We start from the raw sequence: 110,030 nt of genomic DNA, 5'->3' as shown, positions 1-110,030 counted from the left end.
CGCTGGAGCTCGACCTGACCATGGGTTCCAATCAAATGCTGCTGAATATGCTGGAAGATGACGCGCTGGATGCGATTCTGATTGCCACCGATGACGGCGAACTCAGCGACGCGCATTTTGATGTGATTCCGCTGTTTGAAGACAGGATCTTTCTGGCCGCACCGGCCGGGGAGACGCGGGACGGAGCCGGTCCGGTGGATCTGCGCGATTATGCCGACCGTGATTTTGTCTCGCTGGCTGAGGGGTTTGCCACCTATGCCGGTTCGCAGGAGGCGTTCCAGATAGCCGGATTTGAACCGCGCATGGTCACCCAGGTGAATGACATCTTCTCGATGATAAGCCTGGTGCAGGCGGGCGTCGGCCTGGCGCTGATTCCGGGACGGATGAAGAAGGTGTATGAAAACAACATTCAGCTGCTGACGCTCGCTGAGCCTTACCAGATGCGTCAGCAGATCTCGATTGTCTACTCACATCGCCGCGAACGGGATAATGACCTGCTGGCACTGGCGGCAGAAGGGCGGATGTACGCCCGCAGCCTTACTGACTCAGCCGTTTAACCAGATGGAGTGCAACCTCAACGCTGTTGCGCTCCAGACAAATCGCGTCGCCCTGCCAGCCCGCCTGAAGCGTCAGGCCGGTCAGCACATTGCCAGGCGGCATCTCAATCGCCAGTCGGGCATCGCGCTGATTGGCTGAAACCATCGCATCATTCCACTGCACCGTACGCGCCATATTAAAGGCAAGATCGTCGGCAATCTTCTCCGGCTCCCAAATCACGCGTCCGGTTGAGCCACTGAGGTAAGCGCAATGGGGACGGGAAAGGCTGACGGACCCGAACGCGCGCGCCAGTTCTGCGGCGGGCTTATCCAGCAGCGCGCAATGCGACGGCACGCTCACCGCGAGTTTAATCGCTTTGCTGGCACCGGCATCCAGCGCTTTCTGCGCGACTACCGCCATATCCTCGTCGCGGCCAGCAATCACAATCTGCGTTTCCGCATTCAGGTTGGCGATATAGGTGTTGCTGCCGGGCAGCAGTTTCTCCAGACGACTCAGCGTCAGGCCGGTGATGGCGGTCAGGCCATATCCCTCCGGATAAGCCTGCTCCATCAGATCGCCGCGCAGCGCCACCAGCCGCAAAGCATCACTGAAATCCAGCGCGCCGGAAATCACCGCAGCAGGAAACGCACCAATCGACAGACCGCTGACGATATCGGGTTTCACCCCACGGCGGATCAGCTCGCGCGCCCAGGCGACACCGCAAATCAGCAGACTGAGCTGCACGGCGCGCGTGTGGCGCAGTGCATCGGCACTGTCGAGCTGGTCAGTCTCGTCGCCCAGTACTGCACGCACGCTGTTTAACAGGGCGTCGCCGTCGGGAAGGTGCTGTAACATCCCGGCACGCTGAGTGCCCTGGCCGGGAAAGGTAAAGAGTATTTTCATTGTAGCTCCCTGCTCCAGGGTGAAGCGGTCAGTATCGGCCCGGTAACGGTTTTAACCAGCGCGCGGCCTTCACGCAGCCACTCGCTGAGGGCAAACGCGCCGGACGGCGTTTCTACCTGCGTATCGACCCGACAGGCCAGCGTGTCGGTTTGCGCCTGCCAGCGTTGCAGCGCATCGCGCGCCAGCGGCTCTGGCGCGCGAATAACTAAATCAAGATCGCTGGCGGCATGCAGCGTGGGTTGCTGAGTTGCCAGTGCGTAACCGGTACTGCCGGTAATGCCCCAGCGCCACGGCCAGTCGTGCTCACTGAGGGCAATCGCCGCGCCGACCGGCGCATAAGCGGTAAACGGCGAGGCAAGCAACTGCGCACGCGCCGCCAGCATCTCCGGTGTGACAACGCGAACGATGTCCGCTGCATTGACCCATCCGGCGGCGCGCTGTTCGCGGCGCTCGCCGCGCACACCCACCGGTATCAGCCCGGTTTCGCTCCGGTCGCGCCGCACCACGACCGGAAGGCCGGGATGCCAGAACTGACTGACCCAGCTCTCACTGATGGCGGCTAAGGCGTTGCCGTCTCGCAGCCAGAGCAGATCGTGGGGGCGCGGTACAGAGCTCATATTACATTCCTGATGTCAGCGTAATGAACAGCGGTAATGACAAAATACAGAGAATAGAGCTGAGCAGCAGCACAGCCTCTGCATCCGGCGACTGCACGCCAAAGCGGTTGCCAAACACCACCCCGAAGAAACCGGCGGAGAGCGCAATCATCAGAATGGCGGTAATGGCCACCGGACCGCTGAGACCCAATGCCAGCACCAGACCCCAGGCGATAAAGGGCTGAATCAGCAGTTTAGTTACCGTGCCGACGCCCACCACCGCGTTGAGTTTCAGTTTGCGTGCCGACAGGATGACACCGGTCAGGAAGAGTGCAGCGGCGGTAGCAGCCAGACCCAGCGGTTTGATGGCGGCCAGCACCAGATCAGGCATTTTAACGCCCAGCGCTGATAACACCACGCCAATCAACGGTCCCAGTACGATCGGTTTTTTCACTGAACGCCACATCAGAATCGGCAGCATGGTCAGGGTTGAACCGTGTTCGGTGCCATCGGCAAACGCTTTTTCACGTTCCAGAATCAGCAGGCAAAGCGGTGTAAGCAGCACTGAACCACAGGCGATGGAGACCGCTACCGAGAGCGAGGTGGCGCCATTTTCACCCAGCACGCTGGCCAGAATGGGCAGGCCCAGCGCGGCGTAATTTGGCAGCGCCACAGTCAGTGTCAGCACAGCCGCATCCTGCGGTGACTTTTTGAAAACTTTTGTAGCCGCGAAATAGACAGCCCCATAGGTAATCCACATTGCGCCGGTAATAACCACAATCAGCGGCCATTGCGCCACGATGCCCGGCCAGGGCGTTTGTACCGTGGCACTGAACAGCGCGGCGGGCAGTGCAAAATCCATGACGAAAATATTCAGCAGAGAGACGTCTTTGTTGTTGACCATTCCAGCCTTACCGGCCCAGAAACCCAGAAGCATGATGACAAAAATCGGAGCAAGGGCATGAACAATTATATAAATCATAAATCACCTGTATTTAAGAAAGAATTTTCTGTTAACAGCGATGTTTATAATTCTGAACACGGCCACTGCCCCGGGGCGCACTTAGCAATGCGCCCCGTCAGACCGGTTTCGGCAGGTTTATTTTTTTATTTAATTACCAGGTTGCGCGCATCCGCTCGCGAACCAGGGAGGAGCTGTGGCGATTGGATGCGCCCAGCCGGTTTTTCAGGCTGGGATCCTGACGCGCATCGCTAATGGCTTTCTGCAAGGCGATCTCGACCATCGCCACATCGGCGTCAGAAGGTGCATCGGGATTGGGCACGTTCAGCAGATCGGAGAGCAGACCCAGCGTGGCGAAGTTATTCACGTCATAGGCCATCGGCGGAATGGTCGCCGCCAGTTTCTCCAGCGCCTCCACCGAACGCAGCGTGATACGCGCGGCGGACTCTTTACCCATGGCGTGCACCAGCACACCCTGATCGTTGAGCGCAATCAGGCGGTTGGCCTGATAACCGTGCGCCAGAAAGGCGCCAGACATCGCTTTGCCAACAATCAGCCCAATCACCGGATGACCCGCAAGGCGTGCTTTGGCATAAGCGCCTGCAGCCCCGGCCAGCGCCTGATGAATACCGAACGCCTCTTCGCGACGGCCATAGGCCTGACTCGGTACGTCGATCACCGCCACAATCGGGCGTTTTACGTCGCTGTTCTTGTCCTCTTCCAGCGTTTCATTCACTACTTTCGCCAGCGTCCAGCCTTCCAGCAGACCGACTTCGCCCCTCGCGGCACGCGGATAGTGGTTTTGTGCATCGGGCACCACGGCGATAAAGCGCACGCTTTCACCATTAAGTTCACCGTCCGCCACCTGGACAGAGGCACACAGGCCGCTGAGGCGCTGCGCATCAGGTGCAAGTTTTTCCAGCCAGATTGCACCGCGGCTGTTTGTCTGGGTCATTATTTATCCTCCCGGGCGAAAAGCTGTTTAATCTGCGCCGTGTCCGCCTGCTGACGGGTGTCGAACTGTGTCAGACGTGGCAGGAAATCGGCATATTTATCGCTGCGGTGCTGCGCAGGAACGCCTTTGGCAATGAAGTCATTCATCGCACTCTTAACCGCATTGACGCCATCACCGACCAGCGCATCGACCAGGCCGCTGGCGTAGCGGATTTCACCGCCGGTCATGCTCCAGATAAACGGGCGATCGCGCGAGTCATACTCTTCAATGCCCGCTTCCTGCTCAATCACCTGCGGACCGTTCAGCCCCAGGCGCGCTTCACGCGTCACAATCAGGTAGCTGCACAGCGCAGCGGCGATGGACATCCCGCCAAAGCAGCCGACGGTACCGGCAATAATGCCGATAACCGGGGTATAGCGGCGCAGATCGACAATCGCGGCATGAATATCGGCAATCGCCGCCAGCCCCAGATTGGCTTCCTGTAAACGCACGCCGCCGGTTTCCAGGCAGAGCACCGCCTGAGTGGGTATTCCATTGCGGTTGTCTTCGGCTGCCAGTTCCAGCGCCGCCGCCATTTTGGCACCGGAGACTTCGCCCATGCTGCCACCCTGGAAGGTGCCTTCAATGGCGATAACCACCGCAGGCTGCCCGTTCAGCGTGCCGCGTGCCACCACCATGCCGTCATCTGACTGCGGCACCACACCCTGCGGGGCCAGCCACGGCGACATGATGCCTTCGAAAGGATCCAGCAGTTCGCGATAGCTGCCGTCGTCCAGCAGTGCACGGGCGCGCTCACGGGCGCGTAATTCAATAAAACTGGCATCGTTACGCATGGCTCACCTCCTCAAAAACCTGTTCAATACGGATACGCGCCACGCCGGGTGTCGCGCCGAAATCGTGAATAATCAGCTTTCCGGCGGGCAGACCGTTGGTTAAATTCAGGCGGTCAAACAGCGCCTTCCAGCGGGCGTCGCTGTTATCCAGTGAGGTGGTGATATCAATGCTAAGCGTTTGTCCTTCAGTTGCGGTGTACAGCACTTCCATATCACCGGAACCAACGACCCCTGCCAGAGCTTTACCGCTGAGTGAGCGGTTAGCAGGTAAAGATAATGTGATGTGTTCCATAATGGCCTCTAGAAATAAGAATGTTCAGGGGAACAGACCCGATCAATGAACAGCGTCGCGGCCAGCAAATCGGCGGCCCCGCCAGGCGAAGCGTTGAGCGACAGCATGCGCTGATCGAGCTGCGCCAGCGCCTTCTGGCCGCCTGCTGTGCGACAGCCGCCAGACAGCAGCACGGCGCATGCTCCCTGCTGCATCGCTTTCAGTCCGGTCATACCGGCCCGTGACAGCACGCAGGTATCGCTGAGCGAGGTCATGATCGCCATTAGCGCATCAAGGCGGGCTTCATTTTCACTGGCACCCGTTGCACGACTGGTCATCAGTTGTGGCAGCGCCAGCTTCATCACGTGAGGAAACGCCTGTTGCGCCTCTTCGCGTGCGCCGGGCACTTGATAGCGGTGCGTCGCTTTTAACCCTTTGCTGAACAGTTTTGGCGCGGCGCGGTCGGGCAGGCTGGCCAGCGCGGCTGCGGTGCGGGTCAGCTGGTCGGCACTGGCCGCGCCACCGTGCATGGCTGCAGCACTGACCAGCAGTCCCAGCGCCCAGATCGCACCCCGATGGGTGTTGACGCCGCCGGTTGCCGCCATCATCTGCTGTTCACCGTCACGGCCCAGCCGACCCACCGTTTCGCGCAGGGCAATATCAGCAGGGCGCAGCCAGCTGTGACGGGCCAGCGCCAGAAAGGTCGGCACAAGGCTGTGAGCGGAACGCTCCATCAGCGCCAGCGTCAGGTCCTGATGCGCGCCGTTTCCCCGACTGTCTACCAGACCCGGCTTGGGGCTTAGCCGCGCTTCATCGGTCAGACAATCGCGCGCAATCATCGCCAGCTGGCTGGCCTGCGCCTCGGTTTGAGTCTGCGACAGAAGTTTCATTACCAGCTCCGGAATTTTGCCGGTGGGTTATAAAGACCACCCGACCATTCCACCAGGTCAGAGACGCTGCTGGCGGCGAGCAGTGAGCGGGTCGCATCTGAACGACGAATGCCCATATCTTCCGGATAGACCACTTTGCCGCTTTTACGCAGGGCCGCCACGCGCGCCGCATCGACGCCAAGGCCGATATCGGTGATGCCGGCTACCGCAGCGACCATCGCACGGCGCTCTTCAAGGCTTTCCGCGCGATAGAGATAGGCAATACCCTCTTCGGTCAGCACGTGGGTGACGTCATCGCCATAGATCATCACCGGTGCCAGCGGCATACCGGTCGATTTCGCCACTTCAACGGCATCAAGCGTTTCAACAAAGGTCGGTTTGGCACCGGCCTGGAAGGTTTCCACCATCTGAACCACCAGTTTTTTACCGCGCTGCATCGGATCCGGTTCGGTGATCATATTGAGCCATGCAGGCGTGGCATGGCGTCGGCCGTGCGGATCGTGGCCCATGTTAGGCGCACCGCCGAACCCGGAAAGGCGACCGCGGGTCACGGTTGAGGAGTTTGCCAGGCCATCGACCTGCAGGGTGGCACCGATAAACATATCCACCGCATACTGACCTGCCAGCTGACAGAAGGCGCGGTTAGAGCGCATAGAGCCGTCGCTGCCGGTGAAGAAGATATCGGGACGGGCGCGAATGTACTCTTCCATGCCCAGTTCGCCACCGAAGCAGTGCACGCTCTCAACCCAGCCGCTCTCAATCGCCGGGATCAGCGTCGGATGCGGGTTAAGGGTCCAGTGCTTACAGATTTTGCCTTTCAGGCCGAGTTGTTCGCCGTAGGTAGGCAGCAGCAGTTCGATCGCGGCGGTATTAAAACCGATACCGTGGTTAAGTGACTGCACCTGATGTTCGGCGTAAATGCCTTTAATCGCCATCATCGCCATCAGGATATGTTCCTGCTTAATCAGGCGCGGATCGCGGGTAAACAGCGGTTCGATAAAGAAAGGTTTATCGGCTACGACGATGTAATCGATCCAGGAGCCAGGAATATCGACACGGGGCAGGTCGGTCTCGTCATCGACCAGCTCATTTACCTGGGCAATCACGATACCGTCACGGAACGCGGCGGCTTCCACCAGGGCAGGCGTATCTTCAGTACTCGGGCCGGTGTAAAGGTTGCCTTTGCGGTCAGCTTTATAACCGGCAATCAGCGCGACGTTTGGACTCAGATCGACATAAAGGCGGGAATAGAGTTCGATATAGGTGTGGATTGCGCCTATTTCCAGCTGACCATCTTCTAACAACTGAGAAATACGCAGACTTTGCGGACCGGAAAAAGAGAAGTCGAGTTTACGCGCAATGCCTTTTTCGAAAATATCCAGATGCTCACTGCGACCCACGCTCGGCATAATCATATGCAGGTCGTGTACTATCGCCGGATTAACCTCAGCCAGGGTACGTGATAAAAAATCGGCCTGCTTCTGGTTATTCCCTTCCAGTACCACCCGGTCGCCCGGTGCAATCAGTTTTTCAAATGCTTCTACAGCTCTTTCAGTAGGAATGACTTTGCCATCAACAGGGAAGGATGCCAGACGACGCGCTTTTTCACTGCGGCGTGTGTTCCATTCCCGGGCAGGCGTTTGGCCTGTGTTCATTTCAACCTCCTGATTAAAATAACGGTTGTTTCGTTTTTACTGAGGAAAGTTTGTGCTTTCTGATGACGTCGTTCAATTAAGCAAAAAGCCTGAACGTTATATTTACAGTAACAATAGGATGTGAACGTTTTGATATGCGAAGCAGAAAGAGTTGAGTTTAGGCGCTGACCAAAAATGTGATCGCATAAACGGATTTCTGTATAAAAAATGGTTTGAGCCTGGCATTTTTAATAAAAAGTTCGTCGTACAAAAATAAACTCTGCTACACGCTGAAAAGCGCAACCTGTCGGATCAGCACCCGGATTCACCGACCCGCTATCGCAGACATAAAAAAAGCAGGCCGAAGCCTGCTTTCTGATTCTTTAGTTAGTTACTGTCCGTTTATGATGCCAGCGACAGGGCGGGTTTAGCTTTCGCTGCCAGCCACTCGGTGACTCGCGCCTGCTGCTCTTTGGTCAGCCACATGCCCTGTTTGGTACGACGCCAGATAGCATCATCCAGCTCACGCACCCACTCATGCTGCACCAGGTAGCGTAATTCTGCTTCGTAAAACTCGTGACCGAAGTTCTCGCCCAGATCGTCCAGGCTTTTCGCGCCAGCCAGCAGGGTTTCAGTGCTGCTGCCGTAGGTGCGCGAGAAGTGGCGCGCCATATTTTCACTGATAAACGGATAGCGACGACGCAGGCTGGCCGCATAATCTTCACGGGTGCCGGAGATATTTCCGCCTGGCAACACGCAGTTCTTCGTCCATGCCGGGCCCGCGTTCGGGTAGTACTTCGCCAGTTTCTCCAGCGCATGTTCTGCCAGCTTACGGTAGGTGGTCAGCTTGCCGCCAAACACCGACAGCAGCGGAGCCTGACCATTATCGTCGCGCACATCCAGGGTGTAATCACGGGTTATCGCCTGTGGCGAATCGGATTCGTCATCACACAGCGGACGGACACCGGAATAGGACCAGACGATATCGTCAGCGGTCAGCTGCTTTTTAAAGTGTCCGTTGAACACTTTCAGCAGATAGTCGGTCTCGCTGTCATCAATATTGACGTTTTTCGGATCGCCTTTGTACTCGACGTCGGTGGTACCGATGATAGAGAACTCATCCATCCACGGGATGACAAACACGATGCGGTTATCTTCGTTCTGCAGAATGTAAGCCTGCTTTTCGGTATGGACGCGTGGCACCACGATGTGGCTGCCCTTGATCAGGCGAATACCGTAAGGTGATTTCAGCTTCAGGCTGTCGTCGAACAGCTGTTTGACCCACGGGCCGGCAGCATTGACCAGGCCTTTCGCCTGCCAGGTAAAGGTTTTACCGCTGTCGACATCTTCCGCTTCGACCTTCCACAGGCCGCCTTCACGCCAGGCACGGGTCACGCGGGTGCGGGTACGGACTTCGCCGCCACGCTTCACGACTTCCTGTGCGTTCAGTACCACCATGCGGGCATCATCGACCCAGCAGTCAGAATATTCGAATCCGCGCGTAATTTCCGGCTTCAGGGCCGAATCCGCGCCAAATCGCAAACTTTTACTGCCTGGCAGACTGGTACGCTTGCCAAGATGGTCATACATAAACAGGCCGGTGCGAATCATCCACGCCGGACGCAGATGCGGACGGTGCGGCAGACGGAAGCGCATCGGGAACGCCAGATGCGGAGCCATTTTCAGCAGCACTTCACGCTCGGCCAGTGCTTCACTGACCAGACGGAATTCGTAATGTTCAAGGTAGCGCAAGCCGCCGTGAATCAGTTTTGAACTGGCAGAGGAGGTCGCGCAAGCCAGATCCCGCGCCTCCAGCATTAACACCGACAGTCCGCGTCCTGCAGCATCTGCTGCAATGCCGGCACCGTTGATGCCGCCGCCGATCACGATCAGGTCTTTGGTTTCCACGTCATCTCCTCCGATGTTCGGAATAGTTCACTAATGTTCGTTTTCGAGCATAATCATAATCGCAAACCAACATTGACGCCAGCTTTTAACCAGGTAAAAACATTTTTGCGTGATATAGCTAACATTCTGCCCACCAAAAAAACCGATAGCCGTAACGATTGTCAGGTTATCGGCGTCGATTCTCGGGTTACACTACGCGCTATTGTGACGCTGTTATGAGAGATCCCATGGAAACGTTCGAATGTATTGATGTGCAGCAGGCGCAGGCGCGTCTGGCGCAGGGTGCGCTGCTGGTAGATATCCGCGATCCGCAAAGTTATGCCCTGGGTCATGCGGCCGGTGCGTTGCATCTGACCAACAGCAACCTCAGCGATTTTGTCAGCGGCGCCGATCACAGCCTGCCGGTGCTGGTGATGTGCTATCACGGCAACAGCAGCAAAAGCGCGGCACAATATCTGCTGGGACAGGGCTTCAGCGCGGCGTACAGCATTGATGGCGGCTTTGATGCCTGGCGTGCTGCCTTTCCTCAGCAGGTTGCCCTCGGCAGCGAATAGATTGCCGCTCGTCACATGGAGAGTTACTGATGCGCATTACTCAATTTAATCAGCCCCGCATGGCGCAGGCCTTTGTTGACTACATGGCGACGCGGGGCATCACGCTGCGTATTGAGCATGAAAATCACTACGTCATCATGCTGGATGATGAGAGCAAGATTTCACTGGTCGAAAACGAACTTCAGCAGTTTTTGCACGACCCTAACCATCCGCGTTATCAGGCCGCCAGCTGGCACAGCGGAAAAACTGACAGTGGCCTGCGCTATGAGCGCAGCAATATCTGGGCGAATATCCGTGAGCGTGCCGGTCCGCTGACCATGACGCTGATGGTGCTCTGTATCGCGATATTTATTCTGATGCAGGTCATGGGCGATCGCACCGTGATGGCCTGGCTCTCCTGGCCGGATGCCGATCAGCATCTTCAGGTCTGGCGCTGGTTCAGCCATGCGCTGCTGCACTTTTCACTGCTGCACATTCTGTTTAATCTGATGTGGTGGTGGTATCTGGGCGGCGCGGTTGAGAAGCGACTTGGCAGCGGCAAACTCTTTGTCATCCTGCTGATTTCGGCTCTGCTCAGCGGCTGGCTGCAGGCGAAGTTCAGCGGCATCTGGTTTGGTGGCCTGTCGGGCGTGGTCTATGCCCTGATGGGTTACTGCTGGCTGCGCGGGGAGCGCGATCCCGACAGCGGCGTCTATCTTGAACGGGGATTGATCGGTTTTGCGCTGGTCTGGCTGGTGATTGGCTGGTTTGGTGTCTTTGGTCTGGCTATTGCCAACGCGGCGCACGTCGCCGGTCTGGTGGTCGGACTGGCGATGGCGCTGGTGGATACGCGTAAAGTCACGCGTCGTTAGACAGGATTATGCGGGTTAACAGGAGAGGAACGTGAAGCAGACGCAACGTCATGACGCGATTATCGATTTAGTCCGTCGTCAGGGATATGTCAGTACTGAGGAGCTGGTGGATCATTTTGAGGTCAGCCCGCAAACCATTCGTCGCGATCTCAACGATCTGGCCGATCAGAACAAAATTCAGCGTCACCACGGCGGCGCGGCGCTTCCCTCCAGCTCTGAGAATACCGCCTGGCACGACCGTAAAATGATGTGGTCAGCGGAAAAAGCGCGGATTGCCCAGCGCGTGGCCAGCCAGATCCCGGATGGTGCCACGCTGTTTATCGATATCGGCACCACGCCGGAAGCGGTGGCGCATGCGCTGCTCAACCACAGCGATTTGCGCGTGGTCACCAATAACCTTAACGTCGCCATGCTGCTGATGGATAAACCCGATTTCCGGGTCATTATCGCGGGCGGTGAAGTGCGGACCCGTGATGGCGCGGTAATGGGTGAAGCGACGCTCGACTTTATTTCTCAGTTCCGGCTCGACTACGGCATTCTGGGGATCAGCGGCATCGATATGGATGGTTCGCTGCTGGAGTTTGACTATCACGAAGTCCGCACCAAGCGCGCCATCATCGAAAATTCACGCTGCGTGATGCTGGTGGTGGATCACTCGAAGTTTGGCCGTAACGCGATGGTCAACCTCGGCAACATGAGTCTGCTTGACTACCTCTACACGGACAAAACGCCGCCTGCCAGCGTAATGAAGGTGATTGAGCAGCATGAGGTTCACCTCGAACTCTGCTGATTCCTGCCACGCCAGCCTCCCGGCTGGCGTTTTTCTTTGATTGCTGTCGCTTTTTTCCTCACTCCCGTCTTTACTTAACGGTTGCTGGCACCCGGTTGCCAGCCCGTGCGCTTTCTATTTTTGCTTCACCTCATTGCGTAACAGAAGGGAGTGATATGCCGCAGCAAAAATTTAATAAAGCCCGTTTTAATGCCGCCTTTACCCGCCAGTGGCAACAGTTAAGTCTCCGTTCCGCCCAGCAGATGACCCCGCACCAGGCGTGGCAGGCGGTCAGCGCGGCGCTGGCGGAGCTACTGGACGCACAACCGGCACCGCGTCCGGCTGTGCAGCAGCGTCACGTTAATTACCTCTCGATGGAGTTTCTGATTGGCCGTCTGACCGGCAACAACCTGCTCAATCTCGGCTGGTATAACGACGTCAAAGCGGCGCTGGCTGAGCACGAGTTCGATTTAACGGAACTGCTGGAGCAGGAGGTCGATCCGGCGCTGGGCAACGGCGGGCTGGGACGACTGGCCGCCTGCTACATGGATTCGATGGCAACGGTGGGGCAGTCCGCCACCGGCCACGGACTGAACTACCAGTATGGCCTGTTCCGCCAGTCTTTCGATGATGGTCAGCAGATTGAAGCGCCCGATGACTGGCAGCGTGAGCGCTATCCCTGGTTCCGCCACAACGCGGCGCTGGATGTGGAAGTCGCGATGGGGGGCCGGGTAGAAAAGCAGGAAAACGGCGGCGTACGCTGGCTGCCCGATTTTACGCTGCGCGGCGAGGCCTGGGATTTGCCGGTGACCGGCTACCGCAACGGCGTGACGCTGCCGCTGCGTCTGTGGCAGGCCGTGAGTGCGCATCCTTTTGATCTCACGGCGTTTAATGACGGCAATTTTCTGCAGGCGGAGCAGCCGGGCATCGAGGCGGCAAAACTGACCAAAGTGCTCTATCCCAATGACAACCATCAGGCCGGCAAGCGGCTGCGCCTGATGCAGCAATATTTCCAGTGCGCCTGTGCGGTGGCGGATATCCTGCGTCGTCACCATCTGGCGGGACGCAGTATTCACAGCCTGCCTGACTTCGAAGTGATTCAGCTTAACGATACACATCCCACCATCGCCATCCCGGAGATGCTGCGCGTGCTGCTGGATGAGCATCAGCTGAGCTGGGATGAGGCGTGGCAGATCACCAGCCGGTTGTTTGCTTACACCAATCACACGCTGATGCCGGAGGCGCTGGAGCGCTGGGATGAGAAGCTGATGCGCAGTCTGCTGCCGCGCCATATGCTGATCATCAAAGAGATCAACCAGCGGCTGAAAAAGCAGGTGAAGCAGCGCTGGCCGGATGACAAAGCGATGTGGCACAAGCTGGCGGTGGTCGCTGACGGTCAGGTGCGGATGGCGAATCTCTGCGTCGTCAGCGGGTTTGCGGTCAACGGCGTGGCGGCGCTGCACTCAAGCCTGGTGGTCAGCGATCTTTTCCCGGAATATCACCAGCTCTGGCCGCAGAAACTCCACAACGTCACCAACGGCATCACGCCACGCCGCTGGCTGAAGCAGTGTAATCCGGCGCTGGCCGGGCTGATTGATGAGACGCTGAAAACCGAGTGGGCCAATAACCTTGAGGCGTTAAGCGGTCTGGAGGCCTATGCCGACGATCAGGCGTTTCGTCAGCGCTATCGCAGCATCAAACAGCAGAATAAAGCGCAGCTCACAGAGTATATCGCCCGCCACACGGGGATTATCGTGAACCCGGCCGCGCTGTTCGATGTGCAGATCAAACGGCTGCATGAGTACAAGCGCCAGCACCTCAGCCTGCTGCATATCCTCTACTGCTATCAGAAGCTCTGTCATAACCCGGAGGATGTCACCTTTACGCCACGGGTGTTCCTGTTCGGGGCCAAAGCCGCGCCGGGTTATTACCTCGCCAAAAATATCATTTACGCCATTAACAAGGTGGCGGAGGTGGTGAACAACGATCCACGGGTCGGCGACCGACTTAAAGTGGTGTTTATCCCGGACTACCGCATCACCGTGGCCGAACTGATGATCCCGGCGGCCGATCTCTCAGAGCAGATCTCCACCGCCGGGTATGAAGCCTCCGGCACCGGCAACATGAAGCTGGCATTGAACGGTGCGCTGACGATTGGCACGCTGGATGGCGCCAATGTCGAGATTGCCGAACAGGTGGGTGAGGAGAATATCTTTATCTTCGGTCACACCGTGGATGAGGTCAAAGCGCTCAAGGCGAAAGGCTATAACCCGAAAAAGGTGCGTAAGCAGAACAAGCCGCTGGACGATCTACTGAAATCGCTGGAGAAGGGCAAATTCAGCAACGGGGATAAACATGCGTTTGACCTGATGCTGGAGAGCCTGACGAAACATGGCGATCCCTGGCTGGTGCTGGCCGACTTCCAGGCCTACATCGAGGCGCAGCAACGGGTGGAAGCCCTGTGGCGCGACCCGGAAGGCTGGACCCGCGCCGCCATCCTCAATACGGCACGAACCGGCATGTTCAGTTCGGACCGGTCAATTCGTGACTATCAGCAACGTATCTGGCAGGCACCGCGCTAAGGAGCAGCAATGAAGCAACATTCACTCGGTCAGGCCGCCCGTGCCGCGGGAATTTCACTGGACTACATCAACGTCAATGGCGAGAAAGAGGCGATCAGCGATGAGACCCTGCAGGCGCTGCTGGCGGTGATGGACGATCCGCAGGACGCAAAAAAATCGCCGCTGCCGCCGGTCGCGGTGTTCAGCGGCAGTGGCAAGCGACAGCTGACGCCACAAGGCAGCGGCGTTTACCGCTGGCAGTTGCAGACTGAAAACGGCAAACAGCACAGCGGCGAGTTAACCGCCTGTGAGCCTTTTACACTGCCTGGTCCGCTGGCGCAGGGGTACCACCAGCTCACACTCAGTAAGGGCAAAAAAAGCTGGCAGACGCGGATTATCGTCGCGCCGCGCCGCTGCTATCTGCCTCCGGCGCTGGAAGCGGGGGAAAAACGCTGGGGTGCGCTGGTGCAGCTCTACACCGTGCGCTCTGAACAAAACTGGGGCATCGGCGACTTCGGCGATCTCGACCAGCTGCTGGTGCAGCTGGCTGAGCGCGGTGGCGATTTCGTCGGGCTGAATCCGCTGCATGCGCTCTATCCCGCCAGCGCCGGTTTCGCCAGTCCGTATAGCCCGTCGTCGCGCCGCTGGCTGAACGTAATCTATATCGACGTCAGTCAGGTAGCCGATTTTCAGCAAAGCGCGGCGGCACAGAAGTGGTGGAAAAGCGCCAGAACCCGGAAGGCGCTGACCAAAGCGCGTGAGGCGGAGCTGGTTGACTACGAGGCCGTAATGGCGCTTAAGCTCGCTGCGCTGCGGCACGCCTGGGCACACTTTCAGACGCGAGACAGCCAGAGCGAAGAGCATCAATCCTGGGCGGCCTTTGTGCATGAAGGCGGCGACAGCCTGCGTTATCAGGCCGCCTACGACGGCATACAGCTGGAGCGGCGGGCAGACAAGGCGCAGCAGGGCGGCTGGCCTGCGTGGCCGGAAGGGTGGCGCAACAGCCAGTTGCCGGAGGTGCAGCAGTGGTGTGCACAGCATGAAGAGGAGATCGCCTTCTGGCAATGGCTGCAATGGCTGGCGCAGCAGCAGTTCTCTGGCTGCTGGACGCACAGTCAGGCGCTGGGCATGAGCGTCGGACTCTATCGTGACCTGGCAGTGGGCGTGGCGGAAGGCAGCGCGGAAACCTGGCACGACCCGGAGCTTTACCGCCTCAAGGCCTCGGTGGGTGCGCCGCCTGACCGTCTCGGTCCGCTGGGACAAAACTGGGGCTTACCGCCGATGGATCCGCATGTAATGAAGGCGCGCGGCTACCAGCCATTTATCGACATGCTGCGCGCCAATATGCGCGACTGCGGCGCGTTGCGCATCGATCACGTGATGTCACTGCTGCGTCTGTGGTGGGTGCCTGCCGGGGAGACGGCGGATAAAGGCGCCTATGTGGCCTATCCGGTCAACGATCTGTTGGGCATCCTGGCGCTGGAGAGCCACCGGCTGCGCTGCATGGTGATTGGCGAAGACCTGGGCACCGTGCCCCAGGAGATTGTCAGCCTGCTGCGTAAAAGTGGCGTCTTTTCATGGAAGGTGCTCTGGTTTGAGCAGGAGAAGGATGAGCGCTATCGCGCGCCGCAGGACTATCCGCGCCAGTCGATCGCCAGCGCCAGTACGCACGATCTGCCTACGCTGACCGGCTTCTGGGAGCAGGGCGACCTGGCGCTGGGTGAGAAGATTGGCCTCTATCCGGGCGATGCAGTGAAAGCGTTACATCAGCAGCGCGCCGCGCAGAAGCAGGCGCTGCTGGATGCGCTTCATCAGGCGGGCGCCTTACCGGCACGCAGCCAGAAGAAGGCAGAGAAGCTCACCATGACGCCTGCGCTGAATCGGGCAATACATCGCTTCCTGGCGGATACCGACAGTGCGCTGCTTGGCCTGCAGCCTGAGGACTGGCTTGGCATGACCACGCCGGTCAACGTCCCGGGCACGGTGGATCAGTACCCTAACTGGCGACGCAAGCTGAGCAAAACGCTGGAGGAGATCTTTGCGGACAAGGAAGTGAATGCACTGCTGAAGGTGGTCAGCCAGCAGCGTCAGTCAGGACAGAAAGGGCAATAACAGAAGCGCGGCAGCCAGGCTGCCGCGCTTAATCATCAGTAGAACGAGTGTTCACCGCGCTGATGCTCAGTAATATCCCGCACGCCTTTGAGTTCCGGGAAGGCGGCCAGCAGCTCTTTCTCGATACCATCTTTGAGGGTCACGTCGATCATCGAACAGCCGTTACAGCCGCCGCCAAACTGCAGAATGGCGTAGCCCTCATCGGTGATCTCCATCAGCGACACGCGACCGCCATGGCCGGCCAGCTGTGGGTTGATCTGCGCCTGAAGCAGATACTCAACGCGCTCAACCATGGGCGCATCATCAGAGACTTTACGCATTTTGGCATTCGGCGCTTTCAGCGTCAGCTGCGAACCGAGGTTGTCGGTAACGAAGTCAATTTCAGCATCTTCCAGATACGGCTTGCTCAGTTCATCAACGTAAGCAGAGAGCTTTTCGAACTTCAGTTCGGTGTCAGTAGCTTCAACGGCATCGGGCGGACAGTAAGAGACGCCACACTCGGCTGTTGGCGTACCCGGGTTAATCACGAATACGCGAATCTGGGTGCCATCTTCTTGTTTGGATAGCAGTTTAGAAAAATGTTCCTGGGCAGAGTCAGTAATTCGGATCATGTCGATTGCTCAATAGTTGACTAATTTAGTTGGTTATAATACGCCCATCAAAGACGCTCTACAAGGTACGGCACAGGCACCAGACCTGCACGCTGGCGGCACCCTGGGCCATTAACAGGCGGCTGATTTCATCTACCGTACTGCCGGTGGTAATGACGTCATCCAGCAGAGCGATATGGCGTCCCTGCACCACCATTTCAAGGCAGAAAGCACCCCGTAAGTTGGTGCGGCGCTGGCGGGCGCTGAGCTGATGCTGTAATGCGCCCCCGCGCTTGCGGGAAAGATCTTCGCGCCATTCACATCCCAGCCAGTGCGCCAGCGGTGCGGCCAGCAGTACCGTCTGATTAAAGCCACGCTGCCAGCGTCGTCGCCGATGCAGCGGAACCGGCAGCAGCAGATTGGGACGCGGCACACTGCCACGCCGGTAAACATTAAGCCAGCTTAGCAAAAGCAGCCGCGCCAGCATCACCCTGAGTGCGGTTATGTGAGAAAATTTAAGCTGGTTAACCCACTGGCTGAACGGCGGACAATAGTCATTGACGCAGACCAGCGCCTGCCAGGCGGGCGGTTTAAGCTGGCAGCGGCCGCAGGCGACCTTTGCTGAACCTGCCGGCAATCCGCAGCGTGGACAGAGCAGCGGTAACGGCGGTAATCCGCGCAGACATAAGCTGCAGATGCCATGCCGGGCTATCCGCAACGGCATCTGGCATAGCCAACACAGGGCGGGCATTGCTAGCATAGCGACCTCCTTATCATTTTCGGGATAGTAACTGATGACGTCGCTCTACTGGCACACCTGCGGAGAAGGAAAACGCGATCTTGTGCTGCTGCACGGATGGGGACTGAATGCCGAAGTCTGGCAAAGCATCATTCCGCGACTCAGTGCGCACTATCGCCTGCATCTGGTCGATCTGCCCGGCTATGGCCGCAGCCAGCATTTCGGTGCGCTGACGCTGGAGCAGATGGCAGCGCAATTGCTGCCTGCGCTGCCACCGCAGTCGATTGTGGTGGGCTGGTCGCTGGGCGGACTGGTGGCGACGCAGCTGGCGCTGAGTGCGCCAGAAAAACTGGCTGCATTGATCACCGTTGCCTCGTCGCCCTGTTTCACCGCCACAGAGAGCTGGCCCGGCATTAAACCGGAGACGCTGCAGAACTTTCAGCAGATGCTCAGCAACGATTTCCAGCGCACGGTGGAGCGCTTTCTGGCGCTGCAGACGCTGGGTACCGAAACGGCTCGCGCCGATGCGCGGCAGCTGAAAGAGGTGGTGCTGTCGCAGCCGATGCCGGAGGTGGCGGTGCTGGATGGCGGACTGGAGATTCTGCGCCAGGTCGATCTGCGCGACGCGTTACCGCAGATTACGCTGCCGTTCCTGCGACTCTATGGCGCGTTAGATGGACTGGTGCCGCGCCGGATTGCGGCGGAGATAGATGAAATGTTGCCAGCATCGCCTTCAGTGGTTATCGAGAAAGCCGCACATGCGCCTTTTATTTCCCATCCTGAGCGCTTTTGCCAGCATATTGTTAATTTTATCAGTAATCTGCCGTGATAATGACGCTTTGAACTGGCAAAATCGCAGACAGCAGCAATACTTCTCTCTGTGAGCGAGGCCGTTGCAATTTTATGTGATTAGTCATGGAAATGACTATGCCGTTCCATACTGCCTTACGCGTTTAGCGGCTGCTTACATCTCACAATGGATCATGAATGAGGGTAAACATAATGAAGGTTTTTAAATGGGTTGTGGCTTCAATGATGATGGGCGCGATTTCATTTTCTGCGATGGCAGCGAAAGAAGTCACCAAAGAAGAAGTTAAGACAATGAACCTGCAGAAGATCGGCACCGTTAACACCACGGCGGAAACCACCTCGCCAATGGATGCTAAAAAAGTGCTGTCGCAGCTCGCTGACGAAAAAGGCGGTAAATATTACCTGGTGATCGCGGGTCGCGAACACGGTAAATTCAGCGCAACGGCTGAAGTCTACAAGTAATTAACGTAGCCACATGAACTGCCAGGCATCCAGCTTAACCGGCTGGGTGCCATCAATTTTCTCTCCGCTCACCACATCCTGCAACGTATGCGCCACCGGTAATTGCGTCTCCACTGACCGTCCACTGAGATTAAATACGCACAGCAGCCCGTCGCCGCTTTCTGGCTGATGACGTCTGAGCACCAGCACGGCGTTTTCGCTCTCATAAAGCGTCATCGGATTATCCGGGTGAAACGCAGGCTGGCGACGACGCAGCTGAATCAGCTGGCCGAGCCGGGTATAGACCTGCTGGCGCAGCCAGTTACCGCCCGCCAGATCTCCCTCAATCTGCTGTAAATCATACTTCTGCCGATTAATCGCCCGGTTGTGTCCGGCGGCGCGCACGCCATCGTAATGGTTACGACCACCCAGAATGCTCTGGATATAGATGGCAGGCACGCCGGGAAAGACCAGCAGAATCGCATGGGCCAGCAAAAAACGTTTCAGCCGCGTGGCGTCATCGTCATCTTCACGGTTGAGCGCATCCAGATAGGTGACGTTGATTTCATAGGGGCTGGTGGTGCCGTCAGGGTTGTTTTTATAGGAGACCAGCGCGCCTTCCAGCGCCAGATCGCGCACCAGCGCCACAATCTCCACTTCAGACAAAATGCCGCGCGCCGGATTAAGGCCGATGCCGTCGTGTGACGCCAGAAAGTTGAAAAAGGTGGTGTCGTTGCTGCTGAGATCCAGAGCGCTCGCCCACTGCCGCAGTGCGCGCGCCGAGCCGGTGTGAATCGCATGCAGCACCAGTGGCGGCAACGAAAACTGATAGACCATCTGCGCCTCATCGTGCCCGTTGCCCAGATAGCTGATGTTGTCCTGATGCGGCACGTTAGTCTCGGTGATAATCACCGTGCCAGGCGCAACCTGGTCGGCAATAGCGCGAAACAGCTTCACCAGCTGATGAGTCTTTTCCAGATGAATACAGCGCGTGCCGGGCGTTTTCCACATGTAGCCGACCGCATCGAGACGCACATAGTCAGCGCCGCGTTTCAGGTAATCGAGCAGCACATTGACCATGCGCAGCAGCACCTCAGGATTGGCAAAGTTGAGGTCGATCTGGTCAGCGCTAAAGGTGGTCCAGATAAAGCGGGTTTCGCCATCCGCCATTTTAAACGGCGTCAGCAGCGGCGAGGTGCGCGGACGCGTCACGGCGCTGAGATCGGTGGCGGGCGGCATACTGATAAAGAAATCGTCCCAGCCGGGATCCTGCGCCAGGAAGTGGCTGAACCAGGCGCTGTGTGCCGACATATGGTTGCAGACAAAATCGAACATCAGCCGGGTTTCCTGATGCAGCCGCGCAATGTCCTGCCAGTCGCCGCACAGCGGATCGACCTGATGGTAATCAATCACCGAAAAGCCGTCATCGGACGACCAGGGGAAAAAGGGCAGCAGGTGAACCAGCGGAAACGTGGATTGCAGGTGCTGCTGATAGAACCGGGAAAAGGTGCTGAGCGTGGGTTTATCGGCTTCGCGAAACTGATCGGCATAGGTGATCAGCACCACATCCTGCTCATCCCAGTGTGCCTTGCGCGGCAGCTTAATGGCCTCGCGGGCGGTGGCGATGTCAGCCAGCAGGCGCGCAAAGGTCGCCTCCGGAAATGTGCCAGCATAAATCTTATCAATCAGATCGGTGATCGTTTCCATCGTGAATTGGGTGCCACAGCAGGTGTTGTTTTTATGACAGGCGTCTTTTTAGCGTAGCGCGATGGCGGGGATTTTCAACCGGGGAGAAGGGCGTGAAGTGGGGGCCAGGCAGTGGCCCCCTGAAAAGCTTAGCGTTTTTTACCGAAAGCCGCAGCCAGCGCATCACCCATCGCACTGTTACCTGCTGACGAGCTGACCGGACGCGGACGACCTTTCGCGGTGTTCTGACGTTTCTCCTCGCGCGGAGCAGCGTTCTTCGCGCCACCACGGGCATTGCCTTCGCCTGGCTGCTCATCAAGACGCATGGTCAGAGCAATACGCTTGCGCTGGAGATCGACCTCCATCACTTTCACTTTGACGATATCGCCCGCTTTCACCACCTGATGCGGATCTTCCACGAAGCGATCGGAGAGCGAAGAGATATGCACCAGGCCATCCTGATGCACGCCGATATCCACAAATGCACCGAAGTTGGTCACGTTAGTGACGGCACCTTCGAGGATCATGCCCGGCGTCAGATCGTTCAGCGTCTCTACGCCTTCAGCGAACTGTGCGGTTTTAAACTCAGGACGCGGATCGCGGCCCGGCTTCTCAAGCTCTTTCATGATGTCGGTGACGGTCGGCAGACCAAAACGTTCATCAATGAAATCGCGGGCACTGAGATTACGCAGGCTGCCTGCGTTGCCCATCAGATCGCTCAGTGCCTGCTCGGTGGCGGCCAGGATGCGCTCCACCACCGGGTAGGCTTCCGGATGCACAGTTGAGGCATCCAGCGGGTTATCGCCATGGTTGATGCGCAGGAAGCCCGCACACTGCTCAAAGGCTTTTGGCCCAAGGCGGCTCACTTTCAGCAACTGCTGACGGTTCTGGAAGCGGCCATGCTCATCACGCCAGCCGACAATATTCTGCGCCATCATGCGCGTCAGGCCCGCCACGCGGGTCAGCAGCGGCACCGAGGCGGTGTTGAGGTCAACGCCGACGGCGTTCACGCAATCTTCCACTACCGCGTCGAGTTTCTTCGCCAGCTGGCTCTGACTGACGTCATGCTGATACTGACCCACACCGATCGATTTCGGGTCGATTTTCACCAGCTCAGCCAGCGGATCCTGCAAACGTCGGGCAATCGACACCGCGCCGCGCAGCGAAACATCGAGATCCGGGAACTCCAGCGCCGCCAGTTCAGAGGCCGAATAGACAGATGCGCCAGCTTCACTGACAATCACTTTTTGCGCCGTGACCTGCGGGAACTGCTGCTGCAGATCCAGGAAGAAGCGCTCAGTTTCACGTGAAGCGGTGCCGTTGCCAATCGCCACCAGCTCAACCTGATGCTTAATGCAGAGTGCCGCTACGGCGGCCGCGGCTTTCGCGGTCTGGCCGGTATGCGGATAGACGGTATCGGTCGCGACGACCTTGCCGGTGGCATCGACCACCGCCACTTTGACGCCGGTGCGCAGGCCCGGATCCAGCCCCATGGTGGCGCGCATACCGGCGGGAGCGGCCATCAGCAGATCGTGCAGGTTGCGGGCAAAGACGTTAATCGCTTCATCTTCTGCGCGTTCGCGCACCGTGCCCATCAGCTCCGTTTCCAGATGCAGCATCACCTTGATGCGCCACGTCCAGCTCACCACCGCTTTACGCCAGCTGTCGGCAGGAGCGTTATTCAGGCGCAGGTTCAGGTGCTCAGCAATCAGCGTTTCGCCGTGGCTTTCACGCGGTGCTTCATCAAACTGTGGATCGGCATTCAGCGACAGTTGCAGCACGCCTTCGTTGCGGCCACGCAGCATCGCCAGCGCACGGTGCGACGGCACGCCGCTCAGCGCTTCATGGTGATCAAAGTAGTCGCGGAACTTCGCACCCGCTTCCTCTTTGCCTTCGACCACGCGTGACACCAGATGGGCATTTTTCCACAGGTAATTACGCACCTTCGCCAGCAGCGCGGCATTTTCAGCGAAACGCTCCATCAGAATGTAGCGGGCACCATCCAGCGCGGCACGGACGTCGGCGACGCCTTTGTCGGCATCGACATACTGTTCGGCAAGCTGCTCAGGAATGTGAGACGGCTCCTGCCACAGCGTCTCCGCCAGCGGCTCCAGACCCGCTTCGATAGCGATCTGTCCACGCGTCCGGCGTTTCTGCTTGTAGGGCAGGTAGAGGTCTTCAAGCTCGGTTTTGCTGAGGGTGGTGTTGATCGCGCGGGCGAGGTCGTCAGTGAGTTTCCCCTGATCGTCAATCGACTTCAGAATCGACTGGCGTCGCTCTTCAAGTTCACGCAGATAGCTGAGGCGGGTTTCCAGCTGGCGCAACTGGGTATCATCCAGCCCGCCGGTGACCTCTTTACGATAGCGTGCGATAAACGGCACGGTATTCCCTTCATCCAGCAGGCGAACGGCGGCGTCAACTTGCTCTGGACGCGCCTTGAGCTCACTGGCAATTATCTGGCTCAGAACTTTCATCATCAGGATTGTCTTGCTTTCCGGGTTGAGAAATAGCCGACAGTTATACGGATTGATGGTTAAAATTGCCAGAGACGCGGACGGCTTTCAGCGATAATCTGAAGGGTTATTGCGGGTAGTCAATCGCGTTGATATACCACAGCGCCGGCCCCACTGGCGTCTCGACGGTGGCGGCATCGCCGACCTCTTTTTTCAGCAGCGCCCGCGCCATGGGCGAGTCGATGGAGATGTAATCTTTGCGGCCAAAAATCTCATCGTAGCCCACAATGCGGAAGCGTTTGAGGTCGCCCTCATCGTTTTCAATTTCCACCCAGGCGCCAAAGAAGACTTTGCCATCCTGCTGGGGTGAATAGTCAACGATACGCAGCTGTTCAAGACTTTTGGTCAGATAGCGAACGCGACGGTCGATTTCACGCAGCCGTTTTTTGTTGTACTGATAATCGGCATTTTCACTGCGATCGCCAAGACTGGCAGCCCAGGTGACTTTTTTTGTCACTTCCGGTCGCTCTTCACGCCAGAGATAGTCGAGTTCTGCTTTCAGCTTATCGAAGCCTTCGCGGGTAATGAGTCGGGTTTTCATGCTATACCGGCCAGAGAGATCCAAAGAAGAACAGTGTAAGACAAAGGGGGCGCGGCAAAAAAGGGCGGGGAAAGGGTTTTTAAAGGCTAAAAACCCACGTTGACTTCCCCGGCGGCGAAAGGGTTGGTGCTGAACAACAATCTGAAGCCAGTAATCTGAAGCTGTAAAAGAAGTCGTGATACTTATTTACCGGCGTGAGTCGCCGTGGTGGTCGATGTACCGGTGCTGTGACCGTCACCGCCGCCGCCGCCCATGGTGGCCAGCGCAACGCCCAGCAGGGCTGCGACTGCGCCAACACCGATGGCGTTAGAGTTACCTTGTGCTGTGGTGGTTGCCGCTGCGCCAGCTGCTTCACCGGTGGCTGTGGCAGCATAAGCTGGAGTGACGCTGCTTAATGCCAGCGCGGTCAGCAGTAAAATTGTTTTTTTCATTGTGTGTAATCCCCGTTGAGACATCGAATGTTGCCTGAGCAGTCTGGTTGAAAACGGAGAAGGCGAAAAGTTGGCTTTACTGATTGATTTAACGGACTTTAATTTCAACTGGTCTTGCTGGTGGCATCGCTGAAACTAATCCGAGAGGAGAGTGGGGCGTTACGCAGGTTTGCTGGAATATTATGCTGCCTGACTGCTGTTGAGGTAGATTATCTGGAGCTTATCCACAATGATGGCTGATCATTAAGTCAAATTGTCTGCTAACCTGCTGAATTCGTTCATCGAATAAAAACTGGCCCGCTTCTGACGCCAGCGATTCAGAGAAACAGAGCCGTTTTTTCAGATTTGCCGTAACAGGGGCCGGGCAGCGCCAGACGCGTTAAAACTGACCCGAAATCGCCTTAAATCAAATATAAGCTCCTGTTTAATATGCTTTGTAACAATTTTGGCTAGAATATAAACCATTAATGACTGTCACTATAAGGCATCTTTTTTTAACAATGTTGGCTCAGGCAATAGCGCCTTTGGGAGTTGAAAATGCAAGAGAACTACAAAATTCTGGTCGTCGATGATGATATGCGTCTGCGTGCACTGCTTGAACGCTATCTCACCGAGCAGGGCTTTCAGGTGCGCAGTGTCGCTAATGCCGAGCAGATGGATCGTCTGTTAACCCGTGAATCCTTTCATCTGATGGTGCTCGACCTGATGTTGCCAGGCGAGGATGGTCTCTCTATCTGCCGTCGTCTGCGCAGTCAGAGCAACCCGATGCCGATTATTATGGTGACCGCCAAGGGCGAAGAGGTGGATCGTATCGTGGGGCTGGAGATCGGCGCTGACGACTATATTCCTAAACCCTTTAACCCGCGTGAGCTGCTGGCGCGTATCCGTGCGGTGCTGCGCCGTCAGGCCAATGAACTGCCAGGCGCGCCTTCGCAGGAAGAGGCGATCATCGCCTTTGGTAAGTTCAAACTTAACCTCGGCACCCGCGAGATGTTCCGTGAAGATGAGCCGATGCCACTGACCAGCGGTGAGTTTGCGGTGCTGAAAGCACTGGTCAGCCACCCGCGTGAGCCGCTGTCTCGCGATAAGCTGATGAACCTGGCGCGTGGCCGTGAATACAGCGCCATGGAACGTTCGATTGACGTCCAGATCTCCCGCCTGCGTCGCATGGTGGAAGAGGATCCTGCGCATCCGCGTTATATCCAGACCGTCTGGGGTCTGGGCTACGTCTTTGTGCCGGACGGCAGTAAAGCATGAAGCGACTGCGCTTCTCGCCTCGCAGTTCGTTTGCCCGCACCCTGCTGCTGATCGTTACCCTGCTGTTTGTCAGCCTGGTAACGACCTATCTGGTGGTGCTGAACTTCGCCATTCTTCCCAGCCTGCAACAGTTCAATAAGGTGCTCGCTTACGAAGTTCGTATGCTGATGACCGACCGGTTGCAGCTGGAAGATGGCACGCAGCTGGAAGTGCCACCGGCGTTTCGCCGGGAAATCTACCGCGAACTGGGGATCTCGCTCTACACCAATGCAGCAGCAGAGGAGAGCGGATTACGATGGGCGCAGCACTATGAATTCCTGAGCGAGCAGATGGGCCAGCAGCTTGGCGGTCCCACCGATGTGCGGGTTGAGGTTAACAAAAACTCGCCCGTCGTCTGGCTGAAAACCTGGCTGTCGCCCGATATCTGGGTGCGGGTGCCGCTGACTGAGATTCATCAGGGCGACTTCTCGCCGCTGTTCCGCTACACCCTGGCGATTATGCTGCTGGCGATTGGCGGTGCCTGGCTGTTTATCCGCATCCAGAACCGCCCGCTGGTGGATCTGGAGCACGCCGCTCTGCAGGTCGGGCGCGGGATTATTCCGCCGCCGCTGCGCGAGTATGGCGCGTCAGAAGTGCGATCGGTGACCCGCGCCTTTAACCAGATGGCGGCCGGGGTGAAGCAGCTGGCGGATGACCGCACGCTGTTAATGGCGGGCGTCAGCCACGATTTGCGAACGCCGCTGACCCGTATTCGTCTCGCCACCGAAATGATGAGCGAGCAGGATGGCTACCTGGCCGAATCGATTAATAAAGATATCGAAGAGTGCAACGCCATTATCGAACAGTTCATCGACTACCTGCGTACCGGTCAGGAGATGCAGACTGAGCGCGCCGACCTTAACAGTGTGCTGGGCGAAGTGGTGGCCGCTGAAAGCGGCTATGAACGTGAGATCGAAAATGCGGTGATGCCGGAAGAGTTAATGCTGGATATCAACCCGCTGTCGATTAAACGGGCACTGGCTAACCTGGTGGTCAATGCCGCGCGATACGGTAATGGCTGGATCAGGGTCAGCAGCGGACGGGAACTGCATCGTGCCTGGTTCCAGGTGGAAGATGATGGACCTGGCATCAAGCCGGATCAGCTGGCGCATCTGTTCCAGCCCTTTGTGCGCGGCGACAGCGCCCGCAGCACCAGCGGTACCGGTCTGGGCCTGGCGATCGTGCAGCGTATCATTGATGCCCATCAGGGCTCGCTGGAGATTGGCGAGAGCGAACGCGGCGGTTTACGCATTCGTGCCTGGTTGCCGTTAGTGGAAAGCATGGCGCTGAGCCACAACAACGGCAGCAACAGCGTGTCGGGATGATAAAAACGGCGCGGCAGTTTCATTGCCGCGCCGCTTCTTTTAGCGTTGCGGGCCAGCTTTCACCAGCGCAGCACCTGCGGCGTTATCCGTGTACTTGTCGAAGTTATCAATAAAACGCTGCGCCAGACCTTCGGCGGCGGCGGTCCACTTCTCCTCACTCTCCCAGCTACGACGCGGATCGAGCGTATCACTATCCAGTTCGCCCAGCGTAACCGGCATCTGCAGATTAAAGATCGGCAGCGTTTCCATCGGCGCATTATCCAGCTCACCCGCCAGAATGGCATTGATAATGGCGCGGGTATTCTTCAGTGAGATGCGTTTGCCGCTGCCGTTCCAGCCGGTATTGACCAGATAAGCCTGCGCACCGGACGCCTCCATCCGTTTCACCAGCACTTCCGCATACTGCGTCGGATGCAGCATCAGGAACGCCGCGCCGAAACAGGCGGAGAAGGTGGGGGTCGGCTCAGTGACGCCACGCTCGGTCCCCGCCAGCTTGGCGGTGAAACCTGACAGGAAATGATACTGCGTCTGCTCCGGTGTCAGACGTGAAACCGGTGGCAGCACGCCAAACGCATCGGCGGTCAGGAAAATCACTTTCTTCGCGTGGCCCGCTTTTGAGACCGGCTGCACGATATTGTCGATGTGATTGATCGGATAGGAGACGCGGGTGTTTTCGGTTTTGCTGCCGTCGTCGTAATCGACGCTGCCATCTTCGCGAACCACCACATTTTCCAGCAGCGCATTGCGGCGAATGGCGCGGTAGATCTCCGGCTCAGCCTGCTCAGAGAGGTTAATGGTTTTGGCGTAACAACCGCCCTCGAAGTTAAACACGCCATCATCGTCCCAGCCGTGCTCATCATCGCCGATCAGCTGGCGGTCAGGATCGGTAGAGAGTGTGGTTTTACCGGTGCCCGAGAGGCCAAAGAAGACCGCCACATCGCCCGCTTTACCCACGTTTGCTGAGCAGTGCATTGAGGCGATGCCTTTCAGCGGCAGCAGGTAGTTCATGATGGCGAACAGACCTTTCTTCATCTCGCCGCCGTACCAGGTTCCGCCAATCAGCTGCATGCGTTCAGTCAGATTGAAGGCGACAAAGTTTTCAGAGTGAAGACCCTGCGCCTGCCAGTCTGGATTGGTGCATTTGGCGCCGTTCATCACCACAAAGTCGGGAGTGAATTCGGCCAGTTCAGCGTCGTCAGGCTGGATGAACATGTTCTTCACGAAGTGTGCCTGCCAGGCCACTTCGGTGACAAAACGTACGCTCAGACGGGAATCGGCATTGGCACCACAGAACGCATCCACCACAAACAGGCGCTTGCCGGAAAGCTGGCGGGTGACGCAGCTTTTCAGCGCGTTCCAGGTCTCCTGCGACAGGGGCTGATTGTCGTTTTTGCCGGTGCCCTGGTCGTTCCACCACAGGGTATCGCGCGTGGTGTCGTCACGCACAATGTACTTATCCTTTGGCGATCGCCCGGTGAAAATCCCGGTGTCTACTGCAATCGCGCCGCTCTGCGTCAGGGTGCCACGAGCAAAACCTTCGAGGTCCGGGCGCGTCTCTTCCTGAAAAAGCGTGTCGTAATCAGGGTTGTAAACCACTTCCGTGGTATCCACGATGCCCAAAGCGGCAAGGTCTTGCGAGGTCAGGCCGTTAACGCGCATTTTACTGCTCCTTAAATCGGTGTCTGTTCTGCAAAGCAGAGATAGGTTGGGATCGTGCCACCGGCTGTTGTATCGGGTGCGGCAAATCACTGACAGTCGACTGCGCTTCGTCACGACAGCCTGCAAAGATCACCGGGCAATTCAGGGCATCTGCCTCTGACTTCCGGGCGTTTGCACGATCGCGCGCAGTTTACTCTTCTGCGTTAAGGGAAAAAGGGCAGTGATCTAAAAATGCGACTCAGGGCGCGTTAAGGCTATGTTTCGAACGTTTAAAAGATGTTATGAAAGTAAAAAAAGATAATTTGTCTGAAAAATTATGGGGATAGGCATTGGCGGCGGGGAAGGGGCGGCAGAAGCCGCCCGATAAATCAGTGAAGCTGGTTATTATTCTCAAGGGAGTGGCTGCGAATACCGGCGATATCGACGGCGTCAAACACGTAGTTTGAGCCGCAATAGTCGCAGTGCATGTCGATTTTGCCATCTTCCGCGATGATCTCATCCACCTCTTCCTGCGGCAGCGTGGTCAGTACTTCGCCACAGCGCTCACGCGAGCAGGTGCATTTGTAGATCACCGGCTGCGGATCGTAGAGGGTGACCTCTTCCTGATGGTAGAGACGCCACAGCGCTTCATTCGCAGGCAGATCGATCAGCTCTTCCGTTTTAATGGTTTCGGTCAGCGTTGCCAGATGGTCGAAAACCTCTTTCTCCGTATCCTGCGCAGGCATCACCTGCAGCAGAATACCCGCGGCGCCTTTGTCGCTGGTGCGGATAAACAGCCGCGTTGGCAACTGCTCTGAGCGCATGAAGTAATCTTCCAGGCACTCCGCCAGAGTTTCACCTTCCAGTCCCACCACTCCCTGATAACGTTCGCCCTTTTCAGGGGAAATGGTGATCACCAGATAGCCATTGCCCACCATGCTTTTCAGGGTACTGTCGTCCGGGATGTCGCCTTTGATACGCGCTACGCCGCGCAGTTCCTGGTTGTTGTTACCGTTGATCACCGCCAGCGACAGCGGACCGTCACCCTGCAATTGCACGGTGATTTCGCCATCAAACTTCAGCGTGGCAGTCAGCAGGCTGGTGGCGACCAGCATCTCACCCAGCAGCGTTTTAACCGGTGCCGGATAGTCATGGTTCTTTACGGTTTCACGCCAGGTGTCAGAGACGTTCACCAGCTCGCCGCGCACGGCGGCATTTTCAAACAGATAACGGTGCAGTTGATCCTGGGCTGACATATTTTTTCTCTCACTGGTACGGGGCGATGGCGCGTCAGCTAAGACGACGTTATTCATCGCCCGATAATTTAAACTTCATCAAATCGCGACGCTCTTTTTTGTCAGGTCGCCGATCGGGATGGGGCATAGTCAGCGCATTCATTTTGCGCGCCTGCGCCATTTTTTCGCGTTTTTCAATGCTGGCATCGGTTTCGCGATAGAGCTGCTGGGCCTCGCTGGCGGGACGGCGCTGAGCGCTGATGTCCGCCACCACTACGGTGCGTTCATCGTTGCCCTGACGCAGTGTCAGTTCCGCATTCAGCTCTACCACCTTGCCGGGTTTGCTGCGCTGGCCGTTGTAATGCACTTTGCCGCCTTCAATCATCTCCCGCGCAATCGCCCGGGTTTTGTAAAAGCGCGCGGCCCACAGCCACTTGTCGAGGCGTACCTCTTCGCTGCTTTTCTCTTTCTTCATTGCTGCTCCTGACTCAGATCAGCGTCCGGTAATCGCCGGTGGCGCGATGACGCTGAAAGATTTGCTCAGGACGACCCGAATCGGGGTTCTTTACGCCTAAGCACTCGCCGATGCCCCATGACGCCGCAGCATCCAGAATCACTTCGCTATCATCGATAAACAGCGTGCGCGGCGCAGAAAAGCCGGTGTGCTGTTGTACCGCCTGCCATAAACGTTGGTCTTCTTTCGGATACCCAAAGGTATGGGTGGAAAGTAATAAATCAAGGTGCGGCGCTAAACCTGTCTGCGCCAGTTTGACGTCCAGATTGTAAGGATGCGCGTTGGTCAGCAGGATAGTGGACTTGCCGGCACGGCGCAGAGCCTGCAAAAAAGGCAGCGTATCGTCACGCAGCGCAATCCGGCTGCGCATCGCCCAGGTCATGGCACGGATGTCCAGCGCCAGCGCTTCTGCCCAGTAATCCAGACAATACCAGTTTAGCGTATGGGCGACGGCCTGATACTTTTCCGCGATGATCGCTTCGGCTTCCGCCCGGGTGATGCCGCGTTGCTGACTGAGTTGTTCAGGCACATGCTCCAGCCAGAAGTGGCGATCAAACGCCAAATCCAGCAGCGTGCCATCCATGTCGAGCAGCACGGTATCAATCTCAGACCAGTTGAGCATGCGGATGTTTCACCCTGTAAAAAAACCGGGCGACAGGGTAGCACAGAAGGGCAGGGCTCAGAATATCGGGCGCACGCTCTGCAAAGTGCCGAGGTTATGATTGAAGCACTTGTCGTAGTAGTGCTGGATATCGATCATGCGCTGGCGATTAAGGTGCATACGGCGCAGCGCCAGTAACCCATTGATCACACTGCAGGTTAACAGCACCAGCAGCAGCAATACGGTGCCGAGATAGCGCCATTGCGCCATGGCATCCGGTTCATTGTGCAGCACGATATGACGCGTGCCGTTTGCATCCGTTGAAATGCTGGTGATGATGCCGCTGGCGCTGAAAGGCGTATGCAGCAGCATGGCGGAGATACGTTGCAGTTCACGCCACTGAGAGGGCGGATCGAGATCAAACAGCGACACGGTTGGCTGAGGCTGATTCACCAGCTGGCGGCCCTCGTCGCTGACGATCAGAAAACCCCCTGGCGGCGGGCTGTTAAGATTTTCTGCTGCACGACGGGTTTCGCGGAAAAAGAAGGTCGAGGTAGCGGTATTGACCAGGTTTTCCAGGGCTTCAGCACTGACCGGCCGCAGCAGCACATTCATGCCGTTTAGCTGGCCGGAATCTGCGCGACGCATCAGCGCTTCCCAGTCTTTGGCATTGCCCAGGTTCACCAGCGCATTTTTCAGGCGCATACAATCCTGTGGCTGATTACAGAGATCCTGCGTTTTCATCACCAGATCGGAGAAGTCATCCAGCAGGATCATGCCGGACTTCTGAATCGCGGAGGCCAGCTGCGGATTCAGTTTAGGATCGGTATTGGTTTCCGGATGCAGCTGCTTTGTGGTGGTCTCCAGCAGAGCAGCGGCTTTATCAATAATGTCCGATTGTGGCTGCGGCAACGGCGTGGCGTTATTCCAGTAGACCGCCGAGCAGTCGAACGGCATGAAGGCGTAACTTCGGTTGCTCTGATAGTTGTCCGGCACCGAACACATGCCGGTACCGCTCACTTTGAGGTTGTCGCCAATATTCAGGGGCACGCTGCTGAGTTTATCGACGCTGCTGACCTCCAGGCTGTCGGTGCCCCTGGCCCAGGCCAGACTGAGCTTGATCGGCATGCCGAGCGGGATCCAGGTGACCAGCATGGTCAGCACCATCAGTGAACCACAGGCCAGCACCACGTTTTTCCGCCAGCGCTGAATAGGGAAGTTTTTGACTTCATCCTGCAGCGACAGGAAGCGACCCTGACGCACCACCTGACGGTTAAGGTAGATCTCCACATCCGTCACCTGTCCGAGATCGTGCGCGACATAAGGCTGCCAGTGTGGTGGATAGGCGAGGTCAATAATCCCCAGTGTGATATTGCTCTGCTCCTGGTTCGATTCGCTGAACAGGCCCCAGCGCTTTGGCGCGCCGCGCAGGCAGTGTATGTCACGCAGGCCGCGCTCACCCGGAATGCGGTAGAGCAGCCACAGGCTGGCGGCAATCATGACTGCACCCGTCAGCACCAGCCAGATCATCAGCGTTGCGGGGACTAACAGGCTGAAGAAGAAGAGTAAGAAGGCAAGAGAGATGAGCACCGCTTCACGCGTGCCATCTGGTCGCGACAGACGATACTCTTCCGGCGTCTCTTTGCGCACCTGCAGCAGTTCGACGTTTTCCGTTTCCGCTTTGCGGATAGAGGCGTTGGTCGACACCGGACGCATCAGCGTCGGCAGCGATTGCTGATCCACGGCGTAATCCACCAGCGAGTGGCCGTTCAGCGAGATCACCAGCGGAATAGATTGGGTGCGGATTAACTCAACGTAGTTTTCGTCGGCGATGTACTGTTCCCACAGCGGCGGCAGATGAACTTCAACTTCATCTAGGTAGTAGCGCCATTTATGGGGATCGTCCGTGGAGAGTCCGTAACGGGTAATCGCACGGGTAACGGGGTAGACATTGTTGCTTTGTGCCGTCAGCGTCAGTCGTTCGGACGCGCTGCGCTTATCGGTCGTCACCGTGGTACGGGGCTGCTTTTCCAGCGCGGCGACATACTTATCAACCGCCTCACGCTCCTGAGCAGAGAGTTTACGGCAGGGCGGACTGATAAATGGCAGAGGTTTCGCCAACGGCGGACGATGCCGCATAGCGTACCAGAACCCAATGCCTGCCAGTATTGAACAGGTCAGCACTATGGCCAGGATCATCAAGATTGTGCTCATGCTCTGCTCAATTCAGCCAAAATGCTGCCTTCACTTTAAACTTTCGCTTTCGGTTATGCTCACTATAAAAGAGGCATTCCGGAAGATTATATAACCCTGAGGAGTCAGACACCCGATGAAATAGTGCCAGCGTATATCTGATTAGCATTTGTTAAACCCTGCCTTGTCCGAATGGTAACCGGCTCAGACTGGATTAAATATCGGTATTATCTGAAACTTATCGCAGCATATTGACTAATGCAAATTTAGTCTTAACTGATAACCAAAGGCTGTTATTCAATCGATGTAATCTGTGTAACGATAACGTGATTGTCTGACTGTCGCACAATTGCCTGTGGTTAGGTATGCTAATTCGCTCCAGATAGCCGGCGCAAAATAATTTGAGGCTGATATGAAAATTCCAAAAAAACCTGACATCCTCAATATCACCGCCGTGGCACGTTCACGGTTATTCACCATTGAATCGGTCGATCTGACTTTCAGCAATGGTGCGCATCGCGTTTATGAGCGGATGAAGCCCTCAGAGCGTGAGGCGGTGATGATTGTGCCGATTATTGATGACCATCTGATCCTGATTCAGGAGTATGCCGTCGGACTGGAAACCTATGAGCTTGGTTTCCCCAAGGGGCTGATCGATTCAGGTGAAACCGTGAATGAAGCGGCAGTTCGCGAACTGAAAGAAGAGGTCGGTTTTGGTGCCGATCAGCTGACAACGCTGGGTAAACTCACCATGGCACCCTCCTACTTTTCCAGCAAAATGAACATCGTGGTGGCGGAAGGTCTTTACGCTGAAAAGCTGGAAGGCGATGAGCCGGAGCCGCTGATTGTCCACCGCTGGCCGCTGAGCGATATGATGTCGCTGCTGGATGAACCCGATTTCCGCGAGGCACGTAATGTCAGTGCGCTGTTTATGGCGCGCGAATGGCTGGTGAAGCAGGGACGGCTGAGTTACTGAATATCATCTGTGACTGAATAAAAAAGGCCGACTGACGTCGGCCTTTTTTACAGTGCGGTTTCGTGGGTCACATCAGAACAGCTCGTGACTTTCACCGTTATCCATAATGGTGGTACCCACATCATGAACCGAATATTCGGTTGGCTGGGTGCCATTGATGAAGTACTCCTGACGGGTGTTACCCCCTCCATTTGCCAGCTTGCCGGTGCTGCGATCGATCGTCACCGTGACCACGCCATCCGGTGGTGTTAACGGCTGCACCGGTACGCCATCCAGCGCACTCTTCATGTACTCATCCCATGCCGGTTGTGCGCTCTTAGCACCGCCTTCATAGCCCGAAATCTGATCGGGAATGGCGCCGGAGAGCGTGCTGCGGCCCAGATTGCGGCGCGCATCATCAAAGCCGATCCAGACTGAGGTGACCACGCCAGGGCCGTAACCCGAGAACCAGGCATCTTTCGAGCTGTTAGTGGTACCGGTTTTACCGCCGATATCATTACGCTTAAGGTCACGCCCGGCACGCCAGCCTGTTCCCATCCAGCCCGGTTCGCCAAAGATGTTACTGTTCAGCGCGCTCTTGATCAGGAAGGTGAGCGGGGTGTTGATCACGTGCGGTGCATATTGCTGCTCACCCTGTTGTGCCTGAGCGGGAACCTGCTCCAGTTCAGGCTGAGGAACGGCCTGATTCTGGTTGTTATTTGAGGCTGCAACGTTCTCGACGCTCTCTTCATTCAGGGCCAGCGCTTTTTTGGTCTCGCCGTAGATCACCGGCAGATTGCACTGCGGGCAGGCGATCTTCGGTTTCTCTTCAAATACGAGGCCGCCCTGTTCGTTCTCAATCCGGGTGATGAAGTAAGGATCGACCAGGAAGCCGCCATTCGCCATCACGGAGTAGCCGCGCACCACCTGTAACGGGGTAAACGAGGCCGCACCTAATGCCAGCGATTCGGTATGAACAATGTTCTGAGCCGGGAAACCAAAGCGCTGCAGATACTCTGCGGCGTAATCCACGCCCATCGCACGCATCGCACGCACCATCACCACGTTTTTCGACTGGCCTAAACCCTGACGCAGACGAATCGGACCATCGTAAGTTGGCGGGGAGTTCTTGGGACGCCAGTCAGCACCCGCACCCGCATCCCAGCGTGAAATCGGCACATCGTTAAGGATTGAGGCGAGCGTCAGCCCGCGATCCATTGCGGCGGTATAGAGGAAAGGCTTGATGTTAGAGCCGACCTGACGCAGCGCCTGGGTCGCACGGTTAAACATGCTCTGGTTAAAGGCAAAGCCGCCTACCAGCGCGCGCACCGCACCATCATTCGGATCCAGCGAGACCAGCGCCGAGTTCACATCCGGCACCTGGCCCAGCCACCACTCATCACCCACTTTGCGTACCCAGATCTGCTGGCCGGCCTGCAATACCTGCGTCACGCTTTTCGGCGTCGGGCCCTGCACGGTGTCAGACTTATAAGGACGCGCCCAGCGCACACCGGCTAATGCCAGCGACACATTGCTGCCATCTTTCAGCATCACGGTCGCTTCATCGCTGCGCGCTTCCGTTACGACTGCCGGATTGAGCGGACCATAGACCGGCAGCGTCTTCAGCGCTTTCTCAATCTTCGTCTGATCCCAGGCCGGTTCACCCACTTTCCACAGCACGCTGGTCGGGCCGCGATAGCCATGACGCATATCGTAGGCCATGACGTTATTGCGAACTGAGGTCTGCGCGGCTTCCTGCAGGCGACGGGTCACGGTGGTGTAGACCTTGTAACCGTCGGTGTAAGCATTCTCACCGTAGCGTTTCACCATCTCCTGACGCACCATCTCGCTGAGATAGGGGGCAGAGAAAGCGATTTCCGGACCGTGATACTTCGCGACCAGCGGCGTATTACGCGCCTCATCATACTGCTGCTGCGTGATGTAATGCTGATCCAGCATACGCGCCAGCACCACGTTGCGGCGCGACAGGGCACGACTCGGCGAGTAAAGCGGGTTAAAGGTGGAAGGGGCTTTCGGCAGACCGGCAATCATCGCCATCTCACTCAGCGACAGCTGGTCAACCGGCTTACCAAAATAGACCTGTGAGGCTGCGCCGACGCCATAAGCACGGTAGCCGAGGTAGATCTTATTCAGGTAGAGCTCAAGGATTTCATCTTTGTTCAGCAACTGCTCAATGCGGATCGCCAGGAACGCTTCCTTTATTTTACGCATCAGGGTGCGTTCCGGGCTCAGGAAGAAGTTACGGGCCAGCTGCTGAGTGATAGTACTGGCACCCTGCGAGGCGTGACCGGAGACCAGCGCAACGCTGGCCGCACGGAAAATACCCACCGGATCAACACCATGGTGCTCATAAAAACGGCTATCTTCGGTCGCAATAAACGCTTTCACCATCACAGGTGGCACTTGCTGCAGAGTCAAAGGAATACGGCGCATTTCGCCATACTGGGCGATCAGATCGCCATCGGCGCTGTAAACCTGCATAGGGGTTTGCAGACGCACATCTTTCAGCGTGTTTACGTCGGGCAGCTGTGGCTCTATGTATTTGTATAAACCATAAATCGAGCCAGCTCCCAACAGGATGCAACACACTGCAAGGATCAATAAATACTTTACGAACTTCACCTGGAATTTCCCATCTGTTGTCGTTTGAGCAGTTTATAAACAACCGCGCGGTAGTATAAAGGCAAGCCAGACGCTTTGATATGTCCATTTTCCCGGACGATAAGGAGATCGCGCGTATGGCTTTTCATACCTGGCAAATTGGGCTGGATATTCAGAATAGGCAGATTTGCGCCCTGGCCCTCCAGCCTCGTCGTGATGGCTGGCAGCTACGCCACTGGTGGCAGCAGCGGCTGCCGCAAGATACGTTAAGAAACGGCGTGCTGCAATCTTCGCCTGAATTACTGGCGGCCTTAACGACCTGGCGTCAGCGGTTACCACGCCGTTATTCGCTGCGGGTCGGATTGCCTGCCCAGCTAGTGCTGCAGCGCCAGCTTCCCCTGCCTGCGCAGTCGCTGAAGGAGCCCGCGCTGGGGCACTACGTGCAGGCGGCCGCGCGCCGTCTCTTTCCGCTGGAGCCCGCTGCGCTGGCGCTGGATTACCGGCCGGATGTGCAGAGCGGGCAGCTCTGCGTCACGGCAGCGCGGCTGGAGATTATCGACCAGTGGGCGGCACCCCTGTTGCAGGCGGGTTTAAAGCCGCAGGTGTTCGAACTGACCACCGAGGCGCTGAAGCGGTTAGCCCGGCAGGCAGCGCTGCAGGACGACGCGGTGCTGGTTCTGCAGCAGGATAACCGCTGGCTCTGGAGCGATGCGCACACCGCTGCTGACACAGGCGAAGCCGCCACGCTGGAGGCACTGCAACGGCAGGCCTTTCCCGGGGCGCGTTCTGTCGCCTGGTGTACCGCAGAGCAGACGCCGTTGCCCGCAGACGTTAGCGCGTTTTCCCCTTTTGATCTGTTTCGTTATAAGCAGCCACCTTTGCCGGAGAATCCGGGCGCTTTTGCGCTGGCGGCCGGGCTGGCGCTGCGCGACGGAGATGAGTGATGGTCGCGGTTAATCTGCTGCCCTGGCGGCAGCGCCGTCGGCAACAGCAGCGGCGACAGAGCCTGGTCGTGCTGTCACTGGCGACTGGCGCCCTGTTACTGGTGGTGATGCAGCAAACCTGGCGGATACAGCAGACGCGTCAGCAGGTGGCGCAGGCGAGCAGGACGCAGCAGCAGGCGCTGGAAAGCCTTGGGCAGCAGTTAGCGCAACAGAAGCAGTTACTGGAGCAGCTCGCAGTCGTGCAAAAACAGCAGGCGAAGCATCGCCAGCAGGCTGCACAACTGGCCGCCTGGCAGCAGTTCTGGCTCGATTTACCCGCGTTGCTGCCCGACACCGCCTGGCTGACCCGGCTGGAAAAGCGCGACAACCGTCTGACACTGGAGGGGCAGGCACAGGATATGGCGGCAGTCCGACAGTTCCGCCAGCAATTAACCACTGTGGCCCTGTTTGGTCTGGTGAAGCAGGGCGGGGTTAAGCGTCAGGCTGATGGCCATTATCGGTTTTCACTGCGGGCAGAGATGCAGGAGGTGAACAGTGAGTGAATGGTGGGAGCGCTGGTGGCAGATGGCCGCTATTGCGCGCTATGGCTTGCTCGCCGCACTCTTATCCGGTCTGCTGCTGCTCTCCTGGATCCTGTGGTTACGGCCACAGCAGCAGGCGCTCATTGCTGAACAGCATACGCTGTTGCAGTTGATCCGCACTCTGCAGCTGCGCCAGCACCAGTGGCGTCAGAACCCCGATAATGCACAGTTGCAGGCGCAGCTGCAGTCGATACAGATCGCGAGATCAGCATCTGCATCGGGCCGTGCAGTGGAAGAGATCCTGGCGGCACGCCGTAGCCAGCTGGAAGAGTGGCAGCCGGACGCCCCCTCACGCATGCTGACGCTGCATCTGCAGTGGCCGGCGTTCCAGTCGCTTTTTGCCGAGCTTGCCCAGGCTTCCGCACCGTTTCCGGTGCATTTCCAGCTGCTGGCGCAGCCGCAGTACCTGGTGGCTCAACTCTGGCTGGAACCTGACGATGCGCCATAGTCTGTTGATTTTACTGTTGTGCTGTGGCGGCGTACTGGCGCGCGATCCGTTCCGGCCTGTAGCCGGTTCCGTCTGTGAGGCGTCAGTGGAACCGCTCACCGGCTGGCGTCTGCAGGGGATTATTGGCCGGGAGGCGCATTTCCATGCCTGGCTGCTGACCCCGCAGGGAGAGAGTATTACGGCCCGCACCGGCAAGCCATTTCCATTCGCACCCTGGCAACTGGCGGATATGACCCGCCGCAGCCTCACCTTAGCGGTGCCGAATAGCTGCAACGCACAACAGACCGCATTTTATTTAAAAGGACGTTCGCATGATAAGGATAACCACTCTGCTGCTGCTACTAAGCTGCCTGCCGCCGGTTCACGCCGCTGATGAGGAACCTCTCAGTCTGACTTTTGATAACGCCCCGGTAGAGCGTATTTTGCAGGCGCTGGCTGACTATCAGCAGATCAATCTGATGATTGCGCCAGAGGTTGAAGGTTCGTTATCGCTGCGGCTGGATAACCTGCCCTGGCATCAGGCGCTCAACCTGGTGGCGCGCATGGCAAAGCTGACGCTGGTTGAACAGGATAATGTCCTGCTGGTCTATCCGGAAAGCTGGCAGCAGGCTCAGCAGCAGGCACGTGAGGCTGAGCAGCAGTCGCAGTTGCAGCAGGTTCCTTTGCAACAGCGCGCTGTGATATTGCGTTATGCCAGCGCCAGCGAGGTGTATGCCAGCCTGCTGAGTGAGCGTCAGTCGCTGATAACGCCGCGCGGTAGCGTGACGGTCGACAAACGCACCAACGCATTGTTACTGCGCGATAGTGCGGCGGCTTTAAAAGAGACGGAGCGCTGGATACGGGCGCTGGATCTGCCACTGGAACAGATTGAACTGTCAGCCCACATCGTCACTATCAGCGAGGAGCATCTGCAGGAGCTGGGCGTGAAGTGGGGATTGCAGGCGGGGGACGCCGCCGTAACAGATATCCTGCATCATCCCCGGCTGGATGTTCCGCTGGCGGTGAGTTCACCCGGCATCAGCGTGGGAATGGCGCTGGCGCGCATCGGAGGGCAGCTTCTGGATCTGGAGTTAAGTGCGCTGGAGCAGGAGAACCAGATTGAAATCATCGCCAGTCCGCGCCTCTTTACCTCACATCAGCAGACCGCCTCGATTAAGCAGGGCACAGAAATTCCTTATGAAGTGTCGGCAGGAAACAGCGGTGCCACCAGTATTGAGTTTAAAGAAGCGGTACTGGGTATGGAGGTGACACCGACGATTTCCGGCAATGGCCGCATCCAGCTGAAGATCCATATCAGTCAGAATATGCCGGGTCGCAGCATCAGAACCGGCGATAGCGACATATTATCCATCGATAAACAGGAAATTGAGACTCAGGTCACGGTCAGTGACGGGCAAACACTGGCGTTAGGCGGTATCTTTCAGCAGCAGCGCACCCGCGGACAAAATCAGGTGCCGCTGCTGGGAAATGTGCCGCTGATTGGCGGGTTGTTTCGCCAGCAATCTGATCAGCGCAAAAAAAGAGAGCTGGTGATCTTCATTACGCCGCGATTGGTCAGGGAAGCAGCGCTTACGGCTGGATAAAACGGAAAATGCGTCCCTTAAGGCCATCTGCGTTGACGCAGGAGAGGAATTAGCTTACAAGGTTTAGCGATTTTCAATACGGTGTAACCGTCTATGCTGGGTAAATCCCGGCAAACAGATCAGAAAACTCCTCTGTACGCAGCGTTGTAAAGACGCAGCGCTGGCGCGTTACAGTTTCGCGAACACAGGCCAATTCAGAAATGGATGTGCTGAAGGCAATATAATCGGTTGCCAAACAGCCTTGAGTGTTGAGATAATTTTTCATCTGACTCTTGCTAACGCTCATGAGGTCTCAGTTCCTGTCCCGCCAGCAAATGCTGAACGCGGGGTATCATTAACGAATTCTTAGTAATACCGACAAAATGGCAGAGAAACGCAATATCTTTCTGGTTGGGCCGATGGGTGCCGGCAAAAGCACTATTGGCCGTCAGTTGGCTCAGCAACTCAACATGGAGTTCTTCGATTCCGATCAGGAAATTGAGCGACGCACCGGAGCGGATGTGGGCTGGGTTTTTGATGTCGAAGGCGAAGCTGGCTTTCGCGATCGCGAAGAAAAAATCATTAACGAACTGACCGAAAAGCAAGGCATCGTCCTGGCGACAGGCGGTGGTTCCGTCAAATCCCGGGAAACGCGTAATCGTCTCTCCGCCCGCGGTGTTGTGGTTTATCTTGAAACCACCATCGAGAAGCAACTGGCGCGCACCCAACGTGACAAAAAACGTCCGTTGCTGCAGGTGGATTCACCGCCGCGTGAAGTGCTCGAAGCGCTGGCTGGCGAACGTAACCCGCTCTACGAAGAGATCGCCGATGTAACCATTCGCACAGATGATCAGAGTGCGAAAGTGGTGGCGAATCAGATTATCCACATGTTGGAAAAAAGTTGATCCAACGTTCGAAGGCTCCTTAACAGGTATCGGGCATCATGGAGAAGATCACCGTCTCACTGGGGGAACGCAGTTACCCCATCACTATCGCTGCCGGACTGTTTAACGATCCGGCTTCTTTTTGGCCGCTAACCGCGGGCGAAAACGCCATGGTGGTGACAAACCAGACGCTGGCTCCGCTTTATCTTGACCAGCTGACGGCGCTGCTGACGGCGGCAGGTGTAAAAGTGGATCAGGTGATCTTACCCGACGGCGAGCAATATAAGACGCTGGCCGTGATGGATCAGGTTTTTACCGCGCTCCTGCAAAAGCCGCACGGTCGTGATACGACGCTTATCGCCTTAGGCGGCGGCGTCATTGGCGATCTTACCGGTTTTGCTGCGGCCAGTTATCAGCGTGGCGTACGCTTTATTCAGGTACCGACCACCTTACTGTCGCAGGTCGACTCTTCGGTTGGCGGCAAAACGGCCGTTAACCATCCGCTGGGCAAAAACATGATCGGCGCGTTTTATCAACCCGCGTCGGTGGTGATTGATACTGCCTGTCTGCAGACGTTGCCCGCGCGCGAACTGGCGTCGGGTCTGGCGGAAGTGATTAAGTACGGCATCATCCTCGACGGTGCGTTTTTCCAGTGGCTGGAGCAGAATCTTGATGCCCTGCTGGCGCTGGATGAACAGGCGCTGGCGTACTGCATTCGTCGCTGCTGTGAACTGAAAGCCGAAGTCGTGGCCGCCGATGAACGTGAAAACGGTCAGCGGGCGTTGCTGAATCTGGGCCATACTTTTGGTCATGCGATTGAAGCACACATGGGCTATGGCAACTGGCTGCACGGTGAAGCGATTGCAGCGGGCATGGTGATGGCGGCACGCACGGCTGAACGCCTGGGGCAGTTCCAGGCGCAGGAGACGGATCGCATTATTGCTCTGTTCCTGCGTGCCGGTTTGCCGGTACATGGGCCGGAGGCGATGAGTGCGGAGATGTATCTGCCGCACATGATGCGCGATAAGAAAGTTCTGGCGGGCGAATTGCGGCTGGTACTCCCGCTGTCGATTGGCCGCTCTGAAGTGCGTGGTGGCGTGGCACATGATATGGTGCTGGCTGCAATTAATGATTGTCAGCAATCCTGAGATTAAGCAGTTGAGTGGTGACGCGGCGCGCAGGGTGCGCAGTGCGGAATGCCGCTTTACGGAGGAGGCAAAATGGATGAGTTTAAACCGGAAGATGAGTTAAAACCTGACGCCAGCGATCGCCGTCCCTCGCGCCCTCGTAAGTCGTCTCCCGCAGCCAAAATACCGGTTTCGCGCCAGCGCATCATGATGGGTGTCGGGATCCTGGTTCTGCTGTTACTGGTACTGGGTATTGGTTCGGCGCTGAATGGCCCGGATGAGAAAAAACCTGCGACTGCGGGCAATACGCCTGCCGCTGGCGGCGGTTCCGGCAGTGAGAAGAACATCGACCTGGCTGGCTCCTCTTCCATGTCAGGTGGACAGACGACGCCAACCGGCGGGCAGACCACGCCAGCTACCAGCGAAAATAACGCGGCGACCAGCGGTAATGCTGCGTCTGACCCGCAGCGCGACGTCTCAATGCCGCCTGTGGCTTCAACGCCTACGCAGGCCGCCCCTGTTGAGACGCCAGCAAATCAGCAGCGTGTCACGCTGCCGGGCGATCTGAACAGCGCGCTGAGTAATCAGCAGCAGCAGGTCGACAGTGCCGCGATGGGCACGCAGGGTGGCAGTTCACTGCCAACAGCCCCTGCCACGGTCAGCGGCAATGCCGGAACGGCTGCGAATCCGGTTACGGCCCCTGCAGGCCGTCAGACGCCAAACAAATCAAACGCTTCTGCCCGTCCGGCGCACGATTCATCGCATAAAACTGCTTCGAAGCCTGCAACCCGTGACAGCAAAACACATACCACGCCAGCACGTACGCCAGCCCCTTCTGCTCCGGCCACTGCGGCGGCAGGCAGCAGTTCAGCCAGCAAATCATTACCAGGCGGCAGCTATACCCTGCAGCTGAGCGGTGCATCGAAGGCGGAAAGCCTGAATGCCTGGGCTAAGCAGCAGAATCTGAGTGGGTATCACGTCTACAAAACCACCCGTAACGGTCAGTCGTGGTACGTGCTGGTGAGTGGTTCCTATGCCACACCGGCTGATGCCAAACGCGCGGTAGCCTCACTGCCTGCCGAAGTGCGTGCGAAGAACCCGTGGGTTAAACCAGTAAGCCAGGTGAAGAAAGAAGCCAGCCAATAGCGGATGTGGGGCCAGTTTCTGGCCCCGTTTTAAGCGCAGATCTGCTGTCGGTCCAGCCACAGCCTCACAATAAGATGTAATAACCACGACAGCATGAAAAAAAATCGCGCTTTCCTGAAATGGGCAGGGGGAAAATTTCCCTTAGTAGAAGAGATCCATCGCCATCTGCCGCAAGGCGACTGTCTGGTAGAACCCTTTGTTGGCGCGGGTTCGGTGTTTCTGAACACTGAATTTGATCGCTACCATCTGGCTGATATCAACAGTGACCTGATTAATCTCTATAACATTGTTAAAACGCGCACGGCGGATTTCATCCGTGACGCGCAGCTGCTGTTTACGCCGGAAAGTAACAACGAGATCTGTTATTACCAGCGTCGCACCGAATTTAACACCAGCACCGACGCCTACCTGCGCGCGCTGTTGTTCCTCTATCTGAACCGTCACTGTTACAACGGCCTCTGTCGCTATAACCTGCGTGGCGAGTTCAACGTGCCGTTTGGCCGCTATCGCAAACCCTACTTTCCGGAAGCAGAACTGTTATGGTTTGCCGAGCGTGCGCAAAAAGCGACGTTTGTCTGTGAATCGTACGATGTTACCCTGACCAATGCCGGTAAAGGCTCGGTAGTCTATTGCGATCCGCCTTATGCGCCGCTGTCGGCAACGGCCAATTTCACGGCTTATCACACCAACAGCTTCAGCCTGCGTGAGCAGGAGAACCTGGCGGCGTTAGCGGCAAAGCTGGCTTCGTCGGAGGACCGGATTCCGGTACTGATTTCTAACCACGACACTGCACTGACGCGTTTATGGTATCAGGATGCAGAGTTACATGTGGTCAAAGCCCGGCGTTCTATCAGCCGAAGCATAACGGGTCGCACCAAGGTCGACGAACTGCTGGCACTTTATAGCTAGTCTGTTTCGTCCGCGACCAACGCATTACGCCAGCCTGCGTGCTGGCGCACAACAGTGGGAGAATCGGATGAAACAATATTTGCTGGCCCCTTCAATCCTTTCGGCGGACTTTGCTCGCCTGGGCGAAGACACAGCCAAAGCGCTGGCGGCCGGAGGTGACGTGGTTCACTTCGACGTGATGGACAACCACTACGTGCCTAATCTGACCATGGGTCCGATGGTGCTGAAAGCACTGCGCGACTATGGCATCACTGCCCCCATCGATGTGCATCTGATGGTGAAGCCGGTAGATGCGCTAATCCCTGATTTCGCCAAAGCGGGTGCCACCTACATCACCTTTCATCCCGAAGCCAGCGAACACGTTGACCGCACCCTGCAAATCATTAAAGAGCATGGCTGCAAAGCGGGTCTGGTGTTTAACCCTGCGACCCCGCTGAGCTACCTCGATTACGTCATGGATAAGCTGGATATCATTCTGCTGATGTCAGTGAACCCCGGCTTTGGCGGTCAGTCATTTATTCCTGGCACACTGGATAAACTGCGTGAAGCGCGCAGGCGTATCGATCAGAGCGGTTACAGCATTCGTCTTGAAGTGGATGGCGGCGTGAAGATCGACAACATTGGCCAGATCGCTGCCGCCGGTGCCGACATGTTTGTCGCCGGTTCCGCGATCTTCGGTCACCCTGACTATAAAAAAGTGATCGATGATATGCGCAACGAACTGGAGAAGGCCAATGGCTCATTTCACTGATATTCGTGCGCTGGCGTTTGATCTCGATGGGACACTGGTGGATAGCGCACCCGGCCTGGCCGATGCGATTGACCGCACGCTGAACGACCTCCGTCTGCCGCAGGCGGGCCTTGAGCGTGTCTCAACCTGGATTGGCAACGGCGCGGATATCATGATGGCCCGCGCGCTGACCTTCGCGCTGGGCCGTGAGCCGCAGCCGGAAGAGCAGCGTGATGCGCGGGCGCTGTTTGACCGACATTATGCCGATACCGTGGATGCGGGCAGTACGCTATTTCCACAGGTAAAGCAGACGCTGGCCGCCTTAAAGGCCGCCGGGCTGCCGATGGCGATAGTCACCAACAAGCCGACGCCGTTTGTGGCACCGCTGCTGGAGTCGCTTGGCATTGCTGATGCGTTTTCGCTGATTATCGGTGGCGACGATGTGCCGGTTAAAAAACCGCATCCTGCGGCAATTTTTATGGTGCTGGGCACCTTTGGTGTGTTGCCGAATGAGTTGCTGTTTGTCGGCGACTCACGCAATGATATCCATGCGGCACAGGCGGCGGGCGTACCCAATATCGGCATGACCTTTGGCTATAACTATGGCGAGCCGATTGCCACCAGCCAGCCCGATTTAACCCTCGACTCTTTCGACGAACTTTTGCCCGCTCTGGGGCTGTAAATATCAGGACATAAGTATGAAACCCATCGTTTTCAGCGGCGCACAGCCGTCCGGCGAACTGACCATTGGCAACTATATGGGAGCGCTGCGTCAGTGGGTGCAGATGCAGGATGATTTCCACTGCATTTATTGCATCGTTGATCTGCACGCGATCACCGTGCGTCAGGATCCTGTTGCACTGCGTAAAGCGACGCTGGACACGCTGGCGCTCTATCTGGCCTGTGGTATCGACCCGCAAAAAAGCACCATCTTTGTTCAGTCGCATGTGCCAGAGCACACGCAGCTGAGCTGGATCCTGAATTGCTACGCCTACTTCGGTGAACTGAGCCGCATGACGCAGTTCAAGGATAAATCAGCGCGTTACGAAGAGAACATCAACGCCGGTCTGTTCGACTATCCGGTGCTGATGGCGGCTGACATTCTGCTCTATCAGACCCATCAGGTGCCGGTGGGTGAAGATCAGAAGCAGCATCTGGAGCTGAGCCGCGATATCGCGCATCGCTTCAATGCGATCTACGGCGATATCTTCAAAGTACCAGAGCCGTTGATTCCGAAGTCTGGCGCGCGCGTGATGTCGCTGCTGGAACCGACGAAGAAGATGTCCAAGTCTGACGATAACCGCAATAACGTGATCGGCCTGCTGGAAGATCCGAAAGCGGTCGTGAAGAAGATTAAACGCGCCGTCACCGATTCTGAAGAGCCGCCAGTGGTGCGCTACGACATCAAAGAGAAAGCAGGCGTCTCTAACCTGCTGGATATTCTGTCGGGCGTGACCGGTAAAACCATCGCCGAGCTGGAGCAGGAGTTCGAAGGCAAGATGTATGGCCACCTGAAAGGCGCAGTAGCCGATGCTGTGTCGGGTATGCTCTCTGAGCTGCAGGAGCGTTATCACAGCTTCCGCAACGATGAAGCACTGCTGGATCAGGTGATGCGCGATGGCGCGGCCAAAGCACGCGCACAGGCGCAGGAAACGCTGAAGAAGGTGTATCAGGCGGTAGGCTTTGTCGCGATGCCGTAATGGCTGAGCAGACAACCAGGACGGCGGGCATTGTGCCCGCCGTTTTTATTTGCCGGACTCAGAACCAGCGCAGGCTGTCACGCAGACTTACCACGCTGCCGATGATCATCAGGCTGGGACTGGTCACCTGACCGGCTAACGCCTCCAGCTCGCTCAGTGTCCCGGTGACCACGCGTTGACGCGTAGTGGTGCCGTTTTCCACCAGCGCCACCGGCATATCGCTGCGCATACCGTGCTTTATCAACTGCTGCTGAATCTCTCCGGCCTGCGTGAGCCCCATATAAAAGACCAGCGTCTGCTGTTCCGCCGCCAGCGTCTGCCAGGCGAGCGAGCCCTCTTTCTGCAGATGTCCGGTAACCAGTCTGACGCTCTGCGCATGATCGCGGTGGGTCAGGGGAATACCGCTGTAGGCCGTACAGCCCGATGCGGCGGTGATCCCCGGCACCACGCTGAACGGAATCTGCCGCTGCGCCAGCGCTTCCAGCTCTTCACCGCCGCGACCAAAGATAAAGGGATCGCCGCCTTTCAGCCGCACTACACGTTTTCCCCGCTGCGCCTGTTCGCAGAGCAGCTGGTTGATCTCATCCTGCGGCACGCAGTGATGTCCGGCGCGTTTCCCGACAAAAATGCGCTCGGCATCGCGGCGCACCAGATTCAGGATCTCATCAGAGACCAGCCGGTCATAAACGATGACGTCTGCCTGCTGGATCAGCTGTAAGCCTTTCAGGGTCAGTAATCCGGCATCACCCGGACCGGCACCAACCAGTGCCACTTCACCCTGTTGGTGAAGGTCAGCGTTAAAGAGCTGGTCGGTAATCTGCTCCGCGCGTTCACTGTCGCCGTTGGCCAGCGTCTGGGCCAGCCGCTCGCTGTTAAAGAAGCGTTCCCAGAAGTGGCGGCGGGCACTGACAGAGTTGAATTGCTGTTTAACCCGCGCGCGCAGAGTGCCTGCCAGCTGAGCCAGCTGGCCAAGGTGTTGCGGCAGCATCGCCTCCAGCTTCTCCCGCAACAGGCGCGCCAGTACCGGCGCGCGTCCACCGGAAGAGACGGCGACCATCAGCGGGGAACGATCGATGATCGACGGCATAATGGCGCTGGCCTGCTGCGGCGCATCCACCAGATTGCAGAAGATCTGCTGTTTTTCGGCGGCTTCAGCCACCTGCTGATTAACCGCATCATCGCTGGTCGCGGCGACCACCAGCCAGCAGCCGGTGAGCCAGTGCGGATCAAACGCCCCTGGCAGCAGCGTTACAGTTTCCTGCTGCGCCCATTGCCGGAAGGCGGGGGAGAAATCAAGGGCACCGACCAGCAGTTCGGCGCCGGCCTCCAGCAGCAGGCGGGCTTTCCGCTCAGCTACGTCACCTGCGCCGACCAGCAGGCAGCGTCGGCCCTGCAGGCGGCAGAACAAGGGGAAGTAGTCCATCAGACGTCCTTAAAAAAGCCCGCGGAGGCGGGCTGTTGACGGGAGTTACAGGCAGACTTCAACCTGTCCGGCATTGACCCGCACCGGCCAGGCCGCCACGGAGCGCGTTTCATCCTCCATGCAGTAGCCATCGCTAAGACGGAAACGCTGCTTTTTCAGCGGGCTGGCAACCCAGAGCGCATCCTGATGTTCAGCAATAATGCCGCGTGACAGCACGCTGGCATCGGCAAAGGGGTCGATATTGCTGATGGCATAGAGCTGCTCATCGTTGCGGGGACGGAAGATAGCAACCTGCTGGCCTTTGACCAGCGCGCAGACGCCCGTAGCGGGCAGGATCTGCGTCAGCGGGCACACCGGATTCCACTGGCTCATGATTCGGTCTCCTCAATCAGGGTCACGGCAATGCGTTCATCGGCGCGTGCCGGGCGGTGCTGGTCGCGCTCCGCGACCCGCTGCACGCCAGGATCGCGTTGCGGCGAGTTGATAAAGTGGGCAAAGCGCGTCAGGTGATCCTTATCTTCCAGCGTCGCTTTCCATTCACAGCTGACGCTGGCGCGCAGTGCGGCCAGCTGCTGCTCCATCTGGCCGTTGAGGCCAAGTTTGTCATCCACAATCACCTTACGCAGATAGTCGATGCCGCCTTCCAGACTCTCCAGCCACAGCGAGGTGCGCTGCAGTTTGTCGGCAGTGCGGATATAGAACATCATGAAACGGTCGAGATAGGTAACCAGCGTCTGCTGATCGAGATCGGCCGCCAGCAGATCGCCATGGCGCGGCTTCATGCCGCCGTTGCCGCAGACGTAAAGGTTCCACCCTTTTTCCGTCGCGATAATGCCGACATCTTTGCCCTGTGCTTCTGCACATTCACGGGTGCAGCCAGAGACGCCAAACTTCATCTTGTGCGGCGTACGGATGCCTTTGTAGCGGTTCTCCAGCATCACGCCGAAGCCGAGGCTGTCACCCACGCCATAACGGCACCAGGCGCTGCCAACGCAGGTTTTCGCCATCCGCAGCGCCTTGGCGTAGGCCTGGCCGGTTTCAAATCCGGCGTCGATCAGCTGTGACCAGATGGCGGGCAGATCGTCTTTCTGCGCGCCAAACAGACCGATACGCTGAGAGCCGGTAATTTTGGTGTAGAGCTGATAGCGCTCGGCGATCTCGCCAATCACTTTCAGTCCCTGGGGCGTGATTTCACCGCCGGGCGAGCGCGGGATCACCGAGTAGGTGCCATCTTTCTGGATGTTGCCAAGGTAGAGGTCGTTGCTGTCCTGTAACGGCGCGTGCTGGGGCTTGAGCACATACTCATTCCAGCAGGAGGCGAGCAGTGAGCCAACCACCGGCTTGCACACTTCACAGCCGTAACCCTGACCATAGCGGGCCAGCAGTTCGTCAAAGGTTTTAATCTCCTCTACCTGAATCAGGTGATAAAGCTCCTGACGTGACCAGGCGAAGTGGGCGCAAAGATGGTTATTGACCTCAATGCCCTGACGGCTGAGTTCACTGTTGAGAACCTGGGTGATCAGTGGGATACAGCCGCCGCAACCGGTGCCGGCACGGGTGCTGCTTTTCAGTGCTGCCACGGTATGACAGCCACCCTGAACCGCCTTAATGATGTCGCCTTTACTGACGTCAAAACAGGAGCAGATTTGTGCGGTATCAGGCAGAGAATCGACGCCGATGGCCGGTTTATCCCCGCTGCCGGCTGGCAGAATCAGTGCTTCCGGATTAGCAGGCAGCGGAATACCATTCAGCACCAGCTGCAGCAGGTTGCCATAGTCGCTGGTGTCGCCCACCAGGACGGCACCCAGCAGGGTTTTCTGATCTTCGCTGATAATCAGGCGCTTGTAGATCGATTTGCTCTCATCCAGCCAGACCACGCTGCGAGCGCCTGGCGTGGTGCCGCGCGCATCGCCAATGCCGCCAACATCAACACCCAGCAGCTTCAGTTTGGCGCTCATGTCCGCGCCGGTAAACGCATTGTCGCGGCCCAGCAGATGGTCGCTGGCGACCTGGGCCATTTTGTAACCCGGCGCCACCAGGCCATAGACACGATTCTGCCAGGCAGCGCACTCACCGATAGCGTAGATGGTGGGATCGCTGGTCCGGCACTGGTCATCAATGGCGATGCCGCCGCGCGGCCCCAGTGCTAATCCACACTGTTTCGCCAGTTTGTCCTGCGGGCGAATGCCGGTGGAGAAGACGATGAAATCGACCTCCAGCGCGCTGCCATCAGCAAACTGCAGCGTTTTGCCGCCGTGTTCGTGATGCACAATCTGTTGGGTGTTTTTACCGGTGTGGACCCGTACACCCATCTGCTCAATCTTGCGACGTAGCTGCTCACCGCCTTGCTGATCTAACTGCTCCGCCATCAGCACCGGCGCAAATTCAATAACGTGGGTTTCAATGCCCAGATTTTTCAGTGCGCCCGCCGCTTCCAGCCCCAGCAGGCCGCCGCCAATCACCGCGCCGCGTTTGCTGCGGCGCGAACAGGCTTCGATGGCGTTGAGATCTTCGATGGTGCGATAGACAAAGCAGTCGCTGCCTTCGGCACCGTTAATTGGCGGGATCCACGGATAAGAGCCGGTGGCAAAAATCAGCGTATCGTAATGCACCGCGCGACCGGTACTGGAGTGGATGAGCTTCTCATCACGGTTAATGGTGATGGCGCGTTCACCCAGCAGCAGATTGACCTGATGTTTGTCGTAATAGCCTTCACGAACCAGCGACAATTCTTCAGCGGTGTGATGGGAAAAGTAGGCGGACAGGTGGACACGATCATAGGCGACGCGGGGTTCTTCACAAAAGACGGTCAGCGAAAACTGGTCAGGTTCCGCTTTCTCTAGTAATTCTTCTATGAAGCGGTGGCCGACCATGCCGTTACCGATAACGACGACATTGTGCTTGCTCATTTCTGCCTCAAATTTGCGATATCTGCGGCTACAATAGCGCGCCGTTTCCGGCACTTATTGATATACATCAACCACGACGCCATATACCTATTAAGAGGTATATGGTTGATTTGAAATAATTTTTTCTGGTGCGGATAACCCGCTGATTATTCGGGATTGCGGCGGGTCACCTGAATCGTGTTAGTTTTAAAACACAAAACCGGAAAAGGAGTCGGCAATGATGTCACCTAAGTGGATCAATAACGTGCGTTTACCCTGGCGGGATGGGTTATGGCAGATCGCCATCACCGATGGCAAAATTGCCCGGATCTCAGCCCAGCCGCAGCACGCTTCACCGGCGGATGAATCACTGGACGGCGAGGGTGGCTTAGCCTGCGCGCCTTTTATTGAGCCGCATATTCATCTGGATACCACCCAGACCGCTGGCGAACCCGCGTGGAACCAGTCCGGGACGCTGTTTGAAGGCATTGAGCGCTGGGCTGAACGCAAAGCCATGCTCAGCCATGAAGATGTTAAGCGGCGGGCGATGCAGACGCTGAAGTGGCAGATTGCCAACGGCATTCAGTTTGTCCGTACTCATGTTGACGTTTCTGACCCGTCACTGACGGCGCTTAAAGCGATGCTGGAGTTGAAGGCGGAGATGGCGCCGTGGATCACTATCCAGATTGTTGCTTTTCCCCAGGAGGGTATTCTCTCTTATCCCAACGGTGAAGCGCTGCTGGAGGAGGCATTGCGGCTGGGCGCGGATGTGGTCGGCGCGATCCCGCATTACGAATTCACCCGTGAATATGGTGTTGAGTCGCTGCATAAAACTTTTGCGCTGGCTAACCGCTATGATCGGTTGATCGATGTTCACTGCGATGAGATCGATGATGAACAGTCGCGCTTTGTGGAAACCGTGGCGGCGCTGGCGCATCGCGATGGCAACGGCGCGCGCGTGACGGCCAGTCATACCACCGCGATGCACTCTTACAATGGCGCGTATACCTCACGACTTTTTCGACTGCTTAAGCTGTCGGGCATTAATTTTGTCGCGAATCCGCTGGTCAATATTCACCTGCAGGGCCGCTTTGATACCTATCCTAAGCGGCGCGGCATTACGCGGGTGAAAGAGATGCTGGAGGCGGAGATTAACGTCTGTTTCGGCCACGACGATGTGTTCGATCCCTGGTATCCGCTGGGCACCGCCAGCATGCTGCAGGTGCTGCATATGGGCTTACACGTCTGTCAGTTGATGGGCTATGAGCAGATTGATGCGGGTCTGGAGCTGATTACGCATAACAGCGCGAAGACGCTGCAGCTGTCAGGCTATGGCATTCAGACCGGCAACGATGCCAGCCTGATTATTCTGCCGGCAGAGAGTGGTTTTGATGCAGTAAGAAGACAGGTTCCGGTGCGCTACTCACTGCGTCGCGGCATCGTGGTGGCAGAGACAAAGCCTGCAGAAAGCGAGATTTACTGGCGGGAGCGGGAGCGGATAGACTTCCGGCGTTAAACATCAGGGCGGCGATCAATCGCCGCCCTGAATGATTAATGCGTAACGTGACCGTGCGAGCGATGTTTAGTGACCAGCCCCAGCAGGACACACATCACAAACACCACCGCGTAGAGGCCGTTGGCGGTGACCAGCGCCGTGTGCACGCCGCTCTTCTCAACAATCGGCGCGGTCACCACGAAGGTCAGCATGGTGCCGACGGTGCCGCAGGTCAGAATAAAGTTCACCAGTTTCGGTGACGCCACTTTGGTCTGCAGCGAGCCGAGCGTGATGATAGTGGTGTAAATCGCGCTCGAGCTGAAGCCCAACACCATAATGATCCACTTCAGCATACTGGCATCCTGGCTGCTGACGAACCAGTACATCAGCACGGTAGCCAGTCCCGCCAGCACCATCAGGATGCGTTGCAGATCGAAGAAGCGCAGCAGGAAGCTGAAGGCCCACATCCCCACCATATAAGCGGTCCAGAAGCTGCCCACCAGTTGTCCGGCATCATTAATATTCATGCCCATGACTTTGGTGGCATATTCCGGCACCCAGGAGATAAAGCCAAGCTGGCCCAGAATGTAGCAGAGCGCCGCCACTGCCAGCAGCAGTACGCCCACACCCCATTTTTCTTTCTCAACTGTCGGGCTGTTTTCGGGCTTACGCAGCACCGGGAACTCGACAAACAGCGTCATGATGAAGATCGCGACGTAGATAAAGCCGATGCAGACGTAGACCCAGTACCACGGCAGCTGACGCGCCAGCAGAATCCCCGCCAGCACCGGAAACAGCGTGCCCGCCATGCTGAAGAAGGAGTCGGTAAACAGCAGGCGCGAACCGCGCTGGCGGCCTTCATACATATGGGTGATCAGGAAGGTGCCGATCGACATAGTAATGCCGCTGACCACGCCCAGCACAAACATACAGAGCGAGAAGACGGTCAGATCGCGGCTGGTCATCAACCCGATTATCGCCAGTACCATCAGGACGAAGCCGAAAATCAGCTGACGCTTCAGTGGCACAATCACCATCAGCCAGGCGTTCAGGAAAACCGCCGCCAGGATGCCGCTGTTGAGGAAGGTGAAGGTATTACTCATGCTGGAGATGGGGATCTGGAAATCTTTTGCGATATCGCCCATTACCATGCCGGTAACAATCACCAGCGCGCCGGTAAGCGCGTAGGAGAAGAAGCTTATCCAGGTGAGGCCAATACGATTACGGTTTGTCATGTTCTGAACCTGTTGAGAACCGGGTGCCAAAAAGTGTCAGAAAGTGTAAACGGAACCGTGATCTTAATAAACAACCAGTGAAACCAGAGATCCATATTTCATGGGTTGTGTGATTTTAATCACGTAATTGCCGGGGTTTAACGTTTGCTCCCCCCATTTGCTGCCACAGCGTAAATATAGGTAAAACGCTGGCTCCTGGAATAGAGTCTCTTTACAATCAATCACGTTTTTGTGCCCGCTCTCCCAGGTAAGGAATCTTTCATGTTTAAACGTACTTTAACAGCGGCCATCACCCTGTTAGCGCTCTCTTCCGTTTCCGCCCAGGCGCTGGCTGCAAAAGGTGACACCCACGTTCTACTCACCACCTCCGCCGGCAATATCGAACTCGAACTGAATAACCAGAAAGCGCCGGTTTCTGTGAAAAACTTCGTTGATTACGTCAACAACGGTTTTTACAACAACACCATTTTTCACCGCGTGATCCCGGGCTTTATGGTGCAGGGTGGGGGCTTCACTACGGACATGCAGCAGAAGCAGACCAACGCGCCGATCAAGAATGAAGCGGATAACGGCCTGCGTAACCTGCGCGGCACGATTTCCATGGCGCGTACCGCCGATAAAGACAGTGCGACCAGCCAGTTCTTCCTCAACGTCGCGGATAATGCATTCCTCGATCACGGACAGCGCGATTTTGGCTATGCCGTATTTGGTAAGATTGTGAAAGGTCAGGATGTGGTTGAAAAAATTTCTCAGGTACCGACCAAAGATGTGGGTCCTTACCAGAATGTTCCATCCAAACCGGTAGTTATCCTCTCCGCCAAAGTCCTGCCTTAAGTCCGTTCGTCGCCATCTGCGGATGGCGACCGCCTGCCGCATCCGGCAAAGCCAGAATTTGCTCTTATACTTAGGGCAAAAACCTGAGCAGGAGGCGGCATGGCGAACAAACTCACCGAAAAACAGAAGGTCACCCTGTGGCGACAGCGGCGTAGCGCCAGCTATCAGGCCAGCTGTCGGCTGGAAGGCTTCTCGCCAAATGAAACCAGCGTAAACAGCGATGATGCGGCCGCACGTCTGGCGTCACTGAGGAGGCAATATGGACTCTAATACCGCCGTCAGCCAGGATCCCTACCTGTGGCAGCATGACAATGTGCTGAAAAACCTGCCCGATATTCACGATGCCGCGCAGCTGCGTAAGGCGGAGCTGAGTTTTAGTGCGGCGCGTGCCGCCACGCTGGAGCTGGGGCCCCGTAATCCTGGACTGCCTTACCTGCGCCAGATCCACCGTACGCTGTTTCAGGACGTCTACAGCTGGGCTGGTGAACTGCGCACTATCGATATCTGGCGCGATGAGACGCCGTTCTGTCATTTCGAATATATCGAAAAGGAAGGTAACGCCCTGATGGCCGCGCTGGAGGAGGAGAAGGGACTCGTTGACCTGCCACGTGACGCGTTTATTGAGCGTGTTGCCCACTACTACTGCGAAATCAATATGTTGCATCCTTTCCGCCACGGCAACGGTCGGGCGCAGCGGATTTTCTTTGAACAGCTGGCGCTGCATGCCGGTTATCTGCTCTCCTGGGAAGAGACTGACGCTGAAAGCTGGAAAGCGGCGAATCAGGCCGGTGTGGCCGGAGACCTGACTCTGCTGGAGCAGGTATTTGCGAAAGTGGTGAGCGAGGCGGCTTAACCGCGTAGAATAGCGGCGCGGGTAATTATTCTGGACTGGCCATGCTGCTGCTTATCGACAATTACGACTCCTTTACCTGGAATCTTTATCAATATTTCTGCGAGCTGGGCGCGCAGGTTCAGGTGGTGCGCAATGATGCCATCACGCTGGAGCAGATGGCGGCGTTACCGCTGACTCATCTGGTGATCTCCCCTGGTCCCTGCACGCCGTCGGAGTCAGGCATTTCGCTGGCGGCGATCCGGCATTTCGCCGGTCAGCTGCCGGTGCTGGGCGTCTGCCTGGGCCATCAGGCAATTGCGCAGGCGTATGGCGCGCAGGTCGTGCGCGCGCGTCAGGTGATGCACGGCAAAACCTCTGCGATTCAGCACACCGGACAGGGCGTGTTCCGCACTCTGAATAATCCACTAACCGTGACCCGCTACCATTCGCTGATTGTACAGCGCGGCTCCCTGCCAGATGCCTTCGAGGTGACTGCCTGGACGATGCGTGACGGCGAGCCTGACGAAATTATGGGATTCCGCCATAAAACCCTGGCGCTGGAAGGCGTGCAGTTCCATCCCGAAAGCATTCTCAGCGAGCAGGGACATCAGCTGCTGCGCAATTTCCTTGAGCAATAAGTTGCCTTTGAGTGATTTTTTATGCATATTTTGTGATTATTATTTCAAAGTTGCACATCAATCATCTAAATGGGGTCATCAATGGCAGCGGAAAAAATTGCGGTCACGCGGGAGACGTTCGATAACGTTATTTTGCCTGTTTATGCACCTGCGCAGTTCGTGCCGGTAAAAGGCAAGGGCAGTCGTGTATGGGATCAGCAGGGCAAAGAGTATATCGATTTCTCAGGTGGTATCGCCGTCACCGCACTTGGACACTGCCATCCTGCGCTGGTGGAGACGCTAAAAAGTCAGGGCGAGACGCTGTGGCACACCAGCAACGTCTTCACCAACGAACCGGCGCTGCGTCTTGCCAGTAAGTTAATTCAGGCGACCTTTGCCGAGCGGGTCTTCTTCGCTAACTCCGGGGCCGAAGCCAACGAGGCCGCCTTTAAGCTGGCGCGCTACTACGCCTGCAAACGTCACAGCCCATTCAAAAGTAAGATTATCGCCTTTCATAACGCCTTTCATGGCCGGACGCTGTTTACCGTCACGGTCGGCGGACAGCCAAAATATTCTGATGGGTTCGGGCCTAAACCGGCGGATATCGTTCATGTGCCGTTCAATGATCTGAACGCAGTGAAAGCGGTCATTGACGATCATACCTGCGCCATTGTGGTTGAACCGATTCAGGGTGAGGGCGGCGTCGTGCCCGCAACGCAGGAGTTTATGCAGGGACTGCGTGAGCTTTGCGATCAGCATCAGGCGCTGCTGGTGCTGGATGAAGTGCAGAGCGGCATGGGGCGCAGCGGCAAGCTGTTCGCCTATGAGCATTATGGCATCCAGCCCGATATTCTGACCTCAGCCAAAGCGCTGGGCGGCGGTTTCCCGGTCAGCGCCATGCTGACCACTAACGAGATCGCCTCGACCATGACGCCGGGCGTGCATGGCACCACCTATGGCGGCAATCCACTCGCCTGCGCCATCGCTGAAACCGCGCTTGATATTATCAATACGCCGGAGGTGCTGGCAGGCGTTGAGACGCGTCGTCAGCACTTTGTCACGGCGCTGCAGGCCATCGATGCGAAGTATGATCTCTTCAGCGATATTCGCGGCAAGGGTCTGCTGATTGGCGCGGCGCTGAAACCGCAGCATGCTGGTAAAGCACGCGATATCCTGAATGCCGCGGCCGCAGAAGGCGTGATGGTGCTGGTTGCCGGCACCGACGTGATGCGTTTTGCCCCGTCACTGATCATTGAGCCTGCCGATATCGAAGAGGGCATGAGCCGCTTCGCCACGGCCGTCGGCAACGTGCTCAACGGCTAGCTTAGTTTTTACGTAAGCGTCTGATCAGCCAGCGGCCATGTTGCGGCCGCTGGTTCCACGCCAGCGATGAAATGGTGTACATCACGCTCAGATGATCGAGAATGCGCCGCACATGCTGCTCCACCACCGTGATCGGTCCCTCACTGATGTTCTCCAGCTCATCCAGCAGGTTAACCTGTGAGCTTTCACCATCATATTCCAGCCGCTGCTGACACCGCTGCAGCGCGATTTCACAGGATTGCAGGTAACGCTCAGCCAGCGAGGCAGTGAGCATGGTGTGCTCCCGCGCCAGAATCGTCATAGCGTTGATATGCTCGACGATAAACTGACTGTGCGTGACCCAGAGCCGCATATCACTCAGATAGCGGGAGTTGAACGCGGGTTCCTGCATCGCCTGATTCAGTGAGTTAAACAGCGCATTGTGTGCCTGATTGACCTTCACCCGCTGATAAGCCAGTTTCTCTGGTGACTGTTCGTCACCCAGCAACAGCCGCAGCGCATCCTGATAGGTTTCCAGTGCGTCATGGGCGTTCTGCCGCAGCAAGCCGCTCTGCCACTGCGGCCACAGCCAGAGCATCCCGCCAAAGGCGATCAGACAACCCATCAGCGTATCCATGAGTCGCGGCAGCAGAAACTGCGCGCCATTCAGCGACAGCAATTGCAGCGAGTAAACCGCCGTGACCGTAAAGCCAATCATCGACCAGCCATAGAACTGGCGGGTAAAGCGATAGCTGATAAAGGTAATCGCCAGCATGATCAGCAGCACCAGCGACTCCGGCACCGCCATGCGCAGCGTGGCGGCCGCGATCACCAGACCGGCAAAAGTGCCCAGCGCCCGGTGCTGAATGCGGACACGGGTAGCGCTGTAGCCGTTCTGGCTGACGAACATGATGGTCATCAGGATCCAGTAGGGTTTGGGGATGTTGAAGAACAGCGCCAGCGCGCTGCCCAGCATCAGCATCACCGCAAAGCGGCCGGCAGTGCGCAGGGCCGATGAGCGAAACGAGAGATAACTGCGCAGTGCCGGTAACAGCGGCAGACGGCGCTGGCGGTCAGCCATCAGATCGCGCTGATAAAGAGGTTTCTGGGTGCGCAGGACCCGCGCGATGCGGTTGAAGTGGTAAAGGCAGAAGTTACCCACCGGATTGTCGGGATGCTGATGGGCGATTTTCTCCAGCGCGCCGAGCTGTTTATCCATCGCAAAGCGATCGGGTAGCTGGTGATAGAGAATGTTATCCGCCAGCACCCGCAACCGGGCCGAGATGGTTTTGGCATTCCAGCGGATCACCGCTTCGGCGTGGCTCTGTTCGACCAGCTTCTGCACCTCTTCCGGCCGATGCAGGCTGACCGAGATATGTTCCTGCAGATCCAGCGCCACCTGAAAGGCGCGCGTCAGCCGTTTATGGCTGTGATCGCGGCTTGCCGACAGCATATGCATCTGCTGATAACAGGTGTTAATCAGATCGACCACTTTCTGCTGGCGAGCCAGCAGCGGCGGCAGCGCCTTTTCCGGATCGGTCAGCTGCGTCAGCAGGGTATATTTTGCGTCGCAGTAGTTAGCCAGCTCGCGGTAGATCAGGCTCAGGCTTTCGCGCATTGGCTGCTCTTTCCATAGCCAGAACCAGAACCAGTTAAACAGCCCGTACCATAGCGTGCCGCCGATATAGAGCAGCGGGGGGACATAGATTGGCATGCGGCCAATCAGGCTCAGGGTAAAGATGGCGGCAATCAGGGTACCGGGCAGCAGACGACCATGCAGCGGGCTGATCTCCCCGGTAACGCCGAGCAATAAGGGCATGGCAAACAGGATCAGCGGCAGCGGAACAGCATGCAGGGTAAGCCACTGCATCAGAAAGCTGCCGAGGGCAAACAGGCTGCCGCCAACAATCAGGCGTTTGAAGAAGCGTTTATGCGGGGTATCCAGACCGGCGATGTTGCAGCAGGCGGGCACTAATGAGAACAGCAGACCTTTTTGCAGGTCGCCAGCCAGCCAGCCCAGCGCCACTGGCAGACAGAGCACCAGCGTTTGCCGCAAGGCGTAGTTAACTTCAGGATGGTAAATAATTCGACGCCACATCGGCCCAACACAAACAATAACGGCGTGATGTTGCCATCACGCCGTGGGTGACAGGAATTAGCGGGTGCCGTAAACGACGATGGTTTTGCCGTGTGCGGAGATCAGATTCTGATCTTCCAGCATCTTCAAAATACGGCCCACGGTTTCACGTGAACAACCAACAATCTGGCCAATTTCCTGACGAGTGATTTTAATTTGCATGCCGTCGGGATGCGTCATGGCATCTGGCTGCTTCGCCAGGTTGAGCAGGGTCTGTGCAATGCGTCCGGTTACGTCGAGGAAAGCGAGGTTACCCACTTTTTCAGACGTCACCTGCAGGCGACGCGCCATCTGCGATGAGAGTCGCATCAGGATGTCAGGGTTAACCTGGATCAACTGACGGAATTTCTTGTAAGAAATTTCCGCCACTTCGCACGCGCTTTTCGCACGTACCCAGGCGCTGCGCTCCTGGCCTTCTTCGAACAGGCCAAGTTCACCAATAAAATCGCCCTGATTCAGGTAGGAAAGAATCATCTCTTTGCCTTCTTCATCTTTAATCAGAACCGCAACGGAACCTTTCACGATGTAGTAAAGCGTTTCTGCTTTTTCACCTTGGTGAATCAGCGTACTTTTGGATGGATACTTGTGAATATGGCAATGGGACAGGAACCATTCGAGTGTAGGGTCTGTTTGCGGTTTGCCGAGAACCATTCGCTATTATCCTCTGTTGTAATCGTGCCCAAAATACAGGGGGCAGTTTTCCCTGTCAGGCGGTGAAAGCTTCAAGCGTTTCCATTTCAGGAAATTATTCGGGCCGCATCAGGCGCAGTGCGCATCATCCTTCCCGGCTTCGTCATCGGGTGACGAAAAATATTTTCAGCACTGTTTGTAGCACAGCTTTTGCCGACTGTCTTGTGTTGTCTCGCTTCAGCTACGGGCGGATTTCTCTGGATTGCTGTTTACCAGGCGAAAGCGTACTCTGGCGACAAAACAGCGTATTCCGGAGCAAAAATCATGCAGGCAAGAGTGAAATGGGTAGAAGGGCTGACATTCCTCGGAGAATCCTCATCCGGCCATCAGATACTGATGGATGGAAATTCGGGTGATAAAGCGCCCAGCCCAATGGAGATGGTGCTGATGGCGGCGGGCGGATGCAGCGCGATTGACGTGGTATCAATTCTGCAAAAAGGCCGAAACGATGTGGCTGATTGTGAAGTAAAACTGACCTCAGAACGTCGTGAAGAGGCGCCGCGAATCTTTACGCACATCAACCTGCATTTTATCGTGAGTGGCAAAGCGCTCCAGGATAAAGCGGTATCACGCGCCGTGGATCTTTCTGCTGAAAAATATTGCTCTGTGGCCATCATGCTGGGTAAAGGCGTCAACATTACGCATAGCTATGAAGTGATCGAACTTTAGTAGCCTCAGGGGCCAATGCGGGCCTTTTAACTTCATCTGCAAGATCTGGTTTGGTCCGCTGTCAGACTGTGCCTGCGCAGGGAACCGGGTCAGATCGGAAAGACGCAAAAACCGCCATCCATGGCATGCTCGGCCCGCGCCGTCCCTGGCGCGGGACGCTTTCCTCTTCTGACCCGGTTCCCTGCGTGTTAAGCTTTTTCGCTGCTGTAAGATTCATCCTGCCCAAAGTTTGTTTGTAGTGACCTTCCTGAAACCGGATGCGGTTGCCGGACGTGAAGCGAAGGGAGCATATACCTGTAGCAAAGCATAGCGGGCCAGGGATGGCCCGCGCTGAGCCTGCCAGGGATGGCGGTTTTGCGTCTTTGCGAAAGGTGTATGCTCCCTGAAGCCTGCTTAGCGGTAAGTCTTTAGCCGCAGGAAAGCCAGTTTTACCATCTTTATGAAAGACATCTGCTCTCAGAGCGGTTTTTGCTGGCCTCTTACTCTATTCGCTTGCCTTCCATCAGCCGCTTCACCAGCGGGCCCATGATCAACTCCATCGCCAGACCCATTTTGCCGCCAGGCACCACCAGCGTATTGATGTGCGAGATAAACGAGCCCTGCAGCATCGCCAGCAGGTAGGGGAGGTCGATATCTTCCAGCGCCTGAAAGTGGATCACCACAAAGCTCTCATCCAGTGACGGAATAGCGCGGGCAGCGAACGGGTTTGAGGTATCGACCGTCGGGACGCGCTGGAAGTTGATATGGGTGCGTGAGAACTGTGGTGTGATGAAGTTGATGTAATCTTCCATCGAGCGCACTACCGAATCCATGACCGCTTCACGTGAATGGCCGCGCTCGCCGGTGTCGCGCACCAGCTTCTGAATCCACTCCAGGTTCACAATCGGCACCACGCCAACCAGCAGATCAACCTGTTCTGCTACGTTGTGCTGCGCCGTTACCACGCCGCCGTGCAGCCCTTCGTAGAAGAGAATATCGGTGTTCTGCGGCAGCGGTTGCCACGGCGTAAAGGTGCCGGGCACCTGATTCCACGGCACCGCTTCATCATAGGTGTGCAGATATTTACGCGACTGCCCCTGTCCGCTCTGACCATACTCTTTAAAGCTCTGCTCCAGCAGGCCAAAGTCATTGGCTTCCGGGCCGAAGTAGCTGACATGACGTCCTAAATCGCGCGCCTTACGAATCGCCATATCCATTTCAGGGCGGGTAAAACGGTGAAAACTGTCACCTTCCAGCTCCGCCGCATGAAGATCGAGCTGCTGAAAGATTTTGCGAAACGCCACGCTGGTGGTGGTGGTCCCTGCGCCGCTGGAACCAGTCACCGCGATAATGGGATGACGTGCAGACATAGAAAAGCTCCCTGTGAGATCGGGCAATAGGCATTGTTAACACGAAATGCCGTTGGGTGCATTAGCCACGAAATTCTTTGCGCGGCATGATATTGACCGATTCGTGCAGTTCCGACCACACCAGTACCACTTCACCCGTTTCCAGCTGACGTCGCACATCGGCCACCTTGTCGATCAGGCTGCGTTCCTGCTCGCCATAGTCCGTGCCTTCGCGCAGCACAAAGGTTTCAATCAGATTTTCAAGGGTCTCAGGTGAGACCTGTTGCCAGGGAATAATCACGAGATCAGTTATCCAGAAAAGGGGCGATCCACTGGGGGATGCGCTGTTCCAGCCACATTTCAGGCTGGCGTAATGTCCCACCAACAAAACCTACATGGCCGCCGTGTGGTGTCAGTTGATAAGTAATAGTGGCAGATAATTGGCTGCTGTGCGGGATCACCTCATCACTCATAAAAGGATCATCTTTGGCGTGAATGATCAGCAGCGGTTTCTCTGCGTGCTTCAGCCAGGGCATGGCGCTGGCACGATGATAGTAATCGGCCGCATCCAGAAAACCGTGGGCGCGGGCGGTAATGGCATCATCAAAATCGCGCAGTCGACGTAGCGCTTTCAGCTGCGCCAGATTGACCGGCAGCGTATCCGGCCAGGCGTGCAGTTTGCGGCGGGCATTTTTCTTGAGCTGCGCCAGCAAATAGTATTGATAGACGCGTGAGAAGCCGCGTTCCAGTTTTAGGCTACAGGGCTCCAGCAGCAGCGGAGCGGAGACAATGACGCCCGCGTCTACCTCAGCGGCTGCGCCCTGCTGGCCCAGCAGGCAGCCCAGCATGTTACCGCCCAGCGAGAAACCGACCGCGGCGGTGGGTACGCGGCCCCAGCGGGTGCGCAGCCAGTGCAGAAAAAAACGGGCATCTTCGGTTTCGCCGGAGTGATAGATGCGGTTGAGCCGATTCGGTTCGCCGCTGCAGCCGCGAAAATGCATCACCACCGCCAGCCAGCCGCGCGCGCGGCAGATCGCCATCAGTCCATGAATATAGGGGCTGTGAAAACTGCCCTCCAGCCCATGAAACAGCACCACGCGCGGTTTATGCTGCGCGAACTGCGGATCTTCACTCCAGGCGAGATCGACGAAGTCGCCATCCGGCAGGTCGAGACGCTGCCAGTGGGGATCGCCCGTGATACGACGACGTAGCAGGCGCGGCAGCAGGGTCTGCAGGTGCGCATTACGCAGACTCTCAGGAGGCGTGAAGTGCTCGTTTTCCGGTCCGGTAAATTTCATGTGGTAAAAGCTTGTCTGTTCCATATCACACTGTTAGCTTCGATAAGTTTTTTCTTGCAGGGTAAGGAGTACCCGATTGCCATGGAACTGAGTCTTTTCTTATCAATGTTGGGATTTCTTTGGGTCGCGGCCATTACGCCCGGGCCTAATAATATGTTACTCACTGCCTCGGGCGCTAATTTTGGCTTTATGCGCACCATTCCGCTGATGATTGGCATCATGATCGGAATGCAGGTGATGCTGCTGATGGTGGCCTTTGGCGTCGGCGGGCTGATCCTGCTCTATCCTTCGCTGCACCTGGTGCTGAAAATCGCCGGTAGCCTCTATCTGCTCTGGCTGGCATGGAAGATAGCGACGTCCAGTTATGAGAAGCTGGAAACCGATCAGGCGCCGGATGCGCCGATGCCCTTCTGGCAGGGCGGATTGTTGCAGTTGATCAATCCCAAGGCCTGGCTGATGGCGCTGGGCGCGGTCGCCAGTTTCAGCCTGGCCGGTGACGCATATCGCCATTCAGTGATGGCGATAAGCATCGGCATGTTTCTGGTTAATCTGGTATCGGGTGTTATCTGGATGGGATTTGGTGCGATGATCGGCCGCATTCTGCGCAGCCGTCGCGCCTGGAAAATCTTTAACCTCGCCATGGGGCTGCTGACCGCCGCCTGCGTGCTGTTAATCTGGCACTAAATTAGCTGGATGCGCGTTCAACGCGCGTCCAAGGCAGCACCTCGCGGATGACTGGCGCATTAGGATTGCGGATCTTCTGCAGCAGCAATTGCACGCTACGCGCGCCCAGCTGGTTCATCGGCTGCTCGATGGTCGTCAGCGGCGGATTCAGGCTGCGGGTAAACGACACGCCATCAAACCCGACCACCGCCAGATCTTCCGGCACGCGCAGACCCGCTTCCAGCGCCGCATGCACCACGCCTACCGCCAGCACATCTGAAACCGCGAACACCGCATCCGGCGGTTCCGGCAGCGCCATCAACTCCCTCAGCCCCTGACTGCCCGCCTCACAGGAGATTTCGTAAGTGTAGGAGACGCCGGACCACGCATACCCCAGCTCCTCAATCGCCTGCCGGTAGCCCTTTTCACGATGATGTGAGTAAAGGTAACGCATGTCGCCATTGATCAGCCCGATGCGTTTACGCCCTTTACCGGCAAGGTAATGGACGGTGTCGCGCGCGGCTTCAAGGTGATCAATGCTGACCGAGGAGGCGGGAATATCCGGATCAAATTCGCAGCACTGCACCCACGGCGCCCCGGCAATGAGCGCCTGCAAATCCTGTAAACCGGAGGCCGCATCCATAGTAATCACGCCATCCACCACTTTTCCGGTCAGCAGGGAGAGATAAGCGGCTTCACGCTGGAGCTGCGAGGCGGAGTTACAGAGCAGGATGTGATAGCCGTGCAGTTCCGCTTCGGCCTCGATGCCCTGAACCACGCGTGAACAGAAGGGATTGGTGATATCCGAGATCAGCACCAGCAGCATGTTGCTTTGCGATGTACGCAGCTGACGCGCCAGTAAGTTGGGCTGATAGTCGCAGGCAGAGATTGCCGCCAGAACTTTCTCACGCGTATCGGGCTTCACGCCGGGATGCGCGTTGAGAACCCGCGATACCGTGGCTTTGGAGACGCCAGCCAGCTGAGCGACTTTCTCGATCGACATCGGATTCAGAAACCTTAACAGGCAATAATTGGGAACGCATATGAATAGCACAGGGACAATGTGAGCGCCTGACATTTTTGCTTACTTTAGCTATTTTCAGCATTTGCGATTTTTGACTTAGTTTTGCAGATAGTGATCTAAGAACTTATTTCTATTAGGGATAATTTTTAATTCCTTTATGAAACTATAGCGCGCAGAGACACTGCCTCCACTATAAAAACGGTGGGGTAGTGATCATGGCAGCAACACGTTTAACTTTTTTAGCCGCAGCGCTGGCGCTGCTGGCGTTTCGGGCTGATGCGGTCAATGTCACCGTGGCTTACCAGACCTCGGCTGAGCCGGCGAAAGTGGCGCAGGCTGACAACAGCTTTGCGAAAGAGAGCGGGGCCAGCGTTGACTGGCGCAAATTTGACAGCGGCGCCGGGGTATTACGTGCGATGGCGTCCGGTGACGTCCAGATTGGCAATATCGGTTCCAGCCCGTTAGCGGTTGCGGCGGCGCAGAAGCTGCCGATTGAAGCCTTTTTACTCGCCTCTCAGCTGGGCAACTCTGAAGCGCTGGTGGTGAAGAAGAACATCACTACGCCCAAAGATTTAATTGGCAAACGCATCGCGGTGCCGTTCATCTCCACCACCCACTACAGCCTGCTGGCTGCGCTGAAACACTGGGGCATCAAACCGTCACAGGTACAACTGGTCAATCTGCAGCCGCCAGCGATTATTGCTGCCTGGCAGCGTGGCGACATTGATGGCGCTTACGTCTGGGCACCGGCAGTTAATGAGCTGGAAAAAGAGGGCAAGGTGTTAACCGACTCTGCGGAAGTGGGAAGCTGGGGATCGCCGACGCTGGATGTCTGGGTGGTACGCAAAGATTTTGCTCAGCAGCATCCGGAGATCGTGACTGCTTTTGCCCGCAGCGCGCTTGACGCGCAGCAGGCCTACCTGAACAGCCCCGACAGCTGGCTGAAGCAGTCCGATAACCTCAGCAAACTCTCTCGCCTCAGCGGTGTGCCGGAAGCACAGGTGCCCGGTCTGGTGAAGGGCAATACCTACCTCACGGCGCAGCAGCAGGTTGAGCAACTGGGCAAACCGGTCAATAAAGCGATCGTCGATACCGCGCAGTTTCTGAAAGCACAGGGCCGGGTGCCGCAGGCGGATAACGACTACAGCAGCTATGTGACCTCCCGTTTCGTCGAGCCATTAGTTAAACCTTAAGGAGGCACTATGCTGCGCATCGCTCACCTTAATGCCCGTTATGCCGGACAGCCGGTGTTGCAGGATATCAATCTGCAGCTGGATAGCCATGAACTGCTGGTGGTGCTCGGCCCCTCCGGCTGCGGCAAAACCACACTGCTCAATCTGGTTGCCGGTTTCCTGCCGGTGGAGTCGGGCAGCATCACGCTGGATAACCAGCCGGTGACCGGGCCTGGTGCGGAGCGCGGCGTGGTGTTTCAGCATGAAGGATTACTGCCGTGGCGCAACGTGCTGGATAACGTCGCCTTTGGCCTGCAGCTGGCGGGGATGTCGCGCCCGGATCGCGACATGATTGCCCGCCGGTTAATCAGACAGGTGGGGCTGGAAGGTGCGGAAAAGCGCGCCATCTGGCAGTTGTCCGGCGGTCAGCGTCAGCGGGTGGGCATTGCGCGCGCGCTGGCCACCGATCCACAACTGCTGTTGCTGGATGAGCCTTTCGGCGCACTGGATGCCTTTACCCGCGAGCAGATGCAAACCCTGCTGCTGACGCTATGGCGCGACAGCGGTAAACAGATTCTGTTGATTACGCACGACATAGAAGAGGCGATTTTCCTGGCCAGCGAACTGATTCTGCTGTCGCCAGGACCGGGCCGCATCGTTGAGCGGCTGCGTCCTGGCTTTGGCCAGCGCTTTGCCGCAGGGGAGTCGTGCCGCAGTATCAAATCCGATCCGCAGTTTATCGCCCAGCGCGAGTATGTGCTGAGCCGGGTATTTGATCAGCGGGAGGCGTTTGCATGAGTGCACTCATCAATGACAAGTCTCTGCCGGTGCGCCGTCGTTTGCGCTGGCCGTTTTCAACCGCCTTTACGCTGAGCATGCTGAGTCTCTCTCTGCTGTTGCTGCTCTGGTGGGGCGTGACCGCGCTGGGCCTGATTGCCCCGCTGTTCCTGCCGTCGCCGCAGCAGGTGTTAAGCAAGCTGCTGCTGATTGCCAGCGCGCAGGGCTTTATGGATGCCACGCTGTGGCAGCATCTGGCCGCCAGCCTGACACGAATGCTGATTGCGCTGACTGCCGCTGCCGCCATCGGTATTCCGGTAGGGATCCTGATGGGCCTCAGCCCGGTCGCTCGCGGGTTGCTCGATCCTCTGATTGAACTCTATCGTCCGATTCCGCCACTCGCCTATCTGCCATTAATGGTGATCTGGTTCGGCATTGGTGAGACCTCGAAAATCCTGCTGATCTATCTGGCGATTTTCGCGCCGGTGACGCTCTCCACCCTAGCCGGTGTGCGTAACACGCAGCAGGTCCGACTTCGTGCGGCTCGCTCGCTGGGGGCTAATCGCTGGCAACTGCTGCGCTGGGTGATTCTGCCAGGCGCGTTGCCGGAGATCCTCACCGGTCTGCGCATCGGTCTGGGGGTTGGCTGGTCAACGCTGGTGGCCGCTGAGCTGATTGCCGCCACGCGGGGTCTGGGTTTTATGGTGCAGTCAGCAGGAGAATTCCTCGCCACCGATGTGGTGCTGGCGGGTATCGCGGTAATCGCCTTTATTGCTTTTAGCTTAGAACTCGGGCTCCGCGCGTTGCAGCGCCGTCTGACGCCCTGGAGTGGAGAACAATCATGAACGAACGTCTCAGTTTTACCCCGCTTGGCCCGTACATTGGCGCGCAGGTCTCAAACCTGGATGTGTCTCGCCCATTGAGTGATGCTCAGTTTGAGCAGCTTTATCATGGCCTGCTTCGTCATCAGGTGCTGTTTCTGCGTGACCAGAAAATAACGCCGGAACAGCACCGCGCGCTGGCAATCCGCTTTGGCGATCTGCACATCCATCCGGTCTATCCGCATGCGGAAGGCGTCGAGGAGATTATCGTGCTGGATACCCATCAGGATAATCCGCCAGATAATGACAACTGGCATACCGATGTCACCTTTATTGATACGCCGCCAGCGATCGCCTTGCTGGCCTCGAAGGTGTTACCGGAGTCGGGGGGTGACACGCTCTGGACCAGCGGCATTGCGGCTTACGAAGCGCTCTCTGAACCCTTTAAGCAGCTGCTGGCAGGCCTCCATGCCGAGCATGATTTCAAAAAGTCATTCCAGGAGTATAAGTACCGCAAAACCGAGGACGAGCATCAGCGCTGGCAGCAGGCGGTAGCAAAACATCCGCCGGTGCAGCATCCGGTCATCCGCACCCATCCGGTCAGCGGCAAAAAAGCGCTGTTTGTGAATGAGGGCTTTACCACGCGGATCGTCGATTTAAGCGAGAAAGAGAGTGATGCGGTGCTGGGCTTTCTGTTTGCGCACGCCACCAAACCGGAGTTTCAGGTGCGCTGGCGCTGGCAGCCAGACGATCTGGCTATCTGGGATAATCGGGTCACGCAGCATTATGCCAATGCTGATTACTATCCTGCCCGGCGCATTATGCAGCGGGCAACGGTGCTGGGCGATAAACCCCGTTAAAAGAGAATCTCCCCGCGAGCGGGGAGATTTTTTTATGAGGCCATAATCTGTTCGAGCTGTTCCTGCGCTTCCAGCCACGCCATCTCCACCTCTTCCAGCGCAGATTTGCTCTCCGCCTGACGCTGCAGCGCGGTGGTCAGGTCCGCTTTACGGCTCTGTTCATAGATAGCGCTGTCTGAGAGCTGAGCTTCGGCTTCGGCCAGCTGGCTCTGCCATTTGCTCATCTGCTTTTCCAGCTTCTCTATCTCTTTGCGCAGCGGCTGCGTCTGGGTGCGCAGTTCAGCATCACGACGCTTCTGGTCTTTACGCGCCTGGGCACTGTTGCCGTTATCCTGCTTCGGCGCGGCATCCTGTTGCGCCTGCTGCTTCTGCAGATCGCTCAGCCACTTCTGATAATCTTCAAGATCGCCTTCAAACACATCCACTTTGCCATCATGCACCAGATAGAGATCGTCTGTGGTCGCGCGCAGCAGATGTCGGTCGTGCGATACCACGACCAGCGCACCTTCGAAGTCGATCAACGCTTCGGTCAGCGCCTGGCGCATATCGAGATCGAGATGGTTGGTGGGTTCATCCAGCAGCAGCAGGTTAGGGCGCTGCCAGACAATCAGCGCCAGCACCAGTCGCGCTTTCTCTCCGCCGGAGAAGCGCTCAGTGATTTCAGTGACTTTATCGCCGCGGAAATCGAAGCCGCCCAGATAGTCGCGCAGCTGCTGTTCCAGTACCTCAGGCGCAATACGCGACAGATGCTGCAGCGGTGACTCATCGGCCCGCAGATACTCCAGCTGATGCTGGGCGAAGTAACCGAGCTTGATCCCTTTCGCCAGACCCATCTTGCCGTCCATCGCCTCCAGCTCACCCGCCAGCAGCTTAATCAGGGTCGATTTACCGGCACCGTTACGTCCCAGCAGGCCGATGCGCGAGCCGGGGACCAGGTTGAGCTTGATGGCGTCGAGAATAATACGATCGCCATAACCCGCAGTGACCTTCTCCATCTTCATCAGCGGATTAGGCAGGTTCTCCGGCTTGCGGAAAGTGAAGCTGAACGGGTTATCGACATGGGCGGGCGCAATCATCTCCATGCGCTCCAGCATCTTGATGCGGCTCTGCGCCTGCTTCGCCTTGGTGGCCTGAGCGCGGAAGCGATCAATGTAGCTGTGCAGGTGCGCCACTTTCTCCTGCTGGCTCTCATACAGTGACTGCTGCTGAGCCAGTTTGGCGACGCGCTGCCGCTCAAAAGAGCTGTAGTTGCCGGTATATTCGAACATCGACTCCTGTTCGATATGAATAATTTTGTCGATGACGGGATCGAGGAAGTCACGATCGTGCGAAATCAGAATCAGCGTGCCTTCATAACTCTTCAGCCAGCGCTCCAGCCAGATCACCGCATCGAGATCGAGGTGGTTGGTCGGTTCATCCAGCAGCAGTAGATCGGAACGGCAAATCAGCGCCTGTGCCAGGTTGAGGCGCATGCGCCAGCCACCCGAGAAGTCGCTGACCGGGCGTTGCAGCTGTTCCTGACTGAAGCCCAGACCATGCAGCAGGCTTGAGGCGCGCGCATGGATGCTCCACGCCTGCACCGCATCCAGCTTGCCATGCAGCAGCGCGATGGCATTGCCATCGTCACGCAGATTGGCGTCCGCCAGTTCTGCTTCAAGCTGGCGAAACTGGCGATCGCCATCAATCACGTACTCCAGCGCGGCTTTATCCAGCGCAGGGGTTTCCTGATTCACCCAGGCCAGCGCCCAGTGAGTGGGGAAAGTGACGGTACCGGCATCGCTGGTGATTTCACCTTTTAACAGCGACAGCAGCGTGGATTTTCCACAGCCGTTTTTACCCACCAGCCCGACCTTCTGGCCGGGATTAATGGTGGCGGTGGCATTGTCGAGCAGGACGCGGATGCCGCGGCGAATTTGTAAGGCTGAGAAGACAATCATGTAAGCGCCGTATCGTCAGAATATGTTAATTTACTGGCAACATAATGAGATTTTGCTGCGTCGTGCATGGTAGCGGAAAACCGCACCAATGACGACGCTTTGGAGGGAAAGGATGTCGCAGCCACCCAGGGTTTTGCTGCTTTATGCTCATCCGGAATCACAGGATTCGATAGCCAATCGGATTCTGCTGCAGCCGGCTCAGGCACTGGAACACGTTACCGTGCACGATCTGTACGCAACCTATCCGGATTTTTTTATCGATATTCACCATGAACAACAGCTGCTGCGTGAACATGATGTCATCATTTTTCAGCATCCGCTCTATACCTATAGCTGTCCGGCGCTGCTGAAAGAGTGGCTGGACAGAGTTCTGTCGCGCGGTTTCGCCAATGGCGTGGATGGCAATGCGCTGGAAGGAAAGTACTGGCGCAGCGTCGTCACCACCGGAGAACCGGAAAGTGCCTTCAGACACCAGGGTCTGAACCGCTATTCGCTCAATGACATTATGCGTCCTTTTGAGCTGACCGCGCAGATGTGCCGTATGCACTGGATGCCGCCGATGATCGTCTACTGGGCGCGTCGTCAGAGTCCTGAATTAATGAAAAATTACGCCCGCGCCTATGGCGACTGGCTGGCGGCACCGCTGCCGAATGGAGGGGTATAGATGGAAGGGCAAACCCTGCTGACCGCCGGGGTGATTTATCTGGTCGCGGCGGTATTGATTGTACCGGTGGCGGCGCGCCTCGGTATTGGTGCAGTTCTGGGCTATCTGGTGGCGGGTATCGCTATCGGCCCGTGGGGATTAGGCTTTATCAGCGACGTCGACGAGATTCTGCACTTCTCTGAGCTCGGCGTGGTGTTCCTGATGTTTATTATCGGGCTGGAGCTGAACCCGGCAAAGCTGTGGGCGCTGCGCCGCTCCATTTTTGGCGTCGGCGCGGCGCAGGTGATCTTCTCAGCGGCGATTCTGGGCGGCTTATTATGGCTGACCAACTTTAGCTGGCAGGCTGCGATCATTGGCGGGATTGGTCTGGCGATGTCTTCGACCGCCATGGCCCTGCAGCTGATGATGGATAAAGGCATGAACCGCAGCGAAGCGGGGCAACTGGGCTTTTCGGTGTTGCTGTTTCAGGATATCGCGGTGATCCCAGCCCTGGCGCTGATCCCGCTGCTGGCCGGAACCGACAGCGGTCATATCGACTGGATGAAGGTCGGCATGAAAGTACTGGCGTTTGCCGGCATGCTGGTAGGCGGACGCTATCTGCTGCGGCCTATCTTCCGTTACATCGCTGCGTCGGGCGTGCGCGAAGTCTTTACCGCCGCTTCGCTGTTGCTGGTGCTGGGCTCGGCGCTGTTTATGGATGCGCTGGGTCTGTCGATGGCGCTGGGGACCTTTATTGCCGGGATCCTGCTGGCGGAGAGCGAGTACCGGCATGAGCTGGAAGTCGCCATCGACCCGTTTAAAGGTTTACTGCTGGGCCTGTTCTTTATTTCGGTTGGCATGGCGCTCAACCTCGGTGTGCTCTATACCCATATTGTGACCATCCTGCTGGGCGTCGTGACGCTGGTGGCGGTGAAAACGCTGCTGCTCTATCTGCTGGCGCGCATTTATGGCTTGCGCAGCTCTGAGCGGCAGCAGTTTGCTGGCGTGCTGAGTCAGGGGGGCGAGTTCGCCTTTGTGCTCTTTTCAGCGGCCTCCTCGGCAAAGCTGTTCTCTGGCGATCAACTGCCGATGCTGCTGGTGACGGTGACCCTGTCGATGATGACCACACCGCTGCTGATGAAGGGAATCGATCGTCTGCTGGCACGCCGCTTCAATGAGCCGGATGACGAGGCAGAGAAACACTTTGTCGAAGACGATCAGCCGCAGGTGATTGTGGTGGGCTTTGGTCGCTTCGGGCAGGTGGTGGGTCGTTTGCTGATGGCGAATAACAAACGCATCACCGTGCTTGAGCGCGACATCAGTGCAGTCAGTCTGATGCGGAAATATGGCTATAAGGTCTATTACGGCGATGCCACTGAACTGGAGTTGCTGCGGGCAGCCGGTGCGGCCAGCGCTCAGGCGATTGTGATCACCTGTAACGAGCCCGAAGATGTGATGACGATTGTACATCTGTGCCAGCAGCATTTTCCGCAGTTGCAGATTCAGGCGCGCGCCCGGGGCCGTGTAGAAGCGCATGAACTGCTTCAGGCGGGCGTCACGCAGTTCTCGCGTGAGACCTTCTCCAGTGCGCTGGAGCTGGGACGTAAAACGCTGATGACGCTGGGGATGCATCCGCATCAGGCGCACCGCGCCCAGCAGTATTTCCGCCATCTTGATATGCGGATGCTGCGCGAGCTGATGCCCAATCTCTCTGAAAGCGCGCAGGCTTCGCGCGTCCGTGAAGCGCGGCGTGAACTGGAAGATATCTTCCAGCGCGAAATGCAGCGCGAAAAGCGGCAGATCGACGGCTGGGACGATGATGAATAACCTCTTTAAACAGGCAGAAGCTAATGCGTAAACGTTTTATTGCTGGTGCGACATGCCCGCACTGCCAGGAGAAGGACACGCTGGCAATGTGGCGTGAAAATAATGTCGATGTGGTGGAGTGCGTGAAGTGTGGTCACCAGATGCGTGAGGCCGATAAGCAGGCGCGCGATCAGGTTCGCACTAATGAGCAGGTTATCGGTATTTTTCATCCTGAGTAGCGGAATGGCGCAGCTTTTTTTACGCCTGGACTTACAGCGGGATTGAATTCCGTTACAATTGTCGCCATTAACGCTGTAGTCGCAAGAGAAAGTGAAAACCCTCTTGTACTCAGCCCCGAACCTTTCTGGTTGGTGTTATTGCACGAAAGAATAGACCAATGAGACGGGATCTCAGCTCTCAACGGTTAGGAGATATCATGAAAGTAGCAAAAGACCTGGTGGTAAGCCTGGCCTATCAGGTACGTACAGAAGACGGCGTGTTAGTTGACGAGTCACCGGTGAGTGCACCGTTAGACTACCTGCACGGTCATGGTTCCCTGATTTCTGGTCTGGAAAATGCGCTGGAAAACCACATTGCCGGCGACAAGTTTGATGTGCATATCCCGGCAAACGATGCCTACGGTCAGTATGACGATAACCTGGTGCAGCGCGTTCCTAAAGACGTCTTCATGGGCGTTGACGAACTGCAGGTTGGCATGCGCTTCCTGGCAGAAACCGATCAGGGCCCGGTACCGGTAGAAATCACCGAAGTGGAAGATGATCACGTCGTGGTTGATGGTAACCACATGCTGGCGGGTCAGAACCTGAACTTCAACGTTGAAGTGGTTGCTATCCGCGAAGCCACGCCGGAAGAACTGGCTCATGGCCACGTTCACGGTGCAGATGGCCATCATCATGACCACGATCACGGCCATGATCACGACCACGACCACGACCATGATCAGGGTAAAGGCGGTTGTGGCACTGGCGGCTGCGGCTGCAGCCACTAAGTCTCAACAGACCTTTTAAGGCCACCCTCGGGTGGCCTTTCTTTTGGCACGTATTCTGGTTCTGCCCGGGTAAGCCGGGGCCAGATAGCCCGCGATCAGTAATGCGGTGGTGGCGTCTCTTCAGATTGTGAGGCGACGATCGATGGCGCATTCGCTTTGAGCTTGTCGGTTAAAATGCGCATCTGCTCACGCATCTTATTCATCTCCAGCTCGTGCTGAACGACCGCGCTGTTCAGCTGATCGATAGTCATCTCCTGAAAGGCCAGTTTGCTCTCCAGCGTCTCCAGACGTTGTTCCCACTCAGATTGTTGCATGACCTGTTCCTCTGTTAAGGTGCGACTCGGGGCGTGATTCTACGATCTGAATGCCAGGAATCACCTGTTTTTTTCACGCCCGGAGGCGTTGCGCTTGAAAAAAGGCAGCGCGGCATCATCTCTGATGAAACTTCCCGATGTTATAAAGGTCGGAGGTTAACCGGGTAATTACATTGTGGGAGTGTTCGACACTGCCACGTAAAGTTATAGTGTGGACCCTGAAGTCCGCAATGTTTCCCGAGGTTAGACGCTTCGGTTTTGGAGAATGGATGAAATCACTGTTTAAAGTCACATTGTTAGCTACCACCATGGCTGTTGCGCTGAATGCTCCGCTGGCAATGGCGGCAGATACCGCTGCGGCGCCACAGGCTGCACCAGCCGCCGCGCCACAGTCTGCGCCTCAGGCACCGAAAAATGCTGCCTTCAAAGATGAAGACCAGCAGTCTGCCTACGCGCTGGGTGCTTCGCTGGGTCGCTACATGGACAACTCCCTGAAGGAGCAGGAAAAACTGGGCATCAAACTGGATAAGCAGCAGCTGATCGCTGGTGTTCAGGATGCATTTGGTGGCAAGAGCAAACTCTCTGATGAAGAGATTGAGCAGACGCTGCAATCCTTTGAGGGCCGCGTGAAAGGCGCAGCCTCAGCGAAAATGGAAAAAGATGCGAAAGAGAACTCTGAAAAGGGCGAAGCTTACGCAACCAAATTTGCTAAAGAGAGCGGCGTGAAGAAAACCGAAAGCGGCCTGCTGTATAAAGTTGAGAAAGAGGGTACCGGCGACGCACCTAAAGACAGCGACACTGTAGTGGTAAACTACAAAGGGACGCTGATTGACGGTACTGAATTCGACAACTCTTATACCCGTGGCGAGCCACTTTCATTCCGTCTGGATGGTGTCATTCCGGGCTGGACTGAAGGTCTGAAGCACGTGAAGAAAGGCGGCAAGATCAAGCTGGTGATCCCACCAAATCTGGCTTACGGCAAAAATGGCGTTCCGGGCATCCCGGCTAACTCCACCCTGGTGTTTGATGTCGAGCTGCTTGATATCAAACCCGCGCCAAAGGCAGATGAAAAAGCACAGGCTCCTGCGCCTGCTGCTGCAGAAAAAGCGCAGTAATCTGCTGACCGCCGCCTCCGGGCGGCGGTTTCATTTCGGCTTCACGACAAACCTCTGGCATAAGCCGACGACATTTGCCAGACTAATGCCTGCCTAATTATCCCAATATTGAGTCTGCCCATAAGCCGCTGTGACAGGCTCCAGCCATTCAGGGTGATACTCTTCAATGTCTAATCCATTCAATCCGGGTGAACTGAGCGACTTCGATCTTCTGGAGCAGCGCCCGTTCGAACAAAGTGATTACGATATTCTGAAATCGTACGAGGCTGTCGTGGATGGCCTGGCGATGTTGATCGGTTCGCATTGTGAAATTGTCCTGCATTCGCTTGAAGATCTTAAGTGTTCGGCAGTGCGTATCGCTAATGGTGAACACACTGGACGTAAAGTCGGTTCGCCTATTACCGATTTAGCCCTGCGTATGCTGCATGATATGCATGGCGCGGACAGTAATGTCTCCCGTGCCTACTTCACACGTGCCAAAAGCGGCGTGCTGATGAAATCGGTCACGATTGCGATTCGTAACCGTCAGCAGCGGGTCATTGGCTTGCTCTGCATCAACATGAACCTTGATGTGCCGTTCTCACAGATCATGTCGACCTTTATGCCGCCCGAGATGCAGCAGGTTGACTCCAACGTCAACTTCGCCAGTTCGGTAGACGATCTGGTGATGCAGACGCTGGAGTTCACCATTGAAGAGGTGAGTGCTGACCGTAATGTATCGAACAACGCCAAGAATCGTCAGATTGTGCTGAACCTGTATGAGAAGGGGATCTTCGACATCAAGGATGCCATCAACCAGGTGGCCGATCGGCTGAATATTTCCAAACACACCGTCTATCTCTATATCCGTCAGTTTAAAAATGGCGACTTCCAGGGGCAGGAGCGGTAATGCGTTACACCCTGCTGGTCACCGGCCCGGCTTACGGTACGCAACAGGCGACCAGTGCCTGGCTGTTTGCCTGCGCACTGCTGACGGCAGGCCATCAGCTTGACAGTGTTTTCTTCTATCGCGAAGGGGTGCTGAACGCTAACCAACTGACGTCGCCCGCCAGTGATGAGTTTGATCTGGTGCGCGCATGGCAGACATTGCATCAGGAGCAGGGTGTGGCACTGAATATTTGTGTGGCGGCCGCGCTGCGTCGTGGCGTCAGCGACCAGCAGGAAGCGGCACGACTCCAGCTGGCGGGCAGTAACCTGCAGCCGGGCTTTACCCTGAGCGGGCTGGGCGCGCTGGCGGAAGCGGCGCTGAGCTGTGAACGCATGGTGCAGTTCTGATGAATCGGGTCGCGTTTGTCTTTACCCGGGCGCCGCACGGCAGCAGCGCAGGACGTGAGGGGCTGGATGCCGCGCTGGCCACGGGCGCGCTCAGTGAGGATATCGGCCTGTTTTTTATCGGTGATGGCGTGCTGCAGCTTAATCTGCACCAGCAACCTGAGACGATTAAGAGCCGTCACTATGCCGCGACCTTTGGCGTGCTGGCACTGTATGAGATTGAACACTGCTATCTCTGCCGGACATCGCTGATAGCGCGTGGATTAGAGGTTGACGCTGACCGGTTGATGGATGTTACGCTACTGGACGCGCCGGCGCTGCGACAGACGCTGGCCAGCTACGATCGCATTCTTACTTTTTAAGAGACGTTAATGCTGCATACGTTACTGCACTCACCGGCACACTGTGACCTTGAGAGCCTGCTTTTAATGGCGGGTGCGGGTGATGACCTGCTGCTGTTGCAGGATGGCGTGCTGGCCGCTTTAGCTGGCAGCCACGCATTGATGCGACTGTCAGAGAGCGAAGCGACGCTCTGGGTGCTGGACGAAGATGTCCAGGCTCGCGGTCTCGCTGGACAAATTTCGACCCGTGTGCAGTCAGTAGACTATACTGGGTTTGTCACGCTAACGATCAGGCATCAGCAACAAATGGTCTGGTAATCGGCTAAAACCTGGTTATTTCTTGACACCCCTTTGACTCAGCCCTAAAATTCTGCCTCCTCGTAATTCTACGAGGCGATTTATTACGTGTTTACGAAGCAAAAGCAAATCCAGGAGCTATTTAATGGCAACAGTTAACCAGCTGGTTCGCAAACCACGCGTCCGCAAAGTTGCAAAGAGCAACGTGCCGGCGCTGGAAGCTTGCCCGCAAAAACGTGGCGTTTGTACTCGTGTGTACACCACCACTCCTAAGAAACCAAACTCCGCACTGCGTAAAGTCTGCCGTGTGCGTTTGACCAACGGTTTTGAAGTTACCTCCTACATTGGTGGTGAAGGTCATAACCTGCAGGAACACTCCGTGATCCTGATCCGTGGCGGTCGTGTAAAAGACCTGCCAGGTGTGCGTTACCACACCGTTCGTGGCGCGCTTGACTGCTCAGGTGTTAAAGACCGTAAGCAGGCTCGCTCCAAGTACGGCGTGAAGAAGCCAAAGGCTTAATGGTTCTCCGTTAAGTAAGGCCAAACGTTTTAAATTAAATGTCAAAATAAACTCATAGAGTTTTGGACAATCCTGAATTAACAACGGAGTATTTCCATGCCACGTCGTCGCGTCATTGGTCAGCGTAAAATTCTGCCAGATCCTAAGTTCGGATCAGAGCTGCTGGCCAAATTTGTAAATATCCTGATGGTAGATGGTAAAAAATCTACTGCAGAATCAATCGTTTATACCGCGCTTGAGACCCTGGCTCAGCGTTCAGGTAAAAACGCGCTGGAATCTTTTGAAGTAGCCCTGGAAAACGTGCGTCCGACTGTCGAAGTTAAGTCACGTCGCGTTGGTGGTTCTACTTATCAGGTACCAGTAGAAGTCCGTCCGGTTCGTCGTAATGCTCTGGCAATGCGCTGGATCGTAGATGCTGCTCGTAAACGCGGTGATAAATCAATGGCTCTTCGCCTGGCGAACGAACTTTCTGATGCTGCAGAGAACAAAGGTACAGCAGTTAAGAAACGTGAAGACGTTCACCGCATGGCAGAAGCCAACAAGGCGTTCGCACACTACCGTTGGTAATCACCACGTAGTTGTTAAACCAGCGGGCGCTCAATCAGCCAACCCGCTGGGGTCGACTTACCTTGAACGTCCGAGAATCAGAGGAATCAAATGGCTCGTAAAACACCCATTGCCCGCTACCGTAATATCGGTATCAGTGCGCACATCGACGCCGGTAAGACTACCACTACCGAACGCGTTCTGTTCTACACCGGTGTAAACCACAAAATCGGTGAAGTACATGACGGCGCAGCAACCATGGACTGGATGGAGCAGGAACAGGAACGTGGTATTACCATCACCTCCGCTGCGACCACCTGTTACTGGTCTGGTATGGCCAAGCAGTTTGAACCACACCACGTAAACATTATCGACACCCCAGGACACGTTGACTTCACCATCGAAGTTGAGCGTTCTATGCGTGTGCTTGATGGCGCGGTAATGGTTTACTGTGCAGTTGGTGGCGTTCAGCCACAGTCTGAGACCGTATGGCGTCAGGCTAACAAATATAAAGTTCCACGCATTGCGTTCGTTAACAAAATGGACCGCATGGGTGCTAACTTCCTGAAAGTTGTTAAACAGATGGAAGTTCGTCTGGGCGCAACTCCAGTTCCTCTGCAGCTGGCTATCGGCGCAGAAGAGAAATTCACCGGTGTTGTTGACCTGGTGAAAATGAAAGCAATCAACTGGAACGACGCAGACCAGGGTGTAACCTTCGTCTACGAAGATATCCCAGCTGATATGCAGGAACTGGCTGAAGAATGGCATGCGAAGCTGGTTGAAGCCGCTGCTGAAGGCTCTGATGAGCTGATGGAGAAATTCTTCGGTGGTGAAGAACTGACTGAAGAAGAGATCAAAACATCTCTGCGTAAGCGTGTTCTGAACAACGAAATTATCCTGGTAACCTGTGGTTCTGCATTTAAGAACAAAGGTGTTCAGGCGATGCTGGATGCAGTTGTTGAATATCTGCCAGCACCGACTGACGTTACCGCGATCAACGGTATGCTGGACGACGGTAAAGACACGCCGGCTGTTCGTCACTCTGATGACAACGAGCCGTTTGCTGCACTGGCGTTCAAAATCGCTACCGACCCGTTCGTGGGTAACTTAACCTTCTTCCGCGTTTACTCTGGTGTTGTTAACACGGGTGACACCGTGTTCAACCCGGTTAAGTCAAACCGTGAGCGTCTGGGCCGTATCGTTCAGATGCACGCTAACAAGCGTGAAGAGATTAAAGAAGTTCGTGCGGGTGATATCGCAGCTGCGATCGGCCTGAAAGATGTGACCACTGGTGACACCTTGTGTGACCCAGATAACGTCATCATCCTTGAGCGCATGGAGTTCCCGGAGCCGGTAATCTCTATCGCCGTTGAGCCAAAAACCAAAGCTGACCAGGAAAAAATGGGTCTGGCTCTGGGCCGTCTGGCAAAAGAAGACCCATCATTCCGCGTATGGACTGATGAAGAATCTAACCAGACCATCATCGCCGGTATGGGTGAATTGCACCTCGACATCATCGTTGACCGTATGAAGCGTGAGTTCAACGTTGAAGCAAACGTGGGTAAACCACAGGTTGCTTACCGTGAAGCGATTCGCAACAAAGTTACCGATGTTGAAGGTAAACACGCCAAGCAGTCTGGTGGTCGTGGTCAGTATGGCCATGTTGTTATCGACATGTACCCACTGGAGCCAGGTTCGAACCCGAAAGGCTACGAATTTGTCAACGACATCAAAGGTGGTGTGATTCCTGGTGAATACATCCCTGCGGTTGACAAAGGTATCCAGGAGCAGCTGAAATCAGGCCCTCTGGCTGGTTACCCGGTTGTGGATCTGGGCGTGCGTCTGCACTTCGGTTCTTACCACGATGTCGACTCCTCAGAACTGGCGTTTAAACTGGCCGCGTCTCTTGCCTTCAAACAAGGCTTTAAACAAGCGACACCTGTTCTGCTTGAGCCTATCATGAAGGTTGAAGTTGAAACGCCAGAAGAGAACACGGGTGATGTCATCGGTGACCTTAGCCGTCGTCGTGGTATGCTCAAAGGGCAGGAATCTAACGCTACTGGCGTTCAGATTCACGCTGAAGTTCCGTTGTCTGAGATGTTCGGATACGCAACTCAGCTGCGTTCTCTGACCAAAGGTCGTGCTTCTTACTCCATGGAGTTCCTGAAGTATGACGATGCGCCAAACAACGTAGCGCAGGCCGTTATTGAAGCTCGTAGCAAATAAGCTACGGTTTAAATTTGAACTGATGCCTTCACCCAGATGGTGAAGGCACAACGTAAGGAATTATCGCCATGGCGAAAGAGCAATTTCAGCGTAACAAACTGCACGTAAACGTGGGCACCATCGGTCACGTCGACCACGGTAAAACCACCCTGACTGCAGCTATCACCACCGTACTGTCTAAAACTTACGGCGGCCAGGCTCGTGCATTCGATCAGATCGATAACGCACCAGAAGAGAAAGCACGTGGTATCACCATCAACACTTCACACGTTGAGTATGAAACCCCGACTCGCCACTATGCGCACGTTGACTGCCCAGGCCACGCCGACTATGTGAAAAACATGATCACCGGTGCTGCGCAGATGGACGGCGCGATCCTGGTTGTTGCTGCGACTGATGGCCCAATGCCACAGACCCGTGAGCACATCCTGCTGGGTCGTCAGGTTGGCGTTCCTTACATCATCGTGTTCCTGAACAAGTGTGACATGGTTGATGATGAAGAGCTGCTGGAACTGGTAGAGATGGAAGTTCGTGACCTGCTGTCAGCATATGACTTCCCAGGCGACGACACTCCAATCGTTCGTGGTTCTGCTCTGAAAGCGCTGGAAGGCAACCCAGAGTGGGAAGCGAAAATCATCGAACTGGCTGAGCATCTGGACAACTACATCCCAGAGCCACAGCGTGCGATCGACATGCCGTTCCTGCTGCCAATCGAAGACGTATTCTCAATCTCTGGCCGTGGTACCGTTGTTACCGGTCGTGTTGAGCGCGGCATCGTTAAAGTCGGCGACGAAGTTGAAATCGTGGGTATCAAAGATACTGTGAAATCAACCTGTACCGGTGTTGAGATGTTCCGTAAGCTGCTGGACCAGGGTCAGGCAGGCGAAAACTGTGGTGTTCTGCTGCGCGGTATCAAGCGTGAAGACATCCAGCGTGGCCAGGTTCTGGCTAAGCCAGGCTCAATCAAGCCGCACACCCAGTTCGAGTCAGAAGTTTACGTTCTGTCTAAAGACGAAGGTGGTCGCCATACTCCGTTCTTCAAAGGCTATCGTCCACAGTTCTACTTCCGTACAACTGACGTAACCGGCTCAGTAGAGCTGCCAGAAGGCGTTGAAATGGTCATGCCAGGCGACAACATCAAAATGGTTGTTACCCTGATCCACCCAATCGCAATGGACGAAGGTCTGCGCTTCGCAATCCGCGAAGGCGGCCGTACCGTTGGCGCGGGTGTTGTTGCTAAAGTTATCGCTTAATTGTGATATCTGCTGTGGCTGTGTAAATGGCCACTGCAACACAGTAAAAAGAGCACTTCGGTGCTCTTTTTTTTTGCTCTGAAAACGCCATAACCCTGCAAAGGGTGGGTTTGAAATAAAAACGATTCGCATTTACACTGTGTACAGAAAATGTACCCGAGTGATGAATCAATGTACGTCTGCCTGTGTAATGCCATCAGTGATAAAACCCTTCGTGAAGTCGTGCGTCGCTATCAGCCCAAATCTATTCAGCAACTGCGCCAGCTTGTGCCGGTCGGCAAGCAATGCGGCAAATGTATTCGTGCTGCGCGTGAAATTATGGATGAAGAGATGCAGCATGCACCACTCTACAAAGAGATAGCCTGACCGACGATCGGTGCGTGAATACCCACAATATCTGTCGCGTTTTTTTGACTTCTTTTTAACCGCATCTACGCTCTAATAAACCAGACGCGGAGGGTTAACAATGAAGGGCGATATCAAAGTTATCAGTCATCTCAATAAACTGCTTGGAAATGAACTGGTTGCTATCAATCAGTACTTTCTTCATGCGCGCATGTTCAAAAACTGGGGTCTGACGCGCCTCAATGATGTGGAATACCATGAATCAATCGATGAGATGAAACATGCCGATAAATATATTGAGCGTATTCTTTTCCTGGAAGGGATCCCAAACCTTCAGGATCTGGGACGGCTCCGTATCGGTGAAGATGTTGAGGAGATGCTGAGTTCAGACCTGAATCTGGAGCTGGAGGGCGCGAAAGACCTACGTGAAGCTATCTCCTATGCTGACAAAGTGCATGACTATGTCAGCCGTGACATGATGATTGAAATCCTGGCTGATGAGGAACATCACATCGACTGGATTGAGACGGAACTTGAGTTAATCCAGAAGATGGGCATCCAGAACTATCTGCAGGCTCAAATCAAACAAGAGTGAATCGGGTCTGCAGCACTATCGTTACCCAGCCCGCAATGGCCAGGAAAGGGCCAAACGGCAGCGGGCTGTTCCCCTGAATAAAACCCCGCAGTTGCAGCATCACGATCGACGTCAGCGCCATAACGGTGGCACCCAGCGCAATCCAGGGTAATGCCTGCCAGCCACAGCAGGCACCTAACGCTGCGAAAAGCTTGATATCGCCATAACCTAATCCCTCGTACCCCCGCATCTGCCGATAGCTCCAGGCGAGCAGCCACAACGCACAGTAGCCCGCCACAGCACCCCATATCGCCGTTGTTTCGGTTCCGGACAGCGTGGCATGGAATAATCCGGACCAGAGCAGCAGATAATTGAGCGGGTCAGGTATACAGAAGTGGCGACGATCGATGGCAGCCACGAGCAGCAAGAGGCCGGAGGCCGTAATAATAAAAACAGCCTCCGCAGAGTGGTCAAAACTCTGCAGCACCAGCAGGCACAGAAGGGCGAACAGCCATTCAATGACAACGCTTTCTGCGCCGAACGCGCGATGACAGAAGCGACACCGTCCTTTTAAGCCAGGCCAGCTGACTAACGGCAGCACATCTCGCCACAGCAGGCGCTGCCGGCAATGATTACAGTGCGAACCCGGAAAGCAGAGTAGGGCAAACCATTGAGCGGGTGAGAGGGCGGGGGTGAAGCGCTGGCTGGTCAGCGAAAGAAAGCTTCCCAGTGCACCTCCGCCTGCGAGTGCAGCAATGTGAGTTATCAGAGTGGGGGACATGATTATGCTCCGGACGAAAGGTTAGATGCACTCTCGTGGGCAACGGGTTCTGTGTCACCTATGAATGAAGAAGGGCGGAAACAGACTCACAACTGAATAACTGATTTATCAGCGATACGGCAGTGCAATGCGACGCACGCTTCACGAACCGGCCACAATTTAATGGGTAAAACCTCAACACGGGTTGCTTCCTGAACAGATTTACGTATAATGCGCGGGCCTGCAGATATTGCAGGCGCGATTCGAGCAGAATCGCAGACGGCTGAAATTTAGGCCGCCTGACAATACTCCCAATTGTGGAGTTATATGCTGAACGATTACACTCTCCCATCAATCGTAATGGGCTCGAGTAGTAATTTTTTTCGTCTATAAAAAGTTTGGAGCTCTGGTCTCATGCAGAACCAAAGAATCCGTATCCGTCTTAAAGCGTTTGATCATCGTCTGATCGATCAATCAACCGCGGAAATCGTTGAGACCGCCAAGCGCACTGGTGCGCAGGTTCGTGGTCCAATCCCGCTGCCAACCCGCAAAGAGCGTTTTACTGTTCTGATCTCTCCGCACGTTAACAAAGATGCGCGTGATCAGTACGAAATCCGCACTCACAAGCGTCTGGTAGACATCGTTGAGCCAACTGAAAAAACCGTTGATGCTCTGATGCGTCTGGATCTGGCTGCCGGTGTTGACGTGCAGATCAGCCTGGGTTAATCAGGTCATCGAGCGATTGAGAGGTTGAAACAATGATTGGTTTAGTCGGTAAAAAAGTGGGCATGACCCGCATCTTCACTGAAGATGGCGTTTCTATCCCCGTCACCGTAATCGAAGTTGAAGCGAACCGCGTTACTCAGGTCAAAGGCCTGGAAAACGATGGTTACCAGGCAATTCAGGTTACCACCGGTGCTAAAAAAGCAAACCGTGTGACCAAACCTGAAGCTGGTCATTTTGCTAAAGCTGGCGTTGAAGCTGGCCGTGGCCTGTGGGAATTCCGCACCGCTGAAGGTGAAGAATACTCTGTAGGTCAGAGCATCAGCGTTGAGATTTTCGCTGAAGTTAAGAAAGTTGACGTAACCGGTACCTCTAAAGGTAAAGGTTTCGCCGGTACCGTTAAGCGCTGGAACTTCCGTACCCAGGACGCTACTCACGGTAACTCCTTGTCTCACCGCGTTCCGGGTTCTATCGGTCAGAACCAGACTCCGGGCAAAGTGTTCAAAGGCAAGAAAATGGCAGGTCAGCTGGGTAATGAGCGCGTAACCGTTCAGAGTCTGGACGTAGTACGTGTTGACGCTGAGCGCAACCTGCTGCTGGTTAAAGGTGCAGTTCCCGGTGCTACCGGTAGCGACCTGATCGTTAAACCAGCTGTGAAGGCGTAAGGGGATAGCAATGGAATTAGTATTGAAAGACGCGCAGAGCGCGCTGACTGTTTCCGAAACTACCTTCGGTCGTGATTTCAACGAAGCGCTGGTTCACCAGGTTGTTGTTGCTTACGCATCTGGCGCCCGCCAGGGTACTCGTGCGCAGAAAACTCGCGCCGAAGTAACCGGTTCAGGCAAAAAGCCATGGCGTCAAAAAGGCACCGGCCGTGCGCGTGCAGGTTCTGTAAAGAGCCCAATCTGGCGTTCAGGTGGTGTGACCTTTGCTGCGAAGCCGCAGGACCACAGTCAAAAAGTTAACAAAAAGATGTACCGCGGCGCGCTGAAAAGCATCCTGTCCGAACTGGTACGTCAAGATCGTCTGATCGTTGTCGAATCATTTGCTGTAGAAGCACCGAAAACCAAGCTGCTGGTACAGAAACTGAAAGACATGGCTCTGGAAGACGTGCTGATCATCACCGGTGAACTGGATGAGAATCTGTTCCTGGCTGCGCGCAACCTGTACAAGGTTGACGTACGTGATGCATCCGGTATCGACCCAGTTAGCCTGATCGCCTTCGACAAAGTCGTTATGACTGCTGATGCAGTTAAGCAAGTTGAGGAGATGCTGGCATGATCCGTGAAGAACGTCTGCTGAAAGTACTGCGCGCGCCGCACGTATCTGAAAAAGCATCTAGCGCGATGGAAAAAACCAATACCATCGTTCTCAAAGTTGCTAATGACGCGACCAAAGCAGAGATCGTTGCTGCTGTTGAGAAACTGTTCGAAGTAGAAGTTAAAGACGTAAACACCCTGGTAGTTAAGGGCAAAGTTAAGCGTCAAGGACAGCGTATCGGTCGTCGTAGCGACTGGAAAAAAGCTTACGTCACCCTGAAAGAAGGCCAGAATCTGGACTTCGCTGGCGGCGCTGAGTAAGTCGGAGGAGAAAGACAATGGCAGTTGTTAAATGTAAACCGACATCTCCGGGTCGTCGCCATGTAGTTAAAGTGGTAAACGCGGAGCTGCACAAGGGCAAACCATTTGCCCCGCTGGTAGAAAAAAACAGCAAATCCGGTGGCCGTAACAACAATGGTCGTATCACTACCCGTCATATCGGTGGTGGTCACAAGCAGGCTTATCGTATTGTTGACTTCAAACGCAACAAAGACGGTATCCCGGCAGTTGTTGAACGTCTTGAGTACGATCCGAACCGCTCTGCGAACATCGCACTGGTTCTGTACAAAGACGGCGAGCGCCGTTACATCCTGGCCCCTAAAGGCCTGAAAGCCGGCGACCAGATCCAATCTGGCGTTGATGCTGCGATTAAAGCAGGTAACACTCTGCCGATGCGTAACATCCCGGTGGGTTCAACCGTGCATAACGTAGAAATGAAACCAGGCAAAGGCGGTCAGATTGCTCGCTCAGCCGGTGCTTACGTGCAGATCGTTGCGCGTGAAGGTTCTTACGTTACCCTGCGTCTGCGTTCAGGTGAAATGCGTAAAGTCGAGTCTGACTGCCGCGCAACACTGGGCGAAGTCGGCAACGCTGAGCATATGCTGCGCGTTCTGGGTAAAGCTGGTGCAGCCCGTTGGCGTGGTGTTCGTCCTACCGTTCGTGGTACCGCGATGAACCCAGTTGATCACCCGCACGGTGGTGGTGAAGGTCGTAACTTTGGTAAGCACCCGGTAACTCCGTGGGGCGTTCAGACCAAAGGTAAGAAGACCCGTAGCAACAAGCGTACCGATAAGTTTATCGTACGTCGCCGTAGCAAATAATATTAGAGGATAAGCCATGCCACGTTCTCTCAAGAAAGGTCCTTTTATTGACCTGCACTTGCTGAAGAAGGTAGAGAAAGCGGTGGAAAGCGGTGACAAGAAGCCTTTGCGCACTTGGTCCCGTCGTTCAACGATCTTTCCTAACATGATCGGTTTGACCATCGCTGTCCATAATGGTCGTCAGCACGTTCCTGTCTTTGTTTCCGACGAAATGGTTGGTCACAAACTGGGTGAATTCGCGCCGACACGTACTTATCGCGGTCACGCGGCTGATAAAAAAGCCAAGAAGAAATAAGTAGGAGGAAGAGATGGAAACTTTAGCTCAACATCGCCACGCTCGTTCTTCTGCTCAGAAGGTTCGCCTTGTTGCTGACCTGATTCGCGGTAAGAAAGTGTCGCAGGCACTGGACATTTTGACCTACACCAATAAGAAAGCGGCTGTACTGGTCAAAAAAGTTCTGGAATCTGCCATTGCTAACGCCGAACACAACGATGGCGCTGATATCGACGATCTGAAAATCACGAAAATTTTCGTTGATGAAGGTCCGACCATGAAACGCATTATGCCGCGTGCCAAAGGTCGTGCAGATCGCATCCTGAAGCGCACCAGCCACATTACTGTGGTTGTGTCCGATCGCTGAGACTCTGGAGACTAGCAATGGGTCAGAAAGTACATCCTAATGGTATTCGCCTGGGTATTGTAAAACCATGGAACTCTACCTGGTTTGCGAACACCAAAGAATTCGCTGACAACCTGGACAGCGATTTTAAAGTACGTCAGTTTTTGACTAAAGAACTGGCTAAAGCATCTGTCTCTCGTATCGTTATCGAGCGTCCAGCGAAGAGCATCCGTGTGACTATTCACACCGCTCGTCCGGGCATCGTTATCGGTAAGAAAGGCGAAGATGTAGAAAAACTGCGCACGGTCGTCGCGAATATCGCTGGCGTTCCTGCACAGATTAATATCGCCGAAGTCCGCAAGCCGGAACTGGACGCGAAACTGGTAGCTGACAGCATCACTTCACAGCTGGAGCGTCGTGTGATGTTCCGTCGTGCTATGAAGCGTGCAGTTCAGAACGCCATGCGTCTTGGCGCGAAGGGTATTAAAGTCGAAGTTAGCGGCCGTCTGGGTGGCGCCGAGATCGCACGTACCGAATGGTATCGTGAAGGTCGCGTGCCATTGCACACACTGCGTGCTGACATTGACTACAACACCTCTGAAGCGCACACCACTTATGGTGTAATCGGCGTTAAGGTATGGATCTTCAAAGGTGAGATCCTGGGTGGTATGGCTGCTGTTGAACAACCGGAACCGGCTGCTCAACCTAAAAAGCAGCAGCGTAAAGGCCGTAAGTAAGGAGAGTCGCTGATGTTACAACCAAAGCGTACGAAATTCCGTAAAGTGCACAAAGGCCGTAACCGCGGTCTGGCTGCGGGTACGGATGTCAGCTTCGGTACTTTCGGTCTGAAAGCTGTTGGCCGTGGTCGTCTGACTGCTCGTCAGATCGAAGCAGCACGTCGTGCTATGACCCGTGCAGTTAAGCGTCAAGGTAAGATCTGGATCCGAGTATTCCCGGACAAACCGATCACCGAGAAGCCGCTGGAAGTGCGTATGGGTAAAGGTAAGGGTAACGTAGAGTATTGGGTTGCCCTGATCCAGCCTGGTAAAGTCCTGTATGAAATGGACGGCGTACCAGAAGAGCTGGCCCGTGAAGCATTCAAGCTGGCAGCAGCAAAACTGCCTATCAAAACCACCTTTGTAACTAAGACGGTGATGTAATGAAAGCAACTGAGCTGCGTGAAAAAAGCGTTGAAGAGCTGAACACTGAGCTGCTTAATCTGCTGCGTGAGCAATTTAACCTGCGCATGCAGGCAGCATCTGGCCAACTGCAGCAGACTCATCTGCTGAAACAGGTTCGCCGTGATGTTGCACGCGTTAAGACTTTACTGACTGAGAAGGCGGGTTCGTAATGACCGATAAAATCCGTACTCTGCAGGGTCGTGTAGTAAGTGACAAAATGCAGAAATCTGCAGTTGTTGCTATCGAACGTTTCGTGAAACACCCGATCTACGGCAAATTCATTAAACGTACGACCAAGCTGCACATCCATGACGAGAACAATGAATGTGGAATTGGTGACGTGGTAGAAATCCGCGAATGCCGTCCACTGTCCAAGACTAAATCCTGGACCCTGGTTCGCGTAATCGAGAAAGCTGTTCTGTAATAAGAATCGTTTTTTCTGAGGAAACCCTCTGCTTCGGCAGGGGGTTTTTTTTTGCCTGCGATTCGGGCTTGATCCATTTGTGCCCGTGGCAATACGGATTTGATGGTGCTCACAAATTCAGGGGCTTGCAGGGATTAAGCTGCCTCTCTTCAGGCGAGGTGGCCTGAAAACGCCAGGCTATAAACGCCGGGGTTATCATAACTGTACAAGGAAATGTGCCGTGAAAATGGAGAGTCATGACCGCTTACGCCGGTCACTGTTAAAATTGCCACTGTTAGCTGCGTTACCTGCGATTAGCTCTGCCAAAAGCTTGCCGCTATTATCGGGTAACACACAACCACTACCCACAGGCAATAGCATGGAACGAACTCTGTTACTGAAGAATGCTGAATGTGTGGTCTGCATGGATGCTGACCGTAGGGAAATAGGTAACGCCTCTATTCTGATAAAAGGAAATAAGATCCTTGCAGTCGGGGAAGCACGCTCGTTACCTGATAGCGCGGATGAGATCATCGATCTGCGAGGACATATTGTCATCCCTGGCCTGATCAATACGCATCACCACATGTATCAGAGCCTGACCCGCGCTATTCCTGCAGTGCAAAACGGCGAGCTCTTTAACTGGCTGACCCACCTCTATCCACTGTGGCAGAATCTGACGCCTGAGATGATTCATATCTCAACACAGATCTCCATGGCCGAGTTAATGCTCTCCGGCTGCACCACTACCAGTGACCATCTCTACGTCTATCCGAATGGCTGTAAGCTTGACGACAGTATTGAGGCTGCAGCCTTAATGGGCATGCGTTTCCATGCGAGCCGGGGCAGCATGAGCGTCGGTAAGTCCCTGGGTGGCTTACCACCCGATGCGCTGGTAGAGGATGAAGCTGCCATTCTTAAAGATACGCAGCGTGTGATTGAGCGCTACCATGATGACAGCCACGGTTCGATGTTACGCATCGTGGTTGCGCCATGTTCGCCGTTTTCAGTCAGCCGTGAGCTGATGAAGCAATCCGCAGCGATGGCACGCAGCTTCAATGTCTCTATGCATACCCATCTGGCGGAGAACGACAGCGATATCCGTTATAGCCGTGAAAAATTCAATATGACGCCAGCACAGTATGTTGAAGACCTCGGCTGGGTAGGACCGGATGTCTGGCATGCACACTGCGTCAAACTGGATCAGCATGGCATAGAACTCTTTGCACGTACCGGTACCGGCGTCGCGCACTGTCCCTGCTCGAACATGCGTCTCGGTTCCGGTATTGCGCCGATACGCCATATGTGTGATGCCGGCGTACACGTGGGTATGGGTGTGGATGGCTCAGCCTCCAATGACAGCTCAGACATGATGGCCGAAGTTCGTCAGGCAATGCTTCTGCAACGCGTTGGCTTCGGCCCGGATGCGATGACGGCACGTCAGGCACTGGAACTGGCGACGCTGGGTGGAGCAAAGGTACTAAACCGCGATGATGTGGGCACCATTGCGCCGGGCATGATGGCCGATCTGGCCATTTTTGACCTGAATCGAATTGGACTTGCCGGGGCAGGGCACGATCCTGTAGCCGCCCTGGTGTTCTGTAATCCGGGACAGGTTGCCTATAGCATCATTAACGGAAAAGTCCGGGTACGGGACGGACAAGTGGCCGGAATTGAACTGCCAGCCGTGTTGCGTCAGCATAACCAACTGGCCAGGAAACTGGCTGGTTGAGTCAGAAGGGCACTTTATTTGGGAGGCGACGAAAAATAAGGCAGATTACATTTGCTACTGTTCGCACTATTCCCTAGAATACGCCCTCCCTGTCATCAGGGGAAATCAGCGGCTCGATTGAGAGCCGTTTATTTTTTCTACCCATCTGTGAGAACCGGTGTTACAATGCCGCGCCCTCAATTATGGGGCTTTCTAACGACCTGAGGTTTAGGTCCCGAAGTAGTAGTTGACATTAGCGGAGCACTAAAATGATCCAAGAACAGACTATGCTGAACGTCGCCGACAACTCCGGTGCACGTCGCGTAATGTGTATCAAGGTTCTGGGTGGCTCGCACCGTCGCTACGCAGGCGTCGGTGACATCATCAAAGTTACCATCAAGGAAGCAATTCCGCGTGGTAAAGTCAAAAAAGGTGATGTCCTGAAGGCGGTAGTGGTGCGCACCAGGAAGGGTGTTCGTCGCCCGGACGGTTCTGTCATTCGCTTCGATGGTAATGCATGCGTTATTCTGAACAATAACAGTGAGCAGCCTATCGGTACGCGTATTTTTGGGCCGGTAACTCGTGAACTTCGTACTGAAAAGTTCATGAAAATTATCTCTCTGGCACCAGAAGTACTCTAAGGAGCGAACAATGGCAGCTAAAATCCGTCGTAACGACGAAGTTATCGTGTTAACCGGTAAAGATAAAGGTAAGCGCGGTAAAGTTAAGAATGTCCTGTCTTCTGGTAAGGTCATCGTTGAAGGTATCAACCTGGTGAAGAAACATCAGAAGCCGGTTCCGGCTCTGAACCAACCAGGTGGCATCGTTGAAAAAGAAGCTGCTATTCAGGTTTCTAACGTTGCACTGTTCAACGCGGCAACTGGTAAGGCTGACCGTGTAGGCTTTAGATTCGAAGACGGCAAAAAAGTCCGTTTCTTCAAGTCTAACAGCGAAACTATCAAGTAATTTGGAGTAGTACGATGGCGAAACTGCATGATTACTACAAAGACGAAGTAGTCCAGAAACTCATGACAGAGTTTGGCTACAATTCTGTCATGCAAGTCCCTCGGGTCGAGAAGATCACCCTGAACATGGGTGTTGGTGAAGCGATCGCTGACAAGAAACTGCTGGATAACGCAGCAGCTGACCTGGCAGCAATCTCCGGTCAAAAACCGCTGGTCACCAAAGCACGCAAATCAGTTGCAGGCTTCAAAATCCGTCAGGGCTATCCGATCGGCTGTAAAGTAACTCTGCGTGGCGAGCGCATGTGGGAGTTCTTTGAGCGTCTGGTCACCATTGCTGTTCCACGTATCCGTGACTTCCGTGGCTTGTCCGCTAAGTCATTCGATGGTCGTGGCAACTACAGCATGGGTGTACGTGAGCAGATCATCTTCCCAGAAATCGACTACGACAAAGTCGATCGCGTTCGTGGTTTGGATATCACCATTACCACTACTGCGAAATCTGATGATGAAGGCCGTGCTCTGCTGGCTGCCTTTGACTTCCCGTTCCGTAAGTAAGGTAGGGTTACTTAATGGCTAAGCAATCTATGAAAGCACGCGAAGTTAAGCGTGCAAAATTAGCAGACAAATTCTTCGCTAAACGCGCTGAACTGAAAGCGATCATCTCTGATGTGAACGCTTCCGACGAAGATCGTTGGGATGCTGTTCTGAAGCTGCAGAGTCTGCCGCGTGATTCCAGCCCTTCGCGTCAGCGTAACCGCTGCCGTCAAACAGGTCGTCCGCACGGTTTCCTGCGGAAGTTTGGGTTGAGCCGTATCAAGGTCCGCGAAGCCGCCATGCGCGGTGAAATCCCGGGCCTGAAAAAGGCTAGCTGGTAATTGTCACCAATTGAATCACGGGAGTAACACAGATGAGCATGCAAGATCCGATCGCGGATATGCTGACCCGTATCCGTAACGGTCAGGCCGCAAACAAAGTTGCGGTCACCATGCCTTCCTCCAAGCTGAAATTGGCAATTGCCAACGTTCTGAAGGAAGAAGGATATATTGAAGATTTCAAAATCGAAGGCGACATCAAGCTGGAACTGGAACTTACTCTCAAGTATTTCCAGGGCAAAGCTGTTGTAGAAAGCATTCAGCGAGTAAGCCGTCCTGGTCTGCGCATCTATAAGAAAAAAGATGAGCTGCCAAAGGTAATGGCTGGTATGGGCATCGCTGTAGTTTCTACATCTAAAGGTGTCATGACTGATCGTGCAGCGCGCCAGGCAGGTCTTGGTGGCGAAATTATCTGCTACGTAGCGTAATCGGAGGATACATATGTCTCGTGTTGCTAAAGCACCTGTCGTTGTTCCTGCCGGCGTAGAGGTAAAACTCAACGGTCAGGTAATTTCGATTAAAGGTAAAAACGGCGAGCTGACTCGTACTATCAATGATGCTGTTGAAGTTAAGCATGCTGACAACGCTCTGACTTTCGCACCGCGCGAAGGTTTCGTTGACGGCTGGGCGCAGGCGGGTACTTCTCGCGCGCTGCTGAACGCAATGGTAATCGGTGTTACCGAAGGCTTCACTAAGAAGCTGCAGCTGGTTGGTGTAGGTTATCGTGCAGCCGTTAAAGGCGACGTGGTTAACCTGTCTCTGGGCTTTTCTCATCCAGTCGATCACCAGCTGCCCGCGGGTATCACTGCAGAATGTCCAACTCAGACTGAGATCGTGCTGAAAGGCGCTGATAAACAGCTGATTGGTCAGGTTGCAGCGGACTTGCGCGCCTACCGTCGTCCTGAGCCTTATAAAGGCAAGGGTGTCCGTTACGCCGACGAAGTCGTGCGTACCAAAGAGGCTAAGAAGAAGTAAGGTAACACTATGGATAAGAAATCTGCTCGTATCCGTCGTGCGACCCGTGCACGTCGCAAGCTCAAAGAGCTGGGTGCTACTCGCCTGGTGGTACATCGTACCCCGCGTCATATTTACGCACAGGTAATCGCCCCGAACGGTTCCGAAGTTCTGGTCGCTGCTTCTACTGTAGAAAAAGCTATCACTGAACAACTGAAGTATACCGGTAATAAAGAAGCCGCAGCTGCAGTAGGTAAAGCTATCGCAGAACGCGCAATCGAAAAAGGCATCACTGGTGTTTCTTTCGACCGTTCCGGTTTCCAATATCATGGTCGCGTCCAGGCACTGGCAGATGCTGCCCGTGAAGCTGGCCTTCAGTTCTAAGGTAGAGGTCTAAGATGGCACACATCGAGAAACAAGCTGGCGAACTGCAGGAAAAACTGATCGCGGTAAACCGTGTTTCTAAAACTGTTAAAGGTGGTCGTATCTTCTCCTTCACAGCACTGACTGTGGTAGGCGATGGTAATGGTCGCGTAGGTTTTGGTTACGGTAAAGCGCGTGAAGTTCCAGCAGCGATCCAGAAAGCGATGGAGAAAGCCCGTCGCAACATGGTTAACGTCGCGCTGACCAACGGCACCCTGCAGCACCCAGTTAAAGGTGCACACACGGGTTCCCGCGTGTTCATGCAGCCGGCTTCAGAAGGTACCGGTATTATTGCCGGTGGTGCAATGCGCGCCGTTCTGGAAGTCGCTGGAGTTCATAACGTACTGGCAAAAGCCTATGGTTCTACTAACCCGATTAACGTGGTTCGTGCAACTATCGACGGCCTGGGCAATATGAAATCTCCGGAAATGGTCGCTGCTAAGCGTGGTAAATCCGTTGAAGAAATTCTGGGGTAATCACGATGGCTAAGACTATTAAAATCACTCAAACCCGTAGTTCAATCGGCCGCTTGCCTAAGCATAAAGCCACTCTGGTTGGCCTGGGTCTGCGTCGTATTGGCCACACCGTTGAGCGTGAAGACACGCCTGCAGTACGCGGTATGGTTAACGCGGTTTCCTATATGGTTAAAGTGGAGGAGTAAGAGATGCGTTTAAATACTCTGTCTCCGGCCGAAGGGTCTAAGCACGCTACCAAGCGTCTGGGTCGTGGTATCGGTTCTGGCCTCGGAAAAACCGGTGGTCGTGGTCACAAAGGTCAGAACTCACGTTCTGGCGGTGGCGTACGTCGCGGTTTCGAAGGTGGTCAGATGCCTCTGTACCGTCGTCTGCCGAAGTTCGGTTTCACCTCTCGCAAAGCAATGATCACCACAGAGATTCGTCTGTCTGATCTGGCGAAAGTTGAAGGCGGTATCGTCGACCTGAACGCGCTGAAAGCAGCCAACATTGTCGGTGTTCAGATTGAATTCGTTAAAGTAATTCTGTCTGGTGAAGTTTCTACACCGGTAACGGTTCGCGGTCTGCGTGTCACCAAAGGTGCACGTGCTGCAATCGAAGCTGCTGGCGGTAAAATCGAGGAATAAGTAGCAGATGGCTAAACAACCGGGATTAGATTTTCAAAGTGCCAAGGGTGGCTTTGGTGAGCTGAAACGCAGACTGCTGTTTGTAATCGGCGCACTCATTGTCTTCCGTATTGGCTCTTTTATTCCAATCCCTGGTATTGATGCCACTGTACTTGCCAAACTGCTTGAGCAACAGCGTGGCACCATCATTGAAATGTTTAACATGTTCTCTGGTGGTGCTCTGAGCCGTGCTTCTATTTTCGCACTGGGCATCATGCCGTATATTTCGGCATCGATTATCATCCAGTTATTAACGGTGGTTCATCCAGCGTTAGCGGAAATTAAGAAAGAAGGGGAGGCTGGCCGTCGTAAGATTAGCCAGTACACCCGATACGGTACGTTGGTATTGGCCATATTTCAGTCGATCGGTATTGCTACCGGTCTGCCGAATATGCCAGGGATGCAAGGCCTGGTAATGAATCCAGGCTTTGCTTTCTACTTTACCGCTGTTGTGAGTCTGGTCTCAGGAACGATGTTCCTGATGTGGCTGGGCGAACAGATTACTGAACGTGGTATCGGTAACGGTATTTCGATCATTATCTTCGCAGGTATCGTTGCGGGTCTCCCGCCGGCCATTGGCCATACCATCGAGCAAGCGCGGCAAGGCGACCTGCACTTCCTTCTGTTGCTGTTGGTTGCAGTACTCGTATTCGCAGTGACCTTCTTTGTTATCTTTGTTGAACGTGGTCAACGCCGCATTGTGGTGAACTACGCAAAACGTCAGCAAGGTCGTCGCGTTTACGCTGCACAGAGCACACATTTACCGTTGAAAGTGAACATGGCAGGCGTCATTCCAGCCATTTTTGCTTCCAGCATTATTCTGTTCCCGGCAACGATTGCATCGTGGTTTGGGGGCGGTACCGGTTGGAACTGGCTGACAACAATTTCGCTGTATTTGCAGCCAGGACAGCCGCTTTATGTGCTACTCTATGCGACTGCAATCATCTTCTTCTGTTTCTTCTATACGGCGTTGGTTTTCAACCCACGTGAAACAGCAGATAACCTGAAGAAGTCTGGTGCATTCGTACCGGGAATTCGTCCGGGAGAGCAAACGGCGAAGTATATTGATAAAGTAATGACGCGATTGACCTTAATCGGCGCTCTCTACATTACGTTTATCTGCCTTATCCCGGAGTTCATGCGTGATGCGATGAAGGTTCCCTTCTACTTTGGCGGTACTTCACTGCTTATCGTAGTTGTCGTCATCATGGACTTTATGGCTCAAGTGCAAACTCTGATGATGTCAAGTCAGTACGAGTCGGCACTGAAGAAAGCTAACCTGAAAGGCTACGGCCGTTAATTCAGTTGGTTGAGAAGTTACGGAGAGTAAAAATGAAAGTTCGTGCTTCCGTCAAGAGATTATGTCGTAACTGCAAAATCATTCGTCGCGACGGTGTCGTCCGTGTGATCTGCAGCGCCGAGCCAAAGCATAAACAGCGCCAAGGCTGATTTTGTCACATATTTTTCTTGCAAAGTCGGGTTGAGCTGGCTAGATTAGCCAGCCAATCTTTTGTATGTCAGTGCGTTTCCATTTGAGTATCCTGAAAACGGGCTTTTCAGCATGGGACGTGCTTGTTTAATTATAGGAGTGCATAGTGGCCCGTATAGCAGGCATTAACATTCCTGATCAAAAACATACCGTTATCGCATTAACTTCGATCTTCGGTATCGGTAAAACCCGTTCTAAAGCCATCTGCGCTTCAACGGGTATTGCTGAAAATGTTAAGATCAGTGAGCTGTCTGAAGAACAAATTGATCAGCTGCGTGATGCAGTTGCGAAATTCGTTGTAGAAGGTGATCTGCGCCGTGAAATCACCCTGAGCATCAAGCGTCTTATGGACCTTGGTTGCTACCGTGGTTTGCGCCATCGTCGTGGTCTTCCGGTTCGCGGTCAGCGTACTAAGACCAACGCACGTACCCGTAAGGGTCCGCGTAAACCGATCAAGAAATAATCGGGGTGAGTAAATAATGGCAAAGGCACCAGTTCGTGCACGTAAGCGTGTAAGAAAACAAGTCTCAGATGGCGTGGCTCATGTCCATGCTTCTTTTAACAACACCATCGTTACCATTACTGATCGTCAGGGTAACGCACTGGGTTGGGCAACCGCCGGTGGTTCCGGTTTCCGCGGTTCACGTAAATCCACTCCGTTTGCTGCTCAGGTCGCTGCAGAGCGCTGTGCAGAAGCGGTAAAAGATTACGGAATTAAGAACCTGGAAGTTATGGTAAAGGGTCCGGGTCCAGGTCGCGAATCTACGATTCGTGCTTTGAACGCCGCTGGTTTCCGCATCACTAATATTACTGATGTGACTCCGATCCCTCATAACGGTTGTCGTCCGCCGAAAAAACGTCGCGTATAACGCCCGTTTTTTTAGGATAGTTGGAGAAAGAAAATGGCAAGATATTTGGGTCCTAAGCTCAAGCTGAGCCGTCGTGAGGGCACTGACTTATTCCTTAAGTCTGGCGTTCGCGCGATTGATTCCAAGTGTAAGATTGAACAAGCCCCTGGTCAGCATGGTGCGCGTAAACCGCGTCTGTCTGATTACGGCGGTCAGTTACGTGAAAAGCAAAAAGTTCGTCGTATCTACGGCGTGCTGGAGCGTCAGTTCCGTAACTATTATAAAGAAGCAGCTCGTCTGAAAGGCAACACCGGTGAAAACCTGTTGGCTCTGCTGGAAGGTCGTCTGGACAACGTAGTTTATCGTATGGGCTTTGGTGCCACTCGTGCAGAAGCACGTCAGCTGGTTAGCCATAAGTCTGTTCTGGTAAATGGCCGCGTTGTTAACATCGCTTCTTATCAGGTATCTCCGAATGATGTCGTTAGCATCCGTGAGAAAGCCAAAAAGCAATCTCGCGTGAAGGCCGCTCTGGAGCTGGCTGAGCAGCGTGAAAAGCCAACCTGGCTGGAAGTTGATGCGACTAAGATGGAAGGTGTGTTCAAGCGTATTCCTGAACGTACTGATCTGTCTGCGGACATTAACGAACACCTGATCGTCGAGCTTTACTCCAAGTAAGGCTTAGTACCAAAGAGAGGACACAATGCAGGGTTCTGTGACAGAGTTTCTAAAACCGCGCCTGGTAGATATCGAGCAAGTGAGTTCGACGCACGCCAAGGTGACCCTTGAGCCTTTAGAGCGTGGCTTTGGCCATACTCTTGGTAACGCACTGCGCCGTATTCTGCTTTCATCCATGCCGGGTTGCGCGGTGACCGAGGTTGAAATTGATGGTGTACTTCATGAGTACAGCACCAAAGAGGGAGTACAGGAAGATATCCTGGAAATCCTGCTCAACCTGAAAGGGCTGGCGGTAAGAGTTCAGGGGAAAGATGAAGTTATTCTGACCTTGAATAAATCTGGCATTGGCCCTGTGACTGCAGCCGACATTACCCATGATGGTGATGTCGAAATCGTCAAGCCTCAGCATGTCATTTGCCATCTGACCGATGAGAACGCTGCTATCAGCATGCGTATCAAAGTTCAGCGTGGTCGTGGCTATGTGCCGGCTTCTGCCCGAATTCATTCGGAAGAAGATGAGCGCCCAATCGGCCGCCTGTTAGTTGACGCTTGCTACAGCCCTGTAGACCGTATCGCCTACAATGTTGAAGCAGCGCGTGTAGAGCAGCGCACCGACCTGGACAAGCTGGTCATCGAAATGGAAACCAACGGCACAATCGATCCTGAAGAGGCGATTCGTCGTGCGGCAACCATTCTGGCAGAACAACTTGAAGCTTTCGTTGACTTACGTGATGTACGTCAGCCGGAAGTTAAAGAAGAGAAACCAGAATTCGATCCGATCCTGCTGCGCCCTGTTGACGATCTGGAATTGACTGTCCGCTCTGCTAACTGTCTTAAGGCAGAAGCTATCCACTACATCGGTGATCTGGTACAGCGTACCGAGGTTGAGCTGCTTAAAACGCCTAACCTTGGTAAAAAATCTCTTACCGAGATTAAAGATGTGCTGGCTTCGCGTGGTCTTTCTCTGGGCATGCGCCTCGAGAACTGGCCGCCAGCAAGCATTGCTGATGAATAATCAGATCACAGGTTAAGGTTTCACTGAGAAGGATAAGGTCATGCGCCATCGTAAGAGTGGTCGTCAACTGAACCGCAACAGCAGCCATCGTCAGGCTATGTTCCGCAACATGGCCGGTTCTCTGGTTCGTCATGAGATCATCAAAACGACTCTGCCGAAAGCCAAAGAACTGCGTCGCGTAGTTGAGCCGCTGATTACTCTTGCCAAGACCGACAGCGTAGCTAATCGTCGTCTGGCATTCGCCCGTACTCGTGATAACGAGATCGTGGCAAAACTGTTTAATGAGCTGGGCCCGCGTTTCGCGAGCCGTGCCGGTGGTTACACTCGTATTCTTAAGTGTGGCTTCCGTGCTGGTGACAACGCTCCGATGGCTTACATCGAGCTGGTTGATCGTCCAGAAGCTCAAGCAGAAGCAGCCGCAGAGTAATCTGTAGCAACGTAAAAAACCCGCTTCGGCGGGTTTTTTATTGCCTGAAATTTACTACCTTAGAACTTACTCTTTTCATGTTCAAAGGAGCCAACTATGTGGCTGGTTGATGAACTTGCTGAACAGCATATCAAAGCGGCGCTGGAAAAAGGCGAGCTGAGTAATCTTCCCGGCTCCGGTAAGCCGCTGCAGCTGGATGATGACAGTCATGTTCCGCCTGAGTTAAGAGCGGGCTACCGGTTACTGAAAAATGCGGGCTTTCTGCCGCCAGAGCTTGAGCTCAGACGGGAAGCCATGGAAGTTAACGATCTTATTCGCAACCTCGATCCTGCGGATCAAAATTTTCAGGATCATTGCCATCGGCTTCAGGTGCTGGAGCTGAGATTACGCCAGGCGGGTATCAGTACCGATTTTCTCCATGGCAGTTATTCCACTGCTATTCAGCATCGTTTCCGCGAGGAGGAGTAAATGTTTCGCATCGGTCAGTTAGCTAAGCTTGCGGAGGTGACGCCAGACACTATCCGTTTTTATGAAAAGCAGCAGATGATGGATCATGATGCTCGGACGGAAGGTGGTTTTCGCCTTTACAGCGAGGGCGATCTTCAGCGTCTGAAATTTATTCGTTATGGTCGTAAACTGGGTTTCAGTCTGGAAGCGATCAGAGAGCTACTTTCGATCCGGGTTGATCCTGCGCACCACACCTGTCAGGAATCAAAAGCGATCGTTGAAAAACGGCTGAGCGAAGTTGCTCAGATGATCGCAGAATTAGAAACGATGCAGCGTTCCCTGCGACACCTTTCCGATGCCTGTTGTGGTGACAGTCACAGTAGCATTTCGTGCTCAATTCTTGAGGCGCTGGAGCGGGGAGAGGCTTCGAGCAAATAAGCATATTGTTATTTTGCTGCAAAGGAATAGAGTATCAGACCATCTCAACAGGAGGCGTCATGAGTAAATATCAGCACACCAAAGGGCAAATCCGCGATAACGCGATTCAGGCTCTGTTACACGACCCACTATTTCGGCAACGCATAGAGCAGAAGCAAAAGGGTAAAGGTAGTTTCAAGCGGAAAGAGAAACATGGCAAGGGGACTGGATGGGAGGGCAGTGATAAGAAAGCGTCTTATCACTGCCCTTCTGCTTTTACGGTTAAAAAAACCGCCTGTGCGGCGGCTTATTAACTAGACCCGGGTATTCTGCTGTTTCAGCAGGTCGCGGATTTCAGTCAGCAGAACTTCTTCGTTTGACGGTTTAGCCACTGGCTTCTCTACTTCCTTTTTCTTGTACAGACGATTCATTAACTTGATCGCCATAAAGATTGCGAAAGCGATGATGACAAAATCGAAGATGGTCTGAAGGAAGATACCGTACTGCATTACAACGGCTGGAGCATCACCAACTGCAGGCTTAAGTACCCAGGCGAATGATTTAAAATCCACACCACCAATCAGCAAGCCTAAAGGCGGCATAATGATGTTGGCGACTAACGATGAAACAATTTTACCGAATGCAGCACCGATGATGACACCAACGGCTAAATCCATCACATTGCCGCGCATTGCGAAATCGCGAAACTCTTTGATTAAACTCATACTTATCTCCTTGCCCAAGCCAATGCCATAAAGTCTAACAAACCCTACTGGTTTTGCCATCAACACAGCGAATTAAGCGGCAGTTTTGCGTTCCCTGTGCTCTGTTCGCCTGTAAACGCGGCATTTACAGGAAAAATGGACTCGGCTGGAAGAGACGTTCCACATCTGATACAAACTTCTTGTCGGTCAGGAACATGATGACATGATCACCTTGTTCAATTCGCAGGTTATCATTGGCAATCATCACATCGTCTCCACGAACCACTGCGCCAATAATGGTGCCTGGCGGTAGTTTGATATCATCAATGGAGCGGCCGACCACGCGTGAAGTTGATTCGTCTCCGTGGGCTATCGCTTCGATCGCTTCTGCAATACCGCGTCGTAGCGATGAAACGCCCACGATATCCGCTTTGCGCACATGACCAAGCAGGGCAGAAATCGTGGCCTGCTGAGGTGAAATAGCGATATCGATAACGCTGCCTTGTACCAGATCGACGTAGGCGCGGCGCTGAATCAGCACCATAACCTTCTTCGCCCCCATCTTTTTTGCCAGCATGGCTGACATAATATTGGCTTCATCATCGTTGGTGACGGCGATAAAGAGATCAACCTGATCAACATGTTCTTCAGCGAGAAGTTCCTGATCTGACGCATCGCCATAAAAGACGACTGTGTCGTGAAGATGCTCTGCCAGTTCTGCTGCGCGCTGGGGGTTACGTTCAATCAGCTTCACGCTGTAATTTTTCTCAAGTTTTTGTGCCAAGCCGAAACCGATATTACCGCCACCTACCAGCATAATCCGTTTATAAGGTTTCTCCAGCCGCTGCATTTCACTCATTACCGCACGAATGTTCTGACTGGCTGCAATGAAAAAGACTTCATCACCCGCTTCTACGATGGTTGAACCCTGCGGGCGAATGGGGCGATCCTGACGAAATATAGCGGCTACGCGGGTATCAATGTGTGGCATATGCTCACGCATGATCGATAGCGGATTTCCTACCAGTGGCCCGCCATAATAAGCTTTCACCACGGCGAGGCTGACTTTGCCTTCAGCAAAGTTGACGACCTGCAATGCGCCAGGGTACTGGATTAAACGATAGATATTGTCGATCACCAGCTGTTCAGGCGAGATCAGGTGATCGATAGGCACCGCTTCAGGAATAAATAATTTGTCCGCATCACGTAGATAATCGGCCGCGCGAATACGGGCGATACGATTCGGCGTATTGAAAAGCGAATAAGCAATCTGACAGGCAATCATGTTGGTTTCATCGGAGTTGGTTACGGCAACCAGCATGTCGGCATCTTCTGCACCCGCCTCACGTAAAATGCGTGGATGAGAACCATGACCCTGCACGACGCGAAGATCGAACTTATCCTGCAGGTGACGCAGGCGTGAAGAGTCGGTATCAACCACCGTGATATCGTTGTTTTCACCCACCAGATTTTCTGCCAGGGTTCCGCCAACCTGTCCTGCGCCCAGAATGATTATTTTCATCGCTTATCAATACTCATTTCAGTTTGTACCCGATTTTTTTATCAGCTTAGCGTAGAAGAAACCATCTCCGCCCTCGGCTTCCGGGAATACCTGTAAGCCGTTCGCGGGCGCATCTCCGAGGGGCTCAGCCTGCGCATCATGCTGGCGCTGCAGGAAAGCATCTATCTGCTGATGATTCTCTTCAGGCAGGATGGAACAGGTGGCATAAATCAGTGTACCGCCAGGTTTCAGGTGCGGCCAGATAGCATCAAGAATTTCACCCTGAAGCTTTGCCAGCTCGGCGATATCCCGATCGCGACGCAGCCACTTAATATCAGGATGGCGTCGGATCACACCGGTAGCAGAGCAGGGCGCATCCAGCAGAATACGGTCAAACTGACGAACGCCGCACCACTGTTGCGGCGTTAGTCCATCACCCTGTTTCACGTCTGCTTTCATACCCAGTCGTTGCAGATTCTCATTTACGCGTTTAAGACGCTGCGCATCCACGTCGACGGCCATAACTTCGGCCTGAGGCGCGATTTCAAGGATATGGGTCGTTTTACCGCCGGGCGCAGCGCATAAATCCAGAATCTGTTCGCCGTTTTGGGGCTCAAGCAGCAAGGCACAGCGCTGAGCAGATAAATCCTGCACGGTAACCCAACCCTGATCAAAGCCTGGTAGCTGGCTGACCGGGGCAGGGGCGTCAAGCCGCAGCGCATCCGGCACATCGACATCAGGCTGAGCATTCCTGCCGCTTTCGGCCAGCATAGCCAGCCACGTGTCACGATCGTGGTGCTGGCGATTAACCCGCAGCCACATCGGCGGACGCAGATTATTTGCTTCGACAATCTGTTGCCATTGTTCCGGCCAGGCATGCTGCAAACGCTTTAGCAGCCATCCCGGATGCAGATAGCGCTGCGGGCCATCCTGAACAGTGGCGAGCAGCTCTTCCCGCTGACGCTGAAACTGGCGTAATACGCCATTTAATAAGCCTTTCATACTGGTGCGCTTCAGTACTTCGGCGCCCGCGACGGTTTCTGCCAGTGCGGCATGGGCAGGCACACGGGTATACTCCAGCTGATAAAGCCCGACCATGATCAGATAGTGCAGAACCCGCTGTTTGCCGGTAAGTGGACGCTCCATCAGTTTGCCAATCAGCGCTTCCAGCTGCGGTAATGTGCGCAATACGCCAAAACAGATCTCCTGCACTAATGCGCTATCTTTGTCAGAGAGCTTTTTCTGGGCGGCTGGCAGTGCCGTATTCAGGGATTCGCCCTTGTCGACCACACGCTCAATAAGTTGAGCTGAGAGGCTACGCAGGTTGATAGATTTAGTCATAGGGTTTTGTCATCAAACAAAAGGCCCGGTGAGGGACCGGGCCTGAGAGTCAGTCCAGAAGGGTTCCAGGTTCAAACCATTCCCGGCGCGAGTTGAGAAGATCCTGAGCCGACATCGGTTTTTTACCGGCGGGCTGCAACTGGAGCAGGTTCAGTACGCCCTGAGCCGTTGCCACCTGGATGCCATGCTTGTCAGCATGGATAATTTCACCAGGCGCACGATCGCAGTGGGGCAGAACGCTTGCCTGCCAGACTTTAACCGGCTGATCTTCAATGGTGAAAAAGCTCATCGGCCACGGGTTAAAAGCGCGAATACAACGCTCAAGCTGTTCTGCAGAGAGTGTCCAGTCAAGACGTGCCTCCTCTTTACTGAGTTTCTCAGCATAGTTGGCCAGCGTTTCATCCTGTTTTTCAGGTGAAGCCTGCTGAGTGGTCAGTAATGTCAGCGTATCCAGCAGCCCCTGTGGGCCAAGCTGTGCCAGCTTGTCATACAGCGTGGCACTGGTATCCTGGGCAGTAATCGGACAGGCCAGCTTATGCAGCATATCGCCGGTATCCAGTCCCACGTCCATCTGCATGATGGTCACGCCGGTTTCGCTGTCGCCAGCCCAGAGCGCACGTTGAATAGGCGCAGCTCCACGCCAGCGTGGCAGCAGTGAGCCATGGACATTGATGCATCCCAGACGTGGCATATCAAGCACGGCCTTGGGCAGAATTAATCCGTAGGCCACAACCACCATCACATCGGCCTTGAGGTCAGCAACCAGTTGCTGATTTTCTTCAGGTCGCAGTGACTTAGGCTGATAAACCGGAATGTCATGTGCCATCGCCAGCGTTTTGACCGGGCCTGGCGTTAATTTGTTACCGCGACCAGCAGGACGGTCGGGTTGGGTGAATACGCCGATAACCTGATGTTCAGAAGCAAGCAGCGCGTCAAGATGACGCGCTGCAAAGTCAGGTGTGCCGGCAAAGATGATTTTTAGCGGGGCAGACACGTTTATCCCTTATTAAGATCTCAGGAAGCCTGCGCGTTCTGACGCGCCAGTTTCTCTAATTTATTTTTGATCCGTTGCCGCTTTAAAGGCGACAGATAATCGATAAACAGTTTGCCTTCCAGATGATCGATCTCATGCTGGATACAGATGGCCAGTAACTCGCTGGCTTCCAGTTCGAAACTTTTACCCTCGCGATCCAGTGCACGGACCTTTACCCGCTCGGCACGCGGAACAAATGCGCGCTGTTCCGGAATAGAGAGGCAGCCCTCTTCAATGCCGGTTTCACCGCTTTTTTCCAGCAGCTCAGGGTTAATCAGCACTAAACGCTCTTCACGACTTTCAGAGACGTCAATCACGATAATGCGCTGATGAATATCGACCTGCGTAGCCGCAAGACCGATACCTTCTTCGGCATACATCGTCTCGAACATATCATCAACGATACGCTGAATGTCTGCGTTAACTTCTTTAACGGGCGCAGCAACTTTGCGAAGACGCTCGTCAGGGAAATGTAATACCTGCAAAACTGACATAAATATCCAGATCTGTATTCGGTTAAGAAAAGATTACTACCTTATATTGTAGACTTTTCGAGGCCTGATTGACAGCATTCTGCGGCAGGAAGCAAGGGCGATCAGGGAGCTGAAGATGGACAAAATAGCGCAGTCTGTACGGCTGGCCGCCGTCACTGGCATGACAGGGAAACGCTGGGTTGATGTGGCGCAGCAAATAGGTGCCGGACAGGCAGACAGGGAGCAGCTTATCCGGCTTGGCTTAGATGAGAGCCAGTGCCAGCAATATGATGATTTTAATGAAAATAATCTCACAGAAGTCTATTCCTGGCTGGATCAGAGTCCGGCTCATCATCTGGTGACTGCTCTGGACGCGGCCTATCCTGCCCGTCTTAAAGAAACCAACCGCTTTCCGCCGCTGCTATATATTAATGGCGATCCTGCGCTTATCAGCACACCACAGTTAGCGGTGGTGGGCAGCCGAAACTGTTCACACTATGGCCGCTACTGGTGCGACTGGTTTACCCAGCACTTAAGCCTCAGCGGTCTGACCATTACCAGCGGACTGGCAAGGGGTATTGATGGTGTTGCGCATCAGGCAGCACTCAACGTGGGCGGTAAAACGGTGGCCGTGTTAGGTAGTGGATTGCAGCGGCTCTATCCCAGCAATCATGCCCATCTTGCTGCAGAGATCGTTGAACAGGGTGGGGCGGTGGTTTCTGAGTTTCCGCTGACGACCCTGCCGCATCCGCTTAATTTTCCGCGCCGTAATCGTATCATCAGCGGCCTGAGCCATGGGGTGCTGGTGGTAGAAGCCTCGCTGAAGAGTGGTTCCCTGGTAACGGCGCGGTATGGGCTGGAGCAAAATCGTAATGTCTATGCCTTACCTGGCGCGCTCGGTAACCCGTTAAGCGAAGGCGTAAACTGGCTGATTCAGCAGGGGGCGCTGCTGGTGGCCCATCCCCATAACATCGTGGAAGATCTGGCTAGTGCACTTAACTGGCTGCCGATGACACCGGCCGGTGAAATTTATTCTGAGGTGAGTGACGATGCTCCATTGCCATTTGCTGATGTGTTGGCTAACGTAGGTGATGATGTTACACCTGTTGACGTTGTCGCTGAACGTGCCGGCCAATCTGTGCCAGTTATCTCAGCTCAGTTGCTGGAACTGGAGTTAGCAGGATGGATCGCAGCTGTACCCGGCGGCTATGTCCGATTGAGGAGGGCATGCCATGTTCGACGTACTGATGTATTTGTTTGAGACATATATCCACAACGAAGCAGAAATGGGTGTTGATCAGGACAGATTGACAGACGACCTGACGGATGCCGGGTTCCATCGTGAAGATATTTACAGTGCGCTGAACTGGTTAGAAAGATTGGCTGACTATCAGGAAGGACTGGTTGCGCCAATTTTACTGACAAATGATCCGCTCTCCATGCGTATTTATACCGATGAAGAGAGCAAACGTTTAGATGCTGACAGCCGTGGTTTCCTGCTGTTCCTGGAGCAGATTCAGGTGCTGAACCTGGAAACGCGTGAAATGGTCATCGAACGCATTATGGCGCTGGATACCTCTGAGTTTGACCTGGAGGATCTCAAATGGGTGGTACTGATGGTGTTGTTCAACATTCCCGGATGTGAAAATGCCTATCAGCAGATGGAAGAACTGCTATTCGACGCCAATGAAGGTATGCTGCATTAAATTTCCTTTCATGCATTGATCGCTATGAGTAAAGCTGCACTCTTCACCGTGCGTAAACAGGATCCCTGCCCCGCTTGCGGGGCAGAACTGGTTATCCGCTCCGGTAAACACGGTCCTTTTCTGGGCTGCGCGAACTACCCGGCATGCGACTACATTCGACCCTTAAAGGGTCAGGCCGATGGTCATGTGGTCAAAGTGCTGGAAGGCCACGCCTGTCCCGAATGTGGCGCGGATAAAGTGTTGCGGCAGGGGCGATTTGGCATGTTCATTGGCTGTAGCCTCTATCCGGAATGCGGATACACCGAAACCATCGACAAACCAGATGAAACCTCGCTGGCCTGTCCACAGTGCCATGAAGGCCGGTTAGTTCAGCGGCGCTCCCGTTACGGCAAAACGTTTCACTCATGCGATCGCTATCCAGCCTGCCAGTTTGTTGTGAATCTGACACCCGTTGCCGGAATCTGTCCTTATTGCCAGTATCCGCTATTAGTTGAAAAAAAGACGGCCCAAGGGATCAAACGCTTTTGCGCCAGTAAAAGTTGTGGCAAAGCCATTGCTGAAGAGAATTCATAGACCATGGAAAATCAACACCTCGCCGATTCACTTGAAACCTGCTTAGAGCAGCTGAATCGACAGGCGGTCATCGCCTATCCTACTGAAGCCGTATTTGGTCTGGGCTGTGACCCTGACAGTGAATCTGCCGTCATGGCTTTACTGGCGCTGAAACAGCGTCCGGTAGAAAAGGGGCTTATCCTGATTGCGGCTGATTACACCCAGCTGGAACCTTACATCTCCGCTCGGGAACTGTCTGTGATACAGCGTGAGCGGATGTTTGCATGCTGGCCCGGCCCGGTGACCTTTGTCGTACCCGTTCCGCCACAAACGCCTCGCTGGCTTACCGGACAGTTTGATTCACTGGCCATTCGCGTCAGTGACCATCCTGATGTGCAGGCCCTTTGCCGCGCATTTGGTAAACCGCTGGTCTCAACCAGTGCAAATCTGTCAGGCCTGCCTCCCTGCCGAACGGCTGAAGAAGTGAAGCAGCAGTTTGGTGAGCAGTTCCCGGTTCTGTCGGGAAAAACGGGTGGGCGGCTCAATCCCTCTGAAATCCGCGATGTCATCAGCGGCGAACTTATACGTCAGGGCTAATTCATGGATCAATTCGCCGTTTTCGGTAATCCGATCAACCACAGTAAATCTCCGCTGATCCATCAGGCTTTCGCTGAACAGACGGGCATTGAACATCGCTATGGTCGGATTTGTGCCCCGATAGATGGTTTTCCTCAGGCGCTCTCTGCCTTTTTCGAACAGGGAGGCCGTGGCGCCAACGTGACGTTACCTTTTAAACAGCAGGCATGGGAATTTGCCGATCAGCTCAGCGAACGTGCAGCCCTGTCCGGCGCGGTAAACACGGTGAAAAAACTCAGCGATGGGCAGATCCTGGGTGACAACACGGATGGTATCGGGCTGTTAAGCGATCTTGAACGGCTGAAGATGATCAACGCTGGTGACAAGGTATTGCTGGTGGGGGCGGGTGGTGCTGCACGTGGGGTCATTCTGCCGCTTCTCTCAGCAGGCGTGACACTCACTGTTGTTAACCGTACCGCCGCGCGGGCGGAAGAGCTGGCTAGCCTGTTTGCAGCGAGCGGCACTATCCGCTCATGTGGTTTTGAGCAGCTGGCAGATCAGCACTTTGATCTGATCATTAATGCGACCTCAAGCGGCGTGAATGGCGAAACCCCTCCTTTACCTGCAGCAGTCATTCATGCTGATGTGCGCTGTTATGACATGTTTTATCAAAGCGGGCTGACGCCTTTCCTGCGCTGGTGTCAGGCGCAGGGCACGGCTCATCTGGCAGATGGTTTGGGCATGCTGGTGGGGCAGGCTGCTCATGCCTTCTATCTGTGGCACGGTGTGATGCCGGAAATCGCACCGGTGATTACCCAGCTTAAACAGGCCATGCAGCCATGAATCAGGCGATACAGTTTCCTGATGATGAAACCTATAATGCTGAACTGAACGCGGTCTGTTTCCCGGTGCAGGTCAACGGCATGCGGCTGACCTGTGCAATCAGCGGGAAGTCGTTGACTTCACGTTTTGGTGAAGGGGAGACGATGGCGCTGTTTCAGCACCATCGCTGGGATCTGGAAGATGAGGCTGAAGCGGCTATCCGTCAGGATAATATTGATGCTCAGGGCTGGATCTGGTTATCTCCCGCCAGGTAATCATCTTTCCAGGCGACATAATTATTAGCGGAATAGCGTAAACCTTCCTTCTCATTGTCATTCAGCGGCCTGATCTGCCTGACCGGACTACCCAGATAGAGATAGCCGCTCTCCAGTCTTTTACCTGGCGGCACCAGACTTCCGGCACCAATCATCACCTCTTCTTCTACTATTACGCCATCAAGCAGAATCGATCCCATTCCGACCAGCACGCGATCGCCAATGGTACAGCCGTGCAACATCGCTTTATGCCCGACCGTGACATCCTCGCCAATAATAAGAGGGAAGCCTTGCGGGTTAGACGCTGATTTATGCGTAACGTGCAGAACGCTGCCGTCCTGTACATTAGTACGGGCACCAATGCGGACCTGATTCACATCACCCCTGATCGCAACCAGCGGCCAGATGCTCACGTCGTCCTCCATTATGACATCACCGACCACAACACTGCTTGGATCGACCATAACGCGCTGGCCGGTTTGCGGGAAAAGGTCTTTATATGGACGTAAGGCGGAAGTCATCATGTTCTCCTTTGTTCTGTTTTCAATGCAGCCTGATGCGATTTCAGGCAGCTGACAAGCCAATTCTGGCCTGGATCGCTGGCGATCTCATCAATCTGGATCATTTATAACCGTTCAGATAAAAGATCCAAAAAAAGGGTTGTGCTCTGAAACGGGATCCCTATAATGCGCCTCCATCGACACGGAACACCGGCAACGGGAAGCGGGTTGAGAGGCACAGGAGACTGCGCCGCCGGAGAAAAACTTCTGAGAAAGAGGTTGACTCTGCAGGAGGAAAGCG

The 110,030-nt window shown here is 55.2% G+C and carries 129 protein-coding genes (1 of these 129 running past the window's edge); 88 read left to right on the top strand and 41 right to left on the bottom strand.

Annotated elements, in window-relative coordinates; genetic code table 11:
* Positions 1-557, top strand: partial view of a LysR family transcriptional regulator gene (locus tag NR195_RS20310; protein ID WP_163799609.1) — the 3' portion only. The gene continues 379 nt to the left of window position 1, outside the view; only the last 557 of its 936 coding nucleotides appear in the window; its start codon lies off the left edge, out of view; its stop codon occupies positions 555-557.
* On the opposite strand, the gene mdcH is transcribed toward NR195_RS20310, so the two are convergent.
* The 9 genes from mdcH to glpD form a co-directional block, all read right to left on the bottom strand.
* Entirely contained in the window at positions 538-1,440 is a 903-nt protein-coding gene (gene mdcH / locus NR195_RS20305; protein ID WP_010253234.1) for a malonate decarboxylase subunit epsilon, read from the bottom strand. The two genes, NR195_RS20310 and mdcH, sit on opposite strands and share 20 nt — an antisense overlap.
* Positions 1,437-2,057, bottom strand: a complete 621-nt coding sequence (locus NR195_RS20300; protein ID WP_031592684.1) for a malonate decarboxylase holo-ACP synthase — start codon at positions 2,055-2,057, stop codon at positions 1,437-1,439. Before NR195_RS20300 ends, mdcH begins: the two co-directional genes overlap by 4 nt.
* Position 2,058: 1 nt before the next feature.
* Positions 2,059-3,018, bottom strand: a complete 960-nt coding sequence (locus NR195_RS20295; protein WP_010253228.1) for an AEC family transporter — start codon at positions 3,016-3,018, stop codon at positions 2,059-2,061.
* Positions 3,019-3,151: 133 nt separating this feature from the next.
* The gene (mdcE, locus tag NR195_RS20290) at positions 3,152-3,952 is read right to left on the bottom strand and encodes a biotin-independent malonate decarboxylase subunit gamma (protein ID WP_163640460.1); all 801 of its coding nucleotides are present in this window, start codon (positions 3,950-3,952) and stop codon (positions 3,152-3,154) included.
* The gene (locus NR195_RS20285) at positions 3,952-4,785 is read right to left on the bottom strand and encodes a biotin-independent malonate decarboxylase subunit beta (RefSeq protein ID WP_010253223.1); all 834 of its coding nucleotides are present in this window, start codon (positions 4,783-4,785) and stop codon (positions 3,952-3,954) included. The genes mdcE and NR195_RS20285 overlap by 1 nt, the downstream gene beginning before the upstream one ends.
* The gene (gene mdcC / locus NR195_RS20280; protein ID WP_010253220.1) at positions 4,778-5,077 is read right to left on the bottom strand and encodes a malonate decarboxylase acyl carrier protein; all 300 of its coding nucleotides are present in this window, start codon (positions 5,075-5,077) and stop codon (positions 4,778-4,780) included. The genes NR195_RS20285 and mdcC overlap by 8 nt, the downstream gene beginning before the upstream one ends.
* Positions 5,078-5,085: 8 nt before the next feature.
* Positions 5,086-5,946 (bottom strand): triphosphoribosyl-dephospho-CoA synthase, encoded by an 861-nt coding sequence (locus NR195_RS20275; RefSeq protein WP_187512163.1) that lies wholly within the window; start codon positions 5,944-5,946, stop codon positions 5,086-5,088.
* Entirely contained in the window at positions 5,946-7,601 is a 1,656-nt protein-coding gene (gene mdcA / locus NR195_RS20270; RefSeq protein WP_010253213.1) for a malonate decarboxylase subunit alpha, read from the bottom strand. Before mdcA ends, NR195_RS20275 begins: the two co-directional genes overlap by 1 nt.
* A 381-nt stretch (positions 7,602-7,982) precedes the next feature.
* Positions 7,983-9,488, bottom strand: coding sequence for a glycerol-3-phosphate dehydrogenase (gene glpD / locus NR195_RS20265; protein ID WP_010671548.1), 1,506 nt, complete (start codon positions 9,486-9,488; stop codon positions 7,983-7,985).
* Positions 9,489-9,715: 227 nt separating this feature from the next.
* On the opposite strand from glpD, the gene glpE reads away from it, so the two are divergent.
* The 5 genes from glpE to malQ all read left to right on the top strand — a co-directional run bounded on the left by glpE (position 9,716) and on the right by malQ (position 16,335).
* The gene (gene glpE / locus NR195_RS20260; RefSeq protein WP_010253207.1) at positions 9,716-10,042 is read left to right on the top strand and encodes a thiosulfate sulfurtransferase GlpE; all 327 of its coding nucleotides are present in this window, start codon (positions 9,716-9,718) and stop codon (positions 10,040-10,042) included.
* A 29-nt stretch (positions 10,043-10,071) separates the two neighbouring features.
* Positions 10,072-10,893, top strand: coding sequence for a rhomboid family intramembrane serine protease GlpG (gene glpG / locus NR195_RS20255; RefSeq protein ID WP_010671549.1), 822 nt, complete (start codon positions 10,072-10,074; stop codon positions 10,891-10,893).
* A gap of 31 nt (positions 10,894-10,924) precedes the next feature.
* The gene (locus NR195_RS20250; RefSeq protein ID WP_010253201.1) at positions 10,925-11,683 is read left to right on the top strand and encodes a DeoR/GlpR family transcriptional regulator; all 759 of its coding nucleotides are present in this window, start codon (positions 10,925-10,927) and stop codon (positions 11,681-11,683) included.
* Between the two features lie 155 nt (positions 11,684-11,838).
* A complete protein-coding gene (gene malP, locus NR195_RS20245; RefSeq protein WP_256844857.1) occupies positions 11,839-14,244 on the top strand; it encodes a maltodextrin phosphorylase in 2,406 nt (801 codons plus the stop codon).
* A 9-nt stretch (positions 14,245-14,253) separates the two neighbouring features.
* Complete coding sequence (gene malQ / locus NR195_RS20240; RefSeq protein ID WP_256844856.1) at positions 14,254-16,335, top strand: 4-alpha-glucanotransferase; 2,082 nt, start codon at positions 14,254-14,256, stop codon at positions 16,333-16,335.
* 35 nt (positions 16,336-16,370) lie between these two features.
* Here malQ and nfuA read toward each other — a convergent pair whose 3' ends face one another.
* Together nfuA and gntX are read right to left on the bottom strand one after the other, a co-directional pair.
* Positions 16,371-16,946, bottom strand: a complete 576-nt coding sequence (nfuA, locus tag NR195_RS20235) for a Fe-S biogenesis protein NfuA (RefSeq protein ID WP_010253194.1) — start codon at positions 16,944-16,946, stop codon at positions 16,371-16,373.
* Positions 16,947-17,004: 58 nt separating this feature from the next.
* Positions 17,005-17,685 carry a DNA utilization protein GntX gene (gntX, locus tag NR195_RS20230; RefSeq protein ID WP_256844855.1) on the bottom strand — a complete coding sequence of 227 codons (681 nt, stop codon included), beginning with the start codon at positions 17,683-17,685 and terminating at the stop codon, positions 17,005-17,007.
* A gap of 34 nt (positions 17,686-17,719) precedes the next feature.
* On the opposite strand from gntX, the gene bioH reads away from it, so the two are divergent.
* A complete protein-coding gene (gene bioH / locus NR195_RS20225) occupies positions 17,720-18,493 on the top strand; it encodes a pimeloyl-ACP methyl ester esterase BioH (RefSeq protein ID WP_033768069.1) in 774 nt (257 codons plus the stop codon).
* Between the two features lie 173 nt (positions 18,494-18,666).
* Positions 18,667-18,936 carry a YdgH/BhsA/McbA-like domain containing protein gene (locus NR195_RS20220; RefSeq protein WP_010253187.1) on the top strand — a complete coding sequence of 90 codons (270 nt, stop codon included), beginning with the start codon at positions 18,667-18,669 and terminating at the stop codon, positions 18,934-18,936.
* Here the strand turns inward: NR195_RS20220 and NR195_RS20215 are convergent, their stop codons facing one another.
* The 4 genes from NR195_RS20215 to yjbE all read right to left on the bottom strand — a co-directional run bounded on the left by NR195_RS20215 (position 18,937) and on the right by yjbE (position 24,086).
* Positions 18,937-20,622 carry an alpha-amylase family glycosyl hydrolase gene (locus NR195_RS20215; protein ID WP_010253185.1) on the bottom strand — a complete coding sequence of 562 codons (1,686 nt, stop codon included), beginning with the start codon at positions 20,620-20,622 and terminating at the stop codon, positions 18,937-18,939. It abuts the gene before it with no gap.
* 128 nt (positions 20,623-20,750) lie between these two features.
* Positions 20,751-23,078, bottom strand: a complete 2,328-nt coding sequence (locus NR195_RS20210; protein ID WP_256844854.1) for a Tex family protein — start codon at positions 23,076-23,078, stop codon at positions 20,751-20,753.
* Between the two features lie 103 nt (positions 23,079-23,181).
* Positions 23,182-23,655: a transcription elongation factor GreB gene (gene greB, locus NR195_RS20205; RefSeq protein WP_010253180.1), complete on the bottom strand. Its 474-nt coding sequence runs from the start codon at positions 23,653-23,655 to the stop codon at positions 23,182-23,184.
* 182 nt (positions 23,656-23,837) lie between these two features.
* Positions 23,838-24,086, bottom strand: a complete 249-nt coding sequence (gene yjbE / locus NR195_RS20200) for an exopolysaccharide production protein YjbE (RefSeq protein WP_010671558.1) — start codon at positions 24,084-24,086, stop codon at positions 23,838-23,840.
* Positions 24,087-24,623: 537 nt separating this feature from the next.
* Here yjbE and ompR point away from each other — a divergent pair.
* Positions 24,624-25,343 carry a two-component system response regulator OmpR gene (gene ompR / locus NR195_RS20195; RefSeq protein WP_003853014.1) on the top strand — a complete coding sequence of 240 codons (720 nt, stop codon included), beginning with the start codon at positions 24,624-24,626 and terminating at the stop codon, positions 25,341-25,343.
* Positions 25,340-26,707, top strand: coding sequence for a two-component system sensor histidine kinase EnvZ (gene envZ, locus NR195_RS20190; protein WP_010253168.1), 1,368 nt, complete (start codon positions 25,340-25,342; stop codon positions 26,705-26,707). Before ompR ends, envZ begins: the two co-directional genes overlap by 4 nt.
* A 39-nt stretch (positions 26,708-26,746) precedes the next feature.
* On the opposite strand, the gene pckA is transcribed toward envZ, so the two are convergent.
* From pckA to NR195_RS20165, 5 genes are all read right to left on the bottom strand, one after another.
* A complete protein-coding gene (pckA, locus tag NR195_RS20185) occupies positions 26,747-28,366 on the bottom strand; it encodes a phosphoenolpyruvate carboxykinase (ATP) (RefSeq protein ID WP_089415001.1) in 1,620 nt (539 codons plus the stop codon).
* A 368-nt stretch (positions 28,367-28,734) separates the two neighbouring features.
* A complete protein-coding gene (gene hslO, locus NR195_RS20180; protein ID WP_010671560.1) occupies positions 28,735-29,601 on the bottom strand; it encodes an Hsp33 family molecular chaperone HslO in 867 nt (288 codons plus the stop codon).
* Positions 29,602-29,650: 49 nt separating this feature from the next.
* Positions 29,651-30,055, bottom strand: coding sequence for a ribosome-associated heat shock protein Hsp15 (gene hslR, locus NR195_RS20175; RefSeq protein ID WP_010253159.1), 405 nt, complete (start codon positions 30,053-30,055; stop codon positions 29,651-29,653).
* 13 nt (positions 30,056-30,068) lie between these two features.
* On the bottom strand, positions 30,069-30,716 hold the full coding sequence (gene yrfG / locus NR195_RS20170; protein WP_022624036.1) for a GMP/IMP nucleotidase: 648 nt from the start codon (positions 30,714-30,716) through the stop codon (positions 30,069-30,071).
* A 57-nt stretch (positions 30,717-30,773) separates the two neighbouring features.
* A complete protein-coding gene (locus NR195_RS20165; protein ID WP_256844853.1) occupies positions 30,774-32,909 on the bottom strand; it encodes an intracellular growth attenuator family protein in 2,136 nt (711 codons plus the stop codon).
* A gap of 391 nt (positions 32,910-33,300) precedes the next feature.
* Between NR195_RS20165 and nudE the strand changes: the two genes are divergently transcribed.
* Entirely contained in the window at positions 33,301-33,864 is a 564-nt protein-coding gene (gene nudE, locus NR195_RS20160) for an ADP compounds hydrolase NudE (RefSeq protein WP_010253151.1), read from the top strand.
* 72 nt (positions 33,865-33,936) lie between these two features.
* Here nudE and mrcA read toward each other — a convergent pair whose 3' ends face one another.
* The gene (gene mrcA, locus NR195_RS20155) at positions 33,937-36,486 is read right to left on the bottom strand and encodes a peptidoglycan glycosyltransferase/peptidoglycan DD-transpeptidase MrcA (protein WP_022624040.1); all 2,550 of its coding nucleotides are present in this window, start codon (positions 36,484-36,486) and stop codon (positions 33,937-33,939) included.
* A 116-nt stretch (positions 36,487-36,602) separates the two neighbouring features.
* Between mrcA and pilM the strand changes: the two genes are divergently transcribed.
* The 5 genes from pilM to hofQ are packed head-to-tail and all read left to right on the top strand — an operon-like array spanning position 36,603 to position 40,021.
* Positions 36,603-37,409 (top strand): type IV pilus biogenesis protein PilM, encoded by an 807-nt coding sequence (pilM, locus tag NR195_RS20150; protein WP_132499652.1) that lies wholly within the window; start codon positions 36,603-36,605, stop codon positions 37,407-37,409.
* Positions 37,409-37,951, top strand: a complete 543-nt coding sequence (locus NR195_RS20145) for a PilN domain-containing protein (RefSeq protein ID WP_050680350.1) — start codon at positions 37,409-37,411, stop codon at positions 37,949-37,951. The genes pilM and NR195_RS20145 overlap by 1 nt, the downstream gene beginning before the upstream one ends.
* Complete coding sequence (locus NR195_RS20140) at positions 37,944-38,438, top strand: hypothetical protein (protein WP_256844852.1); 495 nt, start codon at positions 37,944-37,946, stop codon at positions 38,436-38,438. Before NR195_RS20145 ends, NR195_RS20140 begins: the two co-directional genes overlap by 8 nt.
* Positions 38,428-38,811 carry a DNA utilization family protein gene (locus tag NR195_RS20135; protein WP_022624044.1) on the top strand — a complete coding sequence of 128 codons (384 nt, stop codon included), beginning with the start codon at positions 38,428-38,430 and terminating at the stop codon, positions 38,809-38,811. Before NR195_RS20140 ends, NR195_RS20135 begins: the two co-directional genes overlap by 11 nt.
* The gene (gene hofQ / locus NR195_RS20130) at positions 38,750-40,021 is read left to right on the top strand and encodes a DNA uptake porin HofQ (protein ID WP_256844851.1); all 1,272 of its coding nucleotides are present in this window, start codon (positions 38,750-38,752) and stop codon (positions 40,019-40,021) included. Before NR195_RS20135 ends, hofQ begins: the two co-directional genes overlap by 62 nt.
* 91 nt (positions 40,022-40,112) lie before the next feature.
* Here hofQ and NR195_RS20125 read toward each other — a convergent pair whose 3' ends face one another.
* Positions 40,113-40,286, bottom strand: coding sequence for a hypothetical protein (locus NR195_RS20125; RefSeq protein ID WP_223265993.1), 174 nt, complete (start codon positions 40,284-40,286; stop codon positions 40,113-40,115).
* A gap of 97 nt (positions 40,287-40,383) precedes the next feature.
* On the opposite strand from NR195_RS20125, the gene aroK reads away from it, so the two are divergent.
* From aroK to trpS, 7 genes are all read left to right on the top strand, one after another.
* Entirely contained in the window at positions 40,384-40,905 is a 522-nt protein-coding gene (aroK, locus tag NR195_RS20120; protein ID WP_003852989.1) for a shikimate kinase AroK, read from the top strand.
* A 38-nt stretch (positions 40,906-40,943) separates the two neighbouring features.
* Positions 40,944-42,032 (top strand): 3-dehydroquinate synthase, encoded by a 1,089-nt coding sequence (aroB, locus tag NR195_RS20115; protein ID WP_010253124.1) that lies wholly within the window; start codon positions 40,944-40,946, stop codon positions 42,030-42,032.
* A 72-nt stretch (positions 42,033-42,104) separates the two neighbouring features.
* Positions 42,105-43,157, top strand: a complete 1,053-nt coding sequence (locus NR195_RS20110; protein WP_022624046.1) for an SPOR domain-containing protein — start codon at positions 42,105-42,107, stop codon at positions 43,155-43,157.
* Between the two features lie 93 nt (positions 43,158-43,250).
* Positions 43,251-44,066 (top strand): adenine-specific DNA-methyltransferase, encoded by an 816-nt coding sequence (dam, locus tag NR195_RS20105; RefSeq protein ID WP_010671570.1) that lies wholly within the window; start codon positions 43,251-43,253, stop codon positions 44,064-44,066.
* A 67-nt stretch (positions 44,067-44,133) separates the two neighbouring features.
* Positions 44,134-44,817 carry a ribulose-phosphate 3-epimerase gene (gene rpe / locus NR195_RS20100; RefSeq protein WP_010253116.1) on the top strand — a complete coding sequence of 228 codons (684 nt, stop codon included), beginning with the start codon at positions 44,134-44,136 and terminating at the stop codon, positions 44,815-44,817.
* The gene (locus NR195_RS20095) at positions 44,801-45,478 is read left to right on the top strand and encodes a phosphoglycolate phosphatase (protein WP_256844850.1); all 678 of its coding nucleotides are present in this window, start codon (positions 44,801-44,803) and stop codon (positions 45,476-45,478) included. Before rpe ends, NR195_RS20095 begins: the two co-directional genes overlap by 17 nt.
* A 16-nt stretch (positions 45,479-45,494) precedes the next feature.
* Positions 45,495-46,496, top strand: a complete 1,002-nt coding sequence (gene trpS, locus NR195_RS20090; RefSeq protein ID WP_050680354.1) for a tryptophan--tRNA ligase — start codon at positions 45,495-45,497, stop codon at positions 46,494-46,496.
* A gap of 58 nt (positions 46,497-46,554) precedes the next feature.
* On the opposite strand, the gene cysG is transcribed toward trpS, so the two are convergent.
* The 3 genes from cysG to nirB are packed head-to-tail and all read right to left on the bottom strand — an operon-like array spanning position 46,555 to position 50,828.
* The gene (cysG, locus tag NR195_RS20085; RefSeq protein WP_256844849.1) at positions 46,555-47,919 is read right to left on the bottom strand and encodes a siroheme synthase CysG; all 1,365 of its coding nucleotides are present in this window, start codon (positions 47,917-47,919) and stop codon (positions 46,555-46,557) included.
* Positions 47,920-47,964: 45 nt separating this feature from the next.
* The gene (nirD, locus tag NR195_RS20080) at positions 47,965-48,291 is read right to left on the bottom strand and encodes a nitrite reductase small subunit NirD (protein WP_010253107.1); all 327 of its coding nucleotides are present in this window, start codon (positions 48,289-48,291) and stop codon (positions 47,965-47,967) included.
* Positions 48,288-50,828 carry a nitrite reductase large subunit NirB gene (gene nirB, locus NR195_RS20075; protein ID WP_163763317.1) on the bottom strand — a complete coding sequence of 847 codons (2,541 nt, stop codon included), beginning with the start codon at positions 50,826-50,828 and terminating at the stop codon, positions 48,288-48,290. Before nirB ends, nirD begins: the two co-directional genes overlap by 4 nt.
* Before the next feature lie 217 nt (positions 50,829-51,045).
* Here nirB and NR195_RS20070 point away from each other — a divergent pair, with 217 nt between their 5' ends.
* Positions 51,046-52,323 carry a cytosine deaminase gene (locus NR195_RS20070; protein WP_256844848.1) on the top strand — a complete coding sequence of 426 codons (1,278 nt, stop codon included), beginning with the start codon at positions 51,046-51,048 and terminating at the stop codon, positions 52,321-52,323.
* A gap of 35 nt (positions 52,324-52,358) precedes the next feature.
* Here NR195_RS20070 and tsgA read toward each other — a convergent pair whose 3' ends face one another.
* A complete protein-coding gene (gene tsgA, locus NR195_RS20065) occupies positions 52,359-53,537 on the bottom strand; it encodes an MFS transporter TsgA (RefSeq protein WP_033772987.1) in 1,179 nt (392 codons plus the stop codon).
* 261 nt (positions 53,538-53,798) lie between these two features.
* Between tsgA and ppiA the strand changes: the two genes are divergently transcribed.
* The 5 genes from ppiA to NR195_RS20040 all read left to right on the top strand — a co-directional run bounded on the left by ppiA (position 53,799) and on the right by NR195_RS20040 (position 57,143).
* A complete protein-coding gene (gene ppiA, locus NR195_RS20060; protein WP_003852970.1) occupies positions 53,799-54,371 on the top strand; it encodes a peptidylprolyl isomerase A in 573 nt (190 codons plus the stop codon).
* A gap of 99 nt (positions 54,372-54,470) precedes the next feature.
* Entirely contained in the window at positions 54,471-54,641 is a 171-nt protein-coding gene (locus NR195_RS20055) for a YhfG family protein (RefSeq protein ID WP_010253095.1), read from the top strand.
* Positions 54,631-55,224, top strand: a complete 594-nt coding sequence (locus NR195_RS20050) for a putative adenosine monophosphate-protein transferase Fic (RefSeq protein WP_010253092.1) — start codon at positions 54,631-54,633, stop codon at positions 55,222-55,224. The genes NR195_RS20055 and NR195_RS20050 overlap by 11 nt, the downstream gene beginning before the upstream one ends.
* 41 nt (positions 55,225-55,265) lie before the next feature.
* Positions 55,266-55,841 carry an aminodeoxychorismate/anthranilate synthase component II gene (locus NR195_RS20045; RefSeq protein WP_010671574.1) on the top strand — a complete coding sequence of 192 codons (576 nt, stop codon included), beginning with the start codon at positions 55,266-55,268 and terminating at the stop codon, positions 55,839-55,841.
* A gap of 81 nt (positions 55,842-55,922) precedes the next feature.
* On the top strand, positions 55,923-57,143 hold the full coding sequence (locus NR195_RS20040) for an aspartate aminotransferase family protein (RefSeq protein ID WP_182505192.1): 1,221 nt from the start codon (positions 55,923-55,925) through the stop codon (positions 57,141-57,143).
* A gap of 1 nt (position 57,144) precedes the next feature.
* On the opposite strand, the gene NR195_RS20035 is transcribed toward NR195_RS20040, so the two are convergent.
* Positions 57,145-59,220: a YccS/YhfK family putative transporter gene (locus NR195_RS20035; RefSeq protein WP_256844847.1), complete on the bottom strand. Its 2,076-nt coding sequence runs from the start codon at positions 59,218-59,220 to the stop codon at positions 57,145-57,147.
* A 57-nt stretch (positions 59,221-59,277) separates the two neighbouring features.
* Positions 59,278-59,910, bottom strand: coding sequence for a cAMP-activated global transcriptional regulator CRP (gene crp, locus NR195_RS20030; RefSeq protein ID WP_003852956.1), 633 nt, complete (start codon positions 59,908-59,910; stop codon positions 59,278-59,280).
* A 303-nt stretch (positions 59,911-60,213) separates the two neighbouring features.
* Here crp and NR195_RS20025 point away from each other — a divergent pair, with 303 nt between their 5' ends.
* On the top strand, positions 60,214-60,618 hold the full coding sequence (locus NR195_RS20025; protein WP_010253071.1) for an OsmC family protein: 405 nt from the start codon (positions 60,214-60,216) through the stop codon (positions 60,616-60,618).
* Between the two features lie 479 nt (positions 60,619-61,097).
* On the opposite strand, the gene NR195_RS20020 is transcribed toward NR195_RS20025, so the two are convergent.
* From NR195_RS20020 to NR195_RS20010, 3 genes are all read right to left on the bottom strand, one after another.
* The gene (locus tag NR195_RS20020; RefSeq protein WP_039388919.1) at positions 61,098-61,967 is read right to left on the bottom strand and encodes a phosphoribulokinase; all 870 of its coding nucleotides are present in this window, start codon (positions 61,965-61,967) and stop codon (positions 61,098-61,100) included.
* A gap of 61 nt (positions 61,968-62,028) precedes the next feature.
* Complete coding sequence (locus NR195_RS20015) at positions 62,029-62,247, bottom strand: YheU family protein (protein WP_010253066.1); 219 nt, start codon at positions 62,245-62,247, stop codon at positions 62,029-62,031.
* A gap of 4 nt (positions 62,248-62,251) precedes the next feature.
* Positions 62,252-63,268 carry a hydrolase gene (locus NR195_RS20010; protein ID WP_010671577.1) on the bottom strand — a complete coding sequence of 339 codons (1,017 nt, stop codon included), beginning with the start codon at positions 63,266-63,268 and terminating at the stop codon, positions 62,252-62,254.
* Positions 63,269-63,325: 57 nt separating this feature from the next.
* Between NR195_RS20010 and NR195_RS20005 the strand changes: the two genes are divergently transcribed.
* On the top strand, positions 63,326-63,928 hold the full coding sequence (locus NR195_RS20005) for a LysE family translocator (RefSeq protein ID WP_010253059.1): 603 nt from the start codon (positions 63,326-63,328) through the stop codon (positions 63,926-63,928).
* A gap of 1 nt (position 63,929) precedes the next feature.
* Here NR195_RS20005 and NR195_RS20000 read toward each other — a convergent pair whose 3' ends face one another.
* Positions 63,930-64,910 (bottom strand): LacI family DNA-binding transcriptional regulator, encoded by a 981-nt coding sequence (locus NR195_RS20000; RefSeq protein WP_010253055.1) that lies wholly within the window; start codon positions 64,908-64,910, stop codon positions 63,930-63,932.
* Positions 64,911-65,146: 236 nt separating this feature from the next.
* Between NR195_RS20000 and tauA the strand changes: the two genes are divergently transcribed.
* From tauA to tauD, 4 genes are read left to right on the top strand one after another with little or no spacing between them, the layout of a single operon-like run.
* Positions 65,147-66,124: a taurine ABC transporter substrate-binding protein gene (tauA, locus tag NR195_RS19995; protein WP_010253052.1), complete on the top strand. Its 978-nt coding sequence runs from the start codon at positions 65,147-65,149 to the stop codon at positions 66,122-66,124.
* A 9-nt stretch (positions 66,125-66,133) separates the two neighbouring features.
* Positions 66,134-66,901: a taurine ABC transporter ATP-binding subunit gene (gene tauB / locus NR195_RS19990; RefSeq protein ID WP_022624055.1), complete on the top strand. Its 768-nt coding sequence runs from the start codon at positions 66,134-66,136 to the stop codon at positions 66,899-66,901.
* Entirely contained in the window at positions 66,898-67,725 is an 828-nt protein-coding gene (gene tauC / locus NR195_RS19985; protein WP_010253046.1) for a taurine ABC transporter permease TauC, read from the top strand. Before tauB ends, tauC begins: the two co-directional genes overlap by 4 nt.
* Positions 67,722-68,561, top strand: coding sequence for a taurine dioxygenase (tauD, locus tag NR195_RS19980; RefSeq protein ID WP_033785674.1), 840 nt, complete (start codon positions 67,722-67,724; stop codon positions 68,559-68,561). The genes tauC and tauD overlap by 4 nt, the downstream gene beginning before the upstream one ends.
* Before the next feature lie 32 nt (positions 68,562-68,593).
* Here the strand turns inward: tauD and NR195_RS19975 are convergent, their stop codons facing one another.
* Positions 68,594-70,498 (bottom strand): ABC transporter ATP-binding protein, encoded by a 1,905-nt coding sequence (locus NR195_RS19975; RefSeq protein ID WP_010671582.1) that lies wholly within the window; start codon positions 70,496-70,498, stop codon positions 68,594-68,596.
* Between the two features lie 112 nt (positions 70,499-70,610).
* On the opposite strand from NR195_RS19975, the gene kefG reads away from it, so the two are divergent.
* From kefG to slyD, 4 genes are all read left to right on the top strand, one after another.
* Positions 70,611-71,162 carry a glutathione-regulated potassium-efflux system ancillary protein KefG gene (kefG, locus tag NR195_RS19970; protein WP_010253037.1) on the top strand — a complete coding sequence of 184 codons (552 nt, stop codon included), beginning with the start codon at positions 70,611-70,613 and terminating at the stop codon, positions 71,160-71,162.
* A complete protein-coding gene (gene kefB, locus NR195_RS19965; RefSeq protein WP_052272163.1) occupies positions 71,163-72,968 on the top strand; it encodes a glutathione-regulated potassium-efflux system protein KefB in 1,806 nt (601 codons plus the stop codon).
* Positions 72,969-72,991: 23 nt separating this feature from the next.
* Positions 72,992-73,186 (top strand): YheV family putative zinc ribbon protein, encoded by a 195-nt coding sequence (locus NR195_RS19960; RefSeq protein ID WP_010253033.1) that lies wholly within the window; start codon positions 72,992-72,994, stop codon positions 73,184-73,186.
* A gap of 197 nt (positions 73,187-73,383) precedes the next feature.
* The gene (slyD, locus tag NR195_RS19955) at positions 73,384-73,956 is read left to right on the top strand and encodes a peptidylprolyl isomerase (protein ID WP_163793758.1); all 573 of its coding nucleotides are present in this window, start codon (positions 73,384-73,386) and stop codon (positions 73,954-73,956) included.
* A 95-nt stretch (positions 73,957-74,051) separates the two neighbouring features.
* Here the strand turns inward: slyD and NR195_RS19950 are convergent, their stop codons facing one another.
* A complete protein-coding gene (locus tag NR195_RS19950; protein WP_010253031.1) occupies positions 74,052-74,270 on the bottom strand; it encodes a SlyX family protein in 219 nt (72 codons plus the stop codon).
* 269 nt (positions 74,271-74,539) lie between these two features.
* Between NR195_RS19950 and fkpA the strand changes: the two genes are divergently transcribed.
* The 11 genes from fkpA (at position 74,540) to bfr (ending at position 82,780) form a co-directional block, all read left to right on the top strand.
* On the top strand, positions 74,540-75,385 hold the full coding sequence (gene fkpA / locus NR195_RS19945; RefSeq protein ID WP_010253030.1) for an FKBP-type peptidyl-prolyl cis-trans isomerase: 846 nt from the start codon (positions 74,540-74,542) through the stop codon (positions 75,383-75,385).
* A gap of 166 nt (positions 75,386-75,551) precedes the next feature.
* The gene (locus tag NR195_RS19940) at positions 75,552-76,274 is read left to right on the top strand and encodes a transcriptional regulator (RefSeq protein WP_010253029.1); all 723 of its coding nucleotides are present in this window, start codon (positions 75,552-75,554) and stop codon (positions 76,272-76,274) included.
* Complete coding sequence (tusD, locus tag NR195_RS19935; protein WP_010671584.1) at positions 76,274-76,660, top strand: sulfurtransferase complex subunit TusD; 387 nt, start codon at positions 76,274-76,276, stop codon at positions 76,658-76,660. Before NR195_RS19940 ends, tusD begins: the two co-directional genes overlap by 1 nt.
* Positions 76,660-77,019 carry a sulfurtransferase complex subunit TusC gene (tusC, locus tag NR195_RS19930; protein ID WP_182500898.1) on the top strand — a complete coding sequence of 120 codons (360 nt, stop codon included), beginning with the start codon at positions 76,660-76,662 and terminating at the stop codon, positions 77,017-77,019. Before tusD ends, tusC begins: the two co-directional genes overlap by 1 nt.
* A 9-nt stretch (positions 77,020-77,028) precedes the next feature.
* The gene (gene tusB, locus NR195_RS19925; protein WP_010253026.1) at positions 77,029-77,316 is read left to right on the top strand and encodes a sulfurtransferase complex subunit TusB; all 288 of its coding nucleotides are present in this window, start codon (positions 77,029-77,031) and stop codon (positions 77,314-77,316) included.
* A 124-nt stretch (positions 77,317-77,440) separates the two neighbouring features.
* Positions 77,441-77,815, top strand: coding sequence for a 30S ribosomal protein S12 (gene rpsL / locus NR195_RS19920; protein ID WP_003852912.1), 375 nt, complete (start codon positions 77,441-77,443; stop codon positions 77,813-77,815).
* Between the two features lie 96 nt (positions 77,816-77,911).
* Positions 77,912-78,382 carry a 30S ribosomal protein S7 gene (gene rpsG, locus NR195_RS19915; protein WP_003852909.1) on the top strand — a complete coding sequence of 157 codons (471 nt, stop codon included), beginning with the start codon at positions 77,912-77,914 and terminating at the stop codon, positions 78,380-78,382.
* Positions 78,383-78,472: 90 nt separating this feature from the next.
* Positions 78,473-80,587, top strand: coding sequence for an elongation factor G (gene fusA / locus NR195_RS19910; protein ID WP_010253020.1), 2,115 nt, complete (start codon positions 78,473-78,475; stop codon positions 80,585-80,587).
* Between the two features lie 68 nt (positions 80,588-80,655).
* Positions 80,656-81,840 (top strand): elongation factor Tu, encoded by a 1,185-nt coding sequence (tuf, locus tag NR195_RS19905; protein ID WP_010253018.1) that lies wholly within the window; start codon positions 80,656-80,658, stop codon positions 81,838-81,840.
* A gap of 171 nt (positions 81,841-82,011) precedes the next feature.
* Entirely contained in the window at positions 82,012-82,206 is a 195-nt protein-coding gene (gene bfd, locus NR195_RS19900; RefSeq protein WP_010671585.1) for a bacterioferritin-associated ferredoxin, read from the top strand.
* A 100-nt stretch (positions 82,207-82,306) separates the two neighbouring features.
* Positions 82,307-82,780 carry a bacterioferritin gene (bfr, locus tag NR195_RS19895; RefSeq protein WP_010253012.1) on the top strand — a complete coding sequence of 158 codons (474 nt, stop codon included), beginning with the start codon at positions 82,307-82,309 and terminating at the stop codon, positions 82,778-82,780.
* Here the strand turns inward: bfr and NR195_RS19890 are convergent.
* Positions 82,767-83,540 carry an A24 family peptidase gene (locus tag NR195_RS19890; RefSeq protein WP_187484901.1) on the bottom strand — a complete coding sequence of 258 codons (774 nt, stop codon included), beginning with the start codon at positions 83,538-83,540 and terminating at the stop codon, positions 82,767-82,769. The two genes, bfr and NR195_RS19890, sit on opposite strands and share 14 nt — an antisense overlap.
* Positions 83,541-83,933: 393 nt before the next feature.
* Here NR195_RS19890 and rpsJ point away from each other — a divergent pair, with 393 nt between their 5' ends.
* The 32 genes from rpsJ (at position 83,934) to NR195_RS19730 (ending at position 100,560) form a co-directional block, all read left to right on the top strand.
* Positions 83,934-84,245, top strand: coding sequence for a 30S ribosomal protein S10 (rpsJ, locus tag NR195_RS19885; protein ID WP_001181005.1), 312 nt, complete (start codon positions 83,934-83,936; stop codon positions 84,243-84,245).
* A 32-nt stretch (positions 84,246-84,277) separates the two neighbouring features.
* Complete coding sequence (gene rplC / locus NR195_RS19880) at positions 84,278-84,907, top strand: 50S ribosomal protein L3 (protein ID WP_003850712.1); 630 nt, start codon at positions 84,278-84,280, stop codon at positions 84,905-84,907.
* A 10-nt stretch (positions 84,908-84,917) separates the two neighbouring features.
* Complete coding sequence (gene rplD, locus NR195_RS19875; protein WP_003850711.1) at positions 84,918-85,523, top strand: 50S ribosomal protein L4; 606 nt, start codon at positions 84,918-84,920, stop codon at positions 85,521-85,523.
* Complete coding sequence (gene rplW, locus NR195_RS19870; protein WP_003850708.1) at positions 85,520-85,822, top strand: 50S ribosomal protein L23; 303 nt, start codon at positions 85,520-85,522, stop codon at positions 85,820-85,822. The genes rplD and rplW overlap by 4 nt, the downstream gene beginning before the upstream one ends.
* A gap of 17 nt (positions 85,823-85,839) precedes the next feature.
* Complete coding sequence (gene rplB, locus NR195_RS19865; protein WP_008927137.1) at positions 85,840-86,661, top strand: 50S ribosomal protein L2; 822 nt, start codon at positions 85,840-85,842, stop codon at positions 86,659-86,661.
* Between the two features lie 16 nt (positions 86,662-86,677).
* Positions 86,678-86,956, top strand: a complete 279-nt coding sequence (gene rpsS / locus NR195_RS19860) for a 30S ribosomal protein S19 (protein WP_001138115.1) — start codon at positions 86,678-86,680, stop codon at positions 86,954-86,956.
* A 13-nt stretch (positions 86,957-86,969) separates the two neighbouring features.
* A complete protein-coding gene (gene rplV, locus NR195_RS19855; protein WP_008927136.1) occupies positions 86,970-87,302 on the top strand; it encodes a 50S ribosomal protein L22 in 333 nt (110 codons plus the stop codon).
* A gap of 17 nt (positions 87,303-87,319) precedes the next feature.
* On the top strand, positions 87,320-88,018 hold the full coding sequence (gene rpsC / locus NR195_RS19850) for a 30S ribosomal protein S3 (RefSeq protein ID WP_009087585.1): 699 nt from the start codon (positions 87,320-87,322) through the stop codon (positions 88,016-88,018).
* Positions 88,019-88,030: 12 nt separating this feature from the next.
* Positions 88,031-88,441 (top strand): 50S ribosomal protein L16, encoded by a 411-nt coding sequence (gene rplP / locus NR195_RS19845; RefSeq protein ID WP_008927134.1) that lies wholly within the window; start codon positions 88,031-88,033, stop codon positions 88,439-88,441.
* A complete protein-coding gene (rpmC, locus tag NR195_RS19840) occupies positions 88,441-88,632 on the top strand; it encodes a 50S ribosomal protein L29 (protein ID WP_003850146.1) in 192 nt (63 codons plus the stop codon). Before rplP ends, rpmC begins: the two co-directional genes overlap by 1 nt.
* Positions 88,632-88,886 (top strand): 30S ribosomal protein S17, encoded by a 255-nt coding sequence (gene rpsQ, locus NR195_RS19835; RefSeq protein ID WP_003850147.1) that lies wholly within the window; start codon positions 88,632-88,634, stop codon positions 88,884-88,886. The genes rpmC and rpsQ overlap by 1 nt, the downstream gene beginning before the upstream one ends.
* A 358-nt stretch (positions 88,887-89,244) precedes the next feature.
* Positions 89,245-90,597: an 8-oxoguanine deaminase gene (locus tag NR195_RS19830; RefSeq protein WP_033772970.1), complete on the top strand. Its 1,353-nt coding sequence runs from the start codon at positions 89,245-89,247 to the stop codon at positions 90,595-90,597.
* Positions 90,598-90,845: 248 nt separating this feature from the next.
* Positions 90,846-91,217, top strand: a complete 372-nt coding sequence (gene rplN / locus NR195_RS19825; protein ID WP_006120590.1) for a 50S ribosomal protein L14 — start codon at positions 90,846-90,848, stop codon at positions 91,215-91,217.
* A gap of 10 nt (positions 91,218-91,227) precedes the next feature.
* Positions 91,228-91,542: a 50S ribosomal protein L24 gene (rplX, locus tag NR195_RS19820; RefSeq protein WP_003850150.1), complete on the top strand. Its 315-nt coding sequence runs from the start codon at positions 91,228-91,230 to the stop codon at positions 91,540-91,542.
* 14 nt (positions 91,543-91,556) lie between these two features.
* Positions 91,557-92,096 (top strand): 50S ribosomal protein L5, encoded by a 540-nt coding sequence (rplE, locus tag NR195_RS19815; protein WP_003850155.1) that lies wholly within the window; start codon positions 91,557-91,559, stop codon positions 92,094-92,096.
* A gap of 14 nt (positions 92,097-92,110) precedes the next feature.
* Positions 92,111-92,416, top strand: a complete 306-nt coding sequence (gene rpsN / locus NR195_RS19810; protein ID WP_008927132.1) for a 30S ribosomal protein S14 — start codon at positions 92,111-92,113, stop codon at positions 92,414-92,416.
* A 32-nt stretch (positions 92,417-92,448) separates the two neighbouring features.
* A complete protein-coding gene (gene rpsH, locus NR195_RS19805) occupies positions 92,449-92,841 on the top strand; it encodes a 30S ribosomal protein S8 (protein WP_003850158.1) in 393 nt (130 codons plus the stop codon).
* A 13-nt stretch (positions 92,842-92,854) separates the two neighbouring features.
* Entirely contained in the window at positions 92,855-93,388 is a 534-nt protein-coding gene (rplF, locus tag NR195_RS19800) for a 50S ribosomal protein L6 (protein ID WP_003850161.1), read from the top strand.
* 9 nt (positions 93,389-93,397) lie between these two features.
* Entirely contained in the window at positions 93,398-93,751 is a 354-nt protein-coding gene (rplR, locus tag NR195_RS19795) for a 50S ribosomal protein L18 (RefSeq protein ID WP_003850163.1), read from the top strand.
* Between the two features lie 14 nt (positions 93,752-93,765).
* Positions 93,766-94,266, top strand: a complete 501-nt coding sequence (gene rpsE, locus NR195_RS19790) for a 30S ribosomal protein S5 (RefSeq protein WP_003850164.1) — start codon at positions 93,766-93,768, stop codon at positions 94,264-94,266.
* Between the two features lie 5 nt (positions 94,267-94,271).
* On the top strand, positions 94,272-94,451 hold the full coding sequence (gene rpmD / locus NR195_RS19785; RefSeq protein ID WP_003850166.1) for a 50S ribosomal protein L30: 180 nt from the start codon (positions 94,272-94,274) through the stop codon (positions 94,449-94,451).
* A gap of 3 nt (positions 94,452-94,454) precedes the next feature.
* Positions 94,455-94,889, top strand: coding sequence for a 50S ribosomal protein L15 (rplO, locus tag NR195_RS19780; protein WP_003850168.1), 435 nt, complete (start codon positions 94,455-94,457; stop codon positions 94,887-94,889).
* Between the two features lie 7 nt (positions 94,890-94,896).
* Positions 94,897-96,228 carry a preprotein translocase subunit SecY gene (gene secY, locus NR195_RS19775; RefSeq protein WP_003850175.1) on the top strand — a complete coding sequence of 444 codons (1,332 nt, stop codon included), beginning with the start codon at positions 94,897-94,899 and terminating at the stop codon, positions 96,226-96,228.
* 32 nt (positions 96,229-96,260) lie between these two features.
* A complete protein-coding gene (rpmJ, locus tag NR195_RS19770) occupies positions 96,261-96,377 on the top strand; it encodes a 50S ribosomal protein L36 (protein ID WP_010252805.1) in 117 nt (38 codons plus the stop codon).
* A 146-nt stretch (positions 96,378-96,523) separates the two neighbouring features.
* The gene (gene rpsM / locus NR195_RS19765) at positions 96,524-96,880 is read left to right on the top strand and encodes a 30S ribosomal protein S13 (protein ID WP_003850176.1); all 357 of its coding nucleotides are present in this window, start codon (positions 96,524-96,526) and stop codon (positions 96,878-96,880) included.
* A 16-nt stretch (positions 96,881-96,896) separates the two neighbouring features.
* Positions 96,897-97,286 carry a 30S ribosomal protein S11 gene (gene rpsK / locus NR195_RS19760; protein WP_004160563.1) on the top strand — a complete coding sequence of 130 codons (390 nt, stop codon included), beginning with the start codon at positions 96,897-96,899 and terminating at the stop codon, positions 97,284-97,286.
* 33 nt (positions 97,287-97,319) lie between these two features.
* Complete coding sequence (gene rpsD / locus NR195_RS19755; RefSeq protein WP_008927131.1) at positions 97,320-97,940, top strand: 30S ribosomal protein S4; 621 nt, start codon at positions 97,320-97,322, stop codon at positions 97,938-97,940.
* A gap of 25 nt (positions 97,941-97,965) precedes the next feature.
* Positions 97,966-98,955, top strand: coding sequence for a DNA-directed RNA polymerase subunit alpha (gene rpoA / locus NR195_RS19750; RefSeq protein WP_003850179.1), 990 nt, complete (start codon positions 97,966-97,968; stop codon positions 98,953-98,955).
* 40 nt (positions 98,956-98,995) lie between these two features.
* Entirely contained in the window at positions 98,996-99,382 is a 387-nt protein-coding gene (gene rplQ, locus NR195_RS19745) for a 50S ribosomal protein L17 (RefSeq protein WP_003850180.1), read from the top strand.
* Between the two features lie 96 nt (positions 99,383-99,478).
* Positions 99,479-99,850 (top strand): DUF1992 domain-containing protein, encoded by a 372-nt coding sequence (locus tag NR195_RS19740; protein ID WP_187500748.1) that lies wholly within the window; start codon positions 99,479-99,481, stop codon positions 99,848-99,850.
* Positions 99,851-100,267, top strand: coding sequence for a Zn(2+)-responsive transcriptional regulator (zntR, locus tag NR195_RS19735; protein ID WP_256844846.1), 417 nt, complete (start codon positions 99,851-99,853; stop codon positions 100,265-100,267).
* A 59-nt stretch (positions 100,268-100,326) separates the two neighbouring features.
* Positions 100,327-100,560 (top strand): alternative ribosome-rescue factor A, encoded by a 234-nt coding sequence (locus NR195_RS19730; RefSeq protein WP_010252762.1) that lies wholly within the window; start codon positions 100,327-100,329, stop codon positions 100,558-100,560.
* On the opposite strand, the gene mscL is transcribed toward NR195_RS19730, so the two are convergent.
* From mscL to def, 5 genes are all read right to left on the bottom strand, one after another.
* The gene (gene mscL / locus NR195_RS19725) at positions 100,561-100,971 is read right to left on the bottom strand and encodes a large-conductance mechanosensitive channel protein MscL (protein ID WP_022625142.1); all 411 of its coding nucleotides are present in this window, start codon (positions 100,969-100,971) and stop codon (positions 100,561-100,563) included. It lies immediately after the preceding gene.
* Between the two features lie 124 nt (positions 100,972-101,095).
* The gene (trkA, locus tag NR195_RS19720) at positions 101,096-102,472 is read right to left on the bottom strand and encodes a Trk system potassium transporter TrkA (RefSeq protein WP_010252756.1); all 1,377 of its coding nucleotides are present in this window, start codon (positions 102,470-102,472) and stop codon (positions 101,096-101,098) included.
* A gap of 18 nt (positions 102,473-102,490) precedes the next feature.
* Complete coding sequence (rsmB, locus tag NR195_RS19715) at positions 102,491-103,792, bottom strand: 16S rRNA (cytosine(967)-C(5))-methyltransferase RsmB (RefSeq protein ID WP_256844845.1); 1,302 nt, start codon at positions 103,790-103,792, stop codon at positions 102,491-102,493.
* A 49-nt stretch (positions 103,793-103,841) separates the two neighbouring features.
* The gene (fmt, locus tag NR195_RS19710; RefSeq protein ID WP_111535195.1) at positions 103,842-104,786 is read right to left on the bottom strand and encodes a methionyl-tRNA formyltransferase; all 945 of its coding nucleotides are present in this window, start codon (positions 104,784-104,786) and stop codon (positions 103,842-103,844) included.
* A 20-nt stretch (positions 104,787-104,806) separates the two neighbouring features.
* Entirely contained in the window at positions 104,807-105,319 is a 513-nt protein-coding gene (def, locus tag NR195_RS19705; RefSeq protein ID WP_010252747.1) for a peptide deformylase, read from the bottom strand.
* 115 nt (positions 105,320-105,434) lie between these two features.
* On the opposite strand from def, the gene dprA reads away from it, so the two are divergent.
* Genes dprA through NR195_RS19675 form a run of 6 tightly spaced genes read left to right on the top strand, consistent with a single transcriptional unit; the run spans position 105,435 to position 109,229 of the window.
* Complete coding sequence (gene dprA / locus NR195_RS19700; protein ID WP_124890365.1) at positions 105,435-106,559, top strand: DNA-protecting protein DprA; 1,125 nt, start codon at positions 105,435-105,437, stop codon at positions 106,557-106,559.
* On the top strand, positions 106,531-107,004 hold the full coding sequence (gene smg / locus NR195_RS19695; RefSeq protein ID WP_010252741.1) for a DUF494 family protein Smg: 474 nt from the start codon (positions 106,531-106,533) through the stop codon (positions 107,002-107,004). Before dprA ends, smg begins: the two co-directional genes overlap by 29 nt.
* Before the next feature lie 24 nt (positions 107,005-107,028).
* Positions 107,029-107,577, top strand: a complete 549-nt coding sequence (locus NR195_RS19690; RefSeq protein ID WP_010252738.1) for a topoisomerase DNA-binding C4 zinc finger domain-containing protein — start codon at positions 107,029-107,031, stop codon at positions 107,575-107,577.
* A 3-nt stretch (positions 107,578-107,580) separates the two neighbouring features.
* Positions 107,581-108,153, top strand: coding sequence for an L-threonylcarbamoyladenylate synthase type 1 TsaC (gene tsaC, locus NR195_RS19685; protein ID WP_010252735.1), 573 nt, complete (start codon positions 107,581-107,583; stop codon positions 108,151-108,153).
* 3 nt (positions 108,154-108,156) lie between these two features.
* A complete protein-coding gene (aroE, locus tag NR195_RS19680; protein WP_256844844.1) occupies positions 108,157-108,975 on the top strand; it encodes a shikimate dehydrogenase in 819 nt (272 codons plus the stop codon).
* Complete coding sequence (locus tag NR195_RS19675; protein WP_010671595.1) at positions 108,972-109,229, top strand: DUF1488 domain-containing protein; 258 nt, start codon at positions 108,972-108,974, stop codon at positions 109,227-109,229. The genes aroE and NR195_RS19675 overlap by 4 nt, the downstream gene beginning before the upstream one ends.
* Here the strand turns inward: NR195_RS19675 and NR195_RS19670 are convergent.
* Positions 109,196-109,750, bottom strand: a complete 555-nt coding sequence (locus NR195_RS19670) for a gamma carbonic anhydrase family protein (RefSeq protein ID WP_010671596.1) — start codon at positions 109,748-109,750, stop codon at positions 109,196-109,198. The genes NR195_RS19675 and NR195_RS19670 overlap by 34 nt on opposite strands.
* Between the last annotated feature and the right edge of the window lie 280 nt (positions 109,751-110,030).

It is taken from the genome of Pantoea sp. Ft-CA_14, assembly GCF_024520875.1.
GTDB classification, from domain to species: Bacteria; Pseudomonadota; Gammaproteobacteria; order Enterobacterales; family Enterobacteriaceae; genus Pantoea; species Pantoea agglomerans.
This window is presented reverse-complemented; position numbering and strand designations above follow the sequence as displayed.

Bases quoted from the DNA above. Each gene is read 5' to 3' on its own strand.
- aroB (WP_010253124.1), top strand. From the start codon at position 40,944: ATGGAGAAGATCACCGTCTCACTGGGGGAACGCAGTTACCCCATCACT.
- mdcH (WP_010253234.1), bottom strand. From the start codon at position 1,440: ATGAAAATACTCTTTACCTTTCCCGGCCAGGGCACTCAGCGTGCCGGG.
- NR195_RS20000 (WP_010253055.1), bottom strand. From the start codon at position 64,910: ATGTCGATCGAGAAAGTCGCTCAGCTGGCTGGCGTCTCCAAAGCCACG.
- tauB (WP_022624055.1), top strand. From the start codon at position 66,134: ATGCTGCGCATCGCTCACCTTAATGCCCGTTATGCCGGACAGCCGGTG.
- NR195_RS20025 (WP_010253071.1), top strand. From the start codon at position 60,214: ATGCAGGCAAGAGTGAAATGGGTAGAAGGGCTGACATTCCTCGGAGAA.
- rsmB (WP_256844845.1), bottom strand. From the start codon at position 103,792: ATGACTAAATCTATCAACCTGCGTAGCCTCTCAGCTCAACTTATTGAG.
- rpsC (WP_009087585.1), top strand. From the start codon at position 87,320: ATGGGTCAGAAAGTACATCCTAATGGTATTCGCCTGGGTATTGTAAAA.
- glpG (WP_010671549.1), top strand. From the start codon at position 10,072: ATGCGCATTACTCAATTTAATCAGCCCCGCATGGCGCAGGCCTTTGTT.
- tsaC (WP_010252735.1), top strand. From the start codon at position 107,581: ATGGAAAATCAACACCTCGCCGATTCACTTGAAACCTGCTTAGAGCAG.
- rplO (WP_003850168.1), top strand. From the start codon at position 94,455: ATGCGTTTAAATACTCTGTCTCCGGCCGAAGGGTCTAAGCACGCTACC.
- rpsL (WP_003852912.1), top strand. From the start codon at position 77,441: ATGGCAACAGTTAACCAGCTGGTTCGCAAACCACGCGTCCGCAAAGTT.
- tusB (WP_010253026.1), top strand. From the start codon at position 77,029: ATGCTGCATACGTTACTGCACTCACCGGCACACTGTGACCTTGAGAGC.
- envZ (WP_010253168.1), top strand. From the start codon at position 25,340: ATGAAGCGACTGCGCTTCTCGCCTCGCAGTTCGTTTGCCCGCACCCTG.
- rpmC (WP_003850146.1), top strand. From the start codon at position 88,441: ATGAAAGCAACTGAGCTGCGTGAAAAAAGCGTTGAAGAGCTGAACACT.
- mdcA (WP_010253213.1), bottom strand. From the start codon at position 7,601: ATGAACACAGGCCAAACGCCTGCCCGGGAATGGAACACACGCCGCAGT.
- rpsQ (WP_003850147.1), top strand. From the start codon at position 88,632: ATGACCGATAAAATCCGTACTCTGCAGGGTCGTGTAGTAAGTGACAAA.
- rplF (WP_003850161.1), top strand. From the start codon at position 92,855: ATGTCTCGTGTTGCTAAAGCACCTGTCGTTGTTCCTGCCGGCGTAGAG.
- rplN (WP_006120590.1), top strand. From the start codon at position 90,846: ATGATCCAAGAACAGACTATGCTGAACGTCGCCGACAACTCCGGTGCA.
- tauC (WP_010253046.1), top strand. From the start codon at position 66,898: ATGAGTGCACTCATCAATGACAAGTCTCTGCCGGTGCGCCGTCGTTTG.
- ppiA (WP_003852970.1), top strand. From the start codon at position 53,799: ATGTTTAAACGTACTTTAACAGCGGCCATCACCCTGTTAGCGCTCTCT.
- secY (WP_003850175.1), top strand. From the start codon at position 94,897: ATGGCTAAACAACCGGGATTAGATTTTCAAAGTGCCAAGGGTGGCTTT.
- aroK (WP_003852989.1), top strand. From the start codon at position 40,384: ATGGCAGAGAAACGCAATATCTTTCTGGTTGGGCCGATGGGTGCCGGC.
- NR195_RS19740 (WP_187500748.1), top strand. From the start codon at position 99,479: ATGTGGCTGGTTGATGAACTTGCTGAACAGCATATCAAAGCGGCGCTG.
- NR195_RS19670 (WP_010671596.1), bottom strand. From the start codon at position 109,750: ATGACTTCCGCCTTACGTCCATATAAAGACCTTTTCCCGCAAACCGGC.
- NR195_RS20040 (WP_182505192.1), top strand. From the start codon at position 55,923: ATGGCAGCGGAAAAAATTGCGGTCACGCGGGAGACGTTCGATAACGTT.
- pilM (WP_132499652.1), top strand. From the start codon at position 36,603: ATGGCTTTTCATACCTGGCAAATTGGGCTGGATATTCAGAATAGGCAG.
- tuf (WP_010253018.1), top strand. From the start codon at position 80,656: ATGGCGAAAGAGCAATTTCAGCGTAACAAACTGCACGTAAACGTGGGC.
- hofQ (WP_256844851.1), top strand. From the start codon at position 38,750: ATGATAAGGATAACCACTCTGCTGCTGCTACTAAGCTGCCTGCCGCCG.
- rplD (WP_003850711.1), top strand. From the start codon at position 84,918: ATGGAATTAGTATTGAAAGACGCGCAGAGCGCGCTGACTGTTTCCGAA.
- NR195_RS20005 (WP_010253059.1), top strand. From the start codon at position 63,326: ATGGAACTGAGTCTTTTCTTATCAATGTTGGGATTTCTTTGGGTCGCG.
- NR195_RS20045 (WP_010671574.1), top strand. From the start codon at position 55,266: ATGCTGCTGCTTATCGACAATTACGACTCCTTTACCTGGAATCTTTAT.
- rpsK (WP_004160563.1), top strand. From the start codon at position 96,897: ATGGCAAAGGCACCAGTTCGTGCACGTAAGCGTGTAAGAAAACAAGTC.
- dam (WP_010671570.1), top strand. From the start codon at position 43,251: ATGAAAAAAAATCGCGCTTTCCTGAAATGGGCAGGGGGAAAATTTCCC.
- rplW (WP_003850708.1), top strand. From the start codon at position 85,520: ATGATCCGTGAAGAACGTCTGCTGAAAGTACTGCGCGCGCCGCACGTA.
- NR195_RS20295 (WP_010253228.1), bottom strand. From the start codon at position 3,018: ATGATTTATATAATTGTTCATGCCCTTGCTCCGATTTTTGTCATCATG.
- trpS (WP_050680354.1), top strand. From the start codon at position 45,495: ATGAAACCCATCGTTTTCAGCGGCGCACAGCCGTCCGGCGAACTGACC.
- NR195_RS20215 (WP_010253185.1), bottom strand. From the start codon at position 20,622: ATGGAAACGATCACCGATCTGATTGATAAGATTTATGCTGGCACATTT.
- tusC (WP_182500898.1), top strand. From the start codon at position 76,660: ATGAATCGGGTCGCGTTTGTCTTTACCCGGGCGCCGCACGGCAGCAGC.
- malQ (WP_256844856.1), top strand. From the start codon at position 14,254: ATGAAGCAACATTCACTCGGTCAGGCCGCCCGTGCCGCGGGAATTTCA.
- nirD (WP_010253107.1), bottom strand. From the start codon at position 48,291: ATGAGCCAGTGGAATCCGGTGTGCCCGCTGACGCAGATCCTGCCCGCT.
- fkpA (WP_010253030.1), top strand. From the start codon at position 74,540: ATGAAATCACTGTTTAAAGTCACATTGTTAGCTACCACCATGGCTGTT.
- crp (WP_003852956.1), bottom strand. From the start codon at position 59,910: ATGGTTCTCGGCAAACCGCAAACAGACCCTACACTCGAATGGTTCCTG.
- kefG (WP_010253037.1), top strand. From the start codon at position 70,611: ATGTCGCAGCCACCCAGGGTTTTGCTGCTTTATGCTCATCCGGAATCA.
- rplE (WP_003850155.1), top strand. From the start codon at position 91,557: ATGGCGAAACTGCATGATTACTACAAAGACGAAGTAGTCCAGAAACTC.
- hslO (WP_010671560.1), bottom strand. From the start codon at position 29,601: ATGTCAGCCCAGGATCAACTGCACCGTTATCTGTTTGAAAATGCCGCC.
- bfr (WP_010253012.1), top strand. From the start codon at position 82,307: ATGAAGGGCGATATCAAAGTTATCAGTCATCTCAATAAACTGCTTGGA.
- NR195_RS20035 (WP_256844847.1), bottom strand. From the start codon at position 59,220: ATGTGGCGTCGAATTATTTACCATCCTGAAGTTAACTACGCCTTGCGG.
- rpsH (WP_003850158.1), top strand. From the start codon at position 92,449: ATGAGCATGCAAGATCCGATCGCGGATATGCTGACCCGTATCCGTAAC.
- greB (WP_010253180.1), bottom strand. From the start codon at position 23,655: ATGAAAACCCGACTCATTACCCGCGAAGGCTTCGATAAGCTGAAAGCA.
- tsgA (WP_033772987.1), bottom strand. From the start codon at position 53,537: ATGACAAACCGTAATCGTATTGGCCTCACCTGGATAAGCTTCTTCTCC.
- zntR (WP_256844846.1), top strand. From the start codon at position 99,851: ATGTTTCGCATCGGTCAGTTAGCTAAGCTTGCGGAGGTGACGCCAGAC.
- bfd (WP_010671585.1), top strand. From the start codon at position 82,012: ATGTACGTCTGCCTGTGTAATGCCATCAGTGATAAAACCCTTCGTGAA.
- NR195_RS19960 (WP_010253033.1), top strand. From the start codon at position 72,992: ATGCGTAAACGTTTTATTGCTGGTGCGACATGCCCGCACTGCCAGGAG.
- mdcE (WP_163640460.1), bottom strand. From the start codon at position 3,952: ATGACCCAGACAAACAGCCGCGGTGCAATCTGGCTGGAAAAACTTGCA.
- glpE (WP_010253207.1), top strand. From the start codon at position 9,716: ATGGAAACGTTCGAATGTATTGATGTGCAGCAGGCGCAGGCGCGTCTG.
- NR195_RS20135 (WP_022624044.1), top strand. From the start codon at position 38,428: ATGCGCCATAGTCTGTTGATTTTACTGTTGTGCTGTGGCGGCGTACTG.
- NR195_RS19940 (WP_010253029.1), top strand. From the start codon at position 75,552: ATGTCTAATCCATTCAATCCGGGTGAACTGAGCGACTTCGATCTTCTG.
- cysG (WP_256844849.1), bottom strand. From the start codon at position 47,919: ATGGACTACTTCCCCTTGTTCTGCCGCCTGCAGGGCCGACGCTGCCTG.
- NR195_RS20125 (WP_223265993.1), bottom strand. From the start codon at position 40,286: ATGAAAAATTATCTCAACACTCAAGGCTGTTTGGCAACCGATTATATT.
- NR195_RS19950 (WP_010253031.1), bottom strand. From the start codon at position 74,270: ATGCAACAATCTGAGTGGGAACAACGTCTGGAGACGCTGGAGAGCAAA.
- rpsN (WP_008927132.1), top strand. From the start codon at position 92,111: ATGGCTAAGCAATCTATGAAAGCACGCGAAGTTAAGCGTGCAAAATTA.
- NR195_RS19730 (WP_010252762.1), top strand. From the start codon at position 100,327: ATGAGTAAATATCAGCACACCAAAGGGCAAATCCGCGATAACGCGATT.
- rplQ (WP_003850180.1), top strand. From the start codon at position 98,996: ATGCGCCATCGTAAGAGTGGTCGTCAACTGAACCGCAACAGCAGCCAT.
- rpsE (WP_003850164.1), top strand. From the start codon at position 93,766: ATGGCACACATCGAGAAACAAGCTGGCGAACTGCAGGAAAAACTGATC.
- rplB (WP_008927137.1), top strand. From the start codon at position 85,840: ATGGCAGTTGTTAAATGTAAACCGACATCTCCGGGTCGTCGCCATGTA.
- rplC (WP_003850712.1), top strand. From the start codon at position 84,278: ATGATTGGTTTAGTCGGTAAAAAAGTGGGCATGACCCGCATCTTCACT.
- NR195_RS20145 (WP_050680350.1), top strand. From the start codon at position 37,409: ATGGTCGCGGTTAATCTGCTGCCCTGGCGGCAGCGCCGTCGGCAACAG.
- rplX (WP_003850150.1), top strand. From the start codon at position 91,228: ATGGCAGCTAAAATCCGTCGTAACGACGAAGTTATCGTGTTAACCGGT.
- def (WP_010252747.1), bottom strand. From the start codon at position 105,319: ATGTCAGTTTTGCAGGTATTACATTTCCCTGACGAGCGTCTTCGCAAA.
- bioH (WP_033768069.1), top strand. From the start codon at position 17,720: ATGACGTCGCTCTACTGGCACACCTGCGGAGAAGGAAAACGCGATCTT.
- aroE (WP_256844844.1), top strand. From the start codon at position 108,157: ATGGATCAATTCGCCGTTTTCGGTAATCCGATCAACCACAGTAAATCT.
- NR195_RS20165 (WP_256844853.1), bottom strand. From the start codon at position 32,909: ATGAGCACAATCTTGATGATCCTGGCCATAGTGCTGACCTGTTCAATA.
- fusA (WP_010253020.1), top strand. From the start codon at position 78,473: ATGGCTCGTAAAACACCCATTGCCCGCTACCGTAATATCGGTATCAGT.
- rplV (WP_008927136.1), top strand. From the start codon at position 86,970: ATGGAAACTTTAGCTCAACATCGCCACGCTCGTTCTTCTGCTCAGAAG.
- slyD (WP_163793758.1), top strand. From the start codon at position 73,384: ATGAAAGTAGCAAAAGACCTGGTGGTAAGCCTGGCCTATCAGGTACGT.
- NR195_RS20010 (WP_010671577.1), bottom strand. From the start codon at position 63,268: ATGGAACAGACAAGCTTTTACCACATGAAATTTACCGGACCGGAAAAC.
- smg (WP_010252741.1), top strand. From the start codon at position 106,531: ATGTTCGACGTACTGATGTATTTGTTTGAGACATATATCCACAACGAA.
- hslR (WP_010253159.1), bottom strand. From the start codon at position 30,055: ATGAAGAAAGAGAAAAGCAGCGAAGAGGTACGCCTCGACAAGTGGCTG.
- kefB (WP_052272163.1), top strand. From the start codon at position 71,163: ATGGAAGGGCAAACCCTGCTGACCGCCGGGGTGATTTATCTGGTCGCG.
- nirB (WP_163763317.1), bottom strand. From the start codon at position 50,828: ATGAGCAAGCACAATGTCGTCGTTATCGGTAACGGCATGGTCGGCCAC.
- tauD (WP_033785674.1), top strand. From the start codon at position 67,722: ATGAACGAACGTCTCAGTTTTACCCCGCTTGGCCCGTACATTGGCGCG.
- dprA (WP_124890365.1), top strand. From the start codon at position 105,435: ATGGACAAAATAGCGCAGTCTGTACGGCTGGCCGCCGTCACTGGCATG.
- rpe (WP_010253116.1), top strand. From the start codon at position 44,134: ATGAAACAATATTTGCTGGCCCCTTCAATCCTTTCGGCGGACTTTGCT.
- NR195_RS20275 (WP_187512163.1), bottom strand. From the start codon at position 5,946: ATGAAACTTCTGTCGCAGACTCAAACCGAGGCGCAGGCCAGCCAGCTG.
- mdcC (WP_010253220.1), bottom strand. From the start codon at position 5,077: ATGGAACACATCACATTATCTTTACCTGCTAACCGCTCACTCAGCGGT.
- yjbE (WP_010671558.1), bottom strand. From the start codon at position 24,086: ATGAAAAAAACAATTTTACTGCTGACCGCGCTGGCATTAAGCAGCGTC.
- nfuA (WP_010253194.1), bottom strand. From the start codon at position 16,946: ATGATCCGAATTACTGACTCTGCCCAGGAACATTTTTCTAAACTGCTA.
- NR195_RS20285 (WP_010253223.1), bottom strand. From the start codon at position 4,785: ATGCGTAACGATGCCAGTTTTATTGAATTACGCGCCCGTGAGCGCGCC.
- NR195_RS19890 (WP_187484901.1), bottom strand. From the start codon at position 83,540: ATGTCCCCCACTCTGATAACTCACATTGCTGCACTCGCAGGCGGAGGT.
- ompR (WP_003853014.1), top strand. From the start codon at position 24,624: ATGCAAGAGAACTACAAAATTCTGGTCGTCGATGATGATATGCGTCTG.
- NR195_RS20110 (WP_022624046.1), top strand. From the start codon at position 42,105: ATGGATGAGTTTAAACCGGAAGATGAGTTAAAACCTGACGCCAGCGAT.
- rpsJ (WP_001181005.1), top strand. From the start codon at position 83,934: ATGCAGAACCAAAGAATCCGTATCCGTCTTAAAGCGTTTGATCATCGT.
- NR195_RS20070 (WP_256844848.1), top strand. From the start codon at position 51,046: ATGATGTCACCTAAGTGGATCAATAACGTGCGTTTACCCTGGCGGGAT.
- NR195_RS19675 (WP_010671595.1), top strand. From the start codon at position 108,972: ATGAATCAGGCGATACAGTTTCCTGATGATGAAACCTATAATGCTGAA.
- NR195_RS20300 (WP_031592684.1), bottom strand. From the start codon at position 2,057: ATGAGCTCTGTACCGCGCCCCCACGATCTGCTCTGGCTGCGAGACGGC.
- NR195_RS20095 (WP_256844850.1), top strand. From the start codon at position 44,801: ATGGCTCATTTCACTGATATTCGTGCGCTGGCGTTTGATCTCGATGGG.
- NR195_RS20220 (WP_010253187.1), top strand. From the start codon at position 18,667: ATGAAGGTTTTTAAATGGGTTGTGGCTTCAATGATGATGGGCGCGATT.
- NR195_RS19975 (WP_010671582.1), bottom strand. From the start codon at position 70,498: ATGATTGTCTTCTCAGCCTTACAAATTCGCCGCGGCATCCGCGTCCTG.
- malP (WP_256844857.1), top strand. From the start codon at position 11,839: ATGCCGCAGCAAAAATTTAATAAAGCCCGTTTTAATGCCGCCTTTACC.
- gntX (WP_256844855.1), bottom strand. From the start codon at position 17,685: ATGCTAGCAATGCCCGCCCTGTGTTGGCTATGCCAGATGCCGTTGCGG.
- rpsD (WP_008927131.1), top strand. From the start codon at position 97,320: ATGGCAAGATATTTGGGTCCTAAGCTCAAGCTGAGCCGTCGTGAGGGC.
- NR195_RS20210 (WP_256844854.1), bottom strand. From the start codon at position 23,078: ATGATGAAAGTTCTGAGCCAGATAATTGCCAGTGAGCTCAAGGCGCGT.
- yrfG (WP_022624036.1), bottom strand. From the start codon at position 30,716: ATGCTCAACTGGTCTGAGATTGATACCGTGCTGCTCGACATGGATGGC.
- NR195_RS20050 (WP_010253092.1), top strand. From the start codon at position 54,631: ATGGACTCTAATACCGCCGTCAGCCAGGATCCCTACCTGTGGCAGCAT.
- rpmD (WP_003850166.1), top strand. From the start codon at position 94,272: ATGGCTAAGACTATTAAAATCACTCAAACCCGTAGTTCAATCGGCCGC.
- NR195_RS19830 (WP_033772970.1), top strand. From the start codon at position 89,245: ATGGAACGAACTCTGTTACTGAAGAATGCTGAATGTGTGGTCTGCATG.
- nudE (WP_010253151.1), top strand. From the start codon at position 33,301: ATGAAAATTCCAAAAAAACCTGACATCCTCAATATCACCGCCGTGGCA.
- NR195_RS20055 (WP_010253095.1), top strand. From the start codon at position 54,471: ATGGCGAACAAACTCACCGAAAAACAGAAGGTCACCCTGTGGCGACAG.
- tusD (WP_010671584.1), top strand. From the start codon at position 76,274: ATGCGTTACACCCTGCTGGTCACCGGCCCGGCTTACGGTACGCAACAG.
- tauA (WP_010253052.1), top strand. From the start codon at position 65,147: ATGGCAGCAACACGTTTAACTTTTTTAGCCGCAGCGCTGGCGCTGCTG.
- trkA (WP_010252756.1), bottom strand. From the start codon at position 102,472: ATGAAAATAATCATTCTGGGCGCAGGACAGGTTGGCGGAACCCTGGCA.
- rplP (WP_008927134.1), top strand. From the start codon at position 88,031: ATGTTACAACCAAAGCGTACGAAATTCCGTAAAGTGCACAAAGGCCGT.
- NR195_RS20020 (WP_039388919.1), bottom strand. From the start codon at position 61,967: ATGTCTGCACGTCATCCCATTATCGCGGTGACTGGTTCCAGCGGCGCA.
- rplR (WP_003850163.1), top strand. From the start codon at position 93,398: ATGGATAAGAAATCTGCTCGTATCCGTCGTGCGACCCGTGCACGTCGC.
- mscL (WP_022625142.1), bottom strand. From the start codon at position 100,971: ATGAGTTTAATCAAAGAGTTTCGCGATTTCGCAATGCGCGGCAATGTG.
- NR195_RS19690 (WP_010252738.1), top strand. From the start codon at position 107,029: ATGAGTAAAGCTGCACTCTTCACCGTGCGTAAACAGGATCCCTGCCCC.
- pckA (WP_089415001.1), bottom strand. From the start codon at position 28,366: ATGCGCGTTAACGGCCTGACCTCGCAAGACCTTGCCGCTTTGGGCATC.
- rpsS (WP_001138115.1), top strand. From the start codon at position 86,678: ATGCCACGTTCTCTCAAGAAAGGTCCTTTTATTGACCTGCACTTGCTG.
- rpoA (WP_003850179.1), top strand. From the start codon at position 97,966: ATGCAGGGTTCTGTGACAGAGTTTCTAAAACCGCGCCTGGTAGATATC.
- rpmJ (WP_010252805.1), top strand. From the start codon at position 96,261: ATGAAAGTTCGTGCTTCCGTCAAGAGATTATGTCGTAACTGCAAAATC.
- rpsG (WP_003852909.1), top strand. From the start codon at position 77,912: ATGCCACGTCGTCGCGTCATTGGTCAGCGTAAAATTCTGCCAGATCCT.